A 115,343-nucleotide genomic window follows, 5' to 3' on the forward strand; every position below is an offset into this window, starting at 1 on the left:
GGCGATGTTGCGCAGGTCGCTGTGCAGCACCAGCCAGAAGGTGCGGATCAGGCGGAAACTCGGCAAAACGCGAACCAGTTGGGGTTCGGTTTGCGCGATGAAATAGGGCAGCACGCAAAGACCTGCGCCGGCGACGGTCGAGTTCAACTGCGCGATCAGGTTGGAGCTTTTGATCGCGGGGCGCAATTCCGGCGCGACGAAATGCGTGTATTCCAGCTCCGGCGAATAAACCAGATCGTCGATATATGAGATGAACCGGTGGGACGGCACATCGGCGGCGGTCTTGATGGCGGGGTGGTTGGCCAGATAGTCCTTCGAGGCATAGAGCCCGAGTTCGTAATCGGTCAGCTTGCGGGAATGCAGACGTCCTTCGCTGGGCTGCGTCAGGCTGACGGCGATATCCGCCTCGCGCCGCGAGAGGCTGAATTCACGCGGCATCGCGACGAGTTCGATGGTCAGTTCGGGATGCCGGTCGCTGAGTTCGCCAAGGCGCGGGGCGAGGAACTTCGTGCCGAACCCATCCGGCGTTCCGATCCGCACCGCGCCGGTGGCCTGAAGTTTTGAGTCACCGATAGATTGCGCGGCCGAGGTGGCAAGCTGGTCCATCTGCTCGGCCATCTCCAGCAGCCTCTCGCCGGCCTCCGTGAGGGATGACCCGCTGGTACGGCGATCGAACAGTTGCGATCCGAGCGATGCTTCGAGTGCGGCAATTCGTCTGCTGAGGGTCGAATAGTCGATCTTGAGCCTTTTGGCGGCGGCCGTCATGCTGCCGCTGCGCGTGATCGCCAGAAACGATCGAACGAGATTCCAGTCAAACTGGTCGGTCATCGCGGTCTGCTTTCGAGTGTCGCCTGCCGGGGTCCGCCGGACGATCCTGCGTAATCCATCCAGCCGCCGCGGCCAAGTTTCCTGTGCGGCCCGCCCTGCCGCGGGCCGTATTGACAGGCCTGCCTCCGCTCGCCTCTACTCCCGCCCGCACGGAAGTCGCATTTCGGACGGTTCAATAAGAAAAGGGAGGTTGCGCGATGAAGAGCTTCAAGGTCGAGGAATTCAACGGCCCGTTGAAGGAAGTGGACGCCGCGACTCCGCAGCCGACCGGCACGCAGGTGCTGCTGAAGGTGAAGGCGGCGGGCGTCTGCCATAGCGACCTTCATATCTGGGAGGGCGGGTACGATCTCGGTCATGGCCGCAAGCCGCTGTCGCTGAAAGATCGCGGTGTCTCGCTGCCGCTGACGATGGGACACGAAACCGTCGGCGAGGTGGTTGCGTTCGGACCCGATGCCAAGGGCGTGGCCGTAGGCGATGTGAGGCTTGTCTATCCCTGGCAGGGCTGCGGCAAGTGCGCCACCTGCCTGACCGGCGACGAGAACATGTGCATCGTCAAGCCAAGCTCGCTCGGCGTGTACTGTGACGGCGGCTATGCCGATCACATCATGGTCCGGGATCCGCGCTATCTGCTGGACCTGAAGGGACTCGATCCCGTCACCGCTGCGCCCTACGCCTGTTCCGGCGTGACCACCTACAGCGCGATCAAGAAACTGCAGGACGTGATCGACAGGCCCATTGTGATTTTCGGTGCGGGCGGACTTGGTCTCATGGCGCTGACGCTGCTCAAGGCAATGGGCGGGAAGGGCGCCATTGTCGTCGATATCGATCCGGGCAAGCGGGATGCTGCGATGAAAGCGGGTGCGCTGGCCGCCGTCGATGGCGCGGCTCCCGATGCCTTGCAGCAGATCGCAGCGAAGGCCGGCGGCCCCATCCTCGGCGCCATCGACCTGGTCGGAAACTCGGCCACCGCGACGCTCGGCTTCGATTGCCTGAGCAAGGGCGGCAAGCTGGTGATGGTCGGCCTGTTCGGCGGCGGTGCGCCGTGGGCGTTGCCGCTGATTCCCATCAAGGCAGTCACCATCCAGGGCAGCTATGTCGGCAGCCTGAGCGAAACCCAGGAACTGATCGACCTCGTGCGCGAAAAGAAGATTCCGGCAATTCCCGTGACGACCCTGCCTCTCAATCAGGCCGATACGGCCCTGCAGGATCTGAAGAAGGGCAAGCTGGTCGGCCGCGCCGTTCTGGTCCCATGAAGCGATGCGAAGAAGCGGTGCATTGCGCCGCTTCTATTTCGCCTGCGTGATCAGCGGCAGCACCACCAGCGAGATATCGGAATTCTGCGGATCGGGCCGGATTTCAAATCCGAGATGCCGGCACATTTCCAGCATCGTAGTGTTGGTGGACAGAACCTGACCGCGAATGGCGCGGACGCCTTCCGCACGGCCATACTCGATGATCAGTTTCATCAGCAGCGAGCCGAGGCCGATGCCCTTGAGATCGGAACGAACCAGCACGGCGTATTCGGCGCTGGCAAAGTCCGCATCGGTGTGCAGGCGCACCACGCCCAGCATTTTCCCGCTTGTTTCCTCGATAGCAATGAAGGCCATCGCGCGCGCGTAGTCGAGTTGCGTCAGGCGCGCGATGAACGGATGGGTCAATTCCTTCATCGCCGAGAAGAAGCGCAGCCGGATATCCTCCTGGCTGACATGCGAGAAGAATTCCGGATAGAGATGCTCGTCCTCGGGCCGCATCGGCCGGACGAAGATGTGTCGTCCGTCCTTGAGAGTGGTGTGCCGCTCCCATTCCTTCGGATAGGGGCGGATGGCGAACCGGTAGTGACCGGAGCCACGGATCGCTTCACTGAGCGGCGCGATCGACACCTGGGCATCGGCCGCGATCACACCGTCCTTGTCCGCAAGCAGCGGATTGATGTCGAGTTCGCGGATTTCGGGCAGGTCCGCCGCCATCTGCGCGATTTTCACCAGCAGCAGCGCGACGGCGCCTTCATCCGCAGCCGGCACATCGCGGTAACTTTTGAGAATGCGCGAGACACGGGTGCGCGCGATCAAATCCCTGGCGAGGTTGAGATCGAGCGGCGGAAGTGCCAGCGCCTTGTCGTTGATGACTTCCACGGCGGTACCGCCGCGCCCGAACACCACGACCGGTCCGAAGGTCGGATCGTCGGCAAGACCGGCGATGAGTTCGCGTGCGCGCGGACGCAGGATCATGGGATGAACGGTGACGCCGTCGATCCGTGCCTTGGGCCGCAGGGTGTGCGCCCGCTGCAGGATTTCCTCCGTTGCATCGTGCACCGCGCGTTCGCTTGTGAGGTTGAGACGGACGCCACCGACATCCGATTTGTTCAGGATGTCAGGCGAACTGATCTTGACGACAACCGTGTTTCCCTCCGCCAGAATGGCCGTCGCCGCACGCGCGGCCTGTTCCGGATCGCGCGCCAGTGTCGCCGAGGCAATCGGAATCGCATAGGCGGCGAACAACTCGGTGATCTCGACCGGATTGAGCCAGCTTCGCTTATCCTGCAATGCATTCTGAATGATCGTGCGCGCCGCCGTGACATCCGGCGCGAAATCTTCGGGAAGGCTCGGCGGCGTCTGCATCGCGACGTCGAGGCCTTCCCGATAGCGTACAATGTGCATGAAGCCGCGCACGGCGTCCGCCTCGTTGGAAAAATGCGGAATGCCGGCTTCGCCAAAGACCGAAGTGGCCTCTCCGTTGTCGCCGACCCATGTCGCGAACACGGGTTTGCGGGAATAGGTTTCGGCCCGAAACTGCCTGACGGCGGCGACCACGGCCTTGGCGCAGTCCACCGGCGAAGCCAATGTGTTCGGCGCGTTCATGATCAGCGCCGCGTTGTTCGCGGTGTCGCCCAGCACGAGTTCGCAAGCCTTTGCGTAGCGTTCCGGTGTTGCATCACCGAGGATGTCGACGGGATTGGCGTGGGACCACCGCTCGGGCAGCACCTTGTCGAGATTTTTCCGGACGTCTTCTGAAAGACCCGCAAGCTCCCCACCCAGATCAATCAGCCGGTCCACCGCAAGCACGCCGAGGCCGCCGCCATTGGTGACAATGGCAAGCCGATGGCCGTGAGAGGATTGCAGATGGCCGAGCGTTTCCGCCGCGGAGAACAATTCGTCCAGATCGAGCACGCGCAAAAGTCCGGCGCGTCGAAACGCGGCATCGTACACCGCATCGGCTCCCGCGAGCGCGCCTGTATGCGTCGCCGCCGCGCGCGCGCCCTGGGTGTGACGGCCGGACTTGATGACCACGACGGGTTTGACGCGCGCGGCGGCGCGTGCCGCCGACATGAACTTGCGGACGTCGCTGATCGACTCGATGTAGAGCAGGATGGCGCGCGTGTTGGAATCGAGCGCGAAATAGTCGAGCAGGTCGCCGAAATCCACGTCGAGATTTTCGCTCGTCGACACGATCGCGGAAAATCCGACATTGCGGTTCGCAGCCCATTCGACCAGTGCGGTGGAGATCGCGCCGGACTGCGAAATCAGCGCCAGATCGCCGTCCTGTGGCAGGCGCGATGCGAAACTGGCATTCAGTTTGACGCGCGGCACCAGAATGCCGAGCGAGGGGCCAACCAGGCGCAGGCCAGTGAGCCGCGCCGTCTGGGCGATGGTTTCGGTGTAGGAGCCGGTGCCGAGGCCAAGTCCGGCGGACAAAACCATCGCTGCGGGAAAGTTGCGCGCGCCCGCCCGTTTCACGATGCCGGGGATGGCGGAGGGCGGCGTGGAAATGATCGTGAGGTCCGGGACATCCGGAATGTCCTCGATATCGCGAAGCGTCTTGATGCCCTCGATGTCGGAATACTTGCGGTTCACGATGTGGATCGGTCCGCCAAACTTCCCGCCGAGCAGATTGCGAAGTGTGGTGCCGCCGACCGAAGCGGGTTTGGGGCTGCCGCCGATCAGTGCAATCGAGCGCGGCGCGAAAAAGTGGTCGAGGCGGTACGTGCTCATGCAGGGTCTCGGGCCATCAGGGTGACAGGCTATCGCAACAAGGGGAAAAATGTCTCGGACTGACCCAAGGCATGGGGTCGCATCCCGCGAGGTGGCGACCAGTAATGCGCCAACATGTCCGAAGCATGGTGCAGAGCAGCATATTCACCACGCCCGAGTTTTCTCTGAAAGCCAATTGGCAGACGCCCCGACATGCTTCTAGACTGAGCGGACTGCCTCAATGCGGAGCAGTAACGGCGTGGTCAACGGGGCAGGTCGCGATGAGTGTTAACGAGAGCTACCTTGCCGAAAAGGGCCGCCTGCGGCCGCCAAATCTCGGTCTTTTCCTGGCCGAGGGACGGGGCGTTTTCGAACTGAACGCGACATTGCTGATGGCGCCCGCGCTTTTAATGGCGCCGCGCGGAGACGGTCATCCGGTTCTCGTGCTGCCAGGCTTGCTGGCAAGCGATGTCTCCACGCTTATCCTGCGGCGCTATCTGGATCTGCTTGGCTTCTCGACCCACCCATGGGGCTTCGGACGCAACACCGGCGGCGTCTACAGCATGCGCGACAAGCTGGCCAAGCTGCTGACCAGTGTCCACAACACGACGGGCCACAAGGTTAGTCTTGTCGGCTGGAGCCTGGGTGGCGTCTATGCGCGCGATCTGGCGCTGCAGATGCCGGAAATGGTGCGTTATGTCGTGACCCTCGGCAGTCCGTTTGCCGGCGACATCAGCGCGACCAATGCCAGGGCGATCTACGAGATGCTGTCCGGCGAGAAGATAGCAGATGCCGATCTGCGGGATATTCGGGCCATCGCGGGCGATCTTCCCGTGCCGACGTCGTCGCTCTATACACGCACGGATGGCGTCGTGAACTGGCGGACTTGCCTCAACCGGGTCTCAGACACCGCTGAGAACATCGAGGTCACACTGGCGAGCCATATCGGCATCGGCGTCAACGCCGCTGCCCTGTGGGCTGTCGCCGATCGCCTTGCGCAAAAGGAAGGTGAGTTTCAACCATTTGATCGCTCGGGGCCATTCTCACTGGCCTATGCGCGTCCGGAAAAGGGTTAGCATCCGGCAAGATTATCGCCCCACGAGAATTGCCGGAAAGGCAACGGCGGCAAATCGGACCATCACGCAAACATGCGGTCAGGCATCGCAGGCGTCATGGTTTCGCTGAAACGGGAGGATCACATGAGTCACGCCAGGAAGTTGTCCTCGATGGACGCATCGTTTCTGTATCTCGAAACACCCGAGATGCCGATGCACGTCGGAAGCATGGCGATCTTCAAGCTCAAGGACGGATACCAGGGCGATTTCTTTGAAGACTTCAAGAAGATGATCGCCGACCGCATACATGTCGCTCCGATTCTGAAGGCAAGGCTGGAGAAGGCCCCGCTCGACATCGACAATCCGAGCTGGGTCGAGGACGACCAGTTCGACATCGACCGCCATATCTTTCGCGCCAGCCTTGCCGCGCCGCATGACCGCGCGATGCTGGAACGCACCGTCGGCTGGATTCATGCCAAATTGCTCAACAGGGCCCGCCCGCTTTGGGAGTTCTATGTGTTCGAGGGCATGGCAAACAACGAGATCGGACTTTATTCAAAGATGCATCATGCCTGCATCGACGGTGGCGCGGGCGCGGCGCTCACCAATATGATCTATGACATCACGCCGGTGCCGCGTGAATTCCCCAAGACCGTTCCCAACAAGCCATCGAATGAGCCGCGCGACATCGCGGCCAACATGCTCGATTCCTACACCCAGCTTTGGCGTCAGCCGCTGGACCCGTCCAACGTCAAGAGCTTCGATCTGCCGCGCAGCGGCAAGAGCGACCTCGGCTCGGTTTTGTTCGACAACGCCATGTTCCAGATCGAAAGCGGCATCCGGATGCTCGGCACGGTGCCGGAGACAGTCAAAAGCATCCGCGACTTGCTGACCAAGGTTTCCGACCCCAAGTCGCGCGACAGCCTTGCAAGCATGGTGTCGCCCTCGACGATGCTCAACAAGTCGATTTCGTCGGAGCGGAGCTTCGCCGGTGTCTCTGTGTCGCTGCCGGAAGCCAAGGCCATCGCCAAGAGGGCTGGCGGCAAGCTGAATGACGTGGTGCTGGCGCTGTCGAGCGGTGTGCTGCGCCGCTATCTGCTGGAGCAGGGCGGCCTGCCGAGCCGTTCGCTGACCGCGGCGGTGCCGATCTCGCTGCGCGAGGAAGGCAACACCGATGCCAATAATCAGGTGTTCGGCATGGTGTGCTCGCTCGCAAGCAACATCGAAGACCCGAAGGAGCGCCTCGAGGCGATCATCGCGCAGTCCACCAAGTCCAAGGAAATGTCGCATCCTCTGCGCGCGCTGATGCCGTCGATTTCCAATGTCGCCATGCTCGGCGCGCCGATGCTGATTCAGGTGCTGGCGCTGCTTTACAGCCGCTCCAATCTGTCCGACGTGCTGCCGCCGGCGGCGAATGTGACCATTTCCAACGTGCCCGGTCCCCGGCAGACGCTTTATGCGGTCGGCGCCGAATTGCTGCACATCTTCCCGGTCTCGATCTCGACCCATGGCCTTGCGCTCAACATCACGGTGCAAAGCTATCGCGACCAGCTCGATTTCGGCTTCATCGCCGGAGCGAACATCATCCCTCATGCCGAGGTGCTTGCGAACATGCTGCCCAAGGAGTTCGAGATTTTATCGGCGGCCTTTGCCTCGCCCGGGAACCACGCGAGCGCCGCAAGCTGAAACATGGCGCACCCAATGATTGAAATGCCGCCGCTTCAGTATGCGAAGGTCAACGGCATCCGCATGGGCTTCTATGAGGCCGGTCCGAAAACAGGCAAGCCGCCCGTGGTGCTGTGCCACGGCTGGCCGGAAATCGCCTTCTCATGGCGCCACCAGATCAAGGCGCTCGGCGAAGCGGGCGTCCACGTCATCGCGCCAGACCAGCGCGGTTATGGTGCGACCGATCGGCCGGAGAAGGTCGAGGATTACGACATCGAGAACCTGACAGCCGACCTTGTCGGATTGCTGGATCATCTCAACATCGACAAGGCGATCTTCGTCGGTCACGACTGGGGCGGGTTCATCGTCTGGCAGATGCCGCTGCGCTATCCCTCGCGCGTCGCGGGCGTCATCGGCGTCAATACGCCGCATACGCCCCGCACCGAGAGCGATCCGATCGGTCTGCTCCGCAAGCGTTATGGCGACCATCTCTACATCGCGCAATTTCAGGATCCGGAACGCCGCGCTGACAAGATTTTCGACAGCCGTGTCGAGCAGACGTTCGACTTCTTCATGCGCAAGCCGATGCCGCAGAAGAAAGCGGCGGAAGCCGGCGAGGGACCGCCTGCGGCCGGTCTTGGAGCATCGCCAAAACTCAACATGGCTTTTCCGCAAATGGTCGCGGGCTATGACGGGACACTCGATCCGCGCGAAAAGATTCTGTCGCCCGAGGAGATGCAGGTCTTCATTGATGCCTTCAAGACGTCCGGCTTCACCGGCGGCATCAACTGGTATCGCAACATGACCCGCAACTGGGAGAGATCCGCGCATATCGACCACACCGTGCGGGTGCCCGCTCTGATGATCATGGCGGAGAACGATGCGGTTCTTCCGCCCTCATCCTGCGACGGGATGGAGAATATCGTTCCCGATCTGGAGAAGCACCTGATCAGGAACAGCGGCCACTGGACCCAGCAGGAGCAGCCCGCCGAGGTCAGCGCCAAGATCATCGAGTGGCGCAAGCGCAGGTTTGGCTGATCCGGGATCACGGCATCCTGGCATGCCATGTGAGTTTCACATGGTTCCGGAAGTCTTTGCAAAAGATGCGGCGGAACAGTAGCTTGGGCGAAAAGCTCCGGGCCAGCCGGACGTCGATCAAGTCACGTGGGCAGGAGATACCCGAGCGATGTCGTCCCCGAACAAGCTGAATCCGATTCCCCATCCGCCGAAGAAGCCGGTCGTCGGCAACATGCTGTCGCTGGATTCGACAGCGCCGGTGCAGGATCTTGTCCGCAAGAGCAGGGAATTGGGACCGATCTTCTGGCTCGACATGATGGGCCAGCCGCTCGTGATCGTCTCGGGGTTCGATCTCGTCGATGAGTTGAGCGACGAAAAGCGTTTTGACAAGGCGGTACGTGGTGCGCTGCGCCGTGTGCGCGCCATCGGCGGCGATGGCCTGTTCACGGCCGATACGACCGAGCCGAACTGGAGCAAGGCACACAACATCCTGCTTCAGCCGTTCGGCGGACGCGCAATGCAGTCGTACCACCCGATGATGGTTGATATCGCCGAGCAGCTCGTCAAGAAATGGGAACGTCTCAACGCCGACGACGAGATCGACGTCGTCCACGACATGACCGCTCTGACGCTCGATACGATCGGCCTCTGCGGCTTCGACTACCGGTTCAATTCATTCTATCGAGAGGACTATCATCCGTTCGTCGGTGCGCTCGTGCGCTCGCTCGAAACTATCATGATGACCCGCGGCCTGCCGCTTGAGAATCTGTTCATGCGGGCACGCCGCGCGACACTGTCAGAAGACGTCGTCTTCATGAACAAGATGGTGGACGAGATCGTCGCCGAACGCCGCAAGAATACGGATGCCGCCGCCGGCACCAAGGACATGCTCAACGCGATGATGACCGGCGTCGACAAGCTGACCGGTCAGCAGCTTGACGATGTGAACATCCGTTATCAGATCAATACATTTCTGATCGCAGGCCATGAAACGACCAGCGGTCTGTTGTCCTGCGCGATCTACGCCATGCTCAAGCATCCCGAGGTGCTGAGAAAGGCGTATGAGGAGGTGGATCGCGTTCTCGGTGCGGATATCAACGCCAAGCCGACCTTCCAGCAGGTCACGCAGCTTCACTACATCTCGCAGATTTTGAAAGAATCGCTGCGGATGTGGCCGCCTGCACCGGCCTATGGTGTTTCTCCGCTCAAGGACGAAACCATCGGCGGCAAATACAAGCTGAAGAAAGGTACGTTCGTCACCGTCCTGGTGATGGCGCTGCATCGTGATCCGTCCGTGTGGGGGCCGAATCCGGACGTTTTCGATCCGGAGAATTTCAGCCGCGAGGCGGAGGCCAAGCGCCCAGCGAATGCGTGGAAGCCGTTCGGCAACGGTCAGCGCGCCTGCATCGGCCGCGGCTTTGCGATGCATGAAGCGGCGCTGGCGCTCGGCATGATCCTTCAGCGGTTCCGGCTGATCGACCATGAGCGATATCAGATGCATCTGAAGGAAACGCTTACCATCAAGCCCGATGGCTTCAAGATCAAGGTGCGTCCGCGACCCGACAGCGAGCGGAAGATCACGGCAAAGCCTGCGGCCGCCTCAACCGGGACTGCGGCGCCGGCAGCGCCGGCCCGTGCGCGGCCTGGCCACAACACGCCGCTTCTCGTTCTCTACGGATCGAATCTTGGTACCGCCGAAGAACTGGCAACGCGCGTCGCAGACCTTGCCGAAGTCAACGGCTTCGACACCAAGCTCGGGACACTCGATGAATATGCCGGTCATCTGCCCGACAAGGGTGGCGTCCTGATCTTCTGCGCGTCCTATAACGGCGCAGCGCCGGATAACGCCACGCAATTCGTCAAATGGGTTTCGGGCGATCTGGCGAAGGATGCGCTGGCCGGGGTGCGCTATGCCGTGTTCGGCTGTGGCAACAGCGACTGGGCTGCGACATATCAGTCGATCCCGCGCATACTAGACGAACAACTCGCAGCGCACGGCGCGAAATCCGTTTATACGCGCGGCGAGGGCGACGCGCGAGACGATCTCGACGGCCAGTTCGAGAGATGGTTCGCAAAGCTCGGCGCGGCCTCGATGAAGGAGTTCGGTCTCGATGCCGGATCGGGCGCGAGCTTCGCCCGCAGCGCGGACGATGCGCCGCTGTATCAGCTCGAGCCTGTTGCTCCGACCGCGGTCAACACCATCGTCGTTCAGGGCGGCGTGGTGCAGATGCGGGTTCTTGCCAACGACGAACTGCAGAACGTCTCCGGCGCAAATCCGTCCACGCGCTCGACGCGGCATATAGAAGTCGAGTTGCCGGATAATCTCACATATCGGGTCGGGGATCACCTGAGCGTCATTCCGCGTAACGATCCGGTTCTGGTGGATGCGGTGGCGCGGCGTTTCGGTTTCCTGCCCGCGGATCAGGTGCGGCTGCATGTGGCCGCCGGGCGCCGGGCGCAACTGCCGGTCGACAATGCCGTGTCGGTCGGGCGGCTGCTCACCGAGTTCGTGGAGTTGCAGCAGATCGCGACCCGCAAGCAGATTCAGATCATGGCGGAGAATACGCGCTGTCCGAGGACGAAGCCGAAGCTGGAAGCCTTTGTCGGCGACGATCCTGCTTCCACCGAACTCTACCGCTCGGAAATTCTGGGCAAGCGCCGGTCGGTTTACAGCCTGCTGGAAGAATATCCGGCGTGCGAACTGCCGTTCCATACCTATCTGGAAATGCTGTCGCTGCTGTCGCCGCGCTATTATTCCATCTCGTCGTCGCCGGCATCGCTCGGTGCCAACAAATGCAGCGTGACCGTCGGCGTGGTCGATGCGCCCGCGACCTCCGGGCGCGGCATCTACAAGGGCGTCTGCTCGAATTATATGGCCAGCCGCCGGCCGGGCGATGTGGTTCACGCCATCATCCGCGAGACCAAGGCCGGCTTCCGGCTTCCCGAGAATCCGTTGACGCCGATCATCATGATCGGACCGGGCACCGGTCTCGCGCCGTTCCGCGGCTTCCTGCAGGAGCGCGCGGCGATGAGGGAGAAGGGGCAGACGCTCGGCCCGTCGATGCTGTTCTTCGGATGCCGTCATCCCGATCAGGATTTCCTCTACGCCGATGAACTGAAAGGCTACGCGGAGCAGGGGATCACCGATCTTCACGTTGCCTTCTCGCGTGCGGACACGCCGAAGAGCTATGTGCAGGACCTGATCGCAGCCCAGAAGGACAAGGTCTGGAAGCTGATCGAGGCGGGAGCGATCATCTATGTCTGCGGCGACGGCGGCAAGATGGAGCCGGATGTCAAGCGCGTGCTGATGTCGATCTACCGCGAGAAAACAGGCGCGGATGAAGCCGCCGCGGCAGCCTGGATCGACAGCATGGGAACGCAGAACCGCTACGTCCTCGACGTGTGGGCGGGGAGCTGAGTTTAGATCACGACTGGACTTAACCGTTTAAAGATCGGCTACGTCTGGCCACGACTGAAATCCGGCTAACGTTTCACGGCCCCATGCGCGTGATCGGCAATGCCGTTGATGATGGCGGGCCACATCGGAATCGGCAGCGCATGTCCCATGCCGTCGATCAGCAGCAGCTTCGCGCCAGGGATGGATGCGGCGGTGTCCTTGCCGGCCTCCACCCGCACCAGCGGATCGACGGTGCCGTGAATGACCAGCGTAGGCGCCTTCACCGAGCGCAGCCGGTCCTTGCGGTTGCCCGAGGCAAGGATCGCGCGCAATTGCCGCCCGACGCCGGCCGGATTGAGACCACGCGCATAGGTTGCTTCGGCGCGTTCGAGGTCCTTTGCTTCGTCCTGCGGGAACGAGCCGGCGCGCAGCACCTTCCATGTCTGTCCGAAACGCTCGAGATATTCCTCCTTGGTGGCCGGGGGAGGTGCGAGCAGGATGGCTGACGCCTCGCGGGTCGCTTGCGGCAGTTTCGGATTGCCGGTCGACGACATGATGGAGGTTAGTGACAGCACACGATCAGGATGCTGCATCGCGATTTCCTGCGCGATCATGCCGCCCATCGACGCGCCGACGATATGCGCCTTGCCGATGCCGAGCGTATCGAGCAGCCCGACTACGTCGTTCGCCATATCCCAGAGTTTATAGGGCGCCTCCGGCGCGATCTTGAACAGCCGGAGTTTGATCAGATCGAGCGCGCGCAGCGGCTTGCCGCCGGACAGTCTGGTCGACTTTCCGATATCGCGATTGTCGAAACGGATCACGCGAAAGCCGCGCCCTGCCAACTGTTGACAGAATTCGTCGTCCCAATGGATCATCTGGGCGCCGAGGCCCATGATGAGCACCAGCGGCTGTGCATCCGGCGCACCGAAAATTTCGTAACAGAGTTCGATCCCGTTGGCTTTCGCCATCTGCGGCGGCTGATGTGCAATTGTGTCCACGTCGCATCCCTCGAAATGAAACAAGTTAAATCCCTATTGCATGCTTTTAACGCTGACAGAAGCGGGGAGCGGCGTCACCCCGTTTTAAACGATGGGCCGGTTGACCCCGGTCCCGCAACGGTATGGAATGGTAAAAAAGGCCGGCTCAACGGCTGCTTCGTTAATGCTTCCGGAGGGGCGCCAAATATGTCCGACAAACCCACCGATCCGATGCAGGTGTGGCACACCATGCTTGCGGAGATGGAGAAAGGTTTCAACACCATGGCCAATCAGGTCATGGGTTCGGAACAATTCAGCAAGGTGACGCACCAACTGACGGGTGCGTCCGTTGGCGCACAGAAAGCCGTCGGCGATCTGATGGAGCGCTATCTGGTCGGCATGAATCTGCCCAGCCGCGCGCAGATGACCAGTATGGCTGAGCGCCTCCAGTCGATCGAAGGCCAGTTGAACGATATCAAGGCGATTCTCAATCGCGTCTATGGCGATGCTGCTTCACAAGGGAACGGGATCGCCGCGCCGCGGCCGCCGCGCACCAAGCAGCCGCCGTCCGCAGCCGGTGGAGGCGCACCATGAACGCATCGGTCAACAACGCATCCGCCGGCGCGAGTACGGTGCCGGATTTTACCCAGATCGGTGAACGCATCCAGACCGAAGTCCAGCGCGCGATTCAGCGCAGCATCAAGGGCGTCGAATATTTTGCGTCATCCGGTCCCGCGCTCGGATCGACGCCGAAAGACGTGCTGATCTCCAGAGGCACGATGAATCTCTATCACTATCGGCCGATGGCGGATGAGATCTACCGCATTCCGATCCTGATCGTGATGGCGACGACCAATCGCGGTTACATCCTCGACCTCGTTCCGGGACAGAGCTTCATCGAATTCCTGCTCAAGAAGGGATTCGATGTCTACATGCTCGACTGGAACGCGCCGCGGCCTGAGGAAAAATCGCTGCGGATGGAAGACTACGTCCTTGGCTTCATCCCGGAATGCATTCAGCGCGTTCAGGAAGATTCAGGCGAAACCGACGTCAATCTGATCGGCTATTGTTTCGGCGGCGTCCTGTCGCTGCTCTATTCATCGATTCATCGCGATGGCCCGGTGAAGAATCTGGTGTGTTTCACGACGCCCATTGATTTCCGGCAGATGAAGCTGTTCCAGAATTTTTCCGACCGCCGCTACTTCGATGTGGACGGCCTGATCGACAAGGCCGGCAATGTCTCGCCCGAAATGATCCGGTCGTCGTTTGAAATGCTGCGTCCGGCATCGCGCGCGGTCGGGCAGATTCAGCTCTGGGAAAACATCTGGAACGACGAGTATGTGAAGTCCTTCCAGATGTTCGATCGGTGGGGGCAGGATACGCTGCCGCTGGCCGGCGAATACTTCCGGCAGACCACGAAAGATTTGATGTGGGACAACAAGCTGTTCAACGACACCATGACGGTTGGCGGCCGGGCAGCGAATCTCGCCGACATCAAGATTCCCTTGCTGCATGCGGTGGCCGAGCACGATCACATTGTCCCGTATGATGCCGCCAAGCACCTCGTTGCGAAAATCGGTTCCACGGACAAGACCGAGGTCATTCTCAAAGGCGGTCATGTCAGTCTCGTTGCCGGAGCGAACGCCATCAAACGTCTCTGGCCCAAACTCGATTCCTGGTTAAGTGAGCGATCAACATGAGCACTGAAGTCCGTTCCTACCCGCGCCGCGTGAAGACCGAAGGTGGCGAAATCGAATTTCGCCATATGACCGCGGCGGACGAAGCGGCGGTTCTGGCATTCGCACAGAAACTGCCGGTTCACGATCTGCTGTTCATCCCGCGCAACATCAGCGAGCCGAAGGTGCTGTCCGCCTGGATCAAGGAGATTGATCGCGGCGGACTGGTCAGCCTGCTGGCCATCAAGGATGGCGCCGTGGTGGGCTGCGGCACCATCGTGCGCGATCCCTTGTCATGGTCTCCCCATGTCGGCGAAATCCGCATGGTTGTTTCCAAGGACGTGCGCGGCCTCGGCGTCGGCCGGGCGCTGTCGCAGGAGACTTTCGCGCTGGCGCTGGGATCGGGGCTGGAAAAGATCGTCGCCCAGATGACGGTAGACCAGACCGGCGCTATCGCGCTGTTTGAAAGCCTTGGCTTCAAGGCGGAGGCGCTGCTGCACGATCAGGTGCGCGATCTGGCCGGAAAAACCCATGATATCGTGATGTTGGGCCACAATGTCGCGAAGGTACGGGCCCAGCTTGAAGCCTACGGGGTTCCGGAGGCGGTCGGCTAACTGCCTGTATTAAATACGTTTTCATTACATCACAGGTTCGTGATGACGCGGTGCAATATTCATGTTGCATCGCGTCATAGACTTTGGCATAAGACCCGTGCCCCGGGCCATTCCGGACGGGGATGAGCCCATAGCTCGAAACCTGAGGATGGAGACAAACATGACCAATTCTTTCAACGCCGAGTCCGTGCTGAACACCGTCAAGACCGCTTTTACGCCCGTCACCGACGCGCTCAAGAACTTCCCGAACGTCGAAGTTCCTGAAGCTGCTCGTGAGTTCGTGAAGAAGGCCGCCGGTAACGCGCAGGTTCGCGCCACCGAGATTCACAACGGTTCGGAGAAGGTGACTTCGGCGATCGAAACCGCGGTTGCCGGTTCGGTCAGCGAGACCGCGAAGATCTCCCGCACCATCCAGCAGGCGATGTACGAAGACGCGCAGGCGCTGTTCGCCGGCATCGACAAGCTCGCTTCGGCCAAGTCGCTGAACGAAGCCGTGTCGATCCAGAACGACCTGCTCCGCGCCCAGGGCGAAGTCGTTGTGGCCCGCGCCAAGGCGACCACCGAATATCTCGGCAAGCTGATCGCCGACGGTGCGAAGACCGCGCAGGACAACTTCGCGAAGGTCACGTCCTACGCCAAGTCGGCCTGATCGTTCTAGCCTCGACTATCTTACAATTCGACGATCAAAGGCCCGCCTCGTGCGGGCCTTTGTTTGCCGCGCACCTGCTTCCTTTGACGGGAGCGGGTCCGCGAGGCAATGTCGGTTGAGCAGGATCGATCATGGCTGAGACAGAGAAATTCGTGCTCGTGGCCGACGGCGGGGACATCGCCCGCGCCGCCGAACTGCGCCGGATCAAGATGCTTGCGACGCTCGTGCTCGCGGGTTGCGTCGTGTTGCTCGTCGTTGCCAGGATGATGGAGCGCGCGCATCCGGCGTTCGGATTCGTCGCGGCGTTCGCGGAAGCGGCGACCATCGGCGGGCTTGCCGACTGGTACGCGGTGGTCGCGCTGTTCCGGCGGCCGCTGGGCCTGCCGATTCCCCACACGGCGATCATTCAGCAGAATCAGCACCGCATCGCCGAGAAACTCGGCGAGTTCATCGAGGTGCATTTTCTCAGCCCCGCGCCGGTGGATGCGAAACTGCGTGAGGTCGATTTCGCATCCTTCATCTCGGACTGGCTGACCGACCCGAAGAAAAGTTCCGATCTTGCGCGTTTCGTTCTGCGCATGTTGCCGGAAGCGCTGACGGCCGCCGAAACCTCCGGGCTGCGGTCCTACTTTACACGCCGCATCATCACGCAGTTGCAGGGCGTCGATCTCGCGCCGCTGGCGGCGGGGACATTGCGCGGCTTCGTCGCCGAAGGCCGCCACAAGGAGATGCTGGACGATCTCCTGCAGGCGATTCACGATTCGCTCAACAAGCCTGAAACACTGGAGATGATCCGCGAGAAGATCCGCAACGAATTGCCGACGCTGCTGAAGTTCTATCGCGCCGACAGGTTCCTGCTGAAGCGGATCGCGGCCTCCGCAACGTCGTTCTTTGAAGAGGTGCGCGCCGATCCGAAACATCCGTTTCGCGACGAGGTCGATCGCATCCTGATGGCGTTGCCGGACAAGCTCGCCAACGACAAGGCCTATGCGGACCGTCTTGACAGCCTGAAGCGCGATCTGCTGGCGCGGCCGGAACTCGCGGCGCTCGCGGGCGATATCTGGGGCAACGTCAAGACGTTCATCGACAGAAGCGCGAGCGGCGAGAGCAATGTCCTGCATCATCACTTGAGCCGGCTGTTTGTCGAAGCGGGCATGCAACTGCGCGCGGACAGCGAGATGCGCGAGGAGATCAACAAGGGCATCGTCGCCGTGTTGCGCAGTTTCATCGCAGAGCAGAAGAGCGGCGTGTCGCGTTTCATCGCCGATCAGGTCAAGTCGTGGGACATGAAGCAACTGATCAACCTGATCGAGATCAACATCGGCAAGGACCTTCAGTACATCCGTTTCAACGGCGCGCTGATTGGCGGTTTGGCCGGTCTTGCGCTGCATACAGCGGAGATTGCGCTGAAGGCTGTGTGATTCTCGCAGAACAAATTTGCCACAGTCCACAGAACATACGTTTGAAACGTGCTTTTCAATGCTTGAAATGGAGAAAATCGCACCCTAGCTTTCATGACCGTTTTGGTGATTTGCGTTTTGACCAGGTGGTTTCGCATATCGAAATTGACTGAGTTCGGCCGGCCGAAAGCCGGAACGTACAGAGGAAAAGGACATCGAATGACTGCTGCTGCTCAGACGCTTCGCCCGCCGTCCAGACTGCTGATGCTGCTGGAAGCGCGTGCGATCAACGAGTTCGGTGCGTTCCTCGGCGCGCTTCCGCTGCTGAGTCTCGCGCCAAAGGGTGACGGTCATCCTGTGCTTGTGCTGCCTGGACTCATCACCAGCGATGCTGCGACACGGCCGCTGCGTTCGTTTCTCAAGGGCCGCGGTTATGCCGTGAGCGGCTGGGGCCTTGGCCGCAACTTCGGTCCGCGCGCCGGTGTGGAAGAGGCCATGCGTAACCTGGTGAAAGACCTCAACGAGACTCATGGCCGCAAGGTCAGCCTCGTGGGATGGAGCCTTGGCGGTATCTATGCGCGTCAGCTCGCGAAGATGATGCCGGATCGCGTGCGCTCGGTAATTACGCTCGGCAGCCCGTTCGGCGGCCATCCGCGCGCGACCAATGCGTGGCGCACTTACGAGGCTGTCAGCGGGCAGAGCGCCGAAGACTACGACACCCATCTCGGCGGCCACATGTCGAAGACGCCGCCGGTGCCGACGACGGCGATCTTCAGCCGCACCGATGGAATCTGTGCTTGGCAGAGTTGCATCGAACAGCCCGGCACATACGCGGAGAACATCGAGGTGAACGGCGCCAGCCATTGCGGCATGGGTCATCATCCCGCGATTGTCTACGCCGTCGCCGATCGCCTGGCGCAGGCCGAAGGCGAGTGGAAGCCGTTCGATCGCGGCGGCTGGCGCGGTCTGGTTTATCCGGACCCGGCGCGGTGATCGCATCACGTCATTGCGAGGAGAGTTAGCGACGAAGCAATCCAGCTTATTGAAGCACGCAAAGATGGATTGCTTTGCTTCGCTCGCAATGACGAAGTTGAATCGCAGATCAAAAACGTCAAATGTTGTCATGCCCGGGCTTGTCCCGGGCATCCACGTTTTTGGATGACGTATCAAGACGTGGGTGGCCCGAATCAGTCCGGCCATGACGAACGAGAGATGACGCTACGCCTTTTTCCCGCGTAGCTTGCCGACAACGCCGGTCGGGAAGAAGTAGACGCTGGCGATGAACAGCAGGCCGAGCCACAGCAGCCAGCGGTCCGGATGCAACAGGTCGGGCAGCACCGGAATGCCCGCGCTGGCGGTGGCTTTCGAGGCCATACCCATCAGTGTCTGCAGATAATTTTCCGCCAGAATGAACATCGCGGCGCCGATAATAGCGCCGTACATTGTGCCCATGCCGCCGATCACCACCATCAGCAGAATATCGACCATGATGGTGAAGGAGAGCGACGTATCGGGGCCGGCATAGCGCAGCCACAGCGAATTCAGCATGCCCGCAGCCGCGGCCACCAGCGCCGCAATCACATTGGCCCATGTCAGGTGGAACACGGTGCGATAGCCCAGCGCTTCGGCCCGGAAACGATTTTCTCGCACGGCCTGCAACACGCGGCCGAACGGCGAATTCACGATCCGCAGCAGCAACAGGATCATCGCCGCCGCGCCGAAGAACACGATGTAATAGGTCAGCGTGCGGCCGGTGAACTCGAAGCCGAGAATGTCCTTCGAGATCAGCACGGTGCCGGGCCGCAGCAGTTCGGGCAATCGGAAGCTGCGTCCATCGTCACCGCCGGTGAGCCAGGACAGTTGCGAGGCCAGAACCAGAAACGCCGACGCGACCGCCAGCGTGATCATCGCGAAGAAAATCGCCTGCACGCGCAGCGAGAACAGCCCGATACAAAGGGCGAGCAGGGCGGCCAGCGGCAAGCCGACGATGATGCCGGTGGCGACGCCCGCCCATGTCGGGCCCATCGCGTACAGTGCGATGGCGATGGCGTAAGAGCCGATGCCGTAGAACATCGTATGCGCGAACGACACCGTGCCGGTGTAGCCCAGCAGCAGGTCGTAGGACGCAACCAGCGCCGCGAAGATGCAGATCTTGGTGGCGACATTCATCGCCTTGGCGCCGGGGAACAGGAATGGCGCCAGCGCCAGCAGCGTCACGATGACGATGAGCAGAAGGCTGAGAACGCGGCTGCGCGGCGGATCGCCGGAAAGGATCATCATCTGCAAATCTTTTATCTGTTGGTCACCGGATAAAGCCCGCGCGGCCGCCACATCAGGATTGCGACCATCAGAAGGATGTTCGAGATCAGCGCCAACTTCGGCACCAGGAAGCCGCCATAGTTCGCGACCATGGCGACCAGAATGGCGCCGATGAAACAGCCGCCGATGGAGCCGAGGCCGCCAATGATGATGACGATGAATATCAGCACCGTCAGGTCACCGCCCATGGAAGCGTGCACCTCTTCGCGATAGAGCGCCCACATGATGCCGCCGAGTCCTGCGAGCGCGGAGCCGACCATGAACACGCCCAAGAATAATCGTTTGATGCGATAGCCGAGCGCCTCGACCATTTCGCGATTTTCGACACCCGCACGGATCAGCAGGCCGATCTTGGTGCGGTTCAACACCAGCAGCACAAGGCCGAACACGACGAGGCCGACCAGCATGGCCAGCACACGATATTTGGCGATCGCGATGTCGCCGAAGATGAAAGAGCCGCGCAGGGACGTCGGCAGCGGCAGCGGAATGCGCTGCGGCCCCCACAGCGCATAAAGCATCTGTTCGGCGACGATCAGCCCGCCCATGGTGATCAGGATTTGCTTGAGGTGATTGCCATAAACCGGAAGGATCAATACGCGCTCGAACACAAGGCCGAGCGCGCCGGACACGGCCATCGCCAGCAAGGCGGCGGGTGCGAGCGCAAGCAGGTTGAGCCCAAGCGAATCCGCCTGCACGTAGCCGGCCATCGGCACCAGCACCAGCGTTGCGATATAGGCGCCGACCGCGATGAACGCGCCGTGGCCGAAATTCAGAACATCCATCAGGCCGAACACCAGCGTCAGGCCGGACGCCATGATGAAGATCATCATGCCCATTGCGAGGCTGGCGACCGTCAGCGTCACCCAGGTCGAAGGCGAGCCGATCAGCGGGATCATGGCCAGCGCCAGCGCGACCGGAAGCAGCAGCGGAATGATGTCACGCTTCGCTTGCGGAAGTGGCTCAACAGTGACGGGTGAAGTTGTGTCGGTCATTGATGCGCCTCGAGGCTCAGACCCAGCAGCTTTTCCTGCAACGCGGTGTCTCCGGCGAGTTCGGCCATCGCGCCGCGATGCACGATCCTGCCGTTGTCCATCACCAGCACAGTGTCACCGACCTCCTGCGCGACGCGGAAATTCTGTTCGACCAGCAGAATGGTCGCGCCGCTCTTTTTCACTTCAGCGAGACATTCGATCAGGTTGACCACGATGGCAGGGGCGAGGCCCTTGGTCGGTTCGTCGATCAGGAGCAGCTTGCGCGGCTCGACAATGGCGCGGGCAATGGACAGCATCTGCTTTTGTCCGCCGGAGAGCGAGCCTGCGCGCGACAGCCAGAAGCGTTTCAGCGCCGGGAAGAATCCGAAAATCCACTGCAGCCGCACATCATCAAGCGGGCCTTCACGCGCGGCGAGGACAAGGTTTTCCTTCACGGTCAGGTCCGAGAACACCGCCATGGTTTCGGGGACATAGCCGACGCCGAGACTGGCGATGTCAGGCGTCGCCAGCTTCTCGATGGTCTGTCCGGCGAGTTTGATCTGGCCGGAGGAGGGCGACGACAGGCCCATGATGGTGCGCAATGTCGTGGTCTTGCCCGCGCCGTTGCGGCCGAGCAGCATCGTGGTCTGGCCTTCGGGCACCGTGAAATCGACGCCGTGCAGGATGTGATACTGCGCGATGTGGGTGTGAACGCCGGTGAGGGTCAACATGTCGCTCATGCCGCACTCTTTCCGGGCGCGATGCCGAGATAGGCTTCCTGCACGATCGGCGAGGCGATCACCTCGGCGGGCTTGCCGTCGGCGACCAGTTGCCCGTTATGCAGGACGATGATGCGGTCGGCGAGCGAGCGCACCACATCCATCTTGTGCTCGACCAGAAGGATGATCTTGCTGCTGTCCTGTTTCAGCCGCGCGATCAGGTCGAGCACGACCGGCACTTCATCGACGCTCATGCCCGCGGTCGGCTCGTCGAACATGAAGACTTTCGGCTCCAGCGCCATCATCAGCGCGACTTCGAGCTTGCGCTGGTCGCCATGCGAGAGCGCAGCGGCCGCGACCGTGCGGCGGTTGCCGAGCGCGATGGACTGGAGGATGCTGTCGGCGCGTTCGATCAGGTCACGGCGCTTCATCCAGGGGCGCAGCATTTCGTAATGCACGCCGCTGGCCGCTTGTACGGCGAGGCGGACGTTTTCCTCGACGCTCAGGTTCGGAAACAGATTGGTGAGCTGGAACGCACGGCCGAGGCCCTTGCGGGTGCGCAGCGGCGCTGACAGGCGGGTGATGTCTTCGCCATTGAGCAGGACGTCTCCACCGGTGGGGCGCAACTGTCCGGAAATCAGGTTGAAATAGGTGGTCTTGCCGGCGCCGTTCGGGCCGACGATGGCGGTCAGTTCGCCGGGGCGGAATGTGCAACTCACCTTGTTGACGGCGACATGGCCGCCGAAGCGAATGGTCAGGTCGCGGGTCTCTAAGGTGAGGGGCATGTATTCGTTATCGATGGTTTGATGCGAGCGACTTCTTTTTCACCTCTCCCCGTTTACGGGGAGAGGTCGCGAGCCGTCAGGCGAGCGGGTGAGGGGCAAGTCTCGAAGTCAGCGATCAGCCCCTCACCCCGGAGCATTCGCTGCTCTCAGTCTCCGACCTCTCCCCGCGAGCGGGGAGAGGTGAAAACCTCACCTCTTGTTCTTGATCGGGATCTGCATGTCCTCGATCTTCAGTTCGCGGACCAGTTCGTTGTCGGCCCAGGCAAGGTTCGGATCGACCTTGACCTTGAAGTGGTACATGCTCTGCAGCGCCTGATGGTCTTCCTTGCGGAAGATCATCTTGCCCTTGGGCGTATCGAACTCCATGCCTTCCATCGCCGCGATCAGCTTCTCGGTGTCGGTGGACTTCGCCTTTTGCACGGCGGTGACCGCAGCCATCGCCGCCGCGAAACCGCCCGCCGTAAAGAAGTCCGGCGGCGCGTTGAAGCGCTTCTTGTGCTCGGCGACGAGCCAGTCGTTGATCGGGTTTTTCGGGATGGCGTAATAGTAATAGGTGGCGCCTTCCATGCCGGGCAGCCGCTTGTAGGCGGCGAGCGCGGGCAGGATGTTGCCGCCGCTGGACAGTTCAATGCCGTAGCGCTTCGGGTCCATATCCTGAATCTTGGTCAGCGGATCGCCGCCGCCGGCCCAGATCACCCAGATGATCTTCTTGCCGGGCTTGTCCTTCAGCGCGTCGAACAGGCGCTGACCTGCCGCTGTAAAGTCGGTCGTTCCCGGCGGCACGTATTCTTCCGCGGCCAGCGTCGCGCCGGTTTTCGCCAGCGCTTCCTTGAACGCGGCGACGCCGTCGCGTCCGAACGCGAAGTCCTGACCCAGCGTTGCGATGGTCACGCCCGGTTTGCCGATGGCGACCGCGTTGGAGATCGCGTCCTGCGACGAGTTGCGGCCGGTGCGGAAGATGTAGCGATTCCACTTCTCGCCGGTGATGGCGTCGGCGACCGCTGGCTCGACGATCAGCACTTTCTTGTTTTCCTCGGCGATCGGCAGCATCGCGAGCGCTGCGCCCGAGGCGGTGGTGCCAATGGCGAGATCGACCTTGTCGTCCTGATAGGCTTCGGCCAGCGCCGCCTTGGCGAGGTCCGGCTTGCCCTGATCGTCCTTGGTGATGAGGACGATCTTTCGCCCGTCGACCATCATCGTGTTCTTGGTGGCGTATTCCAGACCCATGCGCAGCCCGGTTTCCGTCTGCTTGGCATAGGCTTCGAGCGGTCCGGTCTTGCCGTAGATCAGCGCGATCTTGAGATCGTCTGCCGATGCTGGCGCTGCGGCCAGAGCCGCAGCAACGCCCGCGAAAATTGCAATCTTGCGCATTCTTGTCCTCCCTTTTGGTGAGGGGACCATACATAGCCGCGCTGAAAATACCAATTTTTTTAGGAAGGTGACCCGGATGCCGGCCCCGGATTCCTGCCATGTACTAGGCAAGCCGGTTTGTGACAATTGCGGCAGACTTTAATAATGCGGCGGCCGCTCGCTCGCAGGGACACCGCCGGATTTCGCCTCGGCGTCTTCAAGCCGTTCGCGCAGGTTGAGCATTTCGCGGCTCAGGGCGTCGATCTGCTTCCACTGCGCCGTAATGGTGGTGTTCAGGGTCTCGATGGTCTGGTCCAGATAGGCGATCCGGATTTCCAGTGCTTCGATCCGCGAGGCGGGCGAGGGGGTTTCAGTCATTGGCCTGTTCGCTGATTTCAATTTCGGTCGCATCGGTGTGGTCGGCGCCGTCGCCGCCCAGGACCTGACGTTCGCTTAATCCATGGCCAAGGGCGATGCGCTGATCGAACACAAAACACTCACCGCGCCACAGGCTTTGATCCTCGGGAATGTCTTCCAGATATTTCAGGATGCCTCCCTTGAGGTGGTAGACTTCCTTGAAGCCCTGCGACAGCAGATAGGAGCTGGCTTTTTCGCAGCGGATGCCGCCAGTGCAGAACATCGCAATTTTGGTGTGCTTCTCCGGATCGAGCGTCTTGCCGGCAAATTCCGGAAACTCGCCAAAGCGGGTGATTTTCGGATCGACAGCGCCTTCAAACGTGCCCATCTCCACTTCAAATGCGTTGCGCGTATCGAGCAACAGCACATCGTCCTGCCTGATGAGGTCGTTCCAGTCCGCGGCGTCGACATAGGTGCCGACCTGCGCATTGGGATCGGTCTCGGGATCGCCGAGCCGGACGATTTCCTTTTTGAGGCGGACCTTCATCCGGTTGAACGGCATGTTGGCGGCGGCGGAGAATTTCAATTCCAGATTGTTCAGGCGGCCGTCGAACAGGGCACCATGCTGCAACTGGTTCATCAGGGCGTCGATGGCGGCGTCGCCGCCGGCCACCGTCCCGTTGATGCCTTCGGCGGCGAGCAGAATGATCCCCCGGATGTCCAGCGCCACGCACATATTGCGCAGCGGCTCCCGCAGGTTCTCGAAATCCGGCAGTGCGACGAACTGATAAAAGGCGGCAACTTTGTATGACATGGCCGGGGTTATATCGCAGGGGCGGCAGCGCCAAAACCCGTATTCCGGTGCTCCCGGCCTTGGACAGAACGATCCATTATGCCGTATTTAGGGGCAAATCCGGGCCTTGCGCGGGGCCGCGTTCCCTCGGAGCGGGATGTGTCGCAAAGACCACTTATTGCTGCTTTATTTGGCGGGCACGCCCCGGTATTGAGGAAATCTGCTAGACAAAACGTCGGCTTGCCATCGAATCGGAACCGTCCGTTGCACCAGATTTCAAAAGAGTCCGCTCCCAGCGATTCCGGAAAACGTCATTTCAGCATCGCGTTCGGTCTGGAACGGATCGGGCTGATTGCACTACGTGCTCCGCGCACGGCGGCGGCGGTGTTGCTGGCGCTTGTGGTGGTCGCTGTGTTCGGCATCCAGCGCATCAAGATCGACGACTCGCTCAGTCAGTTGTTCCGGTCCGACACGCCCGAGTACAAGCAGTACGAAGAGGTGACCAAGCGCTTCCCGTCCAGCGAGTATGACGTGCTGGTCGTGGTGGAAGGCAAGACGCTGCTGGAGCGCAATTCGCTCGAGAAGCTGCGCGACCTCGTAACCGACCTGCAGCTCGTGGACGGCACACGCGGGATCATTTCGCTGTTCTCGGCCCGCCAGCCACCGGAAGGCGGCAGGCTGCCTGCGGCCTTGTTCCCGGAGACGCTGCCGGAGGGTGCCGCCTATGATGCCTTCATCAAGCGCGTCCGTGAGAATGAAGTCATCAAGGGCAAGCTATTGTCGGAAGATGGCACGCTTGCGCTGATCGTGCTGGCGCTCGATCCCAAGATTGTCGGCAACAAGGGCCTCAACGCGACCATCGGCGAAGTCCGCAAGCTGATGGCCGACGATCTCGAAGGCACCGGGCTGAATAGCCAACTGTCCGGCGTTCCGGTGATGCAACTCGAAATCCGCAACGCGGTCGAGCGTGACGGGCTGACCTACAATATCGCTGGCATTCTGGCCGGCTGTATCATTGCCATTATCTTCTTCCGGCGCATCTCCTTCATGATCGTCGCGGCGTTTCCGCCGCTGCTAGCGATCCTGCTTTCGATCGGCACGCTGGGCTGGCTCGGTTTCAGCCTGAACATGTTCCTGAACGTGATGACGCCGCTCATCATGGTCATCAGTTTCGCCGACTCGATGCAACTCACCTTTGCCGCACGCGATCGCCTGATTGCCGGCGAGGACAAGATGACCGCGTTCCGCAACGCCGTGCTGGTGGTGGGGCCGGCCTGCGTCCTGACCCATGGCACGGCAGCCTTGTCGTTCCTCGCCTTGCAGTTCTCGGATTCCGATCTGATCCGGTCTTTCGGCGAGGCGGGACTGATGGCCACCATCATCGCGCTGATCGCGGTGCTGTCGCTGGTGCCGGTGTTCGGCGTGCTGCTGGTGCGCAAGGAAAACCTGCTCGCGACCAAGGTGAAGGGCGCGGACCGGGGCGTGGAAGCATTGCGCGCCTTCTGCGCGTTCATTGCCAAGCGCATGGTCGGCCATCCCGGACTGTTCAGCCTGATCGCGCTGCTGGTGGTGCTCGGTCTCGGCATCATCTATGCGAGCCTCGAGCCGCGCTATCGCCTCGCCGATCAGGTGCCGGACAAACAGCAGGCGGTGGAGGCATCGAGCCGCCTTGATGCCAAATTGACCGGCGCCAATCCGATCGACGTGCTGATCGAGTTCCCGAAGGGCAAGTCGCTCTACGATCAGGAAACGCTCGACACCATCGCGGCCGTACATGGCATTATCGAAAAGCAGGCCGGCGTCGGCAACGTCTGGTCGATCGAAACGCTGCGGCGCTGGCTGGCCGAAAAGGCAGGCCGCTCCGATGTTGCTATCTTGAAAGAGTATGTCGATCTGCTGCCGGAATATCTGGTGCGGCGCTTCATCTCCAAGGATCAGGATGCTGTGGTCGTCTCGGGCCGCGTGCCGGACCTTGATTCCAGCCAGATATTGCCGACGGTGGAGAAGCTCGACGCGGCCATGGGCGCGGTGCGCAAGGCGCATCCCGGATATGAGATCGCCGTGACGGGGCTGTCCGCCATCGCCGCGCGCAACAGCGCCAACATGATCGACAAGCTCAATCACGGCCTGACCATCGAATTCCTTCTCGTCGCGGCCTTTATCGGGCTGGCGTTCCGTTCCGTGGTGGTGATGTTCGCAAGCATCCTGCCGGGCATTTTCCCGGTGGTGCTCTCCGGCACGGTCCTGTGGTTTTTGGGCGAGGGGCTGCAATTCGCCAGCGTCGTAGCGCTCACGGTGTCGTTCGGCCTCGGCCTCAGCGCGACCATCCACTTCCTCAACAGGTTGAGACTTGAAGAAAAACCGGGTGTGGACGAGGGGGAGGCGGTCGAACGTGCAACCGTACTTGTTGGCCCGGCGTTGATCCTGACGACGGTGGTGCTGGCCTGCGGGCTCGTGGTGACGGTGTTCTCGGATTTGCCGTCGCTGCGCCTGTTCGGATGGCTGTCCGCCTTCGCCATGATCGCGGCGCTGATCGCGGACCTGTTCATCTTGCGGCCGACCGCGATGTGGCTGATCAGCACGTCGCACAGGATCAAGGCGGCCTGGGGCCGGAAGTGACGGCCCGTATCGCCGGGCCATGCAAAAAGAAACGGCCCGCCGGATGGTCCAGCGGGCCGTTATCGTTTTGGCTTGAGGATTAGTTGCTTTTCGCGAGACTGATGTTCACAGCGCGCAATTCGCCTTTGGAACTGATCGCGACCGACTGCCTGTTTCCGCGGGTCGTGACATTGAAGGTCGCCGCATAGCCGTTGGTCTGGACCAGCGCCGTGACCTGCCCGTTGGCAATGCTGCCTTCGACGCTGCCATTCACGCCCCGGCTCGCCTCGCTCCAGGAACCGGTGATGTTGCCACCTTTGGCCGCGATATCGCTGGTAAGCTCGAACTTATAGCTGTCGCTGGCGCAGCGCAGGACCTGGTGCAGGTTGTTGCCGCTGCCATCGACCGTATAGGTGCCGCGGCAACGGATGCGCTCCGTACCGCTGTTTGCAATCGTGATCGAACCGCTGCCCGACCAGTTGCCCGCATAGTTGGCAAACGGCGCGGAATCGGCCTGCGCGAGCGCCGGAGCCATCAGGGCGGCCGCCGCCAGGGTGGCGATGCGGAAACGGCGATAATCAAAACGGAAGGCGGAAAAAGACATCGGTAAACACCATCGGTTGCAGTCGATATGTATTGGTCGCTCATAGCACGCTTTGGTTCATCCGAAAACGTGGCGCAGTGCACCAAAACGGCAAAATTGTCGCGTCCCGCGGTTTGTCAGTTCGATGACGGCAGGGTTCTGGGCGAAATGAGGGCCGGGGGATGTGCTGCAACGCAAAGATCGGATGTTTGAAATTTTCCGCACGGTATCGGTAGACATTCCTGTTTTTCGCACATCTAATCCTTCCAAGGCCGGCGGAAAAAGCACGGCTATTTTGGGAGGACGACGAATGAAATTATCGCGACGCGATTTCTCTGTCGGAATGGCTGCGACGCTTGCAGCACCGGCACTGATCAAAAGTGCCGGAGCACAGGGCGCCACCATCAAGATCGGCATGGTCCTCCCCGTCACCGGTTCGGCGGCGGAGCAGGGCAAATTCGCTCTGAACGGCGCAAAGCTCGCGCTTGAAGCCGTCAACAAGGCCGGCGGTGTTCTCGGCAAGCAGCTCGAACTGATCACCGAAGACGACCAGACCACCAACCCCGGCGTTGTGCTGGCGTTCTCCAAACTTGCCTCGCAGTCGGACATCGTCGCCTTCCTCGGCTCGATCCGCTCGACACAGGTGCATGCCATGGCGCCGGACGTCCTGAAGCTCGGCAAGCCGGTGGCGATCGGCGGCACCGACCCGAACCTGACCCATATGGGCAACAAGTGGCTGTTCCGCTTCCGTCCCAATGACAGCTATTCCGGCAGCGTAATCGCGGATTACGGCACCAACACCCTCGGCAAGAAGAAATGGGCCGTGCTGCATTCCACCGATGCCTTCGGCACGGCGGGCGGCAAGGCACTGACGGAAGGATTGAGCAAGCTCGGCATTACGCCGGTGCTCGATCAGGGCTACGCCAACCAGAGCCAGGATTTCACGCCGGTGGTGCTCGCGATCAAGCAGTCCGGCGCGGATGTGCTGGGCTCCTACTTCACCTTCGAGAACGATCTCGGCATCTTCGCGCGCCAGTTGCGCCAGCTCGGCGTCAACATTCCGTGGGTCGGGTCTCCCTCGATTGTCGGCGTGTCGTCGACCCGTCTGGCGGGCGCATCGCTTTACGGCACCTATGGCGTCGCCGATTACGCCGAGGAATCCAGTCCAACGGCGAAGGCCTACGGCAAGGCCTACCGTGACGCCTACAAGCTCGCACCGGACAACCAGAGCGCCTGGACCTACGATGCGATCAACGTGCTGGCCAAGGCGATGAACACCGCCAAGTCCACCGAGCCGGAAAAGATCCGCTCGGCGATCCTTGCGATCAAGGGATACGAGGGCGCCGAAGGCCAGTACAACTTCGACGAAAACGGCGACGGCCTTCACGGCTACAACATCGTGAAGAACGAGAAGGGCACCATCGTCTTCGACAAGCATATCGAAGCGAAGAGATAAGCCGGAACGGCGGCTTCTATCAAAAGAAGGCCGTCCCTCCGCCGTCATTGCGAGGAGCGTAGCGACGAAGCAATCCAGCTTTTCCTAAGAATGGATTGCTTCGCTTCGCTCGCAATGACGGACAATGGCAACTCACCTCTGTCTTGCATCGAGCCTCTCATGGATCAGATTCTTCAGTTGCTCTTTACCGGCGTCGGGATCGGCTCGGTCTATGCGCTGGTGGCGCTGGGCTTTGTGCTGATTTTCCGCGCCACCAATGTGGTGAACTTCGCGCAGGGCGAGTTTTCCATGGTGGCGGCGTTCCTGATGGTGGTGTTCGCCGTCGATCTGCAATGGCCGTACTGGCTGTCGTTCCTGATCTCGCTCGGCGGGATGGCGCTGTTTGGCGTGATCTTCAATCTCGGGGTCTACTACCCGCTGCGTCATCGCAGCTTCCTCCCGGTAATTATCGCCACCATCGGCGCGTCGATATTTCTCGCCAATTCGGTTCTGGCGATCTACGGCCCCGCGCCGCAGGTTCTGGAAGGCTGGTTCGAGACGCCGGGCATTCAGCTCGGACCGGTTTATCTCGACAGCCAGTATTTGCTGATTATCGCGGTCACGCTCGTTCTTGTCGTGCTGAACTACTGGTTCTTCGAGCACACCATGCTCGGCAAGAAGCTGCAGGCCACCTCGCAGGACAAGGAGATGGCGTCGCTGCTCGGCATTTCCGTTTCCAGCATGATCATGATCACCTTCATCTACTCGGCGGTGCTGGGCGGACTTGCCGGCATTCTGGTGGCGCCGATCCTGTTCGTCTCGATCCAGATGGGGGCGACCATCGCGCTGAAGGCTTTCGCCGCAACGATCATCGGCGGCTTCGGCGACGTCACCGGCGCGATCATCGGCGGCATCGCGCTCGGTATCATCGAGACCTTCGGTGCCGCCTATGTCTCGGTGCCGTACAAGGACGCGTTCGCATTCCTGGTGCTGATCGCGTTTCTGGTTTTCCGTCCGCAAGGCATCTTCGGCGAACGAGTGGCGGAAAAAGCATGAGCGTGAACAGCGAAAACATGCCCGCCGCCGTTCCGGCGCGTTCGACGCCGCAAATTCTGCGTCATCTGCCATACTTCGTCGCGGCCGCGATTGCCGTGACCGCCGCGGCAACGATGCATTTTGATGGCTATGCCCTCAACATTCTGATGCAGGCGACGACGTTCTCGATTGCGGTGTTCGGGCTCTCGGTGGTGCTCGGTCTGTGCGGGCAGATCAATCTGGCGCAGGCCGCGTTCTTCGGCCTTGGCGCCTATGTCGTTGGCCTCGGCACAGCGGACTATCAGGTCAATTTCTGGATTTGCCTTGTCGGAGGAGCGCTGCTCGCACTGGCGGCGGGCGCACTGCTCGGCATGAGCACGCTCAAGCTCGGCGGCCACTACCTTGCCATGGTGACGATCTCGTTCCAGCAGATCGTGACGCTGGTGATGATCAATGCGATCTGGCTGACGCGCGGCCCGGACGGCATCTCGAAAATCGGGCGGCCCGCGCTATTCCAGTCGCAGCAATCATTCCTGGCGTTCTGCGTCGCAGCGCTCGCAGTGATTGGTTACATCGTCTGGCGTCTGCCCGATACGCGGATGGGCCGCGCCATGCGCGCGGTTCGCGACAATGAACTCGCAGCGGGCGTGGCCGGCATCGACATTTTCCGGACCAAGGTCGCGGCGTTCGCGCTCTGCGCTTTGCTCGGGGGCATCGGCGGTGGGCTGTTCGCGGGCGGCTTTTCCTATGTCAGCCCGGACCAGTTTTCCTTCGCCGAGTCGATCGTGTTCCTGACCATGGCTCTGCTCGGCGGTGTCGCTTCTCCCATCGGCGCGGCGATCGGGACGGGTCTTCTGATCCTCATCCCGGAGTGGCTGCGGTTTCTCAAAAGCATTCCGGGGCTTTATCTCGCCATTTACGGCCTGTTCGTGATCCTGATCGTGCGCTTCATGCCGGACGGCATCTGGGGCTTCGTTCAGGAACTGATCACTAGGTGGCGGGCCAAGGCGGCGCCTGAGATTGCCAGCCCCGCGCTGCAGCTTGTCCCGGCCAGGACCGGCGGCGACATGGTGCTTGAGGTGACCGGCCTGTCGAAACATTTCGGCGGCCTGAAAGCGGTCGACAAGGTCGATCTGGCGGTGAAGCGGGGCAGCGTGCACGCGCTGATCGGGCCGAACGGATCCGGCAAGACCACCACGCTCAACATGCTCTCGGGTCTCTACAAGACCACCGCCGGAAAAATCGTGCTGGACGGCACCGATGTGACCGACATGCCGGCGCATCAGCGTACGGCCTCGGGTCTCGGCCGGACGTTCCAGAACATCCGGCTGTTCCGATCCATGACGGCGCTCGAAAACGTGGTGATCGGCGCGGAGCGTCCGGGCAACACATTGGTCGGCGAGGGCGGGCAGGACGCGCTGACACAGCGCGCGATGTCGGCGCTCACGTTCGTTGGTCTTGGCGGACGCGCGAACGAACTGGTCTCCAGCTTCTCCTATGGCCATCAGCGCCTGATCGAGATCGCCCGCGCGCTCGCGGGCAATCCGACGCTGCTGCTGCTCGATGAACCCGCCGCCGGCCTGAACTCCAGCGAGAAGGTCGATCTGCATGACCTGCTGAAGCGGATCGCGGCGCAGGGGCTGACCATCCTGATTATCGACCACGACATGACGCTGGTGCGCGAAGCGGCGCAGCACATCACAGTGCTCAACTTCGGCAAGCGCATTGCCGATGGTGAATCTCTGGCGGTGCTGCAGCATCCCGATGTCATTTCCGCATATCTCGGGACGGAGTGAGAAATGGCGCTGCTCGAGATCAACGATCTGATCGTGCTGTACGGCGAGATCGAAGCGTTGCGCGGCGTGTCGCTGAAGGTCGACGCCGGGCAGGTGGTGACGCTGCTCGGCTCCAACGGCGCGGGAAAATCCACCACGCTGCGCGCCATATCCGGCCTCGCAAAGCCTGCCGCCGGCGAAATCCTGTTCGACGGCAAATCCATTGTCGGGATGGGGCCGGAGGCCATCGTTCGCCTCGGCATCTCGCATGTGCCGGAAGGGCGGCGGGTGTTCCCCGGTCTCACGGTTAAAGAGAACATCATGCTGGGCGCGTCGAACCGCAGGGTCGCGAAGGCGCAGCTTTCCCGCGAGGCGGATGCGATGTTCGATCTGTTCCCGGACATTCGCGCGTTTTCGGACAAGCTCGGCTGGACGCTGTCGGGCGGGCAATTGCAGATGGTCGCGGTCGCGCGCGGCCTGATGGCCAAGCCGCGCCTCTTGCTGCTGGACGAGCCGTCGCTCGGTCTCGCGCCGGTGATCGTGCAGGCGGTGTTCCGTATCATCGCCGAAATCCGCAAGGAAACGACCGTTTTACTTGTCGAGCAAAATGCGCGAATGGGATTGTCCGTCGCTGACTACGGCTACGTGCTGGAGACTGGCCGCCTCGCCCTCGGCGGCAAACCTGACGATTTGTGGGGCAACGAAGCAATCAGAGCCGCGTATCTAGGCGGCCATACCAAGGCAACTGTCTAAATGGTCACTATAAACTCCCAGAAGCTCATCGGCTTCGTCTCCCAGATTTTCTCCCGCGCCGGCTCTTCGCAGGCGGAGGCGGATCGCATCGCCACTTATCTGACGACGGCAAACCTCACAGGCCATGACAGTCACGGCGTCATCCGCGTGCCGAAATATGTCGCCTGGGTGCAGGATGGCTCCATCATCCCGGACCAGAAGATCAAGATCGAAGTTGATACGCCATCGCTGGCGGTAATCGACGGCGGCTTCGGCTATGGACAGACCGTCACGCCGCAAGCGGTGAAGATCGGCATTGAGAAGTGCAAAACGAATGGCGTCGCTGTGATGACGCTGAAGAATTCCGGTCATCTCGGCCGGGTCGGCGATTGGGCTGAAATGGCGGCGGCGGAAGGATTGATCTCGATCTTTTTCGTCAACGCCGCAGGATCGGTGCTCGTTGCGCCTTATGGCGGCGTCGGACGCAAGCTCTCCACTGCGCCGTACTGCGTCGGCATTCCGCGGCCGGGACAGGGGCCCGTGGTGCTGGATTTCGCAACCTCGATCGTCGCCGAAGGCAAGGTGATGGTGGCAAGCCGTGGCGGCAAGAAATTGCCCAAGGGCGCGCTGGTCGATGAAAGCGGCGCTCTGACCGAAGACCCGCATGTTCTCTATGGGCCTTACGACGCCGAGGGGCCACGGAATCATGCCCTCGGGACCGGCGCAATCCGCGCGTTCGGCGAGCACAAGGGGTCGGGCCTCGCGCTGATGTGCGAACTGCTTGGCGGCGCTCTGACCGGCAACGGCGCGACAAAGACCGACCGGCGCTTCTCCAATGGCATGCTGGCGATTTTCATCGACCCGAAGGTCGTGGATCCCGCGCATTTCTTCGATGGTGAAGTCGCCCGCTACATCGCCTACTTCAAGGACAGCAAGCTGGCGCAGGGCCACGACGCGGTGCTGATCCCGGGCGAACCGGAAGCGGCGACACGGGCCGAGCGCACCAAGAATGGCGTGCCGCTCACGGAAGAGACCTGGAATTCCATTGCGGCCACGGCTCGTTCGCTCGGAATCGGCGAAGACGCCATTGCCAACGCAACCGGGTAGGTTGAGGATCGGGTTTGACCGGAGGGGCAGCTCATGCATGACCCGCGCCCAAACCAAGCAACAATCAGAACAGAAACGGGAATTGAGAAAATGGCAAACAAGGTCAAGGATATCTGGGCTGCGGGCAAGGTCGTGGTGAACGGCTGGCTGGCGATCCCGTCGGGCTTTTCCGCCGAGGTGATGGCGCAGTGCGGTTTCGACAGCGTCACCGTGGATATGCAGCACGGCGTGCAGGATTATCAGTCGATGATCCATTGCTTCCAGGCGATGCAGGCGCATCCGGTGACGCCGATGGTGCGCGTGCCGTGGAACGAACCTGGCATCATCGGCAAGGTGCTCGACGGAGGGGCCTATGGCGTGATCTGCCCGATGATCAACACAAAAGAGGAGGCGGAGCGTTTTGTCGCCGCCGCAAAGTATCCGCCGCGCGGCACCCGCAGCAACGGCCCGATCCGCGCCATGATGTACGGCTCGGCGGGAACCTATCAGCAGACCGCGAATGAAGAGACGCTCTGCATTCCGATGATCGAGACCAAGACCGCGGTCGAGAATCTTGAATCGATTTTGGATGTGAAGGGAATTTCTGGCGTCTATATCGGCCCGTCCGATCTCGGCTTTTCCTATGGCCTGCATCCGACCCTCGACCGCACCGAGCCGGAGATCATCGCGATCTACGAGAAGATCGTGAAAGCCTGCGAACAGCGCGGCATCTATCCCGGGATTCACTGCAGCGGACATGCGGGGGCGACCCTCGCCATTCAGCGCGGCTTCAAGCTGGTGACAATCCTGAACGACAGCGGCCTGCTGGCCATGTCGGCCAAAAGCCATATCGCTGAGACGCGGAAGAATTCCGGCGGCAAGGCGTGAGTTGTTAGTGGCGTTTTCTTCGCCTCTCCCCGTAAACGGGGCGAGGTGAAAGACACGCCAGAGACAAAACAAGGACAATAGCCATGGCCCCGACACCCGTGATCCGTCTTCATCCCGATGACAGCGTGGTGATTGCGCGGGCGGCGCTGTTGCCCGGTGCCGAGGTGGCGCCGGGAGTCACAGCAAGCGAGCGCATTCCTGCCGGGCACAAGGTGGCGGTGAAGCCGATTGCGGTTGGTGAGCCGGTGATGCGCTACGGTCAGATCATCGGCTTTGCGACCAAAGGGATCGCGCCGGGGCAGCATGTCCATGTGCAGAATATCGGCATGGGCGAGTTCTCGAAGGACTATGCCTATGGCGTCGACGTGAAGCCGACGCCGAATTTCGATCTGCCGGCGACCTTCAACGGCATCCGCCGTCCTGATGGCCGTGTGGCGACCCGCAATTACATCGGCATTCTTACCTCGGTGAATTGCAGCGCTCATGTTGCCGGTCTTGTCGCCGACGTCTTCAAGCGCAATCCATTTTCTGGCCACGATCCGCTCGCCGACTATCCCAATGTCGACGGTGTCGTCGCGCTGACCCACAAGACCGGCTGCGGCATGACCCAGCTCGAGCCGCTGACGGTGCTTCGCCGCACGCTCGGCGGCTATGCGCGCCACGTCAATTTCTCGCATGTCATCATTCTCGGCCTCGGCTGCGAGATGAACCAGATCGGCGGATTCCTCGAAGAGCAGCGGCTGGCGGGGCGGCTGCGCGCGCTGGACATCCAGGATGTCGGCGGTTCGCGTAAAACCGTGGAGAAAGCGGTCGCCTTTGTGCGCGAGGTGCTCGCGGAATCCAACAATGTGAAACGCGAGCCATGTCCCGCGAGCGAATTGACGGTCGCGCTTCAGTGCGGCGGCTCGGACGGCTATTCCGGCGTGTCGGCCAATCCGGCGCTCGGTGCGGCCAGCGATCTGCTGGTGCGGCACGGCGGGTCGGTGATCCTGTCGGAGACGCCGGAGACCTATGGCGCGGAACATCTCTTGACCCGCCGTGCAGTCAGTCCCGAGGTCGGCGAAAAGCTGGTCGCCCTGATGCGCTGGTGGGAGGATTACACCCGGCGCAACGGCGCGGAGATGGATTCCAATCCAAGCCCCGGCAATAAGGCGGGCGGCCTCACCACCATTCTGGAAAAATCCCTCGGTGCGATGGCCAAGGCGGGCAGCACCAATCTTGTCGATGTCGTTGGCTATGCCGAGCCAGTGACCCGGAAGGGCTTCACCTTCATGGATACGCCGGGCTTCGACCCGGTCGCCGCCACGGGGCAGGTGGCAGGCGGAGCGAACCTCGTCTGCTTCACCACGGGACGCGGCAGCGTGTTCGGCTGCAAACCGTCGCCCTCTATCAAGCTCGCGACCAACACCCCGATGTATCGCCGCATGGAAGACGACATGGACGTGAACTGCGGAACCATTCTGGACGGGGACGAGACCGTGCAGCAGTGCGGTCAGCGTATTTTCGACCTGATCCTGCGGGTGGCCTCCGGGGAGCAGACCAAGAGCGAGGCGTTCGATTTCGGCGCTGCGGAATTTGCGCCGTGGGTATTAGGCGCTACGATGTAGGTAAAGCGGGAACCGGATATGCCAGCCGTCGAACGTGTCGACCCCAAAACGATCTTCACCGCCGAGGAATGGGCGCGGCTGACTGCGCGCGACTCATGGCGGGGCATGTGGCTGGTCGTGCACTGCTGGGGCACCATTGCCGCCGCCGTTGTGCTGGTAACCATCTGGCCGAATCCGCTGACCTGGCTGATCGCGGTGATAATCGTCGGCACCCGGCAGCTTGGCCTTGCGATCCTGATGCATGAAGCCGCCCATGGCGGCCTGCACGCGAATCAAAAGATCAACGAGTTCGTCGGCAACTGGCTGTGCGCAGTACCGGTCGGCGCGTCGCTGGCGGGATATCGCGCCTATCACCTCAAGCATCACCGGTTCACGCAGCAGCCGGAAGATCCCGATCTCGGCCTGTCTGCACCGTTCCCGATCTCGAAGGACAGTTTTTACCGCAAGGCCTTTCGCGATCTCACCGCGCAGACATTCGTCAAGCAGCGGACGCCATCGTTCAAAGCGCTGTTCGCTCGCCGCGATCCGGTACTGACGGACGCGATGCGCGACGAAGAGACAGAAAACTTCCTGACCAGCGGGCGGATCGCCATGCAGCGGTTTCTTGGCGTCAACGCGCTGCTGCTTGGCCTGTTCTGGCTGGCTGGAGCGGGCATCTGGTTCTTCGGTGTCTGGATTGTTGCGATGGCGACATGGTTTCCTTTTGTGACGCGGGTCCGCAACATCGCCGAGCACGCCTGCACATCGACAGGCGCAGACCCGTTCAGCCATGCGCGGACCACCCACGCCAACCTGATCGAGCGCGTGCTGATCGCGCCATACTGGGTGAATTATCACGCCGAGCACCACCTGTTCATGTATCTGCCTTGCTACCGGCTGGAGGAGGCGCATCGCCTTTTGACCGAGAAGGGGCTGATCGACCGGGTTGAGGTCGCGCCCGGCTATCTGGATGTGGTCCGGCTGGCGACCTCACGGCCGCTGCCGGCGTGAGTGCTTTGCCACGCTCCTGAAATGCTTCTAATGTGCCGCCGCATATCAAGGCGACGGAAAGACAAATGACCAAAGGTCTCAAGAAGGGGCTGACCAGTTACGGCGATCCGGGATTTTCGCTGTTCCTGCGCAAGGCCTTCATCAAGGCGATGGGCTATTCCGACGACGCGCTGGAGCGCCCCATCGTCGGCATTACCAACACCTACAGCGACTACAATCCCTGCCACGGCAACGTCCCGCAGCTCATCGAGGCGGTGAAGCGCGGCGTGATGCTGGCGGGCGCGATGCCGATGGTGTTTCCGACCATCTCCATCGCCGAGAGCTTTTCGTATCCAACCTCGATGTATCTGCGCAACCTGATGGCGATGGATACCGAGGAGATGATCCGCGCCCAGCCGATGGACGCGATTGTCGTGATCGGTGGCTGTGACAAGACGCTGCCCGCGCAGATCATGGCCGCTGTCAGCGCCGATTTGCCAACGGTCGTCATTCCGGTGGGGCCAATGGTCGTTGGCCATCACAAGGGCGAAGTGCTCGGCGCCTGCACGGATTGCCGCCGGATGTGGGGCAAGTATCGCGCGGGTGAGATTGACGCGCAGGAGATCGAGGCGGTCAATGGCCGGCTCGCGCCGTCGGTCGGCACCTGCATGGTGATGGGTACGGCCAGCACGATGGCCTGTGTCACCGAAGCGCTGGGCCTGTCGCTGCCGATGAGCGCGACCATTCCAGCACCGCATTCCGAGCGCGTGCGTTCCGCCGAGCATAGCGGCAAGCGCGCCGCCGAAATGGCTGTGACCGGCGGCCCGCGCCCGAGCGAGTTGCTGACGCCTGCCGCGTTCCGCAATGCGCAGGTGGTGCTGCAGGCCATCGGCGGCTCGACCAACGGGCTGATCCATCTGACGGCCATCGCAAATCGCACACCGCATCGCATCGACCTCGAGGCTTTCGACAAGCTCGGGCGTGAAGTGCCGGTGCTGATCGACCTGAAGCCGTCCGGTGCGCATTACATGGAGCATTTCCATCACGCGGGCGGCGTGCCCAAGCTGATGAAGGAACTCGGCGATCTGATGGATCTCGATCAGAAATCCATCACGGGGCAGACGCTGCGCGAGATCGTCGCCCATGCGGAGGAGGTGCCGGGACAGGATGCCATCCGCCCGCGCAACAATCCGATCAATCGCGAAGGCGCGATGGCTGTCCTCCACGGCAATCTAGCGCCGCGCGGCGCAGTCATCAAACAGTCAGCCGCGACCGCGAAATTGCTGCAACATACTGGCCGGGCAATTGTGTTCGAGTCGGTCGAGGACATGACGCAGCGCGTCGACGATCCGAATCTGGATGTCACGGCGAACGATGTGCTGGTGCTGCGCAATGCGGGACCCAAGGGCGCGCCAGGCATGCCGGAGGCAGGCTATCTGCCGATCCCGCAAAAACTGCTTCGCGCCGGTGTGAAGGACATGGTGCGGATTTCCGATGCGCGCATGAGCGGCACCGCGTTCGGAACCATCGTGCTGCATATCACGCCGGAATCGGCCGTCGGAGGCCCGCTGGCGCTGGTTCAGACCGGCGACATGATCCGGCTGGATGTTTCAAAACGGCGCATCGACCTGCTGGTTGACGAGGTCGAACTCACGCTGCGCCAGCGGGCACTGCCAAAACCGCACACACCCGAATGGGCCGCGCGCGGCTATGCCCATCTCTTTCATGAAACCATCACGCAGGCGGACCAAGGCTGTGATTTTGATTTCATGGGGCGCGACGGTGCCGCTGGACATCAAGGGAAAATCTGACAAAGATCGCGCGTTCGTTTTCTTCTGACGGAGGCGTGAATGAGCACCGTGGCGTTGACGGCAGAGGAACACGCGGATCGCCGTCGCCGGATCTGGGCTATTGTCGGAAGTTCGTCCGGAAATCTGGTCGAGTGGTACGACTTCTACGCCTACGCCTTCACGGCGCTTTACTTCGCCCATGCGTTTTTTCCGGCTGGCAACCAGACCACGCAGTTGCTTCAGACCGCGGCGGTGTTTGCTATCGGCTTCCTGATGCGGCCCATTGGCGGCTATATCTTCGGCACCATCGCCGACAGATATGGCCGCAAGACATCCATGGTCACGTCCATCCTGATGATGTGCGGCGGCTCGCTCGCCATCGGACTGCTGCCCACCCATGAGACCATCGGCGTCGCCGCGCCGATCCTGCTGCTGCTGGCACGCATGGTGCAGGGACTTTCGGTCGGCGGCGAATACGGCACGACGGCGACCTACATGAGCGAGGTTTCGCTTCCCGGAAAACGCGGGTTCTATGCCTCGTTCCAGTATGTCACACTGATCGGCGGCCAGTTGCTCGCGTCGCTTGTCGTGCTGGTCGTCCAGCTCTCACTGACGGATGCGGAGTTGCGAGCGTGGGGCTGGCGCATTCCGTTCCTGATCGGCGCACTCTGCGCCATTGTCGCGCTGTATCTGCGGATGTCGCTTCATGAAACGTCATCGGCGAAAAGCCGCTCGCGGGAGGGTGCGGGCACGCTGCGCAATGTCTTTACGCATCATCTCAAGCCGTTCCTGTTGGTGCTCGGCTATACGGCAGGCGGATCACTGATTTTCTACACGTTCACGACCTACATGCAGAAGTATCTGGTCAACACCGCGCATATGGATCACCGCACGGTAAATGTCGTCATGAGCGCGGTGCTGTTTACTTACATGATCATGCAGCCGCCGTTCGGCGCGCTGTCGGACCGGATCGGGCGCCGTACCCAGATGCGCCTGTTCGGCCTGCTGACGGTCCTGACCGTCGTTCCGTTGATGCAGGCGATCGGTAGCGTGAAAAGTCCGTACATCGCCTATGTGCTCATTGTCGCCGCGCTGGCGATTGTGTCACTCTACACCTCGATCAGCGGTGTTGTGAAAGCGGAGATGTTCCCGCCGGAGGTGAGGGCGCTCAGTGTCGGCTTCGCCTACGCCATCGCCAATGCAGGGTTCGGCGGCACGGCCGAATACGTCGCACTATGGTTCAAGGATCACGGGATCGAATCGGATTTCTTCTGGTACGTGACGGTGATGTGCGCTCTTGCGTTGCTCGCGGCGATCCTGATGCCCGACCCCAAGGTGAAGGGGTATTTGCATGGACACGAGTCCGATCCGGATTAGGTTAGGACACAGCGTGCCGTCACCCTGAGGTGCCGAAGCAAAGCGGAGGCCTCGAAGGGCGACGGCGATCCTTGCGCGTCATCCTTCGAGGCTCGCAAGCGCTCGCACCTCAGGATGACGGACATCCTCAGTAGGTCGCGCGGCCGCCGGAAATGTCGAACACCGCGCCGGTGGTGTAGAGGCATTCTTCCGACGCCATCCATGCGACAAGCGACGCCAGCTCCTCCACTTTCAAAAAGCGTCCGCGCGGAATTTTCGACAGCATGAAGTCGATGTGCTGCTGGGTCATCTGGTCGAAAATCGCGGTCTTGGCTGCCGCCGGAGTCACGGCGTTGACCGCAATGTCGGTGCCCGCCAGTTCCTTGCCGAGCGATTTGGTCAGTGCAATCACACCGGCCTTTGAGGCCGAATAGTGCGAGGCGTTGGGGTTGCCTTCCTTGCCCGCGATGGAAGCGATGTTGATGATGCGTCCATAATTGTTCTTCATCATTCCGGGCACGACGGCCTTGCAGCAGATAAAGGGGCCGTCGAGGTTGATCTTCATCACCTGTCGCCACTCATCGTAGGACAGGTCGGCGACGGTCTTGTTCACGCCCGCGATGCCGGCGTTGTTGACCAGGATGTCGATCCGGCCGAAAGCCTTCAGCGTCGCGTCTTTCGCAGCTTCGACCGCAGCCGGATCGGTGACATCGACTTTCAGAACGCTCACCGCCGGGCCGATCTCTTTCGCTGTTTTATCCGCCAGTGCCTGATCGAAATCCCAGATCGCGACCTTCGCGCCGGAAGCCACGAAGCGTTCGGTGATGGCGCGGCCAAAGCCCTGCGCGCCTCCGGTGACGATGGCGAACCGTCCGTTGAGGTCGATCATGTTCAAGGCGTGTCTCCTGATTGTTGTCATTGGCGCTTTTTCACCTCTCCCCGTTTACGGGGAGAGTCGGCGCGCAGCGCCGGGTGAGGGGCGAGCGTGCAATCCTTGGTGAAGGTTGCCCCTCACCCCCACCCTCTCCCCGCGAGCGGGGAGAGGGAGAAGTTTCACAACGTCCAGCCGCCGTCGATGATATGAGCCACGCCGGTGGTGAAGGCGCTCTCATCGCTGGCGAGATAAACCGCGAGCGCCGCGATTTCCTCAGCGGTGCCGAGCCGTCCCATCGGCTGACGGCTGACGAACATGTCGCGTCCGCCCGCCCCGAGGGCCGCTGCCCGCCCGAGCATCGAGGGTGTTTCGATGGTGCCGGGGCAGATGGCGTTGCAGCGGATGCCCTTGGTGATGAAGTCCACCGCGACCGCGCGGGTCAGGGCGGCGACAGCGGCCTTCGTCGCACTGTAGACGTAGCGGTTGGGGGCTGCCTTGAATACGCCGGCAGCGGAGGAAATGTTGACGATCGAGCCGCCGCCGCCCTCCAGCATCAAAGGCAGAAACGCCTTGATAGTCCGATGCATGGACTTGACGTTGAGGTCGAACGAAAAGTCCCAGTCGGCATCGGAGCAGTCCAGCACGGTGCCGTTGTGAACGAAACCTGCGGCGTTGAGCAGGATGTCCACCTTGCCGACCTTCTTCGCCATCGCCTCGACTGCGGCGGTGTCGCGGACATCGAGTTTGTGAATGTCCGCCACGCTTTCCTTCTTCAGTGAAGCCAGCCCGGCTTCGTCGATGTCGGTTGCAATCACGGTTGCGCCTTCGCGGGTGAAGGCGAGGGCACAAGCGCGGCCTATGCCGGCTGCGCCTGCGGTGATAAAGGCACGCTTGCCTTTCAGTCGGTCAGCCATGTCAAAGCCCTGCGTTAGTGGTTATCGCGCGCGACGCCGATGGTGCCGGCGATGTTGCGATAACGGGTCGCGAGTTCGAGGCATGCTCCGGTCGATTGCTGGCCCACCGTGTCGCGATAAAGCTCCTGCCACGGCGTCTGGTTCTTCGGATAGGGGAAGCCGCCCTTCGCCATCAAATCGGCATGACGCTGCTTCACCTCGGCATCTGAAATCAGGATGTTGGCCTCGCCCTTGTTGAGGTCGATGCGCACCCGGTCGCCGGTTCGCAGAATCGCGAGTCCGCCGTTGGCGGCGGCTTCCGGCGAAGCGTTCAGGATCGACGGCGATCCCGACGTGCCGGACTGGCGGCCGTCGCCGATGCAGGGCAGCGACGTTATGCCTTTCTTGATGAGGGCAGCGGGCGGCTGCATGTTCACCACTTCCGCGCCACCGGGATAACCGATCGGACCGACGCCGCGCACGAACAGCATGCAGTGCTCATCGATCTTCAGGGATTCGTCGTCAATGCGGTGGTGATAATCCTCCGGTCCCTCGAACACGATGGCGCGGCCTTCGAATGCGTCCGGATCCTTCGGGTTGGAGAGGTAGCGGTCGCGGAATTCCTTCGAGATCACGCTGGTCTTCATGATCGCCGAATCGAACAGATTGCCGCGCAGCACGATAAAGCCTGCATCCTTCACCAGCGGCTTGTCGTAGGTGCGGATCACATCGCTGTCGGGCGCGGCAGCGCTCTTGCAGTTCTCGCCCATGGTCTTGCCATTGACGGTGAGCGCATCCTCGTGAATGCGCTTGTGCTTCATCAGTTCGCGTACCACGGCAGGGACGCCGCCGGCGCGGTGATATTCTTCGCCAAGATAGAAACCCGCCGGCTGCATGTTGACCAGCAGCGGGACGTCATGGCCGAATTTCTGCCAGTCCTCGATGGTCAGGTCGACACCGATATGGCGGGCCAGCGCGTTGATGTGGATCGGCGCGTTGGTCGAGCCGCCGATGGCCGAGTTGACCACGATGCAGTTCTCGAAGGCCTTTCGCGTCAGGAAGTCGGACGGCTTGAGGTCTTCCCACACCATCTCCACGGCGCGCTTGCCGGTTTCATATGCGATCTGGCCGCGTTCGCGGTAAGGCGCGGGGATCGCGGCGCAGCCAGGCAGCGAGAAGCCGAGGGCTTCCGCCAGCGAATTCATGGTCGAGGCGGTGCCCATGGTGTTGCAGTGCCCGACGGATGGCGCGCTTGACGCCACGATATCCATAAATTCGTCGTAGTCGATCTTGCCAGCGGCCATTTCCTCGCGCGATTTCCACACCACGGTGCCGGAGCCGGTGCGTTCGCCATTGAACCAGCCGTTCAGCATCGGTCCGCCCGACAGCACGATCGCCGGAATGTTGACGGTCGCCGCCGCCATCATGCAGGCCGGGGTGGTCTTGTCGCAGCCGGTGGTCAGCACCACGCCGTCCAGCGGATAACCGAACAGGATCTCGACCAGGCCAAGGTAGGCGAGGTTGCGGTCCAGCGCGGCGGTCGGGCGCTTGCCGGTTTCCTGAATCGGATGGGTCGGAAATTCCATCGCGATGCCGCCGGCTTCGCGAATGCCTTCGCGGACGCGCTGCGCCAGTTCGATGTGATGCCGGTTGCAGGGCGACAGATCGTTGCCGGTTTGCGCGATCCCGATGATCGGCTTGCCGGACTGCAGCTCCTTGCGCGTGAGGCCGTAGTTCAGATAGCGCTCCAGATACAGCGCCGTCATGCCAGGATTGTCGGGATTATCGAACCACAATTGAGAACGGAGCTTGCGGCGAGCGCCGCTCTGCGTGTTGTCGTTGGCGTTTTTTGTCATTGCTCTCTCCCGCACCGCACCTTCGGGCTGTTATGTCGTCATTTCGACCTTAAGCCAGCAAAAAAGACAGCGCTACCATTTTTTTGCCGCACGAATTCGATGTCGTCGCAATCAGTTTCCGCGCGCCATTGAACTTTGCCGGACCATCAGTTCAAACCCGAGATCGACGACCGGCTCCGAGGGGCGCTCTCCTTCGATTGCGGAGGTCAGCATTGTGACTGCTCTTTTCCCCATTTCGTAGCGATTGGTGCGCACGCTCGTCAGAGGCGGGACCGTCGACGCCATGAATTCCAGATCGTTGAAGCCCACAATCGCCATCTTGTCGGGAACTGGAATGTGGCGGCGTTGGCACTCGAACAGAACGCCCAGCGCGAGGTCGTCATTGACACAGAAAACGGCGTCGATATCCGGCGCGCTGGCGAGGAGGTCGGCGAACAGCGTGCCGCCGCGCGTCACGGCTGTCGGCACGGGCGTGGTCAGCAGCAAGCGCTGATCGAACAGCCCGGCCGCCTTCATTGCATCGCGGTAGCCTTCGAGTCTGCGCTGCACGCGCGGGTCCATGCGCGCGCCGAGAAATCCGATGCGTTTGTAGCCTTGCGCAATAAGATGCGAAATCGCTGCAAAAGCAGCGTCATAATGCGAAAATCCGACCATCATGTCGACCGGGTCGGGACCGGTTTCCATGATCTGAACGATGGGGCAGTTCATCGCCTCCATCACCAAACGTGATTCCGGGGTTTGATTGATCCCGGTCACGATCATGCCGGCCGGCATCTGAGCCTGGAATAGACGCAACAGTTTCTCTTCCTGAAGGATGCTGTAGCGCGTGTTCACGAACTGGATGCTGTAACGGCTGCCTTCCGAGGCATCGTAGATGCCGCGCAACACGTCGGAGAACACATTGTTGGTCAGTGACGGGATCAGGACACCGATGACTTCGGTGCGGTGCGAAGCAAGAGCGCGCGCCGCGAGATTGGGCACGTAACCAAGTTCTTTCGCCGCGCTTGCCACGCGCTCGCGTTTGCCGATCGAAAGCGCTTCCGGGTTTCGGAAAAATCGCGATGCCGTGATCTGGCTCACGCCCGCCAACTTGGCGACCTCGGTGAGGCGGATTTTGCCAGACTTCGCGCGTTTCCGTGCCATGCCGCGCTCATATCACACGAAGTTCACCAATCAAAGAATTATTGACAGCGCTACCAATCGATTGCTAATGAGGTTTAAACTGCGGACAATGCGCCACAAAGCAGAAAACAGAGCAGCGACGGCTTTCGCCGGACGACGCCGGGACGACAGAGGAGGAAAGACTGCATGGCGTCTGTGCATATTCACGACGTGCGAAAATCGTTCGGCGGATTTGAGGTTCTGCACGGCGTGACCGTTCCGATCGAGGATGGCGAGTTCGTCGTTCTGGTCGGTCCTTCAGGATGCGGCAAGTCGACCCTGCTGCGGATGCTGGCAGGTCTGGAGCGGATCACGTCCGGTACGATTTCGATCGGGGACCGTGTGGTCAACGATGTTCAGCCCAAGGAGCGGGACATCGCCATGGTGTTCCAGAATTACGCGCTGTATCCGCATATGACCGTCGCCAAGAACATGGGCTTCTCGCTCAAGCTGCGGAACACGCCGCAGGCCGAGATCGACACGCATGTGCGCCGGGCCGCTGACATCCTCGCGCTGACTCCCTTGCTGGAGCGCTATCCGCGTCAGCTCTCGGGCGGGCAGCGTCAGCGCGTCGCCATGGGCCGCGCGATAGTGCGCGATCCGCAAGTGTTCCTGTTCGACGAACCGCTGTCGAACCTGGACGCCAAGCTGCGCGTCGCGATGCGCACCGAGATCAAGGAGTTGCATCAGCGGCTCAAGACCACGACCGTTTACGTGACCCACGACCAGATCGAAGCCATGACCATGGCCGACAAGATCGTCGTGATGCAGGACGGAATTGTCGAGCAGATGGGCTCGCCGCTCGAGCTGTACGATCATCCGGACAACAAGTTCGTCGCGGGTTTCATCGGCTCGCCGGCGATGAATTTTCTTGAAGGAAAGCTGGTGGGTAGCAACAGCCCGCATGTCGAGACGGCAAACGGCAGCAAGCTGCCGCTGATGGCATCGCGCACCGGGCTCGATGGCAAGCCGGTGGTCTACGGCATTCGCCCGGAGCATCTGGAATTTGCTGACGATGGCATCGAAGCCGATGTCATTGTGGTGGAGCCGACGGGATCTGAAACCCAGATCGTCGCGCGCATTGGCCAGCAGGATTTGATCGCGGTCATTCGCGATCGCCGTCCGGTGAAGCCTGGTGACAAAATCCGGCTGCGGCCAAATCCGGCGGCAGCCCATGTCTTCGACAAGGAGAGCGGAAAGCGACTGATCAACTAGGGCATGATCCCGAAAAGCGGGAACCGGTTTTCGGAAAAGATCATGCCCAAATAAAAGCTGCCAAATCATTGCCAACAGCCGGCCAGACGAATCAAGAGCCGGTACAACAGGGAGATGAGATAATGGACAAGTTCACACCAAATCGCCGCGCATTGCTGAAAGGCGGCGCATCGGTGCTCGCAGGCGCCGCGACGCTGACCACCGATCAGTTGCTCGGCTTCGCCAAGGCCTGGGCGCAGACCACCCAGTGGAAGCCGGAAAAGGGCGCCAAGATCAATCTGCTGCGCTGGAAGCGTTTCGTGGAAGCCGAAGACAAGGCGTTCATGGACATCATCGCGGCCTTCACCAAGGCGACCGGCGTTGAAGTCAACGTCTCCAACGAATCCTACGACGATATCCAGCCGAAGGCCTCGGTTGCCGCGAACACCGGGCAGGGCCTCGACATGGTGTGGGGGCTCTATTCGCTGCCGCATCTGTTGCCGACCAAGTGCGTGGACGTCACCGATGTGGCGGACTATCTCGGCAAGAAGTATGGCGGCTGGGCCGACTCGGCCAATGCCTACGGCAAGAACAAGGCCGGCAAGTGGATCGGCATTCCGGTCGCCGCGACCGGCGCGCTGATGAATTATCGCATCAGTTCATGCGAGAAGGCGGGCTTCAAGGAATTCCCGAAGGACACCGCAGGCTTCCTCGAACTGGTCAAGGCCCTCAACAAGAACGGCACCCCGGCCGGCATGGCCATCGGCCATGCTTCTGGCGACGCCAACACCTGGCTGCACTGGGCACTCTGGACCCACGGCGGCTATCTCGTCGACAAGAACGACAAGGTCATCATCAATTCGCCGGAAACCGCCAAGGCGCTGGAATATGTCAAGGCGCTTTATGACAACTTCATTCCCGGCACGGCGTCGTGGAACGACTCGTCGAACAACAAGGCGTTCCTCGCCGGTCAGCTTCACGTCACCTGTAACGGCATCTCCGTTTACGTGACCGCCAAGCGCGAAGCGAAGAACATCGCCGAGGACATGAACCACGCCTATATGCCGATCGGCCCGGCCGGCAAGCCGACCGAACTGCATCTGCCCTTCACGATGATGACCTTCAACTTCACGAAGTATCCGCAGGCGTGCAAGGCACTCACCGCGTTCATGATGGAAGCGGACCAGTTCAATCCATGGCTGGTGTCCGCATCGGGTTATCTGTCGCCGTTCCTCAACGGTTACGACAACAATCCGGTCTGGACCTCGGATCCGAAGAACACCGTGTACCGCGATGTCGCCAAGCGCACGCTGACGCCCGGCGGTCTCGGCACGCTCGGCGAGAACGCGGCGGCGGCGATTGCCGACTTCCTGGTCGTCGACATGTTCGCGAATTACTGCACCGGCCGCGAAGACCTTAAGGGCTCGATCGCCTTCGCAGAGCGTCAGGCCAAGCGTCTGTATCGCTGACCGATACCGGCACCGGCGCGGAACCATCCCGCGCCGGTGTCTCTGTTTCGTGATGACACGCGCGCATCTTCCGGCAGGACAACAGCTATACTGTCGTCAAGCGCGTGGAAGGTTCTGATCCCAGAAGGTTGGGTCTAATGAGCACGATACCGGCGTCGATGCCCAAACAGCAGGCCTATGTCAGCACGCAGTCGCTCTGGCAGCGGCTGAGTGCGAACCGCAACTGGGTTGCACTCTGGTTCATGCTGCCGGCGGCAGCATTCCTGCTGCTGTTCCTGGCTTATCCGCTGGGCCTCGGCATCTGGATGAGCTTTACGGATGTCCGTATCGGGCGGCCCGGTCAGTTCATCGGCCTTGAAAACTACGAGTGGCTCTGGGACGACGGCGTGTTCTGGCTGTCGGTGTTCAACACGTTGCTTTACACGATTGTCGCCAGCGTCATCAAATTCGCGCTCGGGCTTTATCTCGCGTTGCTGCTCAACCGCAACATGCCGTTCAAGGCGATGATCCGGGCCGCTGTGCTGATCCCCTTCATCGTGCCGACGGTATTGTCGGCCATCGCATTCTGGTGGATTTACGACTCGCAGTTCTCGATCATCTCGTGGTCGCTCACCAAAATGGGCTTGATCCACCAGAACATCAATTTCCTCGGCGACTCGACCTGGGCGCGCATCAGCGTCATCATCGCGAATATCTGGCGCGGCGTGCCGTTCGTCGCCATCACGCTGCTGGCGGGATTGCAGACCGTTTCGCCATCGCTTTATGAAGCGGCGACGCTCGATGGCGCCAGCAACTGGCAACGCTTCCGCTACATCACATATCCGCTGCTGACGCCGATCATCGCCGTGGTGATGACCTTCTCGGTGCTGTTCACATTCACCGACTTCCAGTTGATCTGGGCGCTGACCCGTGGCGGTCCGGTGAACGCGACGCATCTGATGGCGACGCTCAGTTATCAGCGTGGCATTCTGAGTGGACGGTTGGGCGAGGGCGCCGCGGTCGCGACCGCGATGATCCCGTTCCTGCTCGCGGCGATCACCATCTCATGGTTCGGCATGCAGCGCCGCAAGTGGCAGCAGGGATCCGACAATGACTGATCGGGCCGAGACGTTGCAGCTTTATTCCTGCGCGAACAGGGCAAGCCCCGCGCGCGCGCCGCAAGTGGCAGCAAGGATCCGACAATGACTGATCATGCAGCGCATCCGCCTGTCGCCACCACGCAAGCCGTGACCGATAACAGCGAGGGCATGAGCTATCTGGAGAGCTTGCCGCGCAAGATCGTCACGCTCTACATTCCGCTCTTCATTCTGGTGGTGATCCTGCTGTTCCCGTTTTACTGGATGGCGCTGACATCCATCAAACCGGACGAACAGCTCATCGACATGGAGACCTACAACCCGTTCTGGGTTGTGAAGCCGACCTTCAAGCATATTCACAAGCTGCTGTTCGAGACGGAGTATCCGCGCTGGCTGTGGAACACGATGTATGTGGCCGCGGCGGCAACGTTTCTTTCGATCGTTGCGAGCGTGCTGGCCGCTTATGCCATCGTGCGCCTGCGCTTCAAAGGCGCGGAGACGGTCAGCGCGATGATCTTTCTGGCCTACCTCGTGCCGCCGTCCATTCTCTTTATCCCGCTGGCATCGGTGATCCATTCCTACGGGCTGTTCGACTCGCCGCTGTCGCTGATCCTGGTCTATCCCACGCTGCTGATTCCGTTCTCGACATGGCTGCTGATGGGATACTTCAAGACCATCCCCTATGAACTGGAGGAATGCGCGCTGATCGACGGCGCCAGCCGCTGGCAGATTTTGACCAAGATTGTACTGCCGCTCGCGGTGCCAGGGCTGATCTCGGCATTCATCTTCTGCTTCACGCTGTGCTGGAACGAATTCATCTACGCGCTGACATTCCTTGCCTCCACACCGAACAAGACGGTCCCGGTGGCTATCGTTAACGAATTCGTCGATGGCGATATTTACAAGTGGGGATCGCTGATGGCGGGCGCGCTGGTCGGCTCGCTCCCGCTGGTCATCCTCTACGCATTCTTTGTCGAGCACTACGTCTCGGCGATGACGGGTGCGGTGAAGGAATAAGGAAGCCTCATCCTGAGGAGTGCGCCTTGCGCGCGTCTCGAAGGATGGGTGACAAATTCCCTCGTTCGAGACGGCACTGAAGAAGCGCCTCCTCATCATGAGGGACAATTGTTGTTTTGAAGGAGTTACTCTTGCATATTCTGGTTCTCGGCGCTGCCGGTATGGTCGGGCGCAAACTCGTCGAGCGGCTGACCCGCGATGGACGGCTCGGAAAGTCCGACATCACGCGCATGACGCTGCAGGATGTCGTCGCGCCGGCGAAACCGGAAACATCCATTCCTGTCGACGTGGTGACATGTGACGTCGCCGATCAGGCGGCAGTGACGAAACTCGTTGCGGGCAAGCCGGACGTCATTTTTCATCTTGCGGCCATTGTTTCAGGCGAGGCCGAGGCGGATTTCGACAAGGGCTACCGGATCAATCTCGATGGCACGCGCTACCTGATCGACGCCGTGCGCGCCATTGGCGGCAATTACAAGCCGAGGATCGTGTTTACGTCGTCGATCGCCGTGTTCGGCGCGCCGTTCCCGCAACAGATCGGGGACGAATTCCTCTCCGCGCCGCTGACCAGCTATGGCACCCAGAAGGCCATCGGGGAACTGCTGATCTCCGATTACACCCGCAAGGGTCTGTTCGATGGCGTCAGTATCAGGCTGCCGACGATTTGCGTGCGGCCGGGCCTGCCGAACAAGGCGGCCTCGGGGTTCTTTTCCAACATCATCCGCGAACCGCTGGCCGGCAAGGAAGCTGTGCTTCCGGTGTCGGAGGACGTCCGTCACTGGCATGCCTCGCCGCGCTCAGCCGTGGGTTTCCTGCTGCATGCCGGAACGATGGATACCAACACGATTGGCCCGCGCCGCGCATTGAGCATGCCCGGCCTGTCGGTCACGGTGGGCGAACAGATCGCGGCGCTTGGCCGTGTCGCCGGCAAGGGCGTGACGGACCGCATCAAGCGCGTCCCCGACCAGACCATCACCGGCATCGTCGCCGGATGGCCGCGTGATTTCGTCACCGAGCGGGCGCTCAAGCTCGGTTTCACCACCGCCGAAAAGACCTTCGACGACATCATCCGCATTCACATCGAAGACGAACTCGGTGGAAAATTCGTAAGCTGACGGCATGACCACGGTCGCCTGCATCGGCGAGTGTATGATCGAGCTCTCGCAGGGCGCGGATAACATCGTCACGCGCGGCTACGGCGGCGATACGCTAAACACGGCAGTCTATCTCGCCCGCCTTGGGGTAAGCGTCGATTATGTGACCGCGCTCGGCGACGATCCGTTCAGCGAAGAAATGCTGAAGGGCTGGGCGGGCGAGGGCGTCGGCATCAGCCGGGTGATGCGCGTCCCGGGGAAGCTGCCGGGACTCTATGCCATCCGGACCAGCGAGGCGGGCGAGCGTTCGTTCTATTACTGGCGCGAAAACTCAGCGGCCCGTCAATTGCTCAACTTGCCCGAAACAGATGACCTGCTCGCATCGCTCGCCGGTTACGACGTAGTCTATCTCTCCGGCATTACACTTTCGCTTTATGGCGCCGATGGCCGTCGCCGGCTGATCGAGGCGTTGAAAGCAGCGCGCAAGGGCGGGGCGCGTATTGCATTCGACACCAATTTCCGAATGAAAGGTTGGCCGGATCTGGACGTCGCCCGTCAGGTCTATCGCGACATGCTGGCGGTGGCGGATATCGTGCTGGCGTCTGTTGATGATCTCACACCATTGTTCGGAAGCCGCATGCATGGCGAACTGATCGACCGCATGGCTGCCGGCGAGGTGGTGTTGAAACTCGCCGAACCGGGCAGCGTTGTCAGGTATGACGGCGTGGAGAATAGCGTGAAGGCGGAGCCGGTCAGCAGAGTGGTCGATACGACAGCGGCGGGCGACAGTTTCGCGGCGGCTTATCTCGCGGCGCGGATTGGCGGCGCTGCCCCGGGCGAAGCCGCGCGGGCCGGTCATCGTCTGGCCGGGGCGGTGGTCGCCCATCGCGGAGCGATCATTCCGCGCGAGCACATGCCGGCCGTCAACGTAGCGGGAAGGGGATGAGCATCATGACCGGTCTGTCGGCGTCGGAAAGACAAGCGGCTCTTGAGACAACTCTCGTTCCGGCGCGGATCGTCCCGGTGCTGACCATCGAGCGCGTGTCGGATGGCGTTCCGCTGGCGAAGGCGCTGGTCGCCGGGGGCATCAAGGTGCTTGAAGTTACTTTCCGGACGCACGCGGCTGCCGAGGCGGCGAAGGCGATCATTGCGGAAGTTCCGGACGCCATCGTCGGGATGGGCACCGTCCTCAATGGCGACGATCTGCGCCGGGCGCAGGCGCTTGGAGCAAAATTCGCGGTCAGCCCCGGTGCAACGCCGGAATTGCTTGATACGGCTGCGGAAAGTGCCTTGCCCTTACTGCCGGGCGTCGCGACAGCCTCCGAAGTGATGCAGGCGCAGGCGAGGGGATTCAATCTGCTGAAGTTCTTTCCCGCCGAACAGGCTGGCGGCATTCCGATGCTGCGAGCGCTGGCGGGGCCGTTCCCGACCACACGGTTCTGTCCGACCGGCGGAGTCAATGCCGACAATCTCGCGACATGGCTGGCCGAGCCGAATGTCATCGCGGCGGGCGGCTCATGGCTATGTCCGGCCTCCGATATCAAATCGGGGAACTGGGAAATTATCACCGCCCGCTGCGTCGACGCGATGAAGAAGCTGCGGCGGAAGTAAAGCTATCAGAACGAAAAAGCTATCAAAACGAAAGGGTGCTCTCTTTAACCTCTCCCCGTAAACGGGGAGAGGTCGGATTGCGTAGCAATCCGGGTGAGGGGCGAACGAACGATGGCGACGATGCGTGAAGCTGCCCCTCGGCCCAACCCTCTGCCGCAAGAGCGGGGCGAGGGAGTAGCGCGCATCGTCCACATTTTTGTCGAGAGACCCGGAACGAGTCCGGGCATGACAAAAGTGGAGTCTGTTGAGCCGGTTACGACTCGCACCGCAAGCGAAGACTGAATCTCCGCATGATGTTGTGCGTGAAGATCAGGCGCTGGACCTAAGCTATTCGTCCGACTCTTAAAATCCCATCGCCGCACCATCGCTGCGCGGATCGGTTGCGCCCTCGAACATTCCATCCGGATGACGGACCACGGCGCCCGCATGGCCCATGGTCGAGGTGAAGGCCGGGAGGATTTCGACGTCGTGGCCGGCGTCACGCATGGCCTGAACCACCGCCGGATCGAAGCGGTCTTCCAGTTTCAGCGTCACCGTGGCATCGCCCCAGGTCTTGCCCAGCAGCCAGCGCGGCGCTGTGATCGCGGCCTGCAGGCCCTGACCGTACATCGCATAGCGGCTGAACACGGCGGACTGGCTCTGCGGCTGGCCTTCGCCGCCCATGTTGCCATAGACCATGCGGCGGCCGTCGTTGAACAGCGCCATCGCCGGATTAAGAGTGTGGAACGGCTTGCGGCCGGGGCGCAGCGCACGCGGGCCATCGCCGTCGAGCAGGAAGCTCGAACCACGGTTTTGCCAGACGATGCCCGAATTCTCCAGCACGCAGCCGGAGCCGAACTCAAAGTAGATGCTCTGGATGAAGCTGACGGCGGTGCCGTTGTTGTCGATGGCGCCAAGCCACACCGTGTCACCGGGATTGACCGGCACCGGCCATGGCAGCGCGCGCTTGCGGTTGACGTTGGCCGCGAGTCCGTCGAGCGTCGCCGAAGTCAGATAGTGTTCGGCCTTTTCGGTCATCAGCGCGGGGTCGCCCACAATACGGTCGCGCACGAGAAACGCCTGTTTGGTCGCTTCGACAATGCAGTGGAGATAGTCGAACGTCTCGGCTTCCTTGACGCCAAGCCGCTCGAAGATCGCCAGGATCATCAGCGAGGCAAGGCCCTGCGTCGGCGGCGGGAAGTTGTAGAGTGTCGCGTCCTTCACCGCGACCGACAGCGCCTGGCGCCGCTGCGCCTTCTGAGCGGCAAGATCGGCGAGGGTGACTGGCGAGCCGCAGCGGGCGAGATCGGCTGCGATCTCCTTGGCCAGCGCGCCGGTGTAGAAATCCATCGGGCCATCCTTGCCAAGGCGCTTCAGCGTTGCGCCCAGCGCGGGCAGCTTCATCAACTGGCCTTCCTTTGGCAGGTTTCCGTTGAAGAGGAAGGTGTCGACAAAGCCCGGGGAATCTTTCAGCTCCTGCAGCTTGGTCTCGGTCAGCTCCTGCTGCGTCGCTGTGACGGCGAAACCGTTTTCTGCCGACCATGCGGCATCTTCCACGAGGCGCGACAGCGGCAGCTTGCCGCCGACTTCCTTGTTGATCGCGATCACCTCGGCCCAGCCGGACAGCGTGCCGGCGACCGTGTTGGCGGCGAGGGGGCCGCGGGATGGAATCGCCGACAGCCCCTTGCTCTTGTAGAAATCAACGGTCGCGGCCTGTGCCGCCGCGCCGCAGCCATCCACGGCGATGGGCGGCTTGCCGTCAACGGAGATCAGCCAGAAGCCGTCGCCGCCGATCGAATTCATGTGCGGATAGACCACGGGCAGGCTCGCTGCCATGGCCAGTGTGGCTTCGATGGCGTTGCCGCCCTCGCGCAGCACGCGCAATCCGGCCTCGGAGGCGAGATGGTGCGGCGAGGTGACCATACCGCGAAGGGAGCGAGGCGTATTGAGCATTGTCCGTATCCATCGTCTGGCGTTGACGCGCCGGCAATGGACGCGATGACCTATGTAAGTGAATACTTCACTTTTTGTAAACCGCAAAATGCCCGGTTTTCACCGGGCATTCCAAAGTAAGCTAATTCTGAATTACACCTTCACCATCCGTTTTCCGCGGTTTTCGCCGGCCAACAGTCCAATCAGGGCCTTCGGCGTGTTTTCCAGCCCATTGATGATGTCTTCTTGCACCTTGATCTTGCCGGCCTGCACCCACGCCTGCAGATCGGCCATTGCCGCGTCCCGCTGGTCGTTGAAATCGGTGAAGATGAAGCCCTGCACCGTCAGCCGCTTCACCACGATCAGTCCCGGCACACCGCGCGGGCCATGGGCAGGCGGCGTGCCGTCATAGGCCGAGACAGCTCCGCAACAGGAGATGCGGCCGTGCTGATTCATCTGCGGCAGACAGGCCTCGAAAATATCGCCACCGACATTGTCGAAATAGACATCAATGCCGTTCGGCGCGGCGGCTTTCAGTGCCTTGAACACGGGCTCGGATTTGTAATCGACAGCCGCATCGAAGCCGAGTTCGGAAACCAGCCAGTTGCACTTTTCCTTGCCGCCCGCGATGCCGACCACCCGGCAGCCCTTGATCTTGGCGATCTGCCCGACAAACGAGCCGACCGATCCGGCGGCGGCGGACACCACAACGGTCTCGCCGGCTTTGGGCTTGCCGACATTGAGCAGGCCGAAATAGGCGGTGAGGCCTGCGACGCCGAACACACTGAGCAGATGGGTGATCGGCTCGATGCGTGGCACCTTCACCAAGGTCTTGGCGCGCACGGCGGCATAGTCCTGCCAGCCGGTATCCCCGAACACCAGATCGCCCGGTGCAAGGCCGGGCGCATTGGACTTCACCACTTCGGCGATCGCGCCGCCTGCCATCACCGTGTTGGCTTCCACGGCGGCGCGATAGGTCGCGCCCTGCATCCACGCGCGGTTGGCGGCATCGAGCGAGATATAGAGAACACGCACCAGCACCTCGCCATCCTTCGGATCGGGAATGGCAGCCTCGGCCATCTTGAAATTCTGCGGCGCGAGCTTGCCGGTTGGCTTTTCGACGAGCAGGATCTGGCGGTTGGTCTGCGACATAAGTGTTTCCTCCGAAGGATGTTCTTGTCCCCTGACGATAGCAGCCTTTGAACAAGGATTGGAACCGGGCTTGGGCCCGGGCGTTACCCAGAACTGGTCCGTAGCTTGCCTTGTCAGCAGGGCTGCACTGAATGCGGGGCTGGGACTGCGCGAGCGCCCTAATCTCACCGGAATTGTGGCTCGTTCTAAGCACAACTGCACATCTTGAGAGCAGGGGGCCTGATGAGAGACGTTGTAAGTCCTTCCCTTCGTCGTATCCTTTGTGTTTTCCCTAAGTATTCCCCTTCATTTGGCACTTTTGAATACGCTTACCCCCTGACAGACGGCGTCCAGGCTTTCATGCCTCCGCAGGGGCTGCTTCTGATTGCGGCATCGCTTCCGGCTGGCTGGGAGGTCCGCTTTCTCGACGAAAATATTTCGCCTGCGACCGATGATGATTTCATCTGGGCGGACGCGGTTTTTGTCAGCGGCATGCATATCCAGCGACCGCAGATCAACGACATCTGCCGCCGCGCCCATGAGCATGATCTGGCGGTGGCGCTGGGCGGGCCTTCGGTCAGTGCCTGCCCGGAATACTATCCCGATTTCGATTATCTGCACGTCGGCGAACTCGGCGACGCCACCTATGAGCTGTTTCGGCGCCTTGGGCGCGACTCGGCGCGGCCGGACAGGCAGGTGATCCTGACCACCAAGGAGCGCCGGGATATGGCCGACTTTCCGCTCCCGGCCTATGAATTGCTTCCGCTTCAGAAATACTTCATCGGCAGCATCCAGTTTTCGTCCGGCTGTCCGTATCAGTGCGAGTTCTGCGACATTCCGGCGCTGTACGGGCGCAATCCGCGGCTCAAGTCGCCGGAGCAGGTGATCGCCGAACTCGACAAGATGGTCGAATGCGGTCTCGCCGGCGCGGTCTATTTCGTCGATGACAATTTTATCGGCAACCGCAAGGCCACGCTGGATCTGTTGCCGCATCTGGTCGAATGGCAAAAGCGCAACGGCTACGCGATCCAGTTCGCCTGTGAAGCGACGCTGAACATCGCCAAGCGGCCGGAAATCCTGTCGCTGATGCACGATGCTTACTTCACGACATTGTTTGCCGGCATCGAGACGCCTGATCCGGATGCGCTGAAAGCAATGTCGAAGCAGCACAACATGATGGTGCCGATCCTGGAGGGCGTGCAGACGCTCAACAGCTACGGGCTGGAAGTCGTGTCCGGTATTATTCTGGGGCTGGACACCGATAAACTCGACGCCGGCGAGGGCATTCTCGAATTCATCGACCAGTCGCAGATTCCGCTCCTGACCATCAATCTTCTGCAGGCTTTGCCGCGCACGCCGCTTTATGATCGCCTGAAACGGGAAGGCCGTCTGATCGAGGATGCCGACCGCGATTCAAATGTCGATTTTTTCCTGCCCTACGAGCATGTGGTGTCGACCTGGCGCGAGTGCATGGGCCGGGCCTATACGCCGGAAAAGCTGTTTGCCCGGTTCGAGCATCAGGTTCGCGAGACCTATCCGAACCGTCTGCAGCCATCGAACAGCAAGCAGCGGCTGTCATGGCGCAACATCAAGCGCGGCATGACCATGCTGTCCAATATCATCTGGCATGTGGGTGTGAAGAGCGACTATCGCCGCGTGTTCTGGAAATTCGCCTGGCCGCGTCTCAAAACCGGCGATATCGAGCGGGTCATCAGCGTTGGTCTGGTCGCGCACCATCTGATAGTGTTCGCGCGGGACGCCTCTAGCGGACAGCAGAATGCTTCGTATTACTCGACCAGATTGCGGGACATGCCTGTCGCCGCTGAATGACGCGGCCAGATGATGGCTGCGCAGGTCATTTTCCTGTCTGAACGTCCATGAAGCCGCCGCTGGTTTACGACGTGCTCGTTCTCGGTGCGGGGGCGGCGGGATTGATGTGCGCACGGGTCGCGGGCGGCCGTGGCCGCAGCGTCGGGGTGATCGAGCAGGCCAAGCGTCCGGCGGAAAAAATCCGCATTTCCGGCGGCGGCCGTTGCAATTTCACCAACCTGTACACCGCGCCTGCGAACTTCCTCTCCCGCAATCCACATTTCTGCAAGTCGGCGCTCAGCGGATTCACGCAGCATGATTTCATCGCGCTCGTCGAGAAGCATCGTATCGCCTATCATGAAAAGACGCGCGGACAATTGTTCTGTGACAGTTCCTCGCAGCAGATCATCGACATGCTGCTGGACGAGTGCGGCGCGGCCGGTGTGACGCTGCATGCGGGGACGAAGATATCCTCGATCGCGAAAGGCGAGGATGGCTTCCGCGTCATGACCGACCGCGGCGAAATGCACGGCCGCGCGCTGGTCGTGGCCACCGGCGGCCCGTCGATCCCGAAAATGGGGGCGAGCGGCTTTGGCTATAATGTCGCCGAGCAGTTCGGTCTCGGGATCGTGCCGCCGCGTGCGGGGCTGGTGCCGCTGACATTCGACGAGGCGCTGCTGGCGCGTTCAAAAGAGCTTGCCGGTGTCGCCGTTGAAACGGTGATCGCCTGCAACGGGACAAAATTCGACGAGGCAATGCTGTTCACCCATCGCGGGTTGAGCGGTCCCGCCATTCTGCAAATCTCGTCCTATTGGCACGACGGTGATGCCATTCAGATCGACATGGCGCCCGGCCTTGATGTCTTCGCCGCGTTGAAAGAGATGCGGCGCGATCATCCGCGTCAGGAGCTTGCGACAGGGCTGGCCCGGCTGCTGCCGGCGCGTCTGGCGCACTGGATCGCGGGGGCGGGGGGCAGTGCTGCGCGGATGGCCGACATGTCCGATCGCCAGCTTCAGGCTGTGGCTGTGCTGGTGAACAGGTGGCAGGTGACGCCGCGTGGCACGGAGGGCTACCGGACCGCGGAAGTCACACTCGGCGGCGTCGACACGGCGGAACTTTCGTCCAAGACATTTGAAGCCAAATCCGTTCCCGGCTTGTTTTTCATCGGCGAAGTGATCGACGTCACGGGCCATCTTGGCGGCTTCAATTTCCAGTGGGCGTGGTCGTCCGGTTTTGCCGCGGGCCAGAGCGTCTGAGCGCTGTCACGGAACCGTTTGGCGCGGCGAAAGCCTCAACTGCCGCGAAAAGCACAGGATATCCCCGTAATATGCTGAAATAAAAGGGATATTTCCATCTAAAGGAGGATTGTGCTCGGGGCCGCGAACCTGCTAATCGACTGCGGCGGACGCTATTATTCCGCCATTCAACCTGCATGTGAGCCTGAATTGTCCGCTCAACTCTCATTGGCCGTTGCCGGGCTTGCCCTTGCGATATGGGTCTATCTGATCGCGGCGCGGGGCGACTTCTGGCGAACGCAGAAGTTCGACGATCTTGCGCCAGCACCGGCGGATGCGACATGGCCCTCGATCGCGGTTGTCGTGCCGGCGCGCGATGAAGCCGCCGGTGTCGCAGCGTGTGTGACCTCCATTCTGAGCCAGCCCTATCCCGGCATGCTGTCGATGGTGCTGGTCGATGATCAGAGTCAGGACGGCACGTCACAGATTGCGCGCGATGCGGCAGCGGCCATCGGCGCGTCGGATCGTCTCACGGTGTTGCAGGGACGCCCGCTGCCATCCGGCTGGACCGGCAAGCTGTGGGCCGTGAAGCAGGGGCTGGCCCTCGTCGAAGAGCGGCCATTGCAGCCGGACTACATTCTCCTGACCGATGCCGATATCGTTTATTCCGGTGACGTCCTGATGCGGCTGGTGGCGCGTGCGCAACGCGACAAGCTGGCAATGACGTCAGTGATGGCAACGCTTCGCTGCGAGAGTTTTGCCGAGAAGTATCTGATCCCTGCCTTCATCTTTTTCTTCGGAATGCTTTATCCGTTCGGCTGGGTACGCAATCCCTCACGCGCAACGGCTGCGGCCGCAGGCGGATGCATTCTTGCCCGCCGGGATGCGCTGAAGAATGCCGGTGGCATCGAATCCATTCGCGGATCGCTGATCGACGATTGCGCGCTCGGCGCGCGCTTGAAGCAGCAGGGACCGGTCTGGCTCGGATTCTCGCGGGACGTCAAAAGCGTTCGTGCATCGGACACCATCGCTAGCGTGGGGCAAATGATCTCGCGCTCCGCCTACGCGCAGTTGCGTTATTCGGTGACGATTCTCGCAGGAACGATTCTCGCCATGGCGCTTGTGTTTCTGGCGCCGGTGGTCATCGCGCTGTTCGGGCACGGATGGGCGGCGGTATTTGCTGCCGCAGCGTGGGTCCTGATGGCGCTCGCGTTCCAGCCCACTCTGCGATACTATGGGCAGTCGGCGTTTTGGGGCCCGGCGCTCCCTGCGATCGCAATCGCTTACATGGTGTTCACGGTCAACTCCGCGGTCCAGCACTTTCAGGGACGTGGCGGAATGTGGAAAGGCCGCGCCCAGGCACAGGTTTCAGGTTCTTAAATGACAACAGCAGGCGAATTGCGGTCCGGCAAGGGCCACAAGGACGAGAATTTCCCCGTTGCGTCGTGGATCATTCATCCGCGCCATCGCGCGTTGATTCTCGCGTTCTATAATTTCGTGCGCACCGGCGACGATATCGCCGATCATGTGTCGCTGGCGCCGCAGGACAAGCTCGACAAGCTGGATCTGCTCGAAGCGGAACTCCTCGGCAAGGGCGACACCCAGCCGGAAGCGGTGACGCTGCGTCATGCGTTCGCCGAGCGCGGCATGTCGCCGAAGCATGCGCAGGATTTGCTGAATGCGTTTCGTCTCGACGTCACCAAGCTGCGCTATGCGAACTGGGACGAACTGATCCACTATTGCTCGCTCTCGGCGATGCCCGTCGGCCGATTCATGCTGGATGTTCATGGCGAGGACCGTTCGACCTGGGCCGCGTCGGATGCGATCTGCGCAGCCCTGCAGATCAACAATCATCTGCAGGATTGCGGCAAGGACTATCTCAATCTCGACCGCGTTTATCTTCCGCAGGATGCGATGAACGCGGCTGGCGCGACAGTGGAAATGCTGGGCGAGGGGCAGTCACCGCCGGCCTTGCTGAAATGCCTGCATGGACTGGCGCGGCGCACCGAGACGCTGCTGCACGAAGGCCGCTCTCTGTCCGGAGACATCAAGGATACGCGCTTTGCGCTTGAGGTGCGCGTGATCGAGACATTCGCCGACAGGATCGTCAATCTGCTGAAAGTCCGCGATCCGTTGAGTGAAAAGGTGCATCTGTCGAAAAGCCAAATGGCCGGCATTGCTTTTTCTGCGATGGCGCGAGGTCTGTATCGGCGCGCGACCGGACATTCGTCCGCGGTTCGTCACGTTTCGGGCGCGTAGCGACACCATGACGACCGCCGACGCCACATCTCAGGTAACAGCGCAAGGTTCTGCCTCGGGCAGCTCGTTCTACGCGGCGATGCGTATCCTGCCGCGCGAGCAACGCGATGCGATGTTCCAGATCTACAGCTTCTGCCGTCAGGTCGATGACATCGCCGATTCCAACGATCCGCGCGCGGAGCGTCTTGCGGCGCTCGATCAGTGGCGGCGGGACATCGACGCGCTCTATGCGGGCAATCCGCCTGCGCGCGTGACGGATTATGTGCCGTCGGTGAAGCAGTTCGGCCTGCGCCGCGAGGATTTCATCGCTATCATCGACGGCATGGAAATGGACGTGCCCGCCGATATCCGCGCCCCGGATGCAGCGACGCTCGATCTGTACTGTGACCGGGTCGCCAGTGCGGTGGGCCGGCTTTCGGTGCGGGTCTTCGGTCTCGGTGAAGACGACGGCATCCTGCTCGCGCATCATCTGGGCCGCGCGCTGCAACTGACCAACATCCTCCGCGACATCGACGAGGACGCCGGGCTCGGCCGTCTCTATCTGCCGCGTGAGGAACTCAACGCCGCGGGCATCATGTCGAACGATCCGCTGGTGGTCGTCTCCGATCCGCGGTTGCCGCGAGTCTGTGAAGTCATTCTGAAACAGGCGCGCAGCCACTTCGCCAAGTCGAACGACATCATGGCACGCAATTCGCGCCGCGTCGTTCGCGCGCCGAAGATCATGTCGGAATACTACCACGCGATCTTTGAAAAACTGGTCGAGCGCGGTTTCGCGCTGCCGCGCAAGCCGGTCAAGCTCAACAAGGCCGCCAAGATTTTCATTCTCATCCGGTACGCATTCATCTGATGGCAAAAGCTCATATCATTGGCGCCGGGGTCTCCGGCCTGTCGGCGGCTGTTCGGCTCGCAAATGTGGGATTCGAGGTTCACGTCCACGAGGCGACGCAGCAGGCCGGCGGCCGCTGCCGCTCGTACTATGACGGCGCGACCGATATGGTCATCGACAATGGCAATCACCTGCTGCTGTCGGGCAACCTGCATGCGCGGTCATACGCGCTGTCCATCGGCAGCGAATCCGGCCTTGTCGGGCCGGAACGGGCGCAGTTCGATTTCGTCGATCTGAAAACCGATATGCGCTGGAAGCTCGATCTCGGCAACGGCCGCATTCCGACCTGGCTGTTCGACAAATCGCGCCGCGTGCCGGATACCACGGTTGGCGATTATCTCGCGCTCGCGCCGGTGATCTGGGCGGGGACGGATGCGCTGGTCGGCAACACTATCAAGTGCGAAGGCACGCTGTATGACCGGCTGGTGCAGCCGCTGCTGCTTGCGGCACTCAATGTGGATCCGCCGGATGGCTCGGCGGGTCTTGCGGGCGCGATCGTGCGGGAGACCTTACTGGCCGGCGGCCAGTCATGCCGTCCGCTGATCGCGCGTGAAGGTTTGAGCACAGTCCTTGTCGATCCCGCGATCAAGCTGATCCGCGAGAAGGGCGGCACGGTCAATCTCGGCCACGAATTGCGTCAGGTTCTGATGGCCGGTGAATCCATCTCGATGCTGGAATTCGTCGACGACACGATCGCCGTCGCGCCGCGCGACGTGGTGGTGCTCGCCGTGCCGCCGCGTTCGGCTGCTGCAATTCTTCCGGGATTGAAGACGCCGACCAAGTTCCGCGCCATCGTCAACGCGCATTTCCGTTACGACCCGCCTGCCAACATGCCGCCGATGATGGGCGTGATCGGCGGCTTGATCGAATGGCTGTTCGCATTCCATCAGCGTCTCTCGGTCACCATCAGCGACGCCGACCGGCTGGTGAATGTGCCGCGCGAACAGCTTGCGCGCGACATCTGGCGCGACATCTGCAAGGCCGCCGGCATCAGCCATGAGGTGGCGGAGGGTCCGCTGCCGCCATGGCAGATCGTGCGCGAGCGCCGCGCTACATTTGAGGCGACCCCGGAACAAAATGCCATGCGTCCAGGGACTGCCACCGATTGGAAAAACCTGTTCCTCGCGGGCGATTGGACTGATACGGGACTGCCTGCGACCATTGAAGGGTCGATCCGCTCTGGCGACAAGGCCGCTGATCTGGCCTTGAAAATGCAGTAAAATCAGCATTTTACGGACGTTCCATGACGCTTCTTGACGACCATAGGGCCGCTGCTGCGCCCAGCGCGCCGGCCCTTGAGAACAGCATTGAAGCCGCTTCCAGCGCCATTCTGGACGTGCGCAAGGCCGACGGGCACTGGGTGTTCGAGCTCGAGGCCGACGCCACGATTCCGGCCGAGTACGTCCTGCTGCGGCACTATCTCGCCGAGCCTGTCGATAGCGTGCTGGAAGCGAAGATCGGCAATTATCTCCGCCGCATCCAGAACGACAACGGCGGCTGGTCGCTGTTCTACGGCCACGAATTCGACATGAGCGCGAGCGTGAAAGCCTACTTCGCGCTCAAGATGATCGGCGACAAGCCGGATGCGCCGCATATGAAGAAGGCGCGCGAGGAGATCCTTCGCCGAGGCGGCGCGATCAAGAGCAACGTGTTCACGCGCATCATGCTGGCGCTGTTTGGCGTTGTGACATGGCGCGCCGCGCCGATGATGCCGGTCGAAATCATGCTGCTGCCGCGGTGGTTTCCGTTCCACCTGACCAAGATTTCGTACTGGGCGCGCACCGTGATCGTGCCGCTGCTGGTGCTGATGAACAAGAAGCCGCGTGCGCGTAATCCGCTCGGCATCGGCATCGACGAATTGTTCCTCGAAGATCCGAAGTCCATCGGCATGACGGCGAAGGCGCCGCATCAGAGCCAGCTCTGGTTTACGGCCTTCGATCTGCTCGACAAGGTGTTGCGCGTTGTTGATCCGCTGTTTCCAAAGAAGAGCCGCCAGCGCGCTATCGACAAGGCGGTGGCGTTTGTCACCGAGCGGCTGAACGGCGTCGATGGCTTGGGGGCTATCTTCCCGGCCATGGCCAACACTGTGATGGTTTACGATCTGCTCGGCTATCCGAAGGATCATCCGCATTATGTGCTGGCACGGCAGTCGGTCGAGAACCTGCTTGTGATCAAGGATGACGAGGCCTATTGCCAGCCGTGCGTGTCGCCGATCTGGGATACCGCGCTGACCGCGCACACGATGATCGAGGTCGGCGGCGAGAAGGCAGAGGCTTCGGCGAAGGCGGCACTGGACTGGCTGAAGCCGAAACAGGTGCTTGACGTCGAAGGCGACTGGATCGAGAAGCGGCCCGGCGTGCGCCCCGGCGGCTGGGCCTTCCAGTACAACAATGCGCATTACCCGGATCTCGATGACACCGCCGTTGTCGTGATGGCGATGGACCGCGCGCGCGGCACGCTCAACGCGGGCGAAAAGTACGACGAGGCGATCGCGCGCGGCCGTGAATGGATCGACGGCCTGCAGAGCAAGGACGGCGGCTGGGCCGCGTTCGACGCCGACAACCTCGAATACTATCTCAACAACATTCCGTTTTCGGATCACGGGGCGCTGCTCGATCCGCCGACCGAAGACGTCACAGCGCGCTGCGTCTCGATGCTGGCGCAACTCGGCGAGACCGTCGAAACCAGCCCGGCGCTGGCGCGGGGCGTCGAATATCTCCGCCGCACCCAACTGGCGGACGGCTCATGGTTCGGCCGCTGGGGTGTCAACTACATCTACGGAACGTGGTCGGTGCTCTGTGCGCTGAATGCCGCCGGGGTCGATCACAAGGACCCGGTTATCGCCAAGGGGGCCGACTGGCTGATCTCGATCCAGAACCCGGATGGCGGCTGGGGCGAGGATGGCAACAGCTACAAGCTCGAATATCGGGGCTATGAGCCCTCTGAGTCGACCGCCTCCCAAACGGCCTGGGCCACGCTTGCCCTGATGGCGGCAGGGAAGGTCGACCATCCGGCTGTCCAGCGGGGTATTGCCTATTTGATTCAATTCCAGGGCAAGGACGGGCTCTGGACCGAGCCGCAGTACACCGGGGGCGGGTTCCCACGTGTGTTCTATTTGCGATACCACGGATATTCCAAGTTCTTCCCGCTGTGGGCGCTGGCGCGGTATCGGAATCTGCGTAATACTAATAGCCGCTTCGTGGGGATCGGAATGTGATTATAGGCGCGGGCGGGGACGCCGCACACGACGGGCTGCCAGTCCTGATTGTTACTGGCCTGAAACAGGAGGCCCGCATCGCTGCAGGGCCCGGTCTCACCGTCATCTGCAGTTCCAGCAATCCAGTTCAGTTACGTGAAATGATGACGTCGTTCGACCCGGCGAGCATTCGCGGGATCGTGAGCTTTGGCGTCGCGGGCGGGTTAAATCCTGATTTGAAGTCCGGCGACGTGGTGATCGCGTCGGAGATCCTGGCCGGCAAGAAGCGCTGGTCGACGGCGGCTGCACTCACTGAAAATCTCGTCGCACTTCCGGTGAAGCGCCGCCGTGTGGTGGTGCCCGGCGTTCTTGCGGGCGTCGAGGAAGTGGTGACCGGGCAGGTCGCCAAGGCTGCGCTGCGCGCCACGACCGGTGCCGATGCCGTCGATATGGAGAGCCACATCGCGGCCCGTTACGCCGAGCACTATGGCCTGCCGTTTGCCGCCGTGCGCGTGATCTCCGATCCGGCGCACCGCGCACTGCCCGAACTGACGATGAACGCGATCAAGCCGAACGGCAATGTCGACATGTGGAAGGTGATGCGCGGCATCGCGCGCAACCCGAAAACCATTCCGCACCTGATCTCGACCGGCCGCGATTTCAGCCGCGCGCTGCGGTCGTTGCGCGGCTGCAGGGGTGCGCTGGGCTGACGCGGCTGCGTTTCAGCATCCGTTCTCTCAACTGATGGCAGCATCAAGAAAGCGCGAGTCATACTCGCGCTTTCTTATTGATGCAGTGGAAATCAAGCCGCGGTATTGCCTTCGGCAAGAAACTCGTCCAACTGCTGGAACTGCTCGCCAAATCCGCTGGTGCTTCCGGACGAGATCGCCTCGTCAAGGGCTTCCTTCGAGGGGTAGAGATCGTGCATCACGACCAGCGTCTCGTTACCTCTGTCATCGAAGGTAACGGTCGTGACGGTCACGCCTTCGCCGGTTTCTTCATTTGTCCAAGCGAAGCGGATAGGCGGCGTGACTTCGATATATTTGCCGAAGAATGCCAGAGGCTGTTCTGACGAAGAGTGGCCGAACTCCAGACGGTAAGTGCCTCCGACGCGAACATCCATCTCGCAGGAAAGCATAGTCAGGCCGAACGACCTCGGTGCCCACCAGCGCTTAAACAGCTCGGGCTTGGTCCACGCCTCGAACACGAGATGTCTCGGCCCATTGAAAATCCGCGTAACAACCAACTCACGGTCGGACTTCCGTTCGACCGTTGTGGGGTTTTTAGGCTCATTTTGCTTTTTTGCGTCCATCGGCCTTTTCCTTCTGTTTCAGTTCTTCGACAACCTTGTCCAGTTCGTCGAAACGTGCGCTCCAGAGCTGGCGGTATGTCTCGATCCATGCTGCCTCTTGCTCCAGCCGGCGCTGGCCGAGCTTGCAGGTCCGCACACGCCCGATTTTCACCGTGGTGACCAGGCCGGCCTGCTCAAGGATGACGACATGCTTCTTCATGCCCGTGAGGGTCATGTGGAACTTATCGGCAAGGTCCGTGATGGAAGCGTCTGCACGCCCGAGTTGCTCCAGAACGCCGCGTCGAGTGGCATCCGAGAGCGCGGCAAAAGTGGCGTCGAAACGGGCCTGATTATACTGAACCATGTGGTTCAGTATATAGCGCAGGGATCGGCAGACGCAAGGGCAAGCCGATTGCGATCACCAAAAAAGAAAAAGGCGCGGGCAATGCCCGCGCCTTTTGATTTGAATGCGATCCGAAATCAGGCCGCCGTCGACGCGCTGGTCGCTGGAGCGGCCTGCTTTGCGGCTTCGAGCTTTGCGGCCTTGTCAGCCGCAGCCTTGGCTTCATCCGCGCGAATTTCCGAAAGGCGCTTCTGCACTTCCGACGAGAACACGTACTGCGCCGGGCGCTGCTTGCTGAGATCGATTTCCGGCGCCATCGGGCCCTCGGTCTTGATACCGAACATCGCGACCTTCAGCGCCTTCAGGGGATTGCTCACCGCTGCGTTGGCGGCGGTCGGCTCGTAGCCGCAATGCGCCATGCAGTCGGCGCACTTCTCGTACTTGCCGGTGCCGTAGGTGTCCCAGTCGGTGGTGTCCATCAACTCCTTGAAGGTCTTGGTGTAGCCTTCACCGAGCAGGTAGCAGGGCTTCTGCCAACCGAAGATGTTGCGGGCAGGCATGCCCCATGGCTCGCACTCGAAATTCTGGTTGCCGGCCAGGAAGTCCAGGAACAGGCCGGAGTGCATGAAATTCCACTTCTTGCCCTTGCCGAGCGCGAACACGTCACGGAACAGCTTCTTGGTCTTGGTGCGGTTCAGGAAGTGCTCCTGATCCGGCGCGCGCTCATAGGCGTAGCCGGGCGACATCGAGACGCCGACGCCAAGCTCGGTGGTGAAGTCCAGGAACTTCGCGATCTCCTCGGCCGGGTGGCCGTCGAAGATGGTCGCATTGACGTTCACGGTGAAGCCGCGCGCCTTCGCCGCCTTGATCGCGGAGACGGCTCGGTCGAACACGCCCTTCTGCGACACGGCCTTGTCGTGGTGGTCCTTCAGGCCATCAAGATGAACCGAGAAGAACAGATAGGGCGAGGGCTCGAACAGGTCGAGCTTCTTTTCGAGCAGCAACGCGTTGGTGCAGAGCGAGACGAACTTCTTGCGCGCCACGAGGCCGCGCACGATTTCGCCGATCTCCTTGTGGATCAGCGGTTCGCCGCCTGGAATGGCGACCATCGGAGCGCCACACTCGTCGGCGGCGTCCCAGCATTCCTGCGCTGTCATGCGGCGATTCAGGATCGCATCCGGATAGTCGATCTTGCCGCAGCCGACGCAAGCGAGATTGCAGCGGAACAGCGGCTCCAGCATCAGCACCAGCGGGTAGCGCTTGCGGCCAAGCAGCTTCTGCTTGACGAGATACGAGCCGATCTTGATCTCTTTGAAAAACGGTATCGCCATGAATGTTTATCTTTCTTGCATCACGGGAGAGAGGCGCGGCTGACGCTGCGTCAGTTCGGCCGGCAGTCTGAATTCGATATTTTCCTCCCGGCCCGGCAGCACGGACACTGAGACCGGTCCGATTCTCCGCAGGGCGTCAATCACATCGTCCACCAGCACCTCCGGCGCCGAAGCGCCTGCGGTGATGCCGATGGTCGTCGCGTCTTTCAACCATTCAGGATTGAGCTGGCTGCCGTCGGCGATCAGATAGCTCGGGACACCCACTTCGGTCCCGATTTCGCGGAGGCGGTTGGAGTTGGAGCTATTGGTCGCGCCGACCACCAGAATGACGTCGACGAGCTTGCTGAGGTCTCGCACCGAAGACTGGCGGTTTTGTGTCGCGTAGCAGATGTCGCGGGTGTCCGGACCTTCGAGGTCCGAGAAACGGTCTTCCAGCGCCGCGATGATGTCGCGGGTATCGTCGACACTCAGCGTGGTCTGGGTGATGTAGGCCATCGGCTCGTCGCTCGGCAGGTCGAGCGCGGCGACGTCTTCGACGCTTTGAACGAGGATCACGGGGCCGGGGACCTGTCCCATGGTGCCGACCACTTCCGGGTGACCCTCATGGCCGATCAGGACCAGCTTGCGCCCCTTGGAGACGTAGCGCTTGCCTTGATTGTGAACTTTCGTGACCAGCGGGCAAGTGGCGTTGAGGACCGGAAGGCTGCGGGCCGCGGCCTCTTCCTCGACGCTCTTGGCGACGCCGTGGGCGCTGAACACCGTGATCGCGTTCGCAGGCACTTCGTGCAGGTCTTCCACGAAAACCGCCCCCTTGGCCTTCAGGCTTTCGACCACGTACTTGTTGTGCACGATCTCGTGGCGGACATAGACCGGCGGGCCATACTTCTCCAGCGCGCGTTCGACGATCTCGATCGCGCGCACGACCCCCGCGCAGAAACCGCGCGGCTGTGCCAGCAGGATTTTCATCTCCTGCTTGTGGGTCACAGGACTAAGCAAGCTGCACCGCGCTGATCTCGCCTTCGCGGCCGAGCGCCTCGAAGACGCGCGTCACGATGCCCTTGGCGTCAAGACCGGCCTTTGCATACATCGCAGCCGGCGAGTCCTGGTCGATGAACGTATCCGGAAGAACCATGGAGCGAACCTTCAATCCTTTGTCGAGTGCGCCGTTCTCCGCAAGAGTGTGCAAGACTTGTGCCCCGAAGCCGCCGATCGAGCCTTCCTCGATGGTGATCAGCACGTCGTGGTCGCGCGCCAGACGCAGGACCAGGTCCGTGTCGATCGGCTTGGCAAAGCGTGCATCAGCCACCGTGGCGGTCAAGCCATGGGTTTTTAGAATGTCTGCAGCCTTGAGCGCTTCGCCGAGCCGGGTGCCGAGCGAGAGCAGGGCGACCGAGGAGCCTTCGCGGACGATGCGGCCCTTGCCGATCTCCAGCGGGACGCCAACCGACGGCAGATCTACGCCGACGCCATCGCCACGCGGGAAGCGAATGGCCGAAGGACGATCGTCGATCGCTGCGGCGGTCGCCACCATATGCACGAGCTCGGCTTCGTCGGCAGCGGCCATCAGGACCATGCCGGGGAGACAGCCGAGATAGGTGATGTCGAACGAGCCCGCATGGGTCGGACCGTCAGCGCCGACAAGACCGGCGCGGTCGATGATGAAGCGCACCGGCAACCCCTGGATGGCGACGTCGTGCACCACCTGGTCATAGGCGCGCTGCAGGAAGGTCGAGTAGATCGCAACGAACGGCTTCAGGCCTTCCGAGGCAAGACCGGCGGCGAACGTCACGGCATGCTGTTCGGCGATGCCAACATCGAATGTGCGGTCCGGGAAGGCTTTGTTGAAAATGTCGACGCCGGTGCCGGACGGCATCGCCGCGGTGATGGCGACGATCTTGTTATCCTTCTCGGCTTCATGCACGAGGCTGTTGCCGAACACCTTGGTATAGGCGGGGGCGTTGGCCTGGGCCTTGGCCTGCTTGCCGGTGGCGACGTCGAACTTGACGACGCCATGGTACTTGTCGGCGGACGCTTCGGCCGGGGTGTAGCCCTTGCCCTTTTCGGTGACGACATGGATCAGGGTCGGGCCAACCTTGGAATCACGCACGTTCTTCAGAACGGGGAGCAGGTGGTCGAGGTTGTGGCCGTCGATCGGGCCGACATAGTAGAAGCCGAGTTCTTCAAACAGCGTGCCGCCCGACAGCATGCCGCGTGCGTATTCTTCGGCGCGCTGCGCGCCCTTCTCGACGAATTTAGGCAGGCGCTTGGCGACCTGCTTGCCGATTTCGCGCAGCGAGCGGTAGGTATTGCTCGACGTCAGGCGCGACAGATAGGACGACATGGCACCGACCGGCGGCGCAATCGACATCTCGTTGTCGTTGAGGATGACGATCAGGCGCGAATCCATCGCGCCCGCATTGTTCATGGCTTCATAGGCCATGCCGGCGGACATGGCGCCGTCGCCGATCACCGCGATGACATTGTTGTTGCCGCCGGACAGGTCGCGGGCCACGGCCATGCCGAGACCGGCCGAAATCGAGGTCGAGGAGTGCGCCGCACCGAAGCAGTCGTATTCGCTCTCCGCGCGCTTGGTGAAGCCGGACAGGCCGCCGCCCTGACGCAACGTCCGAATCCGGTCGCGGCGCTCGGTGAGAATCTTGTGCGGATAGGCCTGATGACCGACGTCCCAGATGACGCGGTCCGCGGGCGTATTAAAAACATGATGTATTGCGACGGTCAGTTCCACGACACCAAGACCGGAGCCCAGATGACCACCCGTGACCGCAACTGCGTTGATCGTTTCCGCGCGAACTTCTGCCGCAACTTGAGGCAGATCGCTCTCTTTCAGCTTGCGAAGATCGGCGGGCGACTTGATTGCGTCGAGCAATGGGGTCGATGAGGTCATACCAAGGCTTCCAATGCGACTGTGGAACAAGACGTGAACATTTTGCAGTGTAGCATTATTGCAGCTATTCAGCAGTAGTTCTGAGGAACTGCTGGCTAATTGCCACTATTGTGTGACTTAAGGGCACCGTTTGAGGCATCAGTAAGTTAACCGCCTGCATCCCCCGCAGTTGCCTTTACCCCAAGCTGGTCGCCAGAAATAGAAAGAAAACCTGTGCTGACAAGGACTATTGTATCGCTTGTTCGTTTCTGCACGCGCCATGCATGGCTGGTCCTCGTGGCCGGCTTGGCTCTGGCTGCGGCGGCGGGCGTCTACTCCCACCGGAACTTTGCCATCAATACCGATGTTGCGAAGCTGATTTCCCCCGATCTGGACTGGCGAAAGCGCGAAATTGACTATGAAAAGGCCTTTCCAGGCCGAAATGACTCGATTCTGGCCGTTGTAGAGGCCCCGACGCCGGAATTGACCCGGCAGGCCGCCGACGCCCTTGAGAAGAAGTTGCAGCCACAGACCGACAGGTTCATTTCCATCCGCCGGCCGGGCGGGGGCGCCTTTTTCGACAATAACGGACTTTTGTTCCTGCCGACCTCCGAGGTGGCCAAACAGACCAGCCAATTGGCCTCGGCAGCACCGATTTTCGACATCCTGGTGGACGATCCCAGCCTGCGCGGCCTGACCGGCGTGCTGGAGTTCGGCCTCGCCGGTGCGGCCAGGGGGCAGTATTCGCGTGACTCCATGGCGAGGCCGCTCAACGAGGTCGCGGATGCTGTCGAAAAGGTGCTGGCGGACAAGCCCGCTCCGTTTTCGTGGCGGGAGCTTTCCAGCACCGAGCCGCTGACGGATGCCGACAAGCGGGCCCTGCTCCTGATCCGGCCGGTTCTCGATTTCAAGGCGCTGGAGCCCGGCGGCGCGGCCACCGATGCCATTCGCAAGGCGGCTGTAGACAGCAACCTCGCCAAGGACTTCGGCGCCCGCGTCCGCCTGACGGGGCCGGTGCCCATCGCGAACGATGAATTCTCGACGGTGCAGGAGGGGGCGCTCTTCACCCATGGCGGCACCGTGCTGATCGTGCTGTTCATCCTGTGGTGTGCGCTGAAATCGTCCAAGATCATCGGCGCCGTGTTCGTCACCCTGATCATCGGATTGTCGGTCACCACCGCCGTTGGCCTCATGCTGGTGGGGGCGTTCAATCTGATCTCGATCGCGTTCTTCGTGCTTTTCGTCGGCCTCGGCGTCGATTTTGGCATTCAGTACAGCGTAAGATACCGCGCCGAACGTCACGAGATCGACAGTCTTGATCCTGCGCTGGAAAAGGCTGCGGAATACTCCGCCGTTCCATTGACGCTGGCGGCGGTCGCGACCGCGGCTGGCTTTCTGTCGTTCCTGCCAACCGACTACAAGGGCGTGTCGGAGCTCGGAAAGATCGCCGGTGCGGGCATGATCATCGCGTTCATCGCGGCGATCACCGTGCTGCCGGCATTGCTGAAGATTCTGAATCCTCCCGGCGAAGCGGAGCCGCTTGGCTTCAAGTTTCTCGCGCCGGTGGACCGGTTTCTTGAGCGGCATCGCGTCGGCGTGGTGGTGGCGACGCTTGGCGTGGCCGTGCTCGGGCTGCCACTGCTGTATTTCCTGCAGTTCGACTTCAATCCGATGAACCTGCGCAGCGCGAAGGTCGAGTCGGTTGCGACCTATCTCGATCTGCGCCGCGATCCAAATACCGGCACCAATGCGGTCGAAGTGCTGGCGCCTTCGGTCGCCAAGGCAAAGGAGATTCAGGCAAGTCTCGCGAAACTTCCCGAAGTGTCGCGAACCATTTCGCTCGATACGTTCATCCCGGACGATCAGCCCGCCAAGCTCGCGATCATTCGCAAGGCTGCGGCGCAGCTCAATCCGATCCTGAACGAGACCCCGCGCGGCACGGCACCGTCGGATGAGGAAAATGTCGCTGCCCTCAAGGGCTCTGTGGAAAGCCTGCGCAAGACCGCCGGCGACGACAAGGGCCCGGGGGCTGTCGCTGCGCGGCGGCTCGCCGATGCCCTCGCCAAACTCGCGCAGGCCAGCAAGACGATGCGCGACAAGGCCGAGGCCACCTTCATCTCGCCGTTGAACGTCGCGCTCGATCAGGTGCGCGGCCTTCTCAAGGCGCAGCCGGTGAGCATCAAAACCCTTCCGCCGGACATCCTGCATGACTGGACTGCGGCAGATGGCCGGACGCGCGTCGAGGTTCAGCCCAAGGGCGATCCCAACGATAACGATACGTTGCGCACGTTTGCCGCCGCTGTGCTGAAGGTTCAGCCCGAGGCGATCGGCGGGCCGATCTCGATTCTGAAATCCGGCGACACCATCGTCCGGGCCTTCATTCATGCGGGTTTCTGGGCGCTGCTGTCGATTTCGATCCTTCTGTGGATCGTGCTGCGCCGGATCGGCGACGTGCTTCTCACGCTGGTGCCGCTGGTGCTGGCAGGCGTGGTGACGCTCGAGATTTGTGTGCTGATCGGACTGCCGATGAACTTCGCCAATATCATCGCATTGCCGCTGCTGCTCGGCATCGGTGTGGCGTTCAAGATCTACTACGTCACCGCGTGGCGGGCCGGGCAGACCGATCTGCTGCAGTCGAGTCTGACGCGGGCGATCTTCTTCAGCGCGATGACAACCGCGACAGCCTTCGGCAGCCTGTGGCTGTCGAGCCATCCCGGTACATCAAGCATGGGCAAACTGCTGGCGCTGTCGCTGGTCACCACGCTCGCCGCGGCGGTGCTGTTCCAGCCGGCGCTGATGGGGCGTCCGCGCGATCATAAATAAATGCGATCCGATCGGCTGGATCGGATCGCATTTGAATTGTTGCCTGTGTTTCTGCGCTGAACCGGCTTCCGGTTCGGCGCAGACGCTTTAGCGGGGCGCGTTGGCGATTTCCGGGATCAGGCAGATGTCGGCATGTGCGGCGTCAGGTGTGCCTGCTTTTGCTCCGGCCTTTGGTGCTGCGGTCTTGGGGGCGCCGATCGGGGTCGGGAAGGGCGCGGCGCCACCCTTGGCGGCAGGAGCCTTCTGGCCTTGCGCCGCCGGGGACGCATTGTCGGTCACGCGGGTCCAGGTCTGCCCGCCGCAAAGAATCATGGCGACGCAGCCTTCGACGCGAAGCGAATTGGGCGATTTGAGCTGGATATTGGCGTCGTATGTCTTGCCGCTGGTGGCGTCGTAAATCTGGCCCTCCCACTTGTCCTTCTCGTCTTCCGCCTTCTTCATGTTCAGAAGAACGGGGATTCCGAGGGTCAGACGTGTCCGCTTGGCCTTGTCGGGGTTCTTGCTGTCGATGTTGCCGGGAATCTTTTCGGAGGCAATGACCCCCCAAAGCCTGGAATTGCAGTCAACGATCCGAATCGTCGCCTTGTCTTCCTCGACCTTCCATTCACCCAGCGGCTCGGCGGCTGAAGCAGCACCGGCCGCGGCCAGCAAGAACATTCCACTAAGCGCTATCTTTCGCATGAATCCTCGCGTGCATTGCAACTAACTTAAACACAAAAGCCGTCCGCAGTTCCAGAATTGACAAAAGGACGCATACACTAATTTCAGTCACTAATTTCAGTTGACTAGACGCCCGGCAAACGAAGTATGTATGACATCATGCAGTCAAATCTAGACATTTCAGAGATGTTCGCGGATCGCCAATTCCAGCGTAACGCTCTGCATACGCGGTATCTGAACGAACAGCTCGTCCGCGTCCTCAAGACCATCGGTTACGATGTGGGCTTTCAGCGCGGGCAGGGCCAGTATCTGTTCGACCGGGACAACGACCGCTATCTCGACCTCCTCAGCGGGTTTGGCGTCTTCGCACTTGGCCGCAACCATCCGGCCGTCAAGAATGCGCTCAAAAGCGTCCTCGACAGCGATCTGCCCAATCTCGTTCAGCTCGATCTGTCGACGCTGGCGGGTATTCTCGCCGAGCGCCTGATCGCGCATGTGCCTTATCTCGACAAGGTGTTTTTTGCGAATTCAGGGACGGAATGTGTCGAAGCTGCGATCAAGTTCGCGCGCGGCGCGACGGGCCGCACCGGCATCGTCTATTGCGATCATGCCTACCACGGGCTGTCCTACGGCTCATTGTCGCTGACCGGCGACAAGAATTTCCGCGACGGATTCGGCCCGCTGCTGCCGGATTGCACGTCGATTCCGTTCAATGACCTCGCGGCGCTTGAGAAGGCGCTGTCCTCGCGTCAGGTCGCGGCCTTTATCGTCGAGCCTATTCAGGGCAAGGGCGTCAACATGCCGGACGATGGCTATCTCGCCGGGGCGGCCGCGCTGTGCAAGCGCTATGGCACGATCTTCGTCGCGGATGAAATCCAGACCGGCATGGGCCGCACGGGACGTTTCCTCGCGGTCGAGCACTGGAATGTCGAACCCGACATGGTGCTGCTGTCGAAGTCGCTATCCGGCGGTCATGTGCCGGTCGGCGCGGTGCTGACGCGCAAGGCGATCTTTGACAAGATTTTCGACCGCATGGACCGCGCGGTGGTGCACGGATCGACGTTCTCCAAGAACGATCTGGCTATGGCCGCCGGCATCGCGACACTGGAAGTCCTCAAGCAGGAGAAGGTGATCGAGAATGCGGCGGCGCGCGGCGACGAGCTTCTGTCGAATCTGTCCGCGATGATTCCGCGCTACGAACTGCTCAAGAATGTTCGTGGCAAGGGGCTGATGATCGGCGTCGAGTTCGGACCGCCGAAATCGCTCAAGCTGAAGGCGTCATGGACGATGCTGGAAGCGGCGAGCAAGGGCCTGTTCTGTCAGCTCATTACCATCCCGCTGTTCAAGGATCACAAGATCCTCAGCCAGGTGTCCGGCCATGCCAGCCACACGATCAAGCTGCTGCCGGCGCTGACGATAAGCTCGGATGACTGCAACTGGATCACCAATTCGTTCGATCAGGTGATCGAGGCAAGCCATCGCGTCCCCGGCGCGATCTGGTCGCTGGGCAAGACGCTGGTCGATAACGCGGCAAGAAAATCGGCCTGACCAAGAAAATCAGCCTGACCGGAGTCAAGCTGATCGGATTGGCTTATTCGAGATCATCGGGAAAAGTGCGCGGCTTACTGGCCGTGGCTCTTGAGAACAGCGTCGCACCGCTTGCTGATTTTGGCGCGGTGCGCCTGCAGGCAGCCGAGAATCACAAAATCACCCTCGTTCATCACGGAGCGGCAGTGGCGCGAAACGTCAGGCGCGCAGGCCTTCTGCTCGTCCGGTGTTCCACCGCGCTGCGGAGCTTGCGCGAAGGCGCCAACCGTTGCCGAGACGAGGAGAGTGGTCGCAAGAAGTGCTTTGAACATCGTTATCCCTTATCAAGATTCAGCGTTCGACTTGGCTGGACTATAGGTCGAACACACCAGAACGCCAGATACAAGTCATTCGCGCCGGGATAAGGGCAGAGTATTTCGTCAGGGTGTGGCGAAGATGCACGGCTTCCTTGCGAGGCAACATGAGTGACCACGAACAATTGCCACAATTCGCCGGTGCGCCGGGGATTCCTAGCCCGGCGACAGTGTCCTTGGCGGAAGCGGGTTCCGCCGGAGCAGAACCAGAGCAACGATCACGGTCGGAACCAGAATGGCGGCGCCCAGAATAGCGATCTGCACTGGCGAGATCGGCATGATGCCGCCGCCGGGCGTGGCGATGATGAAGCCGCCGATCACCAGCAGCACCCGGATCGGCCACTCCAGCGCTCCCGCCCGCCGCAGGTTTCCGACAAAAGCCTGATAACCCTGAATGCCGCCGCAGATGAACAGCGTGCCGATTCCCGCCATCGCGATCAGGCGAAGCGCCTCAAGATAGGGCGCGTTGCCCTGCAGAACGAGCGCTGGATTCATGACGAAGAAGAAGGGAAGGAAGTAGATGATGCTGCCGACCCACATCGATTCCCATCCGGTCTTCATCGCGGGTGAGCCCGCAATGCCGGCTGCGGCGAACGAGGCAATCGCCACGGGCGGCGTGATCGACGACAGCATGCCCCAATAGAAGATGAACATGTGCACGGCCATCTTGTTGAGGCCGGCCTTCTCGAGCGCGGGGGCAACCAGAATGGCGAGGAAGATGTAACAAGCGGTTGTGGTGAGGCCGAGCCCCAGGATCAGGCTCGTGAACGCGCACATCACCAGCAGCAGGATCGCATTGTCTCCGGCCAGGCGCAGCAGATCATTGGCAAGACTGGAGATGACACCGGTCATCGAGAAGGCGCCGATGAGAAGTCCGCAGCCCGCAAGGATGCCGGCCAGCTCGACGAAGGTGCGTCCATTGACTTCAAGGAACTTGCTGATGGTTGCGAAAGTCCAGCGCGTATCTTTCGAGAAAAACTGATTAAGCACCAGCAGAAGGGCCGTCGCATAGAACGGCGCATGGCTCTCGCGTTTGAAATAGAGCAGCATCACGATCAAAAGCGCGATGACAAAGACGTAGTACCAGCCTTCCTTGACGGTGTCCCATACGCGCGGCAATTCCGAGCGCGGAATGCCTGCAAGGTTGTGACGCGCGGCGTAGGAGTCCACCTGCATGAAGAGGCCGAGATAATAAAGGCCCGCCGGGATAACGGCGGCGAGCGCGACTTCGGCGTAGCTGACATTCAGGAACTGGGCGATCACGAACGCGGTCGCGCCCATCACCGGAGGGGCGAGCACCGCGCCGGTCGAGGCGCAGGCCTCAATGGCGGCGGCATAGGACGCACGGAAGCCGCTCTTCTTCATCACCGGAATGGTCATCGTGCCTGCGGTCAGCACATTCGAGATGATCGAACCGGACATCATGCCGAGCAGGCCGCTGGCGAAAATGCAGACCTTGGCGGCGCCGCCACGGAATGTGCCGCAGAGTGCGAAAGCGATGTTGATGAAAAACTTGCCGGCGCCGGTCATCATCAGCGCCGTGCCGAACACGAGGAAGCCGATCACCGTGTCTGCAAACGCCTGAATCGGAATTCCGAGCAGGCTTTCGCCGGACAGGACGTGATAGGCGGTGGCCTGTTCAAGGGTCGATTGCGTTCCACGGAACGGCCCGAGCCAGCTTGCATCGGCGAACAACGGATAAACGGTGAAAGGCAGGACGCAGAGCAGCAGACTCCAGCCGCCGGTGCGCCGAAGCGCCTCCATCAGCAGCGCCCACATGATCAGACCGCTGACGATCACCGGCTGGGGAGCGCCGGCGAATTCCCATCCCAGCGCGGCTGCCTGCCGAATGTTCGCCATCAGGTAAATGGCAGCGCAGAATGTGACGACGAACAGAATGATATCGTACCACGGGATGCGATCGAGCGAGGCTGTCTCCGATCCTGGAAAGATCAGGAACGTAAACGGCAGCATCAGCGCGATCAGCAGATAGAAGTATTCGGTGTTGAGCTGGGTATATCCGACAAAGAAGCGAAGGGCGAACTGCTGATTGATGCAGAGCAGGATCGTCGCGGCCGTTGCAATGACGAGTGTCCAGCGCCATCCGCCGCGGAGGGCGCGGACTCGCGTGACCTCGGCCTCCTGCAGTCCGCCGGTGCCGGCATGCGGGTCGTCAAACACGACTCTCTTCTGCGCCGACTCAATGGTCGCCGCGGTGGAGTTTTGGTTGCTATCGGACGGAGCTGACATAAGCGATACCGGAAGTGAGAGGTTGGCGGCGTCCGCATAGCGGGATCGAAACACCGATTCTAACATTCGCATTCCACATCAGCGGAACTTCTCGCGAATGTTAAAATCGGTGCACTGTCGAATACAAGTGGCTGGCAGGGCCGATCCGGCGCTCGCCCCGCGGGCTGTTGTGATCCCGCGGCGGCGAATGTCAGATTCGTCTTAGTCGAACCCGTTCGGCAGGTTGGCCTTGGCGAGCGCGGCCTTGCGTGCCGCCATCCATCCGGAGAGGAATGCTGCAGGCTCGCCCGGTGCGCTGGCGGTGTTGTAGGCCTTCCATGCGTCGGCCAGCACGCCCTGACGCTTGATCAGGTCGTTGTTGTACTTCTCGTCCGCATCGGTCCACTGGCCGGCTTCCTTCAGCGCCTTGGCAGCGCCCGGATGATACGGAATCACCCACTGCTTGGTTTGCTTCTTGACGTCGAGGCCCGACGCGCCCGGGGCGGAATCCTTGTAGCCGTCATAGCCGCTGATCATCGCCTTGGTCAGCGCGTAGATCTGATCGACCGACTGCGAAGCGTAGGTTGTCGCGATCGGATAAGGATACGCGGCGAGTTTCAGCGGAGATGCCGGGGTGATGCCTGCACCGCACGTCGTAACATGCGGGTTGAAGAATGCGCCGACTTTCTTGACGCGCTCCCATGCCGCCTTGTCCTCCGGCGGAAGCTCCGGCCAGACCAGACCGCGCGGCGAGGTTTCGACCTCCTTGGCGGGACCGGTCACCGTCGAAGCGAACGCGCCGTCGGCGTCGTTGTTGACGAGGCCCTTCCACATGGCGCCGTAGCTCGCGAACTCAACGATCTTGACATCCTTCTGGGTCAGGCCGCCGTAAGCGATGATCGCAAGCGCATTCTGGTTGAGCGCGGGCGAGCCGACCACGAAGCCGAGGCGCTTGCCCTTGAAGTCTTTCCATTCTTTCACGCCGGTATCTTTTGCGACGCCGACCGACAGACCGTTGCAGTCCACCGTCGAGAGAGTCATCTGCAGCGCCTGCGGACCCCATTCCTTGACGCCGAATTCAAACACGCCTTCCTGCGCGAAATAAACGCCGGTGCCCATCCAGGCGAGGACCGCGCGGTTGGTCCGCAGCGGAGCCAGGCGCGCGACGTCGTTGCCGGCAGGCAGCACGCGAACGTCGGAACCGTATTTGTCTTTAAGAACCTTTCCGACGCCCACGGCGATGTTGAAGCCGGACGTGCCGGTATCATAGGCGGTGAACGCCATCGTCGGCGGAAGTTTGATGTCCTGAGCGAGCGCTGGTGCAGCCGCTGTGCCCGCGAGGAACAGAGCCGCAATGGTTGTGATCTTTTTCTTCATGATATCCCCTCCATATTGCTTTCGCTGTGCGAAACGCGCTTTTGATTTTGCCGGATCATGTCATCGTGCAGGAGCGAGTGCAACGCCTGCAAGCCGACTAATGTGGACTGGACAGATTGTCGCGGAATCGTTGTCTGTCACGCTTCGAGCGTGGCGACCGTCTGACCTTCAGCAACCACGTCGTCGACATTGACGAGAATCGATTTGATTGTTCCTGCGGCAGGCGATGCGACCGGAATTTCCATCTTCATGGCTTCAACGACAACGACGTCATCGCCCGTTCCGACATCGCCGCCGGCGCTGACTGCAATCGCGCAAACGCGCCCGGCGACTTCGGTGATGATCTTGATTTCGGCCATTCCGCTTTCTCCATCCGCTTAGAGCAGAGCACGCACGCTCTGCAGGCGCGGCTTCTTTGTTGTGACGAAAGATTGCCCGGGGTAGCGTGTTCTGCAAGTGGAAACTTTATTCCGCAGAACAGAACGGGAGCGCGTTCGCAGTGCGCACGCGAGGAAGACACGATGAACTGGAAGCCTGAACTTGACGAGCTCGCGCGGCGCGAGGCTTTTGCAAAGGAAATGGGCGGCGCCGACAAGGTCAAGCGACAGCACGATCAGGGCCGGCTCACCGTGCGCGAACGTATCGACAAGCTGGTCGATCCGAAAACTTTTCACGAGGTCGGCGCGATCTCGGGCATTGCCGAATATGATGAAAAGAACGAGCTGAAGACGGTCACGCCGGCGAACTGCGTGTTCGGCCGCGGCACGGTCAATAATCGGCCTGTCGTGGTGGTCGGTGACGACTTCACGGTGCGCGGCGGCTCTGCCGATGCGTCGATCTCCGCGAAGCCGACCATGGCGGAGCAGATGGCACACGATTTCCGGCTGCCGATCATTCGCGTGATCGAAGGATCAGGCGGCGGCGGCTCGGTGAAGACCATCGAAACCAAGGGCGCGGCGAATCTGCCCGGCGGCGTCGGCGGCACCACCTGGTACTGGTACACGACCACCAACATGGCGCGCGTGCCCGTGGTCGGACTGGGTCTCGGTTCTGTGGCGGGTCTTGGCGCCGCGCGCCTTGCAGCGAGCCATTATTCTGTGATGACCAAATCATCCGCGATGTTTGTCGCGGGCCCTCCGGTGGTGGCGCGTCTGGGACAAGCGCTCGACAAGCAGGAGCTTGGCGGCTGGCAGATTCAAACCAAGTCGGGTGCCGTCGATCACGCGGTCGACACCGAGGAGGAAGCGTTTGAATGCGCCCGCAAGTTTTTGTCGTATCTGCCGTCGTCGGTATTCGACCTGCCGCCAACGACTCCCTGCAACGACGATCCGGAACGTGCCGATGAAGCGCTGCTGAATGCCGTGCCGCGCAGCCGCAAGCAGGTCTACAAGATGCGGCCCATCATCGAGTCGGTGGTGGACAAGGGATCGTTCTTCGAGATGGGCCAGAATTTCGGCCGGTCCATCATCACGGGATTGGCGCGCCTGCAAGGGCGGGCAGTCCTGATACTCGCGAGCGATCCATTTATCTATGGAGGATCGTGGGCGGCTGATACCTGTCAGAAAGTGGTGCGCGCAGTCGATCTTGCGGAAACATTCCACTTGCCGGTGGTCTATCTGATGGATTGTCCCGGTTTTTCGATCGGACTTGACGCCGAGAAGACGGCGACGATCCGTCATGGCGTGCGGGCGATGACGGCGGTCAACCAGACGACGGTGCCGTGGTGCACGATCATCGTACGCAACTCCTTCGGCGTTGCGGGTGTCGTGCATCAGCCGGCGGGACGGTTCTCGATGCGCTATGCATGGCCCTCGGCCTATTGGGGGTCGCTGCCGCTCGAAGGCGGCATCGAGGCTGCTTATCGCGCGGATATCGACGCGGCGGAAGATCCCAAGGCGAAACTCGCCGAGATCGAGGACCGGCTCAACAAGCTGCGTTCGCCGTTCCGCTCGGCCGAGAAGTTCTGGGTCGAGGAAATCATTGATCCGCGAAAGACGCGCTCGCTGCTGTGCGAATTCGCGCGTCTGGCCGAGCCGCTGCGCACGCCCGGCGTGGCGAAGATGGCATTGCGGCCGTAATCTCATCGTCATTGCGAGGAGCGTAGCGACGAAGCAATTCAGCGCTTGTTCTAAAGAATGGATTGCTGCGCTTCGCTCGCAATGACGAGAACGCTACCGCCCATCCTCAGCGATCATGGCCGCGCCTTTCTCGGCGATCATCGCGGTGGGTGTGTTGGTATTGCCCGATGTGATCGTCGGCATCACCGACGCATCGACCACGCGCAGTCCGCTCAGGCCATGAAGGCGCAGGCGTTCGTCGACCACGGCGAGGGGATCGCTGGCGCTGCCCATCTTTGCGGTGCCGACCGGATGGAAGATCGTGGTGCCGATATCGCCCGCCGCCTTCGCCAGCGCGGCGTCATCGTCGCCGACGGACGGGCCGGGGAGATATTCGCTCGGATGATAGGCCGCGAGCGCGTGCTGCTTCATCAGCCTGCGTGTGACGCGAATGGCGTCGGCGGCGACCTGCCGGTCGTCCGCTGTTGACAGATAATTCGGCGCAATCGCTGGCGCCTGATCTGGCGCACCGGATTTGATCCGGATGGTGCCGCGCGAACTCGGCCGCAGGTTGCAGGCGGCGATGGTAATCGCCGGAAACCGATGCAGCGGTTCGCCGAATTTATCCAGTGACAGCGGCTGGACATGAAACTGGATGTTGGCGCGCTCCTGCCGCGGATCGGAGCGGGTGAAGATGCCAAGCTGCGAGGGCGCCATGGTCAGCGGACCGCGTCGGCGCAGGAGATAATCTACGCCCATCCAGCCGCGGCGGAACAGATTGTAATAGGTCTCGTTCAGCGTGCGCACGCCCTCGACCTTGTAGATCGCGCGCTGCTGCAGGTGATCCTGCAGGTTGCGGCCGACGCCTTGACGATTCAGCACGGTGTCGATGCCGAGCGGCGACAGCCATTCCTGCGGGCCGATGCCGGAGCGATGCAGCACTTGCACCGATCCGATCGAACCGGAGCAGAGGATGACTTCGCCGCGGGCGCGCGCCTCGATCGTTTCGCCACCCTGGGAGAAGCGCACGCCCACGGCGCGCCCGTTCTCCACAATCAACTTGTCAACCAGCACATTGGTTTCGAGCCGCAGGTTCGGCCGCGACAGCGCGGGCTTCAGGAATCCGCGCGCCGATGACCAGCGCCGTCCGCGCTTCTGGTTGACATGGAAATAGCCGATGCCTTCGTTATCGCCGGTGTTGAAGTCCGGCGTCTTGCGAATTCCCATCTCACTCGCGGCTTCGGCGACAGCATCGAGCACTTTCCATGACAGGCGCGGCGCCTCGATCCGCCAGCCGCCGCCGACCCCGTGATGTTCGCTTTCGCCGAGAAAATGATCTTCGAGCTTCCTGAAGGCGGGGAGCACATCGTCCCAGCCCCAGCCGGTCAAGCCAAGCTGCCGCCAGTGATCGTAATCCGCTGCCTGGCCGCGCATGGAAATCATGGCGTTGATCGCGGACGAGCCGCCGATCACCTTGCCGCGCGGATAGGCCAAGGCGCGGCCGTTGAGGCCCGCCTCGGGTTCGGTCTTGAACATCCAGTCGGAGCGGGGATTGCCGATGGCGAACAGATAGCCGACCGGAATGTGAAACCAGATCCAGTTGTCCTTGCCGCCAGCCTCCAGAATCAGCACCCGATTGCGCGGATCCGCCGAAAGACGATTGGCGACAATGCAGCCCGCGGTGCCCGCGCCGACGACGATGTAGTCGAAATCACCCTCAAGCCGTTTCGCCATTCCCTGCGCTTCTTTCGTTAAATTACAGATTTTTCTTCTTATGACCTCGGGCGGGGCGGCCTGTACAGTCCGATCCTGTGCAATTGACGCTTGCACGGATGTTGGGTCGGCCACTGGCCCGTGCTAGCGTTATGTCGTTCCATGCCGTTACGAGGTTTGCCGCCGTGCCCATTCTCAACCGCATCGCCGATTTGCAGCCCGAAATCATGGGATGGCGGCGCGATCTGCATGCGCACCCGGAACTGATGTATGACGTTCACCGCACTGCGGCATTCGTGGCCGATCGGTTGCGTGAATTTGGCTGCGACGAAGTCGTGACGGGCCTTGGACGTACGGGTGTTGTCGGTGTCATCAAAGGACGCAAGCCGGTCAATGATGGCGACGTGAAAGCGGTTGGCCTGCGCGCGGACATGGATGCGCTGCCGATCGAGGAAGAAACCGGCGTCGCCTACCGCTCCACCGTGCCTGGAAAGATGCATGCCTGCGGTCACGACGGCCACACCGCGATGCTGCTGGGCGCGGCGCGCTACCTCGCCGAGACGCGAAATTTCGCCGGCGATGCGGTGATGATCTTTCAGCCCGCCGAGGAAGGCGGCGCGGGCGCCGAAGCCATGATCAAGGACGGCCTGATGGACCGTTTCAAAATTGATCAAGTTTATGGCATGCACAACTCGCCGGGCATGCCAATCGGGACATTCGCCACCCGCGTCGGCCCGACCATGGCGGCGACCGATCACATCAACATTCATATTGAAGGGCTTGGCGGGCACGCCGCGCGTCCGCACAAGAGCATCGACTCGGTGCTGATCGGATCGCAACTCATCACGGCGCTTCAGTCGATTGTGGCGCGCAGCGTCGATCCGCTGGATGCGGCGGTTCTCTCGATCTGCGAGTTTCATGCGGGCAATGCCCGGAATGTCATTCCGCAGACTGCTGAATTGCGCGGTACCGCGCGGAGCCTGACGCCCGAGGTGCGTGACCTGATCGAGCAGCGCGTGCAGGAGGTCGTCGACGGCGTGGCGAAATTGTCGGGTGCGAAGGTCACGCTGGATTACGAGCGCAGCTATCCGGTGCTGGTCAATCATCCTGCCGAAACCGGCATCGCCGCGCGGGTCGCGAGCGATATCGTCGGCGAGAGCAATGTCAGTTCCGAAATTCCGCCGGTGATGGGGGCGGAGGACTTCGCCTACATGCTCGAAGCGCGGCCAGGCGCCTTCATCTTTATCGGCAACGGCGACAGCGCCGGATTGCATCACCCGGCTTACAACTTCAATGATGATGCCATTATTTACGGCTCATCCTACTGGATCAAACTGATCGAAACCCAGCTCGCCAGCTGACCGGCGCGGAACCTTTCTTTTCAACTCAGGGCGGGAACACGGCGGAACGCTTCGCGTTGGGAGGCGGGAAATATCCCGTCACCCCAAAACGGAGCGAGAGCGCCATGGCCACTGCAAAAGACAAGGATCTCAACGATCTGTTTCTCGATACCCTGAAGGATATCTACTTCGCCGAGAAGCACATCCTGAAAGCGCTTCCCAAGATGGCGAAGGCCGCCCAGTCGGACGAGTTGCGTGCCGCCTTTGAAAAGCATGAAGGCGAGACCGAGGGACAGGTGGAGCGGCTGGAACAGATTTTCGAGCTGCTCGACAAGCCCGCGCGGGGGAAAACCTGCGATGCCATCATGGGCATTCTCGACGAGGGCAAGGAGATCATGACGGAGTACAAGGGCACCGAAGCCCTGGATGCCGGGCTTCTGGCCGCGGCGCAGGCCGTCGAACACTACGAGATTTCCCGCTATGGAACCCTCAAGGCGTGGGCCACCAAGCTCGGCATGAAGGACGCGGTGAAGTTGATCGACGCAACGCTTCAGGAGGAGAAAAACACCGACGAGGCGCTGACCGGTCTGGCGCTGGCTGCGGTGAACTCAGAGGCGATGGCCGCCTAATCATCGGTATCTCAGGCGACGAAGCGATCCGGGTCACAGGTCTGGATTGCTTCGTTGCCGAGCGTCGCGATGTTGGGTTCATGATCCGTGAAATGCCGGATGGCTGCTTCCGGGCGGGCGGTCCATTTCAAACATCCTGTCCTGGGTGACCTCGACATAGTCGCCACCGCGGCCCGCGCGCAGAATTGGATGGGGCTGGGCAGTCTGATAGACGCCGTCCTTGATGAGTGTCTTGTCAATATAGACAGCAACCACTTCGCCAAGGATCAGCCATCCCTGTACCGGCTCACCTGTGTGGGTCTTGAACTGAACCACTTCCGTGACCTTGCATTCCATCGCCGCCCGGCTTTCGGCGACGCGCGGAACCTGAACAAAGCGGCTTGGCGCCTTTGTCAGTCCGGCAACCTCGAATTCATCGACTCCTCGCGCAAGCGGTGCCGACGTCGCATTCATCCGGTCGCCAAGATCCCTGGTTACCAGATTCCAGACGAATTCCCCGGTCTCCGAGACGTTTTGAACGGTATCCTTCCAGGAGATGGATGCGAATCCGAGGATCGGCGGATCGTAGTTGAATGCGTTGAAGAAGCTGTATGGCGCGAGATTGATCTCGCCGTTGGGCGTTCGCGATGAAATCCAGCCGATCGGCCGCGGAGCAATAATGGCGTTGAACGGATTGTGCCGGAGTCCATGCCCTTTCGCCGGCTCATAAAAGTGCATGTCGTGCAGGTCCATTCGTCCGCTCCATGGGTGAGCCAGCAACGGGAATCCGTGCGCGGCAAAACCGATCATAGGCGATAAGTTCAAAAATAGAACTGAAATTTAGAGGGGCCGGGTTCGGCAAGACCCTGAGGGCGCCGGCTGTGCTGAGGTCAGGCGGCCTTCAGTTTATTCAGGAACGACGCCGCCAGTTTCAGGTCTTTTACGAAGTTGGCGTATTCGCGCTCCTTGGCGTCCGCATCCGGCAGCCGCAACAGATAGGACGGATGCACCGTCACCAGCGCCTTGGCTTCGCCAAGATCAATCAGGTGGCCGCGGTTTTTGCCGATCGGTGTGATCTTGCCGAACACACTTTGTGCAGCGGTTGCGCCCATCGCCACCACCAGTGCGGGTTTGATCGACGCCAGTTCACGCTCGTACCATGGACGGCAGGCCTTGATCTCCAGTGTGTTCGGCTTCTGATGCAGGCGGATTTTTCCGCGCGGCACGAATTTGAAATGCTTCACTGCATTGGTGACGTAAACCTTGTCGCGCTCAATACCGGCTTCTTCCAGTGCGCGGTTGAGCATGGCTCCGGCGGGACCAACGAACGGTTTGCCCGCAAGGTCCTCCTTGTCGCCGGGCTGCTCGCCTACCAGCATGAGGGATGCGTGTGCGGGCCCTTCGCCGAACACAGTCTGCGTCGCGTCCTTCCAGAGATGGCACGCACGGCAGTCGGCCGCTTCGTGACGCAAGGCAGCAAGAACCTCGGGCTTGATGTGCGCAGGGTTTGCCATCGCCAGTTGCTCCTTTCTCTGCCGCGAAGAACGCGGCGCGGGCGCTTCCTGCCTGATCATCCGATCGGTCCTGCGTTCAGCTTGTGCGATCAAGGGATCAATCAACGAAGCCTCGGGGAGGTTCCGCCAGTATTTCTTCGGCATCTCCGCTTGCATGGCTTTGATCTTCAATCGCGCCGGATTGAAGATGTTGGCGTAGTAGGTCCGCCAGATATCTTCCAGAGGATCGTTGGACGGGCTGTCGGATTTGACCGCGCCCTCGGTAAAGACGGTTTTGTGTCCATCCCAATGCGCGCAGCGATCCGGAGTAAGAATCGACCATCGCATGTCGGCGAAGCGCCGTTCGAAAAACGGCGCGGCGAGTTCGACGATGTGGTGCGACGGTTCGAACCATGCAACGAAGCGGAAGTCGTCATCACGGCCGAATTCCCGGAAACGGACGAACGCATGCATCTTGTGCTCGTCGCGGCGGACCTCCTTGGCAAGCCCATGAATGCGCGCCACGTCCGCATCCGTCAGCACATTCATCAGGCGAGGCTGCTGCCGCAGCCGCACCAGCAGCCTGTAAAGACATGCAAAGCGTTCAGGGTCGCGGTTGAGAATTGCGAGTTTCGCAAGGTCGACGAACGTCGCCGGAACGCTGAATGTGCAGTCAGGATCGACGGCGGGTAGTGCGGACGCGCCGAACAGTTCTGCATCGCGGCTGGCGACAGTCCAGGTTACGTCATTGGGCGGGATGTCATTGAGAGCCAGTGCGCGTGCTGCTTCACGCCATCCTCTAAAGTCGGTCTCTGATCCGAGGGTAACGACGTGCATCAGAATGCAAAACTCTGCTGGGTCGGAGGAGGGCGAAACAGTTCGATCAAGCGGTTGCTGTCGAGATGCTTGGCGGACGGTTTGTGATCGGAAAGAACAATAAAGGGGAGTGTCTTGTTCCGCGGCACATGCAACCGCGCCAGATCTGCGGCGCGCAGATGCGTGACGCGCCGGGCCATAATGATGCGATCCACTGTTTTTACGCCGAAGCCCGGAACGCGCAGCAGGTCTTCACGGCTTGCGCGGTTGACATCGAGCGGAAACCGGTCGCGATGGCGTAGCGCCCATGCGAGCTTTGGGTCGATGTCGAGCGGCAACATGCCGCCTTCGAGCGGGTCGGTAATCTCGCCGATATCGAAACCGTAAAAGCGCATTAGCCAGTCCGCCTGATAAAGCCGATGCTCGCGCACCAGCGGTGGCGCTGTCACAGGAAGGTTTCGGCTCGCGTCCGGGATCGGGCTGAACGCTGAATAATAGACACGCTTGAGTCTGTAGGAGCCATAAAGATTGGCGCTGGTTTCCAGAATGGTCTGATCGTTGGAACTGTCAGCGCCGATAATCATCTGGGTGCTTTGGCCCGCAGGTGCGAAGCGGGGCGCGTGTCTGTGTTTTTTCGTCTCGCTCGCTTCGTCGAGTTTGAGCCGCAGCCGTCCCATTGTCCGGCGGATGGCGCGGACATCCTTTTCCGGCGCGAGTTTCGTCAGGCTGGTTTCGGTCGGGACTTCGATATTGATGCTGAGACGATCGGCATATTTGCCGGCTTCGGCGATCAGCGCGTCGTCTGCCTCCGGGATGGTCTTGAGATGAATATAGCCGCGGAAATGATGATCCTCACGCAAGGACCGCGCCACGCGCACCACCTGTTCCATGGTGTAGTTCGGGCTGCGGATGATGCCGGACGAGAGAAACAGGCCTTCGATATAATTGCGCCGGTAGAAATCCAGCGTCAGCTTGACGGCTTCCTCCACCGTGAAACGTGCGCGCTGCACGTTCGAGGAGGCGCGGTTGATGCAATAAAGACAATCGTAGTTGCAGGCGTTGGTGAGCAGGATTTTCAGCAGCGAGATGCAACGACCGTCCGGGGCATAGGAATGGCAGATGCCCATGCCGGGCGCGGTCGACCCCATGCCCTTGCCGTCGCGGCTGTCGCGCTTTTCGGTCCCGCTGGATGCGCAGGAGGCATCGTATTTGGCGGCGTCGGCCAGAATTTCGAGTTTTCGCTGCACATCCATGGGTGAATCCCGTTGTTTTCATTGCGGAAAGAGGATTCTTGAGAGTCCGATTGACTCTCTCCAGCCTCTTAGCTTTATATTAGAACATATCATGAACAAATAAGTCCGTCATTCGTTCAATCGGCAGCGAATGCGGACTACGGATTTCAAGGAGCGGCGCATGAATGGCGTACGCACAAACACGCTTGCGTCTCTGCGTGGCGCCATCGGACGCCTTGAAAGCGAGCCGGATGGTCTTGCGCGCGTGACGCTAGGCCATGCCGCGGCCGACGCTGTCCTCCAGGGCGGGCTGGTGCGCGGCGCGCTGCATGAAGTGTTCGCAGAGGGTGGCCGTCACGGCGCCGCAGCGACAGGATTCATCGCGGGTCTGGCCCATCGCCTGATCGGACGGCGGCCTCTGCTCTGGGTGCAGCAGGATTTTGCGGAACGCGAATCCGGCGCGCTCTCCATGAGCGGATTGCAGGAACTCGGTCTCGATCCGCGTCTGCTGGTGATGGTGCGGGCGAAGGATGCAGAAACCGCGCTGCGTGCGGCTTCCGACGCGCTCGCCTGTGACGCGCTGGGCGCTGTGGTGCTGGATGTCTGGGGCGAGGTGCGCCAACTCGATCTGGTCGCGAGCCGCAGGCTGACGCTGGCCGCGCGTGCTTCGAATGTCGCGTGTCTCGTGCTGCGCACAGCGGCAACGCCGTCCGCCAGCACTGCGGAGACGCGGTGGATTGCGCGCGCCGCGCCTTCCTTGCCGGTCATCGAAGCATGGGGTGCGCCGATGCTGGATGCGCAGCTTGTTCGCAACCGTCACGGCGAAACTGGACGATGGATCATGGAGTGGAAATGTGATGAGGGCCTCTTCCGTGAAAGCGCGGCGCATCCTCAGTTTATGGCTCCCGCGTCTGCCGACAGACCGCTTGAAACGATTGCCGGGCGACGGCGCGCCGGATGACGCGCAGCCTTGCGTCGTCGTCGGCAAGCTGAACAACGCGCTGCAGATCACGGCGCTGAACGACGCTGCGGCGCATATCGGCCTTGAGACTGGCCTACCGTTGGCGAATGCTCGCGCCATCTGTCCCGAGGTGCAGGTCTTCGACGCCGACGAGGCGGCTGACCTCGTCTTGCTGGAAGCCATCGCCGACTGGTGCGACCGGTTCACGCCGCTGGTCGCGCTCGATCCGCCCCATGGATTACTGCTCGACATCAGCGGCTGCGCGCATCTGTTTGGTGGCGAAGCCGCGATGCTGCGCACGGTGTGTGACCGGTTCACGCGGCAGGGTTTTATCGTCAACGCGGCGATTGCTTCTACGCCGGTCTGTGCGCGGACCATGACGCGCGCGGTGCGAAGCTGCATCGTGCCCGATGGTGAAGAGGCGCGGGCGGTCAGTTCGCTTCCGGTGTTCGCCTTGTGCGCGGATGACGCCATCACGCGCGGGCTGCGCCGGGCCGGTTTGAAAACCATCGGCGATGTCGCCGCGCGTGCGCCGCATGAAATCTCCGCGCGGTTCGGCGCCGCATTTACCAGCCTGCTGCGGCAGGCATTGGGGCATGGCGATGCGCCGATCAGTCCGCGCAAGCCGCCGCCGGATTTCATGGTGGAGAAGCGCTTTGCCGAACCGGTCGCCACCGACACCGTGATTGCCGCGATTCTCTCGAGCCTCGCGCAGATGCTGGTCGCCGTGATGGACAGGCAGGGCAAGGGCGCGCGGCGGCTGGAAGCGAGTTTCTTCCGCACCGACGGCGCGGTGCGCACCATCGCGGTAGAGACCGGCCAGCCTATCACCAAGGTCAAAGTGATCGACCGCCTGTTCCGCGAGCGGCTGGATGCGCTGGCCGATCCGCTCGATCCCGGGTTCGGCTTCGACCTGATCCGGCTCTCTGCGAGCCATATCGAGATCGTGGTGCAGGAGCAGCGTGATTTCGACACCCGCGCACAGGACAATGACGATGTCGCCGCACTGGTGGACCGTCTCTCCGCGCGTCTCGGCGGCCGGCGCGTCGTGGTTCATTTGCCGCAGGATACGCATATTCCGGAACGGGCAGTATTGCCTGTGCCGGCGCAGCAGCATCTTGCCGCGGCTTCAGATGCCGAATGGCCGGAGCGTGTTCAGGCCGAGCCGCCGCTGCGGCCGCTGCGGATGTTCGAGCAGCCGGAGGAGATCGAGGTGCCATTCGCGGCGGTGCCTGACGGGCCGCCGCGCCGGTTCAAGTGGCGGCGCGCGTCGCACATGGTGACTCGCGTGGAAGGTCCCGAGCGCATTGCGATGGAATGGTGGAAAAATGGAGAGTCGTCACTCACCCGCGACTATTTCCGCGTCGAGGACGCAGAAGGGCTGCGTTTCTGGATTTATCGCGACGGTCTCTACGATCGCGAACTCATCGACGACAAGGGTGAAAGCATCAAGCCCAAATGGTTCGTCCATGGGGTGTTCGCATGAAGGTCACAGACTATGCGGAAATCGGCATCACGACCAATTTCTCGTTCCTGCGCGGCGGATCGCAGCCGCAGGACTATGTGCATCAGGCCAGTGAATACCGCCTGCCGGTGATCGGCATTGCTGATCGCAACACGCTGGCAGGCGTGGTGCGGGCCTATAGCGAGCTTTCAAACCCTGATGTCAAACATAAGCCGAGGCTTCTGATCGGATCGCGTATTGTTTTCGCAGATGGGACGCCGGACATTCTGGTCTATCCGCGTGACCGCGCAGCCTATGGCCGTCTCTGCCAGTTGCTGTCACGCGGCAAATTGAGAGCGGAGAAAGGTGAGTGTTTTCTCCGGTTCGAGGACCTGCTGGATTTTGCGGAAGGACAGTTACTGATCCTGACGCTGCCGCATCGCTTTGACTCGGCGGCAGCCTTGAAGGTGCTTGACCGGCTGAAGCGCAGCCGGGCCGATGGCGTGTGGCTGGCCGCGAGCCTGCTGTATCACGGAGACGATACGCGGCGTCTGTCTCGCCTGTATCGGATCGCCTCAACCGCGCGCGTGCCGCTGCTCGCGACCAACGATGTTCTCTATCATCATCCCGCCCGCCGTCCGCTGCAGGATGTGCTGACCTGCATTCTTGAAAAGACCACCATTCATGCCGTCGGCAAAAAGCTGCAGGCCAATGCCGAGCGGCACATGAAGCCCGGCTATGAGATGGCGCGGCTGTTTCGCGATCTGCCGGAAGCGGTTGAGGAGACGATGCGATTTGCGAAGCGCATCACGTTCACGCTCGAGGAACTGAAATATCAATATCCCGACGAGCCGGTCCCGCCGGGCAAGACGGCGCAACAGCATTTACGCGATCTCACCGAAGCCGGGATTCGGCGTTATTTCCCGGGCGGTATTGACGAGAAGCTGCGTGGAACGATCGAAAAGGAGCTGGCTCTCATCGAGAAGCTCGGCTACGCGCATTACTTCCTGACCGTACATGACATCGTTCATTATGCCCGAGGACAGAAGATATTGTGTCAGGGGCGCGGGTCGGCGGCGAATTCCGCCGTTTGCTACATGCTCGGCATTACGTCTGTAAATCCCGCTGAAACCGATGTGCTGTTCGAGCGCTTCATCTCCGAGGAGCGGCTCGAACCGCCCGATATTGATGTGGATTTCGAGCATTCGCGGCGCGAGGAGGTGATGCAGTATGTCTATCGCCGCTATGGTCGCCACCGCGCGGCGATTGTCGCCACCGTTATTCACTACCGACCGCGCAGCGCTATCCGCGATGTTGGCAAGGCACTGGGATTAACGGAGGATGTCACCGCCGCACTGGCCGATACGGTCTGGGGAAGCTGGGGCACGGGCGTCAGCGATATGCAGATCAGACAGGCAGGCTTCGACCCGCAGAACGGAATGATCCGCCGCGCGGTCGAACTCGCCACCGAACTGATCGAGTTTCCGCGCCACCTGTCGCAGCATGTCGGCGGTTATCTGCTGACGCAGGACAGCCTCGACACCTATGTGCCCATTGGCAATGCCGCGATGGACGACCGCACGTTCATCGAGTGGGACAAGGACGATATCGATGCCTTGAAAATGATGAAGGTCGATGTGCTGGCGCTGGGCATGCTGACCTGCATCCGCAAGTGCTTCGATCTGATCGCGGATCATAAAAATCGGCGCTACGAACTGGCGGACATCAAGGCGGAGAACAAGGACAGCGGTCCGGTGTTCGACATGCTGTGCCGGGGTGAATCCCTTGGCGTGTTTCAGGTGGAAAGCCGCGCGCAGATGAACATGCTGCCGCGCCTGAAGCCGCGCACCTTCTACGATCTTGTGATCGAAGTCGCCATCGTTCGTCCGGGACCGATCCAGGGCAAAATGGTGCATCCCTATCTGAAGCGGCGGCAGATGAAGCCCGAGGAGATTGAATATCCCTATCCGAAGGGAGGCGATCCGAACGAGCTTCGCAGTGTGCTGCACAAGACGCTCGGCGTACCGCTGTTTCAGGAACAGGCGATGCGCATTGCCATGGCGGCGGCGGACTTCACGCCCGAAGAGGCGAATGGCCTGCGGCGTGCGATGGCAACTTTCCGCAATGTAGGCACCATGCCGAAATTCGAGCGGCGCATGGTGGATCGCATGATCGCGCGCGGTTACGATCCTCAATTCGCGGTCAGTTGCTTCGATCAGATCAAGGGTTTCGGCAGCTACGGATTTCCCGAGAGTCATGCGGCGGCGTTCGCGCAGCTTGTCTATGTCTCGTCATGGATCAAGTACTATCATCCGGATGTGTTCTGTTGCGGTCTTCTGAATTCGCAGCCGATGGGATTCTATGCCCCGGCGCAGATCGTCGGCGATGCGCGCAAGAACGGCGTCGATATTCGCGAGATCGATGTGTCGCGCAGTTTCGGGCAGAACACGCTGGAGGAAAAATCGGGTCCTCGGGATCATTGCGCTGTGCGGCTTGGTTTCCGGCAGATCGACGGCTTCGACGTTTACGATCCGGATGACGAAAAGCTGGATGAAAGCAAGCCTGCGGCATTGCGTGGCAGGAAGAAGCCACGCGAAGATTACTGGGATCAGCGCATTGTCGCCGCGCGGGCGCGAAAGCCGTTCGGGTCACTGGAAGATTTTGCCCGTGAAACAGGATTGCCGAAACGCGCGCTGATCCTGCTGGCGGACGCCGATGCGTTCCGTTCGCTCGGGCTGGATCGCCGCGAGGCGCTCTGGACCGTACGCCGTCTGCCGGATGATGTCGCGCTACCGCTGTTTGAGAGCGCGGCGGCGCGGGAGCAGCCGGACGAAGCCGCGCAACCATTGCCGCAGATGCCGCTGCCGGAGCAGGTGGTGGCCGATTATCAGACCGTCCGGTTGTCGCTGAAGGGGCACCCGATGGAATTCCTGCGGGCCACATTTGCACGCGAAGGCATTGTTCCGTGCCGGGATGTGTCGCACGTCAGCGACAGGCGGCGCGTGCGCTGTGCCGGTGTCGTGCTGGTGCGGCAGCGGCCCGGCAGCGCCAAGGGCGTGGTGTTCATGACGCTGGAGGATGAAACCGGCATCGCCAATATCGTGGTGTGGCCGAAGGTGATGGAAAAATTCCGCAAGGAAGTGATGGGTGCCCGTCTGATCGAAGTGCAGGGGACGATCCAGAGCAGCCCGGATGAAGTCGTGCATCTGGTGGCCGAGCGTCTGGTCGATCGTTCGTCCGATCTGATGAATCTGGCCAACGATGCGCCTCGGCGAAAGCATGCCGTGCCCGATGGCGCCAATGTGATCGAGCCGCTGGAAGACGAACTGCCTGCGCGCGACGGAACTCCGCCGCACAAGATGCGTCATCCGCGCAATGTGCGAATCCTTCCACGCTCGCGGGATTTTCATTAATACGATTTGTGAATTGTGCCCGTTGACGACATCCGCATCAATCAGCACCGCTGATGCCGGAGCTGCTCCATGAAAACCATTCGCGATATCCTCTCGGACCTCTGGTCTCTCGGCGGCGGCGATCCATCCGCACTCGATACCGTCACGCTGACGGGATCTGAGCCGATCCTGCCGTCAACCTTCCGGGTCGGCGCGGCGTCTCAGGTCACGATCGCTGCCGCGGGTCTTGCCGCGGCAGAGATATGGAAAGCCCGCAGCGGACAATCGCAGGGACTTTCAGTGGATATGACTCATGCGGCGGTCGAATGCCGCAGCGAGCGCTATCTGCGCGTGGATGACAAGCCGCCGCCACCGGCGTGGGACGCCATCGCGGGCGTGTATAAAACCGGCGATGGCCGCTTCGTGCGCCTTCACACCAATTTTCCGCATCATCGCGACAATGTCTGCAAGGTGCTGGCCTGCAAGCCGGAGCGCGACGACGTGCAGCGCGCCCTGATGCAATGGAAGGGGGAGGACTTCGAGACCGCCGCCTATGCCGGCGGATGCGTGGTGTCCATGATGCGCTCGCATGATGAGTGGATGGCGACGGATCAGGCGAAGGCGCTTGACCACCTGCCGCTGATCCAGATCGAGAAGATCGGTGACGCGCCGCGGCGTCCATGGCCAATGGGTGATCGCCCGCTGTCCGGATTGCGCGTGCTCGATCTGTCGCGAGTGATCGCAGGCCCTGTTGCCGGGCGCACTTGGGCGGCGCATGGCGCGGATGTGATGTTGATTTCATCACCCAACCTGCCGTCGATCCCCTGGCTGGTGATCGACACCGGGCGCGGCAAGCTCTCTGCTTCTGCCGATCTCAAAACCGAAGCGGGACGGGATACCCTGCGCAGTCTGCTGGCGTCGGCGGATGTCTTTTTCCAGGGCTATCGTCCGCAATCCATCGCCGCGCTCGGCTTCTCGCCGGAGGACGTGGCGCAGGTCAGTCCTGGCATCGTCTATGTCTCGCTGTGTGCTTACGGCCATGCCGGGCCATGGGCGGGGCGGCGCGGATTCGATTCGCTTGTCCAGACTTCAACCGGCTTCAACGAAGCCGAGGGCAGGGCCGCCGGGACCGCTGGCCCGAAAGAACTGCCGATGCAGATCCTGGATCACGCCACAGGTTACCTGATGGCGTTCGGTGCGATGATGGCGCGATTGCGGCAGTCGCGCGAAGGCGGAAGCTGGCATGTGAAAGTGTCTCTGGCGCAGACCGGCCGCTGGCTGTGGAGCCTCGGCCGGCTCGAAGACGGCCTTTCGGCTGCTGATTTGCCGATGGATCAAGTCCTTCCTTTCCTGCAGCAAAGCCCGTCCGGATTTGGTGCGCTGCAAGACGTCCGTCATGCAGCCATCATGTCGGCGACACCGGCATTCTGGGAGCGCCCGGCAGTGCCGCTGGGATCGAGCGCGCCGGTCTGGCCGTCACGATCCCGTTAACTGAAAATAATATCCATCACGGTGTTTTTTGATTGTCCTGAACCGGGAAGTGGCCCTATTAGCTCACGGGCTGCGTCAGCCTGCCGCAGGACCATTGATACCCATGGCTGAAAAGACAACCGGATTGACTGCCTTGCTTGCCAGAGCCCGCGCGATGTCCCGGCGGACAATCGTTGTGCTCGCCGGCCTTGTCGTGGTCGCCGGAATTGCAGCTTTCAGCCTGACCCGCTCCGGCTCTATCCCGAAAGATCACTCGGACATTTCAAGCCAATCACGCAAGGGGCTGCTGCGCTATACGCCGACGGCGGCGGAATGGGCGACCCTGACCGTACAGCCGGTGACGGAGCGAGCGTTCCGCGCCGAGCATGTCACCGAAGGCAAGATTGCCGTCGATGAAGACCGCTCGACACCCGTTTTCTCGCCCTATGCCGGCCGCGTCACCAAGCTGCTCGCCCGTCCGGGGGACAAGGTCACGCAGGGCCAATCGCTGTTCGTGATCGAAGCGGCCGACAATGTGCAGGCCCAGAACGATTTCATCACGGCGGCGACCGCGCTGAACAAGGCGAAGTCGCAGCTCGAACTGGCGCAGATTCAGGACAAGCGGGCACGCGATCTTTACGAAGGCAAGGCCGCGCCGCTGAAAGACTATCAGCAGTCGCAGGCGGGGCTGGTATCGGCGCAGAACGACATGCGCTCGAGCGAGACCGCACTCGAAGCCGCACGCAATCGCCTGCGCATGCTCGGCCTGACCGAGGAAGCGATCACCGCTTTCCAGGAGAAGGGCAGCATCAACCGCGAAACCGTGATCGTCTCGCCGATCGCCGGCACCGTGGTTCAGCGCAAGATTGGTCCCGGACAATATGTCAACGCCGGCGCCAGCGATCCCGTATTCGTGGTCGGCGATCTGTCGACCGTGTGGCTGACGGCCTTCGTGCGCGAGACCGAGGCGCCTGCCATCGAAGTCGGGCAGGAAGTCATGTTCAGCGTGCTCGCGTTTCCGGGGCGGACCTTCAACGCGCGCATCAATTACATTTCCGCGGCCATTGATCCCGCCTCCCGCCGCCTGATGGTGCGCGCCACCATCGACAATCCCGGCGAAGCCCTAAAGCCGGAGATGTTCGCCAACGTCACCATCTATTCCGCCGGCGACCGCCCGGCGGTCGGTGTGCCGAAGCAGGCGCTGATCTATGAAGGCGATCAGGTGAGGGTCTGGGTGGTGCGCGACGACAAGTCCATCGAGCTGCGCCAGATCAAGATCGGCATGACCAACGGCGATCTTGTCGAGGTGAAGAGCAATCTGTCGGCAGGCGAGAATATCGTCGCGCGCGGCAGCCTGTTCATAGATCGCGCCGCGTCCGGCAGCTAGTCCGCTCCGTGTCTTTCCCCGACGTCATCCGCTCCCGCTGAAAGACCGGTCTCGATGGATCGCCTTGTCGCTCTTGCTGTCAACCGCCGCTTCCTCATGGTGGCGCTGTTCGTCATGACCATGATCGGCGGCGTCATTGCCTTCCAGCAACTGAACATCGAAGCCTATCCCGATCCCACCCCTCCGATGGTCGACATCGTGACCCAAAGCCCCGGCCTGTCGGCAGAGGAAATCGAGCGTTACATCACCATTCCGATCGAGACGCAGGTCGCGGGCGTCAAGAACCTGCGGACGCTCCGCACGATCTCGCTTTACGGGTTGTCGGACGTCAAACTGCAGTTCTCGTTCGACTACACCTATGACGAAGCCTTGCAGCAGGTGCTCAACCGGCTGTCGCAACTCAGTCCCTTGCCGGGCAACGTGCAGCCGCAGATTTCGCCGCTCAGTCCGATCGGCGAGATTTTCCGTTACCGGCTGATCGGTCCTCCGAACTACAGCGTTCTCGATCTCAAGACGTTGCAGGACTGGGTCTTGCAGCGCCGCTTCCGCAGCGTGCCCGGCGTGATCGACGTCACGAGCTGGGGCGGCAAGACCAAGACCTATGAACTTCAGGTCGATTTCAACAAGCTCACCGCCTTTGGCCTGACGTTGCCACAGGTGTTGCAGGCTGTCGGCAATGCCAACATCAATGTCGGCGGCAACACGGTGAATATCGGCACGCAGTCGGCGGTGGTCCGCGGCGTCGGCTTGATCCGCTCCATCGACGATCTGGCCACCACCATGATCTCGCAGAGCGGCGGCAATCCCGTGCTGGTGCGCGACATCGCGACCGTGACGGTGGGCGAGAAGCCGCGCCTCGGCATCGCCGGCATGAACGCGGACGACGATATCGTTCAGGGCATCGTGCTGATGCGGCGGGGTGAGCAAAGCGCGCCGACCATCGCGCGGGTGGAAAAGCTGGTCAGGTCGATCAACAAGTCGAATATCCTGCCGCCGGGCGTGCGGATCGAGCGCATCTATGACCGCAAGGACCTGATCGACACCACCACGCACACCGTGCTCCACAACATGGTGGTCGGCATTCTACTGATCGTGCTGCTCCAGTGGCTGTTCCTTGGCAATCTTCGCAGCGCCGTGATCGTCGGCGCGACGATTCCGTTCGCATTGTTCTTCGCCGTCATCATCATGGTGCTGCGCGGCGAGTCCGCCAATCTTCTGTCGGTCGGCGCCATCGACTTCGGCCTGATCGTGGACGGCACGGTCATTATGGTCGAGGCGATCTTCCGCAGATTGTCACAGACCACCGAACTGTCCGCGTCCGAGGAGCGGGCGATTTCGCCGGACACCATCATGAGCATGAAGGCCCATGCCATCCTCAGCGCTGCTGCCGACGTCTCGCGGTCGATCTTCTTTGCCGCCGCGATCATCATCGCGGCATTCCTGCCGCTGTTCACGCTGAGCGGCGTCGAGGGTCACATTTTCGGGCCGATGGCGAAAACCTACGCCTATGCACTGGCCGGCGGATTGCTCGCGACCTTCACCATTACGCCGGCTCTGAGCGCGATCATCCTGCCGGCGCACATCCAGGAAACCGAAACACGCATCATGCAGTGGTTGCATCGCGCCTACATGCCGCTGCTGCATTGGGCGACCCGCAACCGGCGGGTGGTGATTTCGGCGGCAGGCGCGCTCGTCGTTCTGACCTTCGTCGCGGTGCGGATGCTCGGGCTTGAATTCCTTCCGAAGCTGGAAGAGGGCAATCTCTGGATTCGCGCGACACTGCCGCCAACCATTTCGCTCGAGGAGGGCAATTCCTACGTCAACGAGATGCGAAAGCTCATCCGCGCGCGGCCGGAGGTGGAATCGGTCGTGTCGCAGCATGGACGGCCCGATGACGGCACCGATGCCGCCGGCCTGTTCAATGCGGAGTTCTTCGCGCCCTTGAAGCCGGTCAGCGAATGGCCCGGGTCGCGGGACAAGGATGACCTGACCAGCGAATTGCTGGCGCAGTTGCAGAAGAAGTTTCCGGGCGTCGAATTCAACTTCTCGCAATATCTGCAGGACAACGTCGCCGAGGCGGTTTCCGGCGTGAAGGGCGAGAATTCGATCAAGCTGTATGGCAATGATCTTGAGGAACTGACGAGGACCGCCAACAAGATCAAGGCCGTGCTGTCGACCGTCAAAGGTGTGACCGATCTGTCGGTGTTTACGTCGCTGGGCCAGCCGACCATCCAGATCGACATTGATCGCGCGCGCGCGGCCCGCTACGGCCTCTCGCCGGGCGACATCAACGCCACTATCCGCGTCGCCATCGGTGGCGACAGCGCGGGCGATCTGTACGAACCGGGCAGCGATCGGCATTTCCCGATCATCGTTCGTCTTGCACCGGAGTATCGCAAGAGCGCGGAGGCTATTCATAATCTTCGCATCGGCGCGCAGGGGCCGAACGGGATCCAGCAGGTGCCGCTCTCGGAAGTGGCCTCGATCAAGCTGGTGTCCGGCGCGGCGTATATCTATCGCGAGCAGCAGGAGCGCTATCTGCCGATCAAGTTCTCGGTCCGCGAGCGCGATCTCGGCAGCGCGATCAAGGAAGCCCAGGACAAGGTGGCTGAGCAGGTTCAGCTTCCCGCAGGCTCGCACATGGATTGGGTCGGCGAGTTCGGCAACCTGCAGGATGCGATCCGCCGGTTGTCCATCGTGGTGCCGATCAGCCTCGCGCTGATCGCCATTTTGCTGTGGTTCAATTTCGGATCGATGGCCGACACCTTGCTGGCCATGAGCGTCATCCCTATGGCGATCTTCGGTGGCGTGCTGGGATTGCTGTTCAGCGGCATTCCGTTCAGCGTATCCGCGGCAATCGGATTTATCGCGCTGATGGGCATCGCGGTGATGGACGGCATCATTATCCTGTCGCAATTCAATCAGCTCATCGACGAAGGCTATGGCCGAATCCGGGCCGTCATCAAGACCGGCGAACTTCAGTTGCGTCCGGTTCTGATGACCTGCGTCGTCGCTGGTATTGGTCTTCTGCCGGCGGCGGTGTCGGAGGGGATCGGCTCTCAGGTTCAGAAGCCGCTCGCGGTGGTGGTCGTCACTGGCATGGCGCTGGCGCCGCTGGTGATCCTCATCACGCTGCCGGTGCTGATCCTGATGTTCTCGCGCCGGACCCGCTAAAAGTTATCGTCCTGACGGAATGCGCAGGCCGTGCCAGGCGTCCCGCACCTGATGATAATGGACGTCGGGCAGGTAGTCCGGCGTGTTGAGACCGAGGGTGCGGACGTCGAGGCGGCCAACCGCGCTCAGAAGCGTGTAAGACGCAATCACCCGGTCGCGCTGAGCCAGAATCTGGCGGGAGCGCGCTGCCGTAAGGTCCTGCTGTGAGTTCAGCACGTCGATGGTGGTGCGCTGTCCGGCCTGCGCCTCGCGCCGGACGCCCTGCAATGCGATGTTCGCCGACTTCACCTCGGCTTCGGCGGCAGCCAATGCGACCTTGGTGCCCTCGCTGCTGACCCAGGCGCTGACCGCGGCGGTGCGCGCCTGATTTCTGACCTGTTCCAGCACGAGCCGGCTCTGGACCGCGGTTTCCTTGGCCTGTCGGGTCTGCGAGGCGGCCGTTCCGCCGTCATAAATCGGGACGGTGAGGGCGCCGACCACGGACGCCTGATCGGCGCGCTTGGTGCCGAGGTTGGGGTCGCCGTCTGAACTGCGGTTGACGTTCCCCTGTACATTCACCTGCGGCAGCAGGCTGCTCTCCGCGACACTGATGGTCGTGGTGGCGACATCGACGTCATATGATGCGGCGATGACAGCCGGGTTATCCCGGATCGAACTGTCGACCGCGTCCTGCCGGCTGCGCGGCACGAAACGGTCCACGGTCTGCGCCGGCATAAGGTTGACCGGCGGATTGCCGATGACCTGCGCATAGATCGCGCGGCTGCTTTCCAGCGCCACCTCGGCGGCGTTGAGGTCGGCGAGGCCACGGCTTAACCGGGCCTCCGCCTGCGCCGTGTCGGTCGGGGTGACATCGCCTGCGTCGAGACGCTTTTTTGTGATCCCGACCGTTTCGCGCAGGAACGAGACGTTGCCGCGCTGGGTTTCAACTAACGCCTGATTGGCGATGACGTTCATGTAGGCGGTGACAGCATCGAGCAGTACGCCCTGACCGGTATTGCGCAGAGCCTCTCGGCCGGAGAGCACCTGAAACTCCGCGACGCGGACGCTGTTCGCGGTCTTGAAGCCATTGAACAGGTTCTGTGTGATAGTAACGCCGATGGTCCAGGGCTTCAGCGTGGCGGTCTGGATGGTGTTATCCAGCAGCAGATTACGAACCGGCTGCAGGCCTGCGCTGAGGCTGGCCACGATCTGCGGGCGATAGCCTGCCAGTGCCTGCGGCACGTTTTCGTCGGTGGCACGCTGCTGGGCGCGGCTGGCGTTGATCTGCGGGTTGGATTGGTAGGCTTTGACGAGCGCCTCGTTCAGCGTCTCGGCCCGGGCGTGCGCGGAAAGCCCTGCGGACAATGCTATCCCGATTGCGGCGCCCGATACGCGAAAACGCCAGCTTTCGCTCCACCCTGAAACACGCCGAACCATGTTTTCCCGCAACAATCCAAATCACAGCCACGGTGGATTGCATGAATCCCGAACCGGCATGCTTCATTCGTACACTGTTTAGGGCTCCGCGGAGGCGTGGGCAAATCGTCAGCCACAGAAAAACAGCGAGTGTGACAATGTGCACGGGTTTGTGACCGGGCGGGCGGTATTCCCTTGGCCGATCAAGGGCCTATAGTCGAAGTCAACGGTGCCGGTCAGTTTATCGAAAGCGATCCGCGCCATCTTTTGAGGCAGACTGCCGGTGGGGCCGGCACAGGGAATGAACGAGGTCCGATGCCACGAATTTTCTCGGACCCGGATGCCATTGCCGACGACATTATCCGCGACGTTGGTCCGAAGCTGGTCGTCGGCCTGCCGCTCGGTCTCGGCAAGGCCAATCACATCATCAATGCTCTTTACCGGCGCGCGGCGAGCGACCCATCGATTCACCTGACGATCTTCACCGCCCTGACGCTGGAGAAGCCGGTGCCGAAGGCCGATCTCGAGAGGCGGTTTATCGGTCCGGTGATCGACCGGCTGTTCGGCGATTATCCCGACCTGGACTACGCCAAGGCGCTCCATGCAAAGGCGCTGCCGCCGAATATCGAGGTCGTTGAGTTTTTCTTCCTGGCCGGAAAATGGCTCGGCAATGGTTACGCGCAGCAGCAATACATTTCAGCCAACTACACTCATGCGTCGTCATATCTGCTGACGCGCGGCGTCAATGTGATCGCGCAACTGGTCGCCAAGCGGGTCGTGAATGGCGAGACCCGCTACAGCCTGAGCGGCAACACCGATACGACGCTCGACCTGATGCGCGCGCGGGCGGATGGCCGCATTGCCTTCAAGATCGTGGCGCAGGTGAATTCCGAACTGCCGTTCATGCCGGGGCAGGGCGATCTGCCCGGCGACGAGTTTCACGCGGTGCTCGACAGCCCGGAAACCGATTTCCCGCTGTTCGCCCCGCCGTCGGAGCCGGTCTCCGATACGAAATATGCGATCGGGCTTCATTCGGCAGGGTTGGTGCGCGACGGCGGCACCTTGCAGATCGGCATCGGGCAGGTGGGCGATGCGCTGGCGCAAAGCCTTATCGTCCGTCATCACGATAATGCCGCCTATCGCGAGATCATGTCGCGGCTTGCGCCAGCGCAGGCACCACGAGAAACCGAACCGTTCGCGGACGGCCTTTATGGCGTCAGCGAGATGTTCTTCGAGGCATTCATCGCGCTGATTGATGCCGGTGTGTTGAAGCGCGAGGTCGATGGCGCGCTGCTGCACGCGGCATTCTTCCTCGGGCCGAAGTCGTTCTACCGCGTGTTGCGCGAGATGGCGCCGGAGCAGATCAAACGCATCCAGATGGTGCCGGTGTCGTTCACCAACCAGATTTACGGAAACGAGGAAGCCAAGCGCAAGGCGCGTGTCGATGCGCGCTTTGTCAACAATGCCATGATGGCGACGCTGATGGGCGCGGTCGTCTCGGACGGTCTGGAGAACGGTCAGGTCGTCAGCGGTGTCGGCGGCCAGTACAATTTCGTGGCGCAGGCCTTTGCGCTGGACGGTGCACGCTCGATCCTGACACTGGAATCGACCCGCGGCTCCGGCAAGTCCGTCGCGTCGAATATCCGCTGGTCCTACGGCCACACCACGATTCCACGGCATTTGCGCGACGTGATCGTCACCGAGTACGGCGTTGCCGATTTGCGGGGAAAGTCGGACGCTGAGGTGATCGCGGCGATGCTGAATGTCGCGGATTCGCGCTTTCAGATAGACCTGATGCATCAGGCGAAGGATGCGGGAAAGCTGCCGAAAAACCATGAAATTCCGGCGGCCCATCGCGATAATTTTCCGGAGCGCGTGACGGCCGCTTTAAAGCCGTCGCGCGACGCGGGGCTGCTGCCGGCATTTCCGTTCGGCAGCGACTTCACCGATGTCGAGCAGCGGCTGATTCCGGCGCTTCAGATTCTGAAGGAGGCGACGGCCAGCCCGCTCGCTCTGCTCAAGCTCGCATGGGAGGGCCGCCGCGCCAATCACTCCGCCGAACTGGCGGCCTGTCTCGCGCGGATGCAGCTTGACCGGCCGGCCTCATGGACCGACCGGCTGTACCGCGCATTGCTGATCGCGGCGCTGGCGCGAAGCAAAAAGATTTAGCGGTGCTTGAAGTTCGGCTTCCGCTTCTCGATGAAGGCGGCCATGCCTTCGGAACGGTCTTCCAGCGCGAAGGTCGCGTGGAACAGGTCGCCCTCGACATTCATGCCCTCGGCGAGCGGCGTTTCGAGCGCGCGATTGACCGCACTCTTGGCCATGGCGACGGCCGGCTGCGACATGCTGGCGATCTTGTCCGCGATGGCGAACACCTCTTCCATCAGCTTGTCCGCAGGGAAGATGCGGCTGACAAGGCCGGAGCGCTCGGCTTCCGCCGCGTCCATCATGCGGCCGGTGAGGCAAAGGTCCATCGCCTTGGATTTGCCGACGGCGCGGGTGAGGCGCTGGGTGCCGCCGAGGCCGGGGATGGTGCCGAGCGTGATTTCGGGTTGTCCGAATTTCGCGCTGTCGGATGCAATGATGATGTCGCACATCATTGCGAGTTCGCAGCCGCCGCCCAGCGCGTAACCGCTGACCGCCGCGATGGTCGGCTTCTTGCACCTTGCGACGCGATCACCGCCGATGTCCATGAAGTCCTCGCTGAACATGTCGATGAATTTCTTGGGCTGCATTTCCTTGATGTCGGCGCCGGCGGCGAACGCCTTCTCGTTGCCGGTGACCACGATGCAGCCGACGGCATCGTTGGCTTCGAGTTGGTCGATCGCAGTGGCGATCTCCTTGAAGACACCGAACGAGAGCGCGTTGAGCATCTTGGGTCTGTTGATCTGCACCAGACCGACTGAGCCTCTGGTCTCAACGAGGATGTGTTCAAATGCCGGCATGTTTCGCCCCTTGATGGATATGGAAAATCAGCGCGTCCGCGCCGTTGGGCGGCAATTTGCCTTTCGCGGCGTTGCTCTGCAAGGCCGGTTCGGCCGCGGCGTGTCCGAACCATATCTGATCTGCGCATGAAAAAGGCCGGTATGCGGGGCGCAAACCGGCCTTTGCATCTGATGCAGATGGAGTTTGCGTCAGGCGATCAGCAGACGAGCCGCCGAAGCCAGCGTCAGCAGGCTGCCGAACGCGATGAAAATCTTTCCGATCAGCGAGGTCTTGCTCCAGGGATCGCCGTCATCGGCGGCTTTCACCACCGGACGGTCGCCCGAAGGCATCGGCCTCAAAATTTTACCCGGCGCAATTGGCGGCGTCGGTGGTGCGGCTTCCTGCGCGACAACCGGGTTGTTGTCCGGCACTGCGTCGCCGCTGTTGGGCTGATCCGCGGACGCGAGCTTGGCGCCATCGACGACATCGGTGCTGTCGAGAGCGGAGTAGTTGCGCGCCTCGTCGTCAGCAAGCGCCTGGGCGCGGGCATTGGCGACCGACACAGGCAGTTCAGCCTTGCCCGGCTTGGCGTCGGCTTGCGGGTCCTTGCGGATTGGTTTGTCTTCCCATGTCTCCGGGGCTTCGATCACCTTGGACGCGACTTTCGCTCCGCGCTTCCCGGCGTATCGGGAAGCCTTGGATGTCCCCGAGGCGGATCTTGCAGACGCCGCTTTTGCAGGCCTCGATTTCTTCGCTGCGGCACGCTGCTTCTTGAATTTCGAGAGGACCACGGGCCGGTTGGCTTCGGTCTTCGCGGCCTTTGTTGTCTTGGTCGCGGACTTGGCTGTCGACTTGGCGGCCATTGCGGGGTCGCCCGAAAAGCTCATCCAGATTCCGGCCGCAGCGACCAGCGCGGCCAATCCTGCATTCCTTATCCGCATGGCAATTTCCCCTTTTGCCAGAGCCACCAGCAATGACGAAAAGACCGGTGCCGAATGGCCACAGGACGGCAGAAAAAGGGAATCTTGTGATCTTTTGCCCTAAAAAAGACCCGGAAAGGCAGCCGGCGGTATCCAGCCGGAGTTGGCTTGAGGCTTCTGTTCACGATTGCGTGATTGCAATTCTGGCCCGTAACACCTTAGGAACAGGAGCGAATTGCCTTGATAGGAGCGCGCGTGCGCGGACGTGAGGACGAATGGACCGATCTGATGCGATCGGCCAATGCCGGCGACAATGCCGCATACCATCGCCTTCTCAAGGGCGTGACGCCGGTCCTGAGAGCCGGTGCGCGCCGAGGTCTGGCGCGGGCCGGTCAACCGGTCGATCAATCCGAGGACATCGTGCAGGATATTCTGTTGGCGGTGCATCTGAAGCGGCATACCTGGGACCCGAACGCACCGTTCGCGCCCTGGCTGTTTGCAATTGCCCGCAACAAGCTGATCGACGCGCTGCGCCGGCGCGGGCGGCGGGTGTTCGTCAACATTGACGATTTCTCGGAAATGCTGGCCGATGCGCCGGCCGAGGATACCGTGCCGGCCAGCGAAGTGGCGGCTCATCTGAACGGGCTGCCACAGCGGCAGCGGGACGTGCTGCAATCCATTGCCGTGGACAGTTCTTCTATCAAGGAAACGGCGGCAAAACTTTCAATGACCGAAGGCGCGGTGCGCGTGGCGCTGCATCGGGGCCTGACGGGCCTCGCGAACAAACTGCGGAACGACTGACATGGACACCAACGATCTGATCCGCACGCTTGCCGCCGACAGCGGCACACATGAACGCTCCGTCGGGCATTTGCTGCTTGCTGCGCTGGTCCTCGCGGTGCCGGTATCGACCTTGCTGTTTCTGGCGGGGCTCGGGGTGCGGCCGGACGTCATGACGGCCATGCACAACCCGCTTTTCGATCTGAAATTCCTTGTCACCCTGGCGCTGGCCGCCGTCGCCGTTGTCGTCAGCCTTCATCTGTCCCGGCCCGAAGCCTCGCTTGGACGATGGGCATGGCTGCTGGCGGTTCCGTTCGGGCTGCTTGGAATCGGCATGGTCGGTGAAATGACCATGATGCCGAATCGCGCGCCGATGTCCGTGCGGATGATCGGCTCCAATTCGAGGCTGTGTCTGGTCGCCATTCCGCTGCTGTCGCTGCCGCTGCTTGCTGCCGCATTGATTGCCCTGCGCCGGGGCGCGCCGTCGCGGCCTGCTGTCGCCGGAGCCTTCGCCGGGCTGCTTTCGGCCGGGCTCGCGGCGACGCTTTATGCCGCGCACTGTACCGACGATTCCCCGATGTTTGTCGCGACCTGGTATTCGCTCGCCGCAGCGATCATGGCCACGATCGGAGCCGCTGTCGGATCGCGCGTTCTCAAATTCTAGACACGCGGCCCGGTCGCGTCAGGCTGACTCGATCTGGGCGGCGTCCTGCCGCATCCGGTAGAAGCGAAGGACCTGCTGCGCCGTGGACGGGCGGAGCATGTCGTAGCTCGACTTGTGCTCTTCGATGTTTTCGGTGTCCGGCGCGCCGCCTCTCAATTCAAGGATCAGCTTGAGCGAGGGCCACGACAGTCCTGCAACCTTGGCGAGGACCATCAATCCTTCGGATTTGGCTTCGATCATCATGCTCTCGACCGTTGCGACCGGCACATTCGTACAGATTGCAAGGGCGGCACTCGTTTCCCCGAACCGCTTGGCTGCGGCGAATTCGGCGATCTGCTTTTCGTCGAGGCGGCCGTCGTCGAAGAGAGACTTCACGAGATTCTGGGCGTTCGCGGATACTTCACCGCTTGCCCTCTCTTCGACGGTGAGCGCTGCCTGTTCGACGGCTGCTGAAACATCGTCCGCGTGTTCCGGATTGGCGGCCTGAAGGCGCTCCCGGACCGAGTCGGAGGCCCGTGCAATCAGCTTCAGATAATGCGGCTTTGGAATCCCCCGCCGCATGCCGAGGCATGTCGCAAGGTTGTCGTTGCCTTCGGCGCGCGAGACCAGCCGGGTGAATCCATCATCCGAGAATTCCGCGCCGGGATTGTTCACGGCGCTTTCGACGACCTCATTGTTGCCGCGCTCGACAAGCACGTCGGTGACGGCGTTGCTCAACACCTTGCGCTTTGAAATCGCGAGCAGATGCCCCTGGCTCTTGCAGCGGGCATTTTCAATCAGCATCTCGTCGTTCAGCCGTTCCGATTGCGACAGTACCGGCGCCGCCACCTCGATCTCGTCGTCGAACGCCAGGGTGTAGATCAGGCGCGGCGGGGCTTTCGGCACGGGCGCAAGACGGTTCGCCAGCAGCGACTTTGCCGAGACTTCGATTTCCTCGATCAGGCAATGAAAAACGTCGTCAAAAACGTTGATCTGTTCGTTGGTGTAGTCGGCCACACCATACATGAAAAGATCCGTCACCCGCCGCAGGGTCTCAACGCGGCGTGCAACCGTGCCGTGAGCAAGGGCATCCTGCAGTTCGGCAAGAAGGTTGGCGGGCCGTGCGGTCGATCTCGAATTCATGACTTCTGTCCTGGAAAACACACGATGCCGGCCACGTTCTTGGCCGGCGAAAATTATCATCAGGCGGTGACGACCCGGTTCCGTCCCATGTCCTTGGCCTGATAGAGGAGCTTGTCGGCGCGTGCGAGAATGCTGTCCGCGGAGTCGTCCGGGCGCAGCATGGCGAGCCCGGCCGACATCGTAACGGTCATGTCCTGTGAAATCGCGCTCCAGTCGAGCCCTGCCACGATGGTGCGCAGCCGGTCGATGGCGCGCAGCGCAGCGCCGTCCGATGTCTCGGGCAGGATCAGCAGGAATTCCTCTCCGCCGTAGCGGCCGAACTTGTCGATGCTGCGGATGTTGGCGAACACCGTGATGGCAAACGCCCGCAAGGCTTCATCGCCTGCCGGGTGGCCGAAACGGTCGTTGATCAGCTTGAACCAGTCGAGGTCGATCAGGGCGATGGCACAGGGGACGTTGCTGCGCCGGGCGCGTGCGATTTCCTGATCCAGGGTTTGCATGATGCTGCGGCGATTCATCGCCCCCGTGAGTTCGTCGAGTTCCGCGAGCTCCTCGATGCGCTGATAGGCTTTTTTCAGCTCGATTCCGCGCTTGTAGAGCGATTCATGAAGCGAACTGCTGAACAGCCCGACGATCATCCCGCGCCCGAGCACCAGAATGAAAACCAGCAAGGTCGCGAAACGCTCGAGCGGCGTGCCGGTGGGCATGCTGATCGGCTTGTCGGTCAAAAGGAACAGAATGGTCAGGCCGGCAGCCGCAGTCGTCCATCCGATGATGGTCTGGCGCGGTGAGGAGCGCAGGGCGCCGAATGTGTAGACAAGGAAAATCGAGCAGAGGAACAGGCCGCCCACTTCCGGTGCGAAGTAGATGAAGGCCAGCATGATCGCCAGGCTGACGCTGGTTTGCTGCAGGATGAAGTAATGATCCCGAAACCGGTCGTTGATCCGGGCCTCGGAGATGGCGATGAAGATGGCGACGGACAGCAGCCCGCAGGCGGCGTAGGCGGGTGCGACGGCGAAGCTGGTGCTGCCTGCATAGGCGTAGATCAGCAGGATCGCGGCGTCGATCATGTAGCTGACGCCGGTCATGTCGAGCAGTTGTCGCCGCTGCCGTGCGCGGCGAGCCAGAATTTCCGGTGGCAATTCGCCCTCAACGGCCGAATGCTTCCAGTTAAAGCGGCCTGACAGGGATACAGGGGCCGATGACATGACGCCGCGCATGAACTCGCCGATGAGGGAATGCAATGCGGGACTGTAGGGGGCAAAGCCTTTAGGTTTGGTATCATTGCGAGGCGGTGGCGCCAGATCGCGCCGGACTCGCCCGGATTGTCCTCCAATCGGCCGCCATGGTTGGGATTTGGTAAATTGATACCATATTCGTCATGGAAGCCGGGCGACTTGCCCTTGTTCATGATTCAGGGGCATTTTGCGCTCCTCACTCCGGACAATTCGGGAAATCGCGAAGATTTTTACCGATTTGATCGAACCCCTTTCCTGTCGCGTGCGACCAACCTTGCGAGACGGCCATTGAGTGCAACCCACGCGACATCAGATGAAGTTCTGATCGGTCGCATCGCCCAAGGTGACCGCCTCGCCATGCAGGTGCTTTACGGAAGGCACCATGTACGGGTGTTTCGCTTCTCGCTGCGCCTCGTGAAGAACGAGGCCATCGCGGAAGACCTTATCAGCGAGGTTTTCCTCGATGTGTGGCGGCAGGCCGGCAAGTTTGAAGGCCGGTCCACAGTCTCTACGTGGCTTTTGGCGATCACGAGGTTCAAGGCCCTGTCCGCCCTCCGCAAGAGGAAGGACGCGGAACTGGATGACGAAGCGGCTGCGGCGATCGAGGATACGTCCGACAATCCCGAAGTTGCCGTCGCCAAGATGGATACAAGCAACGCTTTGCGGAATTGCCTGACCGCACTTTCGCCAGAGCATCGGGAGATTGTCGATCTCGTCTACTACCACGAGAAGTCCGTGGAGGAGGTGGCCGAAATCGTGGGTATCCCGGAGAACACGGTGAAGACGCGCCTGTTTTATGCGCGAAAGAAACTGGCCGAACTGCTCAAGGCAGCCGGCATTGAACGAGGTTGGCCATGACCCCCGCGAGCAACACTGCCATGAGTGAGCAACCCGACCGCGAGCCGACGGAAATCGAGGCTCTGCTGCCGTTCCATGCCGCGGGCACGCTGAACCTGCGCGACGCCCGGCGTGTCGACGAGGCGCTGGCGAGCAATCCCGATCTGGCGCGGCAATATGCCGTGATCCAGGACGAATATGCTGAAACTATCCTGTTGAACGAAAGCCTCGGCGCTCCCTCGGCGCGCGCGATGCAGAAGCTGTTCGCCGCCATTGATGCGGAGCCCGCGCGGACAAGCACCTCCTTTAATCCGCTGATGCGGATCGCCGGGTTCTTCTCCAGCCTGTCGCCGCGCACGCTGGCTTATGCGGGCGTGGCCGGCGCAGTGCTGGTTCTGTTGCAGGCCGGCGTGATCGGCACCGTCCTGGTGAAGGATCGTGCCCCGGGTAACTTCCAGACGGCGGCGTTTCCGGCGCAGTCGACGGCGGGAACCTTCGGCCTGATCCGCTTTGCGCCCGACGCCAAGGCTGACGACATCACCCAGTTGCTGCACACGTACAACGCCTCCATCGTTTCGGGGCCGAAGTCCGGTGTGTTCCGCGTCCGGTTCGGCGACAAGGCCTTGTCGAAAGAGGAGGCGGCACAACTCATGACGCGGCTGCAAGGCGAGAAGATCGTCAGCCTTGTGGTGAGCACGGACTGATCGCCGTTTCGCATCGGCGGCAGGCGATGCGATCGGCTTTTGGATGACACGACTGGGCGCGTTGGCGCTGCTCCGGATTTACGAGGACGTGATGATCGAGACAGCCCCTGGAAAACGATCCTTCATCCGGACGCGGAGTGCCGGACGCCGGCTGCAACTGGTTGTTGTCGCCGCGGCAGCGGTGATGCTGGCTGCTCCTGAGGCATTCGCGCAATACAGCAGCATGAACATGCGCACCGGCCCGAGCATCAATGTCGGGCCGCGCATCAATATCAATCCGACGATACGGCCCCATATCGGATATGACGGCTATGATCGCGTCCGACCGCGGCCCCGGCCATACATCGTACGCCAGTATGATGACGGCCCGCCGGCAGAATATTACGACGAGCCGCCGCCGAAATTCCGCAAGAAGCAGCCAAGCAAAAACGCCGGAAAGAAGTCCGGCCCGGTTGCCGCCGAGAATACGTATGTCGCGAAGGAAGTGCTGATCGAGGTCGCGGGCAATCCAACCGACGCTCAGGCTGACGAGCTTGCGCGGCGGCACCGTTTGACCCGTGTCCAGTCCCAGAATTTTGCCCTGACCAACAGCACATTCTTCCGCTGGCGGATCAATGACAAACGCTCCGTTGACGCGGTGGTGCGTGAGCTTGTTGCGAGCGGCAACGTCAAGGCCGCGCAGCGCAACAACATCTTCAAACTTCAGCAGGGCGCTTCGTCCGCGGCTGCAAAATCCGAAGGCGATCCGCTGCAATATGCGCTCGGCAAGATGCGGCTTCCGGAGGCGCATGCGCTGTCGGTCGGCGCGGATGTGACGGTCGCCGTGATCGATTCCGGAATCGATGTCACCCATCCCGAACTGGCGGGCGTGATCACCGGCACCTTCGACGCTTTGAACAATGGCGAAGGGCCGCATCCTCATGGCACCAGCATCGCCGGCGTGATCGCGGCCCATGCCCGGCTGATGGGGACAGCGCCGTCGTCTCACCTGCTGGCTATCCGCGCATTCGGCGCGCAAAAGGGCGGCGCGGAAAGCACCTCGTTCCTGATCCTGAAAAGCCTCGACTACGCGCTCGCAAAGAACGCGCAGATCATCAATATGAGTTTTGCGGGACCGCACGACCCGGCGATCGAGCGCGGACTCGCCGTTGCCGCCGCCAAGGGCGTCGTCCTGGTCGCGGCTGCGGGGAATGCCGGTGCGAAATCACCGCCGCTTTATCCCGCCGCGGACACCAATGTCATCGCCGTATCGGCCACCGATCAGTCGGATCAATTGTTCGCCCAGTCGAACCGCGGCAAGTATGTCGCGATCTCCGCGCCGGGCGTGGACATTCTGTCGCCCGCGCCGGATGGCAAATATCAGATGTCGTCGGGGACTTCGCTGTCGGCCGCCTATGTCAGCGGCGTGATTGCCCTCATGATCGCACGTAATCCGCAGATGTCGTCATCCGACATTCGCGCGACACTGACATCAACCGCGCGCGATCTGGGACCGAAGGGCCGTGACGACCAATTCGGAGCCGGGCAGGCAGATGCCTTCGGCGCGGTTTCAGCCGTCGTGCCCGCACCGGTGGCGGCGGCTTCCGATGATTCATCCAAGCGATAACAAGAGCAGGCGCCTGTCGGCGATTGCTGAACGGAAATTTTCAATGAAACGCATATGGGCCACGGCGGCCGTATGGGTGCTGTCCTCCGGTTTGCTCCATGCGCAGTCTCTTGAGGACAAGATCGGATCAGCGCTTCAGGCCAGTCAGCCGCTGACGCGCAGCCTGTCCGTGACGTCCGATCCCAAGGTGGATGCAGAAAAGCAGGTCATCAAGCGCCTGCAGGTGCGATCCATCAGTGTCGAACTCGCTTCGCCGCCTGACGCCGAAGAACGTGCGCGGATCGTCGAGATCACGCGCGACAAGCCTGCCATCGACCTGGAAATCCTGTTTGAATATAATTCGGCGGAGATCAGCCCGAAGGCCGTTCCTGCTCTTGTCGCGCTTGGCAACGCGCTGTCGCGGCAGGACCTGAAGGGCTCGGTCTTCCTCATCAACGGACATACCGATGCAGCGGGAAGCGCGGACTACAACCAAGCGCTCTCGCAGCGCCGCGCCAATGCGGTGCGCCGCATGTTGATCGAACACTACAAACTTGCACCGGACACACTGATCGCGGTGGGCTTCGGCAAGGAGCAGTTGAAGACCCCGGCCAGACCACTGGGCGAGGAAAATCGCCGCGTGCAGATCGTGAACACCACCGTGCGGGCAACGGGACAATGACCCTCTGAACCCGTCCGGCATTCAAAGCGACCAATTTCCGGCGTCGATCGCCACATAGATCGTTTCAAGGGGACATGTTCAATGAGCGGATTTCCGGCAATGGCCTTGCGGGCATTCGGCATCGCGATAGCAACTGGTCTTGTCGTTGGCGCTGCCGGACTTTCCCTTGCTCAGGAAGCCAAGGCGCCGGTTTCCGCTTCGGCGGACGCAATCGCGCCGCCCACAGATCCGGTCGCCAGGGCTGCGTTCGATGTGCTCGACGCACACTGCGCGCGCTGCCATCAGACCGGCAAGCTGGTGGACCGCGAACGCCCGGCGAAAAATTTCGGAAACATCCTCAAGCTGGACGAGATCGCCGCCAATCCGCATTACATCCTGCCGGGCAATCCGCTGGGGTCGAAACTGTTCCGGCAGATCGTCGACAAGGAGATGCCTTACGACATCTACTACGAAGGCTCGTCGCACAAGCCGCCATCCGAAGCCGATCTCAAGGCGCTTGAGGCCTGGGTCAGCGCGCTGGGAACCAAGGCTGTCGCCAGTTGCGAAACCCACAAGTTCATCACGCCCGACGACATGGTGTCGTTCATGGTCGCCGATCTCGAGAAGCAGCGGCCGCAACGCAGGGGGACGACGCGCTATCTGACTCTGACCCATCTCACCAATATCTGCGCCGATCCGGCTGCGATGAAGGTCTATCAGCAGGGCGCGGTGAAGTTTCTCAATTCACTCAGCCGCTCCTCCGATGTGGTGAAGCTCGAAACCGTTGATCCGGAGGGTAGCATCCTGCGCTTCAACCTTCTCGATCTCGGCTGGAAGCCGGCGGACTGGGACAATGTGATCGCGGTCTATCCCTACAACGCGGTGCCGGACACAGAATTCAGCCGTGCGCTCGCCTCGGGCGCCGCGACCGCAATTCCCTATGTGCGCGCTGACTGGTTCGTGTTCACCGCGTCGCAACCGCCGCTCTATGACGTGTTGCTGCAACTGCCGAACACGTTCCAGCAGCTTGCGCGGGAACAGGGCGTCGATGTCGAAGCGAACATCCGCAACTTTGTCGCGCAGCGCGCCGCGTTCCAGCGCTCCGGCGTCAGCCAGAACAACCGGTTGATCGAGCGCCATCCCTCGCGCAACGGGTTTTTCTGGACGTCCTATGACTTCTCAGGCAACCGCGACCGTCAGAGCCTGTTCAGCTTCCCGCTGGGGCCGACCGGTCCGAATGCGTTTCATCATGATGGCGGCGAAACAATTTACAGCCTGCCGAACGGCTTTCAGGCCTACTATCTGAACACCGCGAAAGGTGACCGGCTCGACAAGGGGCCGACCGCCATCGTGCGCGATCCGTCGCGGAAGGATTTCTCCGTGACCAACGGCATCTCGTGCATGGGCTGCCATGACCAGGGCATGCGCAAGGCCAAGGACGATGTGCGCGAACTGGTGCTGCAGGGGCGGACATTCCCGAAGGATGTGCGCGATGCGGTGGAAGGTCTCTATCCGCC

93 protein-coding genes (2 of these 93 cut by a window edge) are annotated in these 115,343 nt (G+C 61.5%); 57 read left to right on the forward strand and 36 right to left on the reverse strand.

What is annotated here, in order from left to right; all coding sequences use genetic code 11:
- On the reverse strand, positions 1-828 hold the 5' portion of the coding sequence (locus tag HMPREF9696_RS01010; RefSeq protein WP_002711070.1) for a LysR family transcriptional regulator. It extends 81 nt beyond the left edge of the window; only the first 828 of its 909 coding nucleotides appear in the window; it begins with the start codon at positions 826-828; the stop codon falls past the left edge of the window.
- A 197-nt stretch (positions 829-1,025) separates the two neighbouring features.
- Here HMPREF9696_RS01010 and HMPREF9696_RS01015 point away from each other — a divergent pair, with 197 nt between their 5' ends.
- The gene (locus tag HMPREF9696_RS01015) at positions 1,026-2,081 is read left to right on the forward strand and encodes an alcohol dehydrogenase (RefSeq protein WP_002711071.1); all 1,056 of its coding nucleotides are present in this window, start codon (positions 1,026-1,028) and stop codon (positions 2,079-2,081) included.
- A gap of 33 nt (positions 2,082-2,114) precedes the next feature.
- Here the strand turns inward: HMPREF9696_RS01015 and HMPREF9696_RS01020 are convergent, their stop codons facing one another.
- On the reverse strand, positions 2,115-4,817 hold the full coding sequence (locus HMPREF9696_RS01020; protein ID WP_002711072.1) for a bifunctional acetate--CoA ligase family protein/GNAT family N-acetyltransferase: 2,703 nt from the start codon (positions 4,815-4,817) through the stop codon (positions 2,115-2,117).
- A 260-nt stretch (positions 4,818-5,077) separates the two neighbouring features.
- On the opposite strand from HMPREF9696_RS01020, the gene HMPREF9696_RS01025 reads away from it, so the two are divergent.
- The 4 genes from HMPREF9696_RS01025 to HMPREF9696_RS01040 all read left to right on the forward strand — a co-directional run bounded on the left by HMPREF9696_RS01025 (position 5,078) and on the right by HMPREF9696_RS01040 (position 11,951).
- Positions 5,078-5,872, forward strand: coding sequence for a lipase family alpha/beta hydrolase (locus HMPREF9696_RS01025; protein WP_002711073.1), 795 nt, complete (start codon positions 5,078-5,080; stop codon positions 5,870-5,872).
- Between the two features lie 123 nt (positions 5,873-5,995).
- Positions 5,996-7,537, forward strand: a complete 1,542-nt coding sequence (locus HMPREF9696_RS01030) for a WS/DGAT/MGAT family O-acyltransferase (protein WP_002711074.1) — start codon at positions 5,996-5,998, stop codon at positions 7,535-7,537.
- A gap of 15 nt (positions 7,538-7,552) precedes the next feature.
- On the forward strand, positions 7,553-8,554 hold the full coding sequence (locus HMPREF9696_RS01035) for an alpha/beta fold hydrolase (RefSeq protein ID WP_002711075.1): 1,002 nt from the start codon (positions 7,553-7,555) through the stop codon (positions 8,552-8,554).
- Between the two features lie 148 nt (positions 8,555-8,702).
- Positions 8,703-11,951: a bifunctional cytochrome P450/NADPH--P450 reductase gene (locus HMPREF9696_RS01040; RefSeq protein WP_002711076.1), complete on the forward strand. Its 3,249-nt coding sequence runs from the start codon at positions 8,703-8,705 to the stop codon at positions 11,949-11,951.
- Positions 11,952-12,016: 65 nt separating this feature from the next.
- Here HMPREF9696_RS01040 and HMPREF9696_RS01045 read toward each other — a convergent pair whose 3' ends face one another.
- The gene (locus HMPREF9696_RS01045) at positions 12,017-12,931 is read right to left on the reverse strand and encodes an alpha/beta fold hydrolase (protein WP_002711077.1); all 915 of its coding nucleotides are present in this window, start codon (positions 12,929-12,931) and stop codon (positions 12,017-12,019) included.
- 186 nt (positions 12,932-13,117) lie between these two features.
- On the opposite strand from HMPREF9696_RS01045, the gene HMPREF9696_RS01050 reads away from it, so the two are divergent.
- The 6 genes from HMPREF9696_RS01050 (at position 13,118) to HMPREF9696_RS01075 (ending at position 18,242) form a co-directional block, all read left to right on the forward strand.
- A complete protein-coding gene (locus HMPREF9696_RS01050) occupies positions 13,118-13,504 on the forward strand; it encodes a hypothetical protein (RefSeq protein ID WP_002711078.1) in 387 nt (128 codons plus the stop codon).
- Positions 13,501-14,610, forward strand: coding sequence for a PHA/PHB synthase family protein (locus HMPREF9696_RS01055; protein WP_002711079.1), 1,110 nt, complete (start codon positions 13,501-13,503; stop codon positions 14,608-14,610). The genes HMPREF9696_RS01050 and HMPREF9696_RS01055 overlap by 4 nt, the downstream gene beginning before the upstream one ends.
- Positions 14,607-15,200: a GNAT family N-acetyltransferase gene (locus tag HMPREF9696_RS01060; protein ID WP_002711080.1), complete on the forward strand. Its 594-nt coding sequence runs from the start codon at positions 14,607-14,609 to the stop codon at positions 15,198-15,200. Before HMPREF9696_RS01055 ends, HMPREF9696_RS01060 begins: the two co-directional genes overlap by 4 nt.
- A 160-nt stretch (positions 15,201-15,360) precedes the next feature.
- Positions 15,361-15,849 (forward strand): phasin family protein, encoded by a 489-nt coding sequence (locus HMPREF9696_RS01065; RefSeq protein ID WP_002711081.1) that lies wholly within the window; start codon positions 15,361-15,363, stop codon positions 15,847-15,849.
- Positions 15,850-15,980: 131 nt separating this feature from the next.
- Entirely contained in the window at positions 15,981-17,270 is a 1,290-nt protein-coding gene (locus HMPREF9696_RS01070) for a DUF445 domain-containing protein (RefSeq protein ID WP_002711082.1), read from the forward strand.
- A gap of 198 nt (positions 17,271-17,468) precedes the next feature.
- The gene (locus HMPREF9696_RS01075) at positions 17,469-18,242 is read left to right on the forward strand and encodes an esterase/lipase family protein (protein ID WP_002711083.1); all 774 of its coding nucleotides are present in this window, start codon (positions 17,469-17,471) and stop codon (positions 18,240-18,242) included.
- A 225-nt stretch (positions 18,243-18,467) separates the two neighbouring features.
- Here the strand turns inward: HMPREF9696_RS01075 and HMPREF9696_RS01080 are convergent, their stop codons facing one another.
- The 7 genes from HMPREF9696_RS01080 to trhO form a co-directional block, all read right to left on the reverse strand.
- Positions 18,468-19,529 carry a branched-chain amino acid ABC transporter permease gene (locus HMPREF9696_RS01080; RefSeq protein WP_040301051.1) on the reverse strand — a complete coding sequence of 354 codons (1,062 nt, stop codon included), beginning with the start codon at positions 19,527-19,529 and terminating at the stop codon, positions 18,468-18,470.
- An 11-nt stretch (positions 19,530-19,540) separates the two neighbouring features.
- Positions 19,541-20,560: a branched-chain amino acid ABC transporter permease gene (locus HMPREF9696_RS01085; RefSeq protein ID WP_002711085.1), complete on the reverse strand. Its 1,020-nt coding sequence runs from the start codon at positions 20,558-20,560 to the stop codon at positions 19,541-19,543.
- Positions 20,557-21,279 (reverse strand): ABC transporter ATP-binding protein, encoded by a 723-nt coding sequence (locus HMPREF9696_RS01090; RefSeq protein WP_002711086.1) that lies wholly within the window; start codon positions 21,277-21,279, stop codon positions 20,557-20,559. The genes HMPREF9696_RS01085 and HMPREF9696_RS01090 overlap by 4 nt, the downstream gene beginning before the upstream one ends.
- Positions 21,276-22,043: an ABC transporter ATP-binding protein gene (locus HMPREF9696_RS01095; RefSeq protein WP_002711087.1), complete on the reverse strand. Its 768-nt coding sequence runs from the start codon at positions 22,041-22,043 to the stop codon at positions 21,276-21,278. Before HMPREF9696_RS01095 ends, HMPREF9696_RS01090 begins: the two co-directional genes overlap by 4 nt.
- 189 nt (positions 22,044-22,232) lie before the next feature.
- On the reverse strand, positions 22,233-23,414 hold the full coding sequence (locus HMPREF9696_RS01100; RefSeq protein WP_002711088.1) for a substrate-binding domain-containing protein: 1,182 nt from the start codon (positions 23,412-23,414) through the stop codon (positions 22,233-22,235).
- Positions 23,415-23,552: 138 nt separating this feature from the next.
- Positions 23,553-23,771: a SlyX family protein gene (locus HMPREF9696_RS01105; protein ID WP_002711089.1), complete on the reverse strand. Its 219-nt coding sequence runs from the start codon at positions 23,769-23,771 to the stop codon at positions 23,553-23,555.
- On the reverse strand, positions 23,764-24,564 hold the full coding sequence (gene trhO / locus HMPREF9696_RS01110) for an oxygen-dependent tRNA uridine(34) hydroxylase TrhO (RefSeq protein WP_002711090.1): 801 nt from the start codon (positions 24,562-24,564) through the stop codon (positions 23,764-23,766). Before trhO ends, HMPREF9696_RS01105 begins: the two co-directional genes overlap by 8 nt.
- A 243-nt stretch (positions 24,565-24,807) precedes the next feature.
- Here trhO and HMPREF9696_RS01115 point away from each other — a divergent pair, with 243 nt between their 5' ends.
- Positions 24,808-27,162 (forward strand): efflux RND transporter permease subunit, encoded by a 2,355-nt coding sequence (locus tag HMPREF9696_RS01115; RefSeq protein ID WP_002711091.1) that lies wholly within the window; start codon positions 24,808-24,810, stop codon positions 27,160-27,162.
- 79 nt (positions 27,163-27,241) lie between these two features.
- Here the strand turns inward: HMPREF9696_RS01115 and HMPREF9696_RS01120 are convergent, their stop codons facing one another.
- On the reverse strand, positions 27,242-27,745 hold the full coding sequence (locus HMPREF9696_RS01120; RefSeq protein WP_002711092.1) for a hypothetical protein: 504 nt from the start codon (positions 27,743-27,745) through the stop codon (positions 27,242-27,244).
- A gap of 289 nt (positions 27,746-28,034) precedes the next feature.
- On the opposite strand from HMPREF9696_RS01120, the gene HMPREF9696_RS01125 reads away from it, so the two are divergent.
- From HMPREF9696_RS01125 to HMPREF9696_RS01170, 10 genes are all read left to right on the forward strand, one after another.
- Complete coding sequence (locus HMPREF9696_RS01125) at positions 28,035-29,180, forward strand: ABC transporter substrate-binding protein (RefSeq protein WP_002711093.1); 1,146 nt, start codon at positions 28,035-28,037, stop codon at positions 29,178-29,180.
- A 159-nt stretch (positions 29,181-29,339) separates the two neighbouring features.
- On the forward strand, positions 29,340-30,215 hold the full coding sequence (locus HMPREF9696_RS01130) for a branched-chain amino acid ABC transporter permease (RefSeq protein WP_002711094.1): 876 nt from the start codon (positions 29,340-29,342) through the stop codon (positions 30,213-30,215).
- On the forward strand, positions 30,212-31,990 hold the full coding sequence (locus HMPREF9696_RS01135) for a branched-chain amino acid ABC transporter ATP-binding protein/permease (RefSeq protein WP_002711095.1): 1,779 nt from the start codon (positions 30,212-30,214) through the stop codon (positions 31,988-31,990). The genes HMPREF9696_RS01130 and HMPREF9696_RS01135 overlap by 4 nt, the downstream gene beginning before the upstream one ends.
- A gap of 3 nt (positions 31,991-31,993) precedes the next feature.
- Positions 31,994-32,722: an ABC transporter ATP-binding protein gene (locus HMPREF9696_RS01140; RefSeq protein WP_002711096.1), complete on the forward strand. Its 729-nt coding sequence runs from the start codon at positions 31,994-31,996 to the stop codon at positions 32,720-32,722.
- Positions 32,723-33,808, forward strand: coding sequence for a malate/lactate/ureidoglycolate dehydrogenase (locus tag HMPREF9696_RS01145; protein WP_002711097.1), 1,086 nt, complete (start codon positions 32,723-32,725; stop codon positions 33,806-33,808).
- Positions 33,809-33,898: 90 nt separating this feature from the next.
- Complete coding sequence (locus HMPREF9696_RS01150) at positions 33,899-34,675, forward strand: HpcH/HpaI aldolase family protein (protein ID WP_009735766.1); 777 nt, start codon at positions 33,899-33,901, stop codon at positions 34,673-34,675.
- Positions 34,676-34,758: 83 nt separating this feature from the next.
- Positions 34,759-36,282, forward strand: a complete 1,524-nt coding sequence (locus HMPREF9696_RS01155) for a UxaA family hydrolase (protein WP_002711099.1) — start codon at positions 34,759-34,761, stop codon at positions 36,280-36,282.
- Positions 36,283-36,300: 18 nt separating this feature from the next.
- On the forward strand, positions 36,301-37,272 hold the full coding sequence (locus HMPREF9696_RS01160) for a fatty acid desaturase family protein (RefSeq protein WP_002711100.1): 972 nt from the start codon (positions 36,301-36,303) through the stop codon (positions 37,270-37,272).
- A gap of 65 nt (positions 37,273-37,337) precedes the next feature.
- Complete coding sequence (locus HMPREF9696_RS01165; RefSeq protein WP_002711101.1) at positions 37,338-39,062, forward strand: IlvD/Edd family dehydratase; 1,725 nt, start codon at positions 37,338-37,340, stop codon at positions 39,060-39,062.
- A gap of 39 nt (positions 39,063-39,101) precedes the next feature.
- Positions 39,102-40,418: an MFS family transporter gene (locus HMPREF9696_RS01170; protein WP_002711102.1), complete on the forward strand. Its 1,317-nt coding sequence runs from the start codon at positions 39,102-39,104 to the stop codon at positions 40,416-40,418.
- Positions 40,419-40,545: 127 nt separating this feature from the next.
- Here HMPREF9696_RS01170 and HMPREF9696_RS01175 read toward each other — a convergent pair whose 3' ends face one another.
- The 4 genes from HMPREF9696_RS01175 to gntR all read right to left on the reverse strand — a co-directional run bounded on the left by HMPREF9696_RS01175 (position 40,546) and on the right by gntR (position 45,163).
- On the reverse strand, positions 40,546-41,292 hold the full coding sequence (locus HMPREF9696_RS01175; protein WP_040301053.1) for an SDR family NAD(P)-dependent oxidoreductase: 747 nt from the start codon (positions 41,290-41,292) through the stop codon (positions 40,546-40,548).
- A gap of 158 nt (positions 41,293-41,450) precedes the next feature.
- Complete coding sequence (locus HMPREF9696_RS01180; protein WP_002711104.1) at positions 41,451-42,185, reverse strand: SDR family oxidoreductase; 735 nt, start codon at positions 42,183-42,185, stop codon at positions 41,451-41,453.
- A 14-nt stretch (positions 42,186-42,199) separates the two neighbouring features.
- Complete coding sequence (locus HMPREF9696_RS01185; RefSeq protein ID WP_002711105.1) at positions 42,200-44,020, reverse strand: IlvD/Edd family dehydratase; 1,821 nt, start codon at positions 44,018-44,020, stop codon at positions 42,200-42,202.
- 111 nt (positions 44,021-44,131) lie between these two features.
- Positions 44,132-45,163, reverse strand: coding sequence for an HTH-type transcriptional regulator GntR (gene gntR / locus HMPREF9696_RS01190; RefSeq protein ID WP_002711106.1), 1,032 nt, complete (start codon positions 45,161-45,163; stop codon positions 44,132-44,134).
- Positions 45,164-45,328: 165 nt separating this feature from the next.
- Here gntR and HMPREF9696_RS01195 point away from each other — a divergent pair, with 165 nt between their 5' ends.
- From HMPREF9696_RS01195 to eda, 7 genes are all read left to right on the forward strand, one after another.
- A complete protein-coding gene (locus HMPREF9696_RS01195) occupies positions 45,329-46,396 on the forward strand; it encodes an ABC transporter ATP-binding protein (protein WP_002711107.1) in 1,068 nt (355 codons plus the stop codon).
- Positions 46,397-46,518: 122 nt separating this feature from the next.
- A complete protein-coding gene (locus HMPREF9696_RS01200; RefSeq protein WP_002711108.1) occupies positions 46,519-47,844 on the forward strand; it encodes an ABC transporter substrate-binding protein in 1,326 nt (441 codons plus the stop codon).
- Between the two features lie 137 nt (positions 47,845-47,981).
- Entirely contained in the window at positions 47,982-48,941 is a 960-nt protein-coding gene (locus HMPREF9696_RS01205; protein ID WP_002711109.1) for a carbohydrate ABC transporter permease, read from the forward strand.
- Positions 48,942-49,025: 84 nt separating this feature from the next.
- Positions 49,026-49,937: a carbohydrate ABC transporter permease gene (locus HMPREF9696_RS01210; protein WP_002711110.1), complete on the forward strand. Its 912-nt coding sequence runs from the start codon at positions 49,026-49,028 to the stop codon at positions 49,935-49,937.
- A gap of 131 nt (positions 49,938-50,068) precedes the next feature.
- Positions 50,069-51,052, forward strand: a complete 984-nt coding sequence (denD, locus tag HMPREF9696_RS01215; RefSeq protein WP_002711111.1) for a D-erythronate dehydrogenase — start codon at positions 50,069-50,071, stop codon at positions 51,050-51,052.
- Between the two features lie 4 nt (positions 51,053-51,056).
- A complete protein-coding gene (locus tag HMPREF9696_RS01220; protein WP_002711112.1) occupies positions 51,057-51,977 on the forward strand; it encodes a sugar kinase in 921 nt (306 codons plus the stop codon).
- Between the two features lie 5 nt (positions 51,978-51,982).
- A complete protein-coding gene (gene eda / locus HMPREF9696_RS01225; RefSeq protein ID WP_040301736.1) occupies positions 51,983-52,642 on the forward strand; it encodes a bifunctional 4-hydroxy-2-oxoglutarate aldolase/2-dehydro-3-deoxy-phosphogluconate aldolase in 660 nt (219 codons plus the stop codon).
- A gap of 342 nt (positions 52,643-52,984) precedes the next feature.
- Here eda and HMPREF9696_RS01230 read toward each other — a convergent pair whose 3' ends face one another.
- Positions 52,985-54,574, reverse strand: coding sequence for a gamma-glutamyltransferase family protein (locus HMPREF9696_RS01230; protein ID WP_002711114.1), 1,590 nt, complete (start codon positions 54,572-54,574; stop codon positions 52,985-52,987).
- A 132-nt stretch (positions 54,575-54,706) separates the two neighbouring features.
- Positions 54,707-55,705, reverse strand: coding sequence for an NADP-dependent oxidoreductase (locus HMPREF9696_RS01235; protein WP_002711115.1), 999 nt, complete (start codon positions 55,703-55,705; stop codon positions 54,707-54,709).
- A 222-nt stretch (positions 55,706-55,927) separates the two neighbouring features.
- Between HMPREF9696_RS01235 and HMPREF9696_RS01240 the strand changes: the two genes are divergently transcribed.
- From HMPREF9696_RS01240 to HMPREF9696_RS01275, 8 genes are all read left to right on the forward strand, one after another.
- Positions 55,928-57,514 (forward strand): B12-binding domain-containing radical SAM protein, encoded by a 1,587-nt coding sequence (locus tag HMPREF9696_RS01240; protein ID WP_002711116.1) that lies wholly within the window; start codon positions 55,928-55,930, stop codon positions 57,512-57,514.
- Positions 57,515-57,561: 47 nt separating this feature from the next.
- Positions 57,562-58,749 (forward strand): BaiN/RdsA family NAD(P)/FAD-dependent oxidoreductase, encoded by a 1,188-nt coding sequence (locus HMPREF9696_RS01245; RefSeq protein ID WP_002711117.1) that lies wholly within the window; start codon positions 57,562-57,564, stop codon positions 58,747-58,749.
- A 111-nt stretch (positions 58,750-58,860) separates the two neighbouring features.
- Positions 58,861-60,108, forward strand: a complete 1,248-nt coding sequence (locus HMPREF9696_RS01250; protein WP_002711118.1) for a glycosyltransferase — start codon at positions 58,861-58,863, stop codon at positions 60,106-60,108.
- Entirely contained in the window at positions 60,109-60,987 is an 879-nt protein-coding gene (gene hpnC, locus HMPREF9696_RS01255) for a squalene synthase HpnC (RefSeq protein ID WP_040301055.1), read from the forward strand. It abuts the gene before it with no gap.
- Positions 60,988-60,994: 7 nt separating this feature from the next.
- The gene (gene hpnD, locus HMPREF9696_RS01260) at positions 60,995-61,834 is read left to right on the forward strand and encodes a presqualene diphosphate synthase HpnD (protein WP_002711120.1); all 840 of its coding nucleotides are present in this window, start codon (positions 60,995-60,997) and stop codon (positions 61,832-61,834) included.
- On the forward strand, positions 61,834-63,093 hold the full coding sequence (gene hpnE, locus HMPREF9696_RS01265; protein ID WP_002711121.1) for a hydroxysqualene dehydroxylase HpnE: 1,260 nt from the start codon (positions 61,834-61,836) through the stop codon (positions 63,091-63,093). The genes hpnD and hpnE overlap by 1 nt, the downstream gene beginning before the upstream one ends.
- 23 nt (positions 63,094-63,116) lie before the next feature.
- Positions 63,117-65,090: a squalene--hopene cyclase gene (gene shc / locus HMPREF9696_RS01270; RefSeq protein WP_002711122.1), complete on the forward strand. Its 1,974-nt coding sequence runs from the start codon at positions 63,117-63,119 to the stop codon at positions 65,088-65,090.
- Positions 65,087-65,779 carry a phosphorylase gene (locus HMPREF9696_RS01275; protein WP_002711123.1) on the forward strand — a complete coding sequence of 231 codons (693 nt, stop codon included), beginning with the start codon at positions 65,087-65,089 and terminating at the stop codon, positions 65,777-65,779. Before shc ends, HMPREF9696_RS01275 begins: the two co-directional genes overlap by 4 nt.
- Before the next feature lie 92 nt (positions 65,780-65,871).
- On the opposite strand, the gene HMPREF9696_RS01280 is transcribed toward HMPREF9696_RS01275, so the two are convergent.
- From HMPREF9696_RS01280 to dxs, 5 genes are all read right to left on the reverse strand, one after another.
- Entirely contained in the window at positions 65,872-66,381 is a 510-nt protein-coding gene (locus tag HMPREF9696_RS01280) for an SRPBCC family protein (protein WP_002711124.1), read from the reverse strand.
- Positions 66,359-66,724 carry an ArsR/SmtB family transcription factor gene (locus tag HMPREF9696_RS01285; protein ID WP_002711125.1) on the reverse strand — a complete coding sequence of 122 codons (366 nt, stop codon included), beginning with the start codon at positions 66,722-66,724 and terminating at the stop codon, positions 66,359-66,361. Before HMPREF9696_RS01285 ends, HMPREF9696_RS01280 begins: the two co-directional genes overlap by 23 nt.
- A gap of 116 nt (positions 66,725-66,840) precedes the next feature.
- Positions 66,841-68,034, reverse strand: a complete 1,194-nt coding sequence (gene hpnH / locus HMPREF9696_RS01290) for an adenosyl-hopene transferase HpnH (RefSeq protein WP_002711126.1) — start codon at positions 68,032-68,034, stop codon at positions 66,841-66,843.
- Positions 68,035-68,040: 6 nt separating this feature from the next.
- On the reverse strand, positions 68,041-69,000 hold the full coding sequence (gene ispH, locus HMPREF9696_RS01295; RefSeq protein ID WP_002711127.1) for a 4-hydroxy-3-methylbut-2-enyl diphosphate reductase: 960 nt from the start codon (positions 68,998-69,000) through the stop codon (positions 68,041-68,043).
- 22 nt (positions 69,001-69,022) lie between these two features.
- Complete coding sequence (gene dxs, locus HMPREF9696_RS01300; RefSeq protein WP_002711128.1) at positions 69,023-70,939, reverse strand: 1-deoxy-D-xylulose-5-phosphate synthase; 1,917 nt, start codon at positions 70,937-70,939, stop codon at positions 69,023-69,025.
- A gap of 213 nt (positions 70,940-71,152) precedes the next feature.
- Here dxs and hpnN point away from each other — a divergent pair, with 213 nt between their 5' ends.
- Positions 71,153-73,741, forward strand: a complete 2,589-nt coding sequence (gene hpnN, locus HMPREF9696_RS01305; RefSeq protein ID WP_040301060.1) for a hopanoid transporter HpnN — start codon at positions 71,153-71,155, stop codon at positions 73,739-73,741.
- An 87-nt stretch (positions 73,742-73,828) separates the two neighbouring features.
- Here hpnN and HMPREF9696_RS01310 read toward each other — a convergent pair whose 3' ends face one another.
- The gene (locus tag HMPREF9696_RS01310) at positions 73,829-74,398 is read right to left on the reverse strand and encodes a DUF2147 domain-containing protein (RefSeq protein WP_430642276.1); all 570 of its coding nucleotides are present in this window, start codon (positions 74,396-74,398) and stop codon (positions 73,829-73,831) included.
- Positions 74,399-74,557: 159 nt separating this feature from the next.
- On the opposite strand from HMPREF9696_RS01310, the gene hpnO reads away from it, so the two are divergent.
- Positions 74,558-75,949, forward strand: coding sequence for an aminobacteriohopanetriol synthase HpnO (hpnO, locus tag HMPREF9696_RS01315; RefSeq protein ID WP_174309467.1), 1,392 nt, complete (start codon positions 74,558-74,560; stop codon positions 75,947-75,949).
- Between the two features lie 74 nt (positions 75,950-76,023).
- Here the strand turns inward: hpnO and HMPREF9696_RS01320 are convergent, their stop codons facing one another.
- From HMPREF9696_RS01320 to HMPREF9696_RS01335, 4 genes are all read right to left on the reverse strand, one after another.
- Entirely contained in the window at positions 76,024-76,260 is a 237-nt protein-coding gene (locus HMPREF9696_RS01320; protein WP_002711132.1) for a hypothetical protein, read from the reverse strand.
- 198 nt (positions 76,261-76,458) lie between these two features.
- A complete protein-coding gene (locus tag HMPREF9696_RS01325) occupies positions 76,459-78,552 on the reverse strand; it encodes a TRAP transporter permease (protein ID WP_043923886.1) in 2,094 nt (697 codons plus the stop codon).
- Between the two features lie 201 nt (positions 78,553-78,753).
- Complete coding sequence (locus HMPREF9696_RS01330) at positions 78,754-79,908, reverse strand: TAXI family TRAP transporter solute-binding subunit (protein ID WP_002711134.1); 1,155 nt, start codon at positions 79,906-79,908, stop codon at positions 78,754-78,756.
- A 137-nt stretch (positions 79,909-80,045) separates the two neighbouring features.
- On the reverse strand, positions 80,046-80,267 hold the full coding sequence (locus HMPREF9696_RS01335; protein WP_002711135.1) for a biotin/lipoyl-containing protein: 222 nt from the start codon (positions 80,265-80,267) through the stop codon (positions 80,046-80,048).
- Positions 80,268-80,429: 162 nt separating this feature from the next.
- Between HMPREF9696_RS01335 and HMPREF9696_RS01340 the strand changes: the two genes are divergently transcribed.
- Positions 80,430-81,986 carry an acyl-CoA carboxylase subunit beta gene (locus HMPREF9696_RS01340; protein WP_002711136.1) on the forward strand — a complete coding sequence of 519 codons (1,557 nt, stop codon included), beginning with the start codon at positions 80,430-80,432 and terminating at the stop codon, positions 81,984-81,986.
- 93 nt (positions 81,987-82,079) lie between these two features.
- Here HMPREF9696_RS01340 and HMPREF9696_RS01345 read toward each other — a convergent pair whose 3' ends face one another.
- Complete coding sequence (locus tag HMPREF9696_RS01345) at positions 82,080-83,699, reverse strand: GMC family oxidoreductase (protein ID WP_002711137.1); 1,620 nt, start codon at positions 83,697-83,699, stop codon at positions 82,080-82,082.
- A gap of 164 nt (positions 83,700-83,863) precedes the next feature.
- On the opposite strand from HMPREF9696_RS01345, the gene HMPREF9696_RS01350 reads away from it, so the two are divergent.
- Positions 83,864-85,039 carry a M20 aminoacylase family protein gene (locus HMPREF9696_RS01350; RefSeq protein ID WP_002711138.1) on the forward strand — a complete coding sequence of 392 codons (1,176 nt, stop codon included), beginning with the start codon at positions 83,864-83,866 and terminating at the stop codon, positions 85,037-85,039.
- 104 nt (positions 85,040-85,143) lie between these two features.
- The gene (locus HMPREF9696_RS01355; protein WP_002711139.1) at positions 85,144-85,647 is read left to right on the forward strand and encodes a YciE/YciF ferroxidase family protein; all 504 of its coding nucleotides are present in this window, start codon (positions 85,144-85,146) and stop codon (positions 85,645-85,647) included.
- Positions 85,648-85,725: 78 nt separating this feature from the next.
- Here the strand turns inward: HMPREF9696_RS01355 and HMPREF9696_RS01360 are convergent, their stop codons facing one another.
- The 3 genes from HMPREF9696_RS01360 to HMPREF9696_RS01370 form a co-directional block, all read right to left on the reverse strand.
- Positions 85,726-86,379, reverse strand: a complete 654-nt coding sequence (locus HMPREF9696_RS01360; protein ID WP_002711140.1) for a flavin reductase family protein — start codon at positions 86,377-86,379, stop codon at positions 85,726-85,728.
- Between the two features lie 137 nt (positions 86,380-86,516).
- Positions 86,517-87,956, reverse strand: coding sequence for a UdgX family uracil-DNA binding protein (locus HMPREF9696_RS01365; protein ID WP_002711141.1), 1,440 nt, complete (start codon positions 87,954-87,956; stop codon positions 86,517-86,519).
- Complete coding sequence (locus tag HMPREF9696_RS01370; RefSeq protein WP_002711142.1) at positions 87,956-89,188, reverse strand: putative DNA modification/repair radical SAM protein; 1,233 nt, start codon at positions 89,186-89,188, stop codon at positions 87,956-87,958. Before HMPREF9696_RS01370 ends, HMPREF9696_RS01365 begins: the two co-directional genes overlap by 1 nt.
- Before the next feature lie 160 nt (positions 89,189-89,348).
- On the opposite strand from HMPREF9696_RS01370, the gene HMPREF9696_RS01375 reads away from it, so the two are divergent.
- The 6 genes from HMPREF9696_RS01375 to HMPREF9696_RS01400 all read left to right on the forward strand — a co-directional run bounded on the left by HMPREF9696_RS01375 (position 89,349) and on the right by HMPREF9696_RS01400 (position 100,995).
- Entirely contained in the window at positions 89,349-90,128 is a 780-nt protein-coding gene (locus HMPREF9696_RS01375) for an ImuA family protein (RefSeq protein ID WP_002711143.1), read from the forward strand.
- A complete protein-coding gene (locus tag HMPREF9696_RS01380; RefSeq protein WP_040301062.1) occupies positions 90,025-91,614 on the forward strand; it encodes a Y-family DNA polymerase in 1,590 nt (529 codons plus the stop codon). The genes HMPREF9696_RS01375 and HMPREF9696_RS01380 overlap by 104 nt, the downstream gene beginning before the upstream one ends.
- On the forward strand, positions 91,611-94,985 hold the full coding sequence (locus tag HMPREF9696_RS01385) for an error-prone DNA polymerase (protein ID WP_002711145.1): 3,375 nt from the start codon (positions 91,611-91,613) through the stop codon (positions 94,983-94,985). Before HMPREF9696_RS01380 ends, HMPREF9696_RS01385 begins: the two co-directional genes overlap by 4 nt.
- Before the next feature lie 69 nt (positions 94,986-95,054).
- Positions 95,055-96,455: a CoA transferase gene (locus tag HMPREF9696_RS01390; protein WP_002711146.1), complete on the forward strand. Its 1,401-nt coding sequence runs from the start codon at positions 95,055-95,057 to the stop codon at positions 96,453-96,455.
- Between the two features lie 103 nt (positions 96,456-96,558).
- On the forward strand, positions 96,559-97,821 hold the full coding sequence (locus tag HMPREF9696_RS01395) for an efflux RND transporter periplasmic adaptor subunit (RefSeq protein ID WP_085946798.1): 1,263 nt from the start codon (positions 96,559-96,561) through the stop codon (positions 97,819-97,821).
- A gap of 54 nt (positions 97,822-97,875) precedes the next feature.
- Positions 97,876-100,995, forward strand: a complete 3,120-nt coding sequence (locus HMPREF9696_RS01400) for an efflux RND transporter permease subunit (RefSeq protein WP_002711148.1) — start codon at positions 97,876-97,878, stop codon at positions 100,993-100,995.
- 3 nt (positions 100,996-100,998) lie between these two features.
- Here HMPREF9696_RS01400 and HMPREF9696_RS01405 read toward each other — a convergent pair whose 3' ends face one another.
- Positions 100,999-102,411 carry a TolC family outer membrane protein gene (locus HMPREF9696_RS01405; RefSeq protein ID WP_002711149.1) on the reverse strand — a complete coding sequence of 471 codons (1,413 nt, stop codon included), beginning with the start codon at positions 102,409-102,411 and terminating at the stop codon, positions 100,999-101,001.
- A 294-nt stretch (positions 102,412-102,705) separates the two neighbouring features.
- Between HMPREF9696_RS01405 and HMPREF9696_RS01410 the strand changes: the two genes are divergently transcribed.
- Entirely contained in the window at positions 102,706-104,559 is a 1,854-nt protein-coding gene (locus HMPREF9696_RS01410; RefSeq protein ID WP_002711150.1) for an acetyl-CoA hydrolase/transferase C-terminal domain-containing protein, read from the forward strand.
- Here the strand turns inward: HMPREF9696_RS01410 and HMPREF9696_RS01415 are convergent.
- Both HMPREF9696_RS01415 and HMPREF9696_RS21985 read right to left on the reverse strand, forming a co-directional pair.
- Entirely contained in the window at positions 104,556-105,335 is a 780-nt protein-coding gene (locus tag HMPREF9696_RS01415) for an enoyl-CoA hydratase (RefSeq protein ID WP_002711151.1), read from the reverse strand. The two genes, HMPREF9696_RS01410 and HMPREF9696_RS01415, sit on opposite strands and share 4 nt — an antisense overlap.
- 189 nt (positions 105,336-105,524) lie before the next feature.
- Positions 105,525-105,965 carry a hypothetical protein gene (locus HMPREF9696_RS21985; RefSeq protein ID WP_245259180.1) on the reverse strand — a complete coding sequence of 147 codons (441 nt, stop codon included), beginning with the start codon at positions 105,963-105,965 and terminating at the stop codon, positions 105,525-105,527.
- 1 nt (position 105,966) lies between these two features.
- Here HMPREF9696_RS21985 and HMPREF9696_RS21990 point away from each other — a divergent pair, with 1 nt between their 5' ends.
- From HMPREF9696_RS21990 to HMPREF9696_RS01430, 3 genes are all read left to right on the forward strand, one after another.
- A complete protein-coding gene (locus tag HMPREF9696_RS21990) occupies positions 105,967-106,359 on the forward strand; it encodes a hypothetical protein (protein ID WP_245259181.1) in 393 nt (130 codons plus the stop codon).
- A gap of 131 nt (positions 106,360-106,490) precedes the next feature.
- Positions 106,491-107,036 (forward strand): sigma-70 family RNA polymerase sigma factor, encoded by a 546-nt coding sequence (locus HMPREF9696_RS01425; protein ID WP_002711153.1) that lies wholly within the window; start codon positions 106,491-106,493, stop codon positions 107,034-107,036.
- A 1-nt stretch (position 107,037) separates the two neighbouring features.
- The gene (locus HMPREF9696_RS01430; RefSeq protein WP_002711154.1) at positions 107,038-107,679 is read left to right on the forward strand and encodes an NrsF family protein; all 642 of its coding nucleotides are present in this window, start codon (positions 107,038-107,040) and stop codon (positions 107,677-107,679) included.
- Between the two features lie 18 nt (positions 107,680-107,697).
- Here HMPREF9696_RS01430 and HMPREF9696_RS01435 read toward each other — a convergent pair whose 3' ends face one another.
- Positions 107,698-108,801 carry a DUF2336 domain-containing protein gene (locus HMPREF9696_RS01435; protein ID WP_002711155.1) on the reverse strand — a complete coding sequence of 368 codons (1,104 nt, stop codon included), beginning with the start codon at positions 108,799-108,801 and terminating at the stop codon, positions 107,698-107,700.
- Positions 108,802-108,860: 59 nt separating this feature from the next.
- On the reverse strand, positions 108,861-110,009 hold the full coding sequence (locus HMPREF9696_RS01440; protein ID WP_430642278.1) for a GGDEF domain-containing protein: 1,149 nt from the start codon (positions 110,007-110,009) through the stop codon (positions 108,861-108,863).
- Between the two features lie 318 nt (positions 110,010-110,327).
- On the opposite strand from HMPREF9696_RS01440, the gene HMPREF9696_RS01445 reads away from it, so the two are divergent.
- From HMPREF9696_RS01445 to HMPREF9696_RS01465, 5 genes are all read left to right on the forward strand, one after another.
- The gene (locus tag HMPREF9696_RS01445) at positions 110,328-110,897 is read left to right on the forward strand and encodes a sigma-70 family RNA polymerase sigma factor (protein WP_040301742.1); all 570 of its coding nucleotides are present in this window, start codon (positions 110,328-110,330) and stop codon (positions 110,895-110,897) included.
- On the forward strand, positions 110,894-111,580 hold the full coding sequence (locus tag HMPREF9696_RS01450; protein ID WP_002711158.1) for a hypothetical protein: 687 nt from the start codon (positions 110,894-110,896) through the stop codon (positions 111,578-111,580). Before HMPREF9696_RS01445 ends, HMPREF9696_RS01450 begins: the two co-directional genes overlap by 4 nt.
- A 91-nt stretch (positions 111,581-111,671) precedes the next feature.
- Positions 111,672-113,186: a S8 family serine peptidase gene (locus HMPREF9696_RS01455; RefSeq protein ID WP_002711159.1), complete on the forward strand. Its 1,515-nt coding sequence runs from the start codon at positions 111,672-111,674 to the stop codon at positions 113,184-113,186.
- Positions 113,187-113,229: 43 nt separating this feature from the next.
- Positions 113,230-113,847 carry an OmpA family protein gene (locus HMPREF9696_RS01460; protein ID WP_002711160.1) on the forward strand — a complete coding sequence of 206 codons (618 nt, stop codon included), beginning with the start codon at positions 113,230-113,232 and terminating at the stop codon, positions 113,845-113,847.
- A gap of 81 nt (positions 113,848-113,928) precedes the next feature.
- On the forward strand, positions 113,929-115,343 hold the 5' portion of the coding sequence (locus HMPREF9696_RS01465) for a DUF4384 domain-containing protein (protein WP_040301065.1). Its footprint extends 877 nt past the window's final position; the window shows 1,415 of its 2,292 coding nt (coding positions 1-1,415); it begins with the start codon at positions 113,929-113,931; its stop codon lies beyond the right edge, outside the window.

Source organism: Afipia clevelandensis ATCC 49720, assembly GCF_000336555.1.
GTDB lineage: Bacteria > Pseudomonadota > Alphaproteobacteria > Rhizobiales > Xanthobacteraceae > Afipia > Afipia clevelandensis.

Bases quoted from the DNA above. Each gene is read 5' to 3' on its own strand.
- HMPREF9696_RS01015 (WP_002711071.1), top strand. From the start codon at position 1,026: ATGAAGAGCTTCAAGGTCGAGGAATTCAACGGCCCGTTGAAGGAAGTG.
- HMPREF9696_RS01020 (WP_002711072.1), bottom strand. From the start codon at position 4,817: ATGAGCACGTACCGCCTCGACCACTTTTTCGCGCCGCGCTCGATTGCA.
- HMPREF9696_RS01025 (WP_002711073.1), top strand. From the start codon at position 5,078: ATGAGTGTTAACGAGAGCTACCTTGCCGAAAAGGGCCGCCTGCGGCCG.
- HMPREF9696_RS01030 (WP_002711074.1), top strand. From the start codon at position 5,996: ATGAGTCACGCCAGGAAGTTGTCCTCGATGGACGCATCGTTTCTGTAT.
- HMPREF9696_RS01035 (WP_002711075.1), top strand. From the start codon at position 7,553: ATGATTGAAATGCCGCCGCTTCAGTATGCGAAGGTCAACGGCATCCGC.
- HMPREF9696_RS01040 (WP_002711076.1), top strand. From the start codon at position 8,703: ATGTCGTCCCCGAACAAGCTGAATCCGATTCCCCATCCGCCGAAGAAG.
- HMPREF9696_RS01050 (WP_002711078.1), top strand. From the start codon at position 13,118: ATGTCCGACAAACCCACCGATCCGATGCAGGTGTGGCACACCATGCTT.
- HMPREF9696_RS01055 (WP_002711079.1), top strand. From the start codon at position 13,501: ATGAACGCATCGGTCAACAACGCATCCGCCGGCGCGAGTACGGTGCCG.
- HMPREF9696_RS01060 (WP_002711080.1), top strand. From the start codon at position 14,607: ATGAGCACTGAAGTCCGTTCCTACCCGCGCCGCGTGAAGACCGAAGGT.
- HMPREF9696_RS01065 (WP_002711081.1), top strand. From the start codon at position 15,361: ATGACCAATTCTTTCAACGCCGAGTCCGTGCTGAACACCGTCAAGACC.
- HMPREF9696_RS01070 (WP_002711082.1), top strand. From the start codon at position 15,981: ATGGCTGAGACAGAGAAATTCGTGCTCGTGGCCGACGGCGGGGACATC.
- HMPREF9696_RS01075 (WP_002711083.1), top strand. From the start codon at position 17,469: ATGACTGCTGCTGCTCAGACGCTTCGCCCGCCGTCCAGACTGCTGATG.
- HMPREF9696_RS01080 (WP_040301051.1), bottom strand. From the start codon at position 19,529: ATGATGATCCTTTCCGGCGATCCGCCGCGCAGCCGCGTTCTCAGCCTT.
- HMPREF9696_RS01085 (WP_002711085.1), bottom strand. From the start codon at position 20,560: ATGACCGACACAACTTCACCCGTCACTGTTGAGCCACTTCCGCAAGCG.
- HMPREF9696_RS01090 (WP_002711086.1), bottom strand. From the start codon at position 21,279: ATGAGCGACATGTTGACCCTCACCGGCGTTCACACCCACATCGCGCAG.
- HMPREF9696_RS01095 (WP_002711087.1), bottom strand. From the start codon at position 22,043: ATGCCCCTCACCTTAGAGACCCGCGACCTGACCATTCGCTTCGGCGGC.
- HMPREF9696_RS01100 (WP_002711088.1), bottom strand. From the start codon at position 23,414: ATGCGCAAGATTGCAATTTTCGCGGGCGTTGCTGCGGCTCTGGCCGCA.
- HMPREF9696_RS01105 (WP_002711089.1), bottom strand. From the start codon at position 23,771: ATGACTGAAACCCCCTCGCCCGCCTCGCGGATCGAAGCACTGGAAATC.
- trhO (WP_002711090.1), bottom strand. From the start codon at position 24,564: ATGTCATACAAAGTTGCCGCCTTTTATCAGTTCGTCGCACTGCCGGAT.
- HMPREF9696_RS01120 (WP_002711092.1), bottom strand. From the start codon at position 27,745: ATGTCTTTTTCCGCCTTCCGTTTTGATTATCGCCGTTTCCGCATCGCC.
- HMPREF9696_RS01125 (WP_002711093.1), top strand. From the start codon at position 28,035: ATGAAATTATCGCGACGCGATTTCTCTGTCGGAATGGCTGCGACGCTT.
- HMPREF9696_RS01130 (WP_002711094.1), top strand. From the start codon at position 29,340: ATGGATCAGATTCTTCAGTTGCTCTTTACCGGCGTCGGGATCGGCTCG.
- HMPREF9696_RS01135 (WP_002711095.1), top strand. From the start codon at position 30,212: ATGAGCGTGAACAGCGAAAACATGCCCGCCGCCGTTCCGGCGCGTTCG.
- HMPREF9696_RS01140 (WP_002711096.1), top strand. From the start codon at position 31,994: ATGGCGCTGCTCGAGATCAACGATCTGATCGTGCTGTACGGCGAGATC.
- HMPREF9696_RS01145 (WP_002711097.1), top strand. From the start codon at position 32,723: ATGGTCACTATAAACTCCCAGAAGCTCATCGGCTTCGTCTCCCAGATT.
- HMPREF9696_RS01150 (WP_009735766.1), top strand. From the start codon at position 33,899: ATGGCAAACAAGGTCAAGGATATCTGGGCTGCGGGCAAGGTCGTGGTG.
- HMPREF9696_RS01155 (WP_002711099.1), top strand. From the start codon at position 34,759: ATGGCCCCGACACCCGTGATCCGTCTTCATCCCGATGACAGCGTGGTG.
- HMPREF9696_RS01160 (WP_002711100.1), top strand. From the start codon at position 36,301: ATGCCAGCCGTCGAACGTGTCGACCCCAAAACGATCTTCACCGCCGAG.
- HMPREF9696_RS01165 (WP_002711101.1), top strand. From the start codon at position 37,338: ATGACCAAAGGTCTCAAGAAGGGGCTGACCAGTTACGGCGATCCGGGA.
- HMPREF9696_RS01170 (WP_002711102.1), top strand. From the start codon at position 39,102: ATGAGCACCGTGGCGTTGACGGCAGAGGAACACGCGGATCGCCGTCGC.
- HMPREF9696_RS01180 (WP_002711104.1), bottom strand. From the start codon at position 42,185: ATGGCTGACCGACTGAAAGGCAAGCGTGCCTTTATCACCGCAGGCGCA.
- HMPREF9696_RS01185 (WP_002711105.1), bottom strand. From the start codon at position 44,020: ATGACAAAAAACGCCAACGACAACACGCAGAGCGGCGCTCGCCGCAAG.
- gntR (WP_002711106.1), bottom strand. From the start codon at position 45,163: ATGGCACGGAAACGCGCGAAGTCTGGCAAAATCCGCCTCACCGAGGTC.
- HMPREF9696_RS01195 (WP_002711107.1), top strand. From the start codon at position 45,329: ATGGCGTCTGTGCATATTCACGACGTGCGAAAATCGTTCGGCGGATTT.
- HMPREF9696_RS01200 (WP_002711108.1), top strand. From the start codon at position 46,519: ATGGACAAGTTCACACCAAATCGCCGCGCATTGCTGAAAGGCGGCGCA.
- HMPREF9696_RS01205 (WP_002711109.1), top strand. From the start codon at position 47,982: ATGAGCACGATACCGGCGTCGATGCCCAAACAGCAGGCCTATGTCAGC.
- HMPREF9696_RS01210 (WP_002711110.1), top strand. From the start codon at position 49,026: ATGACTGATCATGCAGCGCATCCGCCTGTCGCCACCACGCAAGCCGTG.
- HMPREF9696_RS01220 (WP_002711112.1), top strand. From the start codon at position 51,057: ATGACCACGGTCGCCTGCATCGGCGAGTGTATGATCGAGCTCTCGCAG.
- eda (WP_040301736.1), top strand. From the start codon at position 51,983: ATGACCGGTCTGTCGGCGTCGGAAAGACAAGCGGCTCTTGAGACAACT.
- HMPREF9696_RS01230 (WP_002711114.1), bottom strand. From the start codon at position 54,574: ATGCTCAATACGCCTCGCTCCCTTCGCGGTATGGTCACCTCGCCGCAC.
- HMPREF9696_RS01235 (WP_002711115.1), bottom strand. From the start codon at position 55,705: ATGTCGCAGACCAACCGCCAGATCCTGCTCGTCGAAAAGCCAACCGGC.
- HMPREF9696_RS01240 (WP_002711116.1), top strand. From the start codon at position 55,928: ATGAGAGACGTTGTAAGTCCTTCCCTTCGTCGTATCCTTTGTGTTTTC.
- HMPREF9696_RS01245 (WP_002711117.1), top strand. From the start codon at position 57,562: ATGAAGCCGCCGCTGGTTTACGACGTGCTCGTTCTCGGTGCGGGGGCG.
- hpnC (WP_040301055.1), top strand. From the start codon at position 60,109: ATGACAACAGCAGGCGAATTGCGGTCCGGCAAGGGCCACAAGGACGAG.
- hpnD (WP_002711120.1), top strand. From the start codon at position 60,995: ATGACGACCGCCGACGCCACATCTCAGGTAACAGCGCAAGGTTCTGCC.
- hpnE (WP_002711121.1), top strand. From the start codon at position 61,834: ATGGCAAAAGCTCATATCATTGGCGCCGGGGTCTCCGGCCTGTCGGCG.
- shc (WP_002711122.1), top strand. From the start codon at position 63,117: ATGACGCTTCTTGACGACCATAGGGCCGCTGCTGCGCCCAGCGCGCCG.
- HMPREF9696_RS01280 (WP_002711124.1), bottom strand. From the start codon at position 66,381: ATGGACGCAAAAAAGCAAAATGAGCCTAAAAACCCCACAACGGTCGAA.
- HMPREF9696_RS01285 (WP_002711125.1), bottom strand. From the start codon at position 66,724: ATGGTTCAGTATAATCAGGCCCGTTTCGACGCCACTTTTGCCGCGCTC.
- hpnH (WP_002711126.1), bottom strand. From the start codon at position 68,034: ATGGCGATACCGTTTTTCAAAGAGATCAAGATCGGCTCGTATCTCGTC.
- ispH (WP_002711127.1), bottom strand. From the start codon at position 69,000: ATGAAAATCCTGCTGGCACAGCCGCGCGGTTTCTGCGCGGGGGTCGTG.
- dxs (WP_002711128.1), bottom strand. From the start codon at position 70,939: ATGACCTCATCGACCCCATTGCTCGACGCAATCAAGTCGCCCGCCGAT.
- HMPREF9696_RS01310 (WP_430642276.1), bottom strand. From the start codon at position 74,398: ATGTTCTTGCTGGCCGCGGCCGGTGCTGCTTCAGCCGCCGAGCCGCTG.
- HMPREF9696_RS01320 (WP_002711132.1), bottom strand. From the start codon at position 76,260: ATGTTCAAAGCACTTCTTGCGACCACTCTCCTCGTCTCGGCAACGGTT.
- HMPREF9696_RS01325 (WP_043923886.1), bottom strand. From the start codon at position 78,552: ATGTCAGCTCCGTCCGATAGCAACCAAAACTCCACCGCGGCGACCATT.
- HMPREF9696_RS01330 (WP_002711134.1), bottom strand. From the start codon at position 79,908: ATGAAGAAAAAGATCACAACCATTGCGGCTCTGTTCCTCGCGGGCACA.
- HMPREF9696_RS01335 (WP_002711135.1), bottom strand. From the start codon at position 80,267: ATGGCCGAAATCAAGATCATCACCGAAGTCGCCGGGCGCGTTTGCGCG.
- HMPREF9696_RS01340 (WP_002711136.1), top strand. From the start codon at position 80,430: ATGAACTGGAAGCCTGAACTTGACGAGCTCGCGCGGCGCGAGGCTTTT.
- HMPREF9696_RS01345 (WP_002711137.1), bottom strand. From the start codon at position 83,699: ATGGCGAAACGGCTTGAGGGTGATTTCGACTACATCGTCGTCGGCGCG.
- HMPREF9696_RS01355 (WP_002711139.1), top strand. From the start codon at position 85,144: ATGGCCACTGCAAAAGACAAGGATCTCAACGATCTGTTTCTCGATACC.
- HMPREF9696_RS01360 (WP_002711140.1), bottom strand. From the start codon at position 86,379: ATGGACCTGCACGACATGCACTTTTATGAGCCGGCGAAAGGGCATGGA.
- HMPREF9696_RS01365 (WP_002711141.1), bottom strand. From the start codon at position 87,956: ATGCACGTCGTTACCCTCGGATCAGAGACCGACTTTAGAGGATGGCGT.
- HMPREF9696_RS01370 (WP_002711142.1), bottom strand. From the start codon at position 89,188: ATGGATGTGCAGCGAAAACTCGAAATTCTGGCCGACGCCGCCAAATAC.
- HMPREF9696_RS01375 (WP_002711143.1), top strand. From the start codon at position 89,349: ATGAATGGCGTACGCACAAACACGCTTGCGTCTCTGCGTGGCGCCATC.
- HMPREF9696_RS01380 (WP_040301062.1), top strand. From the start codon at position 90,025: ATGAGGGCCTCTTCCGTGAAAGCGCGGCGCATCCTCAGTTTATGGCTC.
- HMPREF9696_RS01385 (WP_002711145.1), top strand. From the start codon at position 91,611: ATGAAGGTCACAGACTATGCGGAAATCGGCATCACGACCAATTTCTCG.
- HMPREF9696_RS01390 (WP_002711146.1), top strand. From the start codon at position 95,055: ATGAAAACCATTCGCGATATCCTCTCGGACCTCTGGTCTCTCGGCGGC.
- HMPREF9696_RS01395 (WP_085946798.1), top strand. From the start codon at position 96,559: ATGGCTGAAAAGACAACCGGATTGACTGCCTTGCTTGCCAGAGCCCGC.
- HMPREF9696_RS01400 (WP_002711148.1), top strand. From the start codon at position 97,876: ATGGATCGCCTTGTCGCTCTTGCTGTCAACCGCCGCTTCCTCATGGTG.
- HMPREF9696_RS01405 (WP_002711149.1), bottom strand. From the start codon at position 102,411: ATGGTTCGGCGTGTTTCAGGGTGGAGCGAAAGCTGGCGTTTTCGCGTA.
- HMPREF9696_RS01410 (WP_002711150.1), top strand. From the start codon at position 102,706: ATGCCACGAATTTTCTCGGACCCGGATGCCATTGCCGACGACATTATC.
- HMPREF9696_RS01415 (WP_002711151.1), bottom strand. From the start codon at position 105,335: ATGCCGGCATTTGAACACATCCTCGTTGAGACCAGAGGCTCAGTCGGT.
- HMPREF9696_RS01430 (WP_002711154.1), top strand. From the start codon at position 107,038: ATGGACACCAACGATCTGATCCGCACGCTTGCCGCCGACAGCGGCACA.
- HMPREF9696_RS01435 (WP_002711155.1), bottom strand. From the start codon at position 108,801: ATGAATTCGAGATCGACCGCACGGCCCGCCAACCTTCTTGCCGAACTG.
- HMPREF9696_RS01440 (WP_430642278.1), bottom strand. From the start codon at position 110,009: ATGTCATCGGCCCCTGTATCCCTGTCAGGCCGCTTTAACTGGAAGCAT.
- HMPREF9696_RS01450 (WP_002711158.1), top strand. From the start codon at position 110,894: ATGACCCCCGCGAGCAACACTGCCATGAGTGAGCAACCCGACCGCGAG.
- HMPREF9696_RS01455 (WP_002711159.1), top strand. From the start codon at position 111,672: ATGATCGAGACAGCCCCTGGAAAACGATCCTTCATCCGGACGCGGAGT.
- HMPREF9696_RS01460 (WP_002711160.1), top strand. From the start codon at position 113,230: ATGAAACGCATATGGGCCACGGCGGCCGTATGGGTGCTGTCCTCCGGT.